This is a genomic window from Brevibacillus centrosporus (genome assembly GCF_046622605.1).
GTDB lineage: Bacteria > Bacillota > Bacilli > Brevibacillales > Brevibacillaceae > Brevibacillus > Brevibacillus centrosporus.
Genome location: NZ_CP176856.1, coordinates 4,590,001 through 4,704,498, shown reverse-complemented (window position 1 = coordinate 4,704,498; position 114,498 = coordinate 4,590,001). Strand labels below are relative to the sequence as shown.

The following is a 114,498-nucleotide window of genomic DNA, read 5'->3' as shown; positions in this document are numbered from 1 at the left end:
CAAAAGGGAGAAGGGCCCGGAAGTCAGCTGTCTGACAATGAACTGTACAAGCATCCGCTGTATGCAGTGATTCCCGTGAGTCTCGCGTCCGCGCTGATGGGGGCAAGCCTGGGGGCTTATGAGCTGTGGAGAGATGGAATCAAAGGGAAGTCCACCGTACGAAATGCCAAGGTGGCTGACTTTACCCATCAGCAAATTCGCGTCGCGGAGGTGTCTGCGACCCTGGAGGCCGCCCAAGCGCTGTTTGAAAAATCACTGTCAAGACTGGAAACAGGTGGGCCGATCGATACGTACGAACGCTTGCGTTTACGGCGAAATTACGGCTTTACAGCGAGGCTGTGCAACCAAGCCGTGAAGACCATGATGGAGTCGAGTGGCGCAGGCAGCATGTTTGAAGCCAATCCTCTTCAACGCTACTGGAGAGATGTCCAGGCATCGGCTATGCACATCACCTTTAACATGGATCACCTAGGGGAAATGTTTGGCAAGCTGGAGTTGGGATTACCTCTGAACGAAAAGGATTCCCGGCTTTCCTGACAGAGGAAAAATGAAGAGCAGCGGTAGTCTGGATGCATGTAAGATCCTGACTACCGCTTTCTTGCGGAGGCAAGGCGAAAGACAGACCAGATATCGTTAGTAGGAAACGACAGAGGATTCGCGCAAAAGGGATATTTGTTCAATAAATGAAAAAATGTTTAATTGAAATGAATTAAAAAATCAGTATAATAATATTAGTTTGTCTTTATGAGTAGACGTTTTTCAAAATGGCTATCCATGGAAGCAAACAAATCTATTACCTGCCAAAAGAGAAGCGAAGAACTCGACAGCAATGATGTTACAAATTTATCTTAGTGGGGGAACATCTATGAGAAACATACTTGCAAAGGTAAATCAAGTGAGCTTGGTCAAGCAAATCATTGTAGGCTTAATGATTGGTATTATCCTAGCTGTTATGATCCCTGAAGTGGCAAAACCTGTAGTTATTTTCGGTTCTTTATTTGTCGGCGCTTTGAAAGCGATTGCACCAGTGCTGGTCCTCTTCTTGGTTATGTCAGCCATCGCCCAGCATAAAAGTGGTCAGAAAACGAATATGAAATCGATTATTGTCCTCTACCTGTTAGGAACCTTTTTAGCAGGATCTGTCGCCGTTATTGCAAGCTTTATTTTCCCTGTAGACTTAACTCTGGCTGAGGGAGCAAAGGATGTGACACCTCCCAGTGGTGTTGTCGAGGTTTTGAAGACATTGCTGCTAAATGTGGTGGATAACCCCGTTAACGCCATTGTGAAAGCGAATTATATCGGTATCTTGGCGTGGGCAGTACTTCTTGGCTTGGCATTAAGAAATGCTGCAGATACAACGAAAACGATGATCAGCAATTTTTCAGATGCCGTTTCCAAAATGGTGGGCTGGGTTATTAAATTTGCACCACTCGGAATTATGGGTCTCGTATTTGAGTCGATTACTGCGAATGGTTTGGGTGCGCTGCTAGGCTACGCAAAATTACTCGCTGTCTTGATTGGCTGTATGCTATTTGTGGCGCTGGTTGTTAATCCAATCATGGTATTTGCTGCTATAAGACAAAATCCTTATCCGCTTGTTTTTAAGTGCTTGAAGGAAAGCGGCATTACAGCATTCTTTACACGAAGCTCAGCTTCAAATATTCCTGTAAATATGAAATTGTGCGAAAATCTAGGTCTGAATAAGGATAGTTATTCCGTGTCGATTCCATTAGGGGCTACCATCAATATGGCTGGGGCAGCTGTAACGATTTCTGTTTTGACCCTGGCAGCAGTTCATACACTTGGTATTCAAGTTGATGTTCCTACGGCAATCATCCTCAGCGTCGTATCCGCTATATGTGCGTGCGGAGCTTCTGGGGTAGCTGGTGGGTCTTTATTACTGATCCCTCTTGCATGCAGCTTGTTTGGTATTCCGAATGAGGTTGCGATGCAGGTAGTCGGTGTTGGCTTTATCATTGGTGTGTTACAAGACTCCTTTGAAACGTCACTTAACTCCTCTTCGGATGTTCTATTCACAGCAACAGCTGAGTTTAAAGAATGGCGAAAAAAAGGAAAACAAATCAATATCTCCAAAGCAGCGTAAAGAAGAAACTTTCTTGCGCGGATACAGGAGCTACCCCCAATTGTTAGGATGGACTAATGATTGGGGGTAGCTTTTTTGGGGGAAAAGAATGGCGACATCAAGCAGAATGAGACAGATTGTATTTTATATTGAGTTGATTGTATAATAAACCAAACAAAAAGGAGGTATCTTCCAAAAGGTGGATTCCATACATATTCGCATCGGCCATAACCTGCAGCGTATCCGAAAGCAGCGAGGGCTCAGTCTGGATAAGGTAGCAAGCGCCACCCATGTCAGCAAAGGCATGCTGCATCAGATCGAACGGGGGGAAGTGACCCCCACCGTGACGACGGTTTGGAAGATTGCGACCGGACTGAACATCTCCTTTTCCTCGTTGTTAAAAGAAGAGAATACAGCTGTGTCGATCGTGATTCCAGGATTGCAGCCGGACATCACGGAGGACGAGGGAAGATGCAAGGTCTACCTGCTGTTTCCCTTTGATCCGCAAACGCTTATGGAAATCTTTACCATCGTACTAAGCCCGGGAGCTAACTATTGCTCCTCGCCACATAACGATGGCGTGCTCGAATACATCACTGTCCAATCTGGCAGCTTCACGATCCAGGTAAAGGAGGAGATCTATTCACTGGGCAAAGGCGAGGCCATCCGTTTTACTGGCAATGTTCCGCACTGCTACAAGAATGTGTCAGCGCAGGAAACTACGATACAGGTCATCATGCATTATCCGGAAGCGTAATTTACCAAAAGCATAAGGGGAGGGAATCGAAGTGAGTCAGGGAATGAAAGAGAGTGCGCAACGTGTCCAGAATGTGCTGCGAGAGCTGGGATACACCAATGAGGTCGTAGAACTGCCAGACAGCACACGAACGGCGCAGGAGGCCGCAAGCGCTATTGAATGCGAGATTGCGCAAATAGCCAAGTCGATCCTGTTTCGCCTGAAAAAGTCCGAGCGCCCCCTGCTCGTCGTGGCAAGCGGTGTGAACCGAATAAACGAAAAGCTCATCTCGACGTATGTAGAGGACGAGCTGGGAAAAGCTGATGCCGATTTCGTACGGGAGAGGACGGGCTTTGTCATAGGAGGTGTCGCGCCGGTTGGCCACACGGGGGCGATCGAGACGATCGTGGACGAGGATTTGTTTCGGTACCAGACGATCTGGGCAGCGGCAGGGCATCCGAAAGCCGTTTTCCAACTGACGCCCGATGAGCTGCTCAAAATGACAGGCGGGCGAGTATTGCCGATCAAATAGCTAATTCGCATACGGAGTAAACAAGAACCATCCCACACGTCAGTGCGTGGGATGGTTTTCTATTTGGCCAGGCTGTTTGTTCCAATCGTTTTGTTTTTTGCCATCTTTCATAGCCCGGTTGAGTCATTTGAAAATAGTCATGTGCTGATATGCTTGTGATAGCTCCACAATAGTAAGTCGTCGAAGGGGGGATTCACCTTGCAACGAGGTTGGAAGCAGTGGTCTATTTGTTTTCGTTTGTCAATCGGCGCTTTTCTCATCCTTTTCCAACTTCTCCCTGTTCGTGTGTCAGCTACAGGATTTATTGAACAGGACGCGCTGCAAAAACAAATAGACCAAGCACTTCCCGGCTCATTTTTGACAATACCAGAGGGCATGTACACGGGTCCCATACGTATTGCCAAGCCGATTACGTTGGTCGCCCAAGGCTCTGTCATCATCTCAAATCCTTCACCTGATCCAAAAGATGAACCAGTGGTCGTGATCAGCAGTGATCATGTCACACTCAAAGGCATTGCGATCTCGGACAAACGAGTCAATAGTGCTGAAGCTTCCCTCGTTCTAAAGGGAAGTCACAATGTTCTCGAGCAAGTTCGCATCGAGACAATGGGAACAGGGATTCAGCTGCGAGAGGCAACGAATAATACTCTGCACAACATCAGTGTCACGGGTAAGGCTAAGGAGCAGAGTATCTACGGTGGGGCCGTGCATGATCATGCCAGCCATGGAGCTTCGTCTGCGAACAAGGTAGCAGCCTCAGCACAGAATGTCCCGGCTCGCAAAGGGAACGGCATCGATTTGTTCCAATCCCATCAAAATCGAATCGTTGCAAACAAAATCACCAATGTTTTTGATGGTATTTATCTGGAAAACAGCAACGGCAACCAGATCGTCCAAAACAAGGTCGAGACATCACGTTATGGATACCACTTCATGGGAACTGCCAAGACGCTGCTGCAAGAGAATACCGGCAGCGAAAACGTAACGGGCGCGATGTTGATGGAAACGACGCAAGCTACCGTTCTAAACAATCAGTTCTTCAAACAGAAAAACAACCCGAGTGCACAAGGCATCCTCTTGTATGCCGTGACCGATTCGCAGATTAAAAGCAATTCTATCGAAGGCAACCGAGTGGGGTTGTATCTGGAAAACTCGACTGGCATTGACATCAGAGACAATCGACTCAAGCTGAATTTCATCGGAATGCAGGTGAAAGCGTCGTCAGCGAATACGTTTACAGAAAACCTGTTCATCTCCAACGTGATTCAGGCCCAAGCCCAGGATAGTACCACGGACTCTTTTCGCGGAAACTACTGGGATAATTTGCAGACGCTCGACACGAATGGGGATGGGCGTAGTGAGCTTCCTTACGAAATGAATCCCTTTTACCTAGCATTGACGGATGCTGTACCGCCTTACCAGCTTTTTTTTCAGGCACCAGGGTTCGTTTTTTTAGAGAACCTTTTCTCTTCCGTAACAAATGCCGTGATTCGAGATGAAAGTCCTTTAGTAGCAATTTCTATGAATGCGAAGGATCAAGCATCCGGCACTCCATGGGCAACCGGGATACTGGGGTTGCTCCTTCTCGCAGGCAGTACAACGATTATGTATAAGGGAGGAAAACGGCAATGAAGAAAAGAACATGGACCACCATTATGGGTGCGGTAGTTGGGATTAGTTTGTTTGTCATCGGCTGCGGTAAACAAGAGGCTCAGCCTGTTGAGATCGCAGAAGGGGTGGACAAATGTGATATATGCCACATGCATGTTGCCAATGACCAGCACGCGACAGAGCTTGTTCTCAAGGATGGAAAAGTGTTGAAGTTTGATGATATTGGATGCATGCATGAATGGACTGAAAAGAATGGAACGGAGCAAGTAGATACACAGTTCGTGCGCGATTACTACACAGCAGAGTGGTTGAAGGAAGAACAGGCAGCTTTTGCCTATGACAAGACATATAAAACACCGATGGGATACGGCATCCTCTCCTTTCAGGACAAAGCAGCGGCGGAGAAGTTTGTACAAGAACAAAAAACGGGCACCGTGATGAGTGTTGATAGTCTCAAAAGCCATACCTGGGAACGGACGATGAGCGAACACAAGGATATGGACATGAACATGAATCAGGACAACAACAAATCTTCGGAAGGTACGATGCAGCATTCGTCCCATTAATGACAGGGGAGAGTAGAATATCATGCACATCGAGCTTATCGCCAAACGGGAAGTGACTGTCGGTTTTCGTAATCCGTGGTCGTACTCCTTTCTCGCTTTGTTCACTTTGTTCAGCTTGGGGCTTTTGGTGATCCAGTCGCAGAGCTTTCTGGATGGCTACACGTACTCCACGGGTACCATGCTGAACCTCATTTTGTACTTGCTGCCATTGATGACCATGCTCCTCTCTTCTTTTTCCCTGACTGCGGAAAAAGAGGAGGGTAACTGGCAGCTATTATCTACGTATGCCATGACCACAACTTCGTTTTTGTTTGGAAAGTACGTGGGGCAAGCAATCGTGCTGATCGCGATTATCTGTTTTGGATATGGTCTGTCAGGCGTAGCGGGCGTTTTTTTGGGGAAAAGTTTCTCTTTCACGGCGCTCTTGTTTCTGCTTGTCTTTTCGGTGTCTATCATTCTTTTGTTTTTAGGGGTGGCGATTGTCATCGGTGCTCTCAGTAAAAATCGCTGGCAGGCTCTCACAATGGGGGTTGCCGTTTGGTTTTTTCTGATTCTGGCTTGGCCGACTCTTCTCATTTCTCTGCTTAGTTTTGTTCCATATACGTGGATTAAGCCCCTGTTGCAACTCGCGACGTTTTTCAATCCTGCTGAGTTCGTGCGTATTTATTCTGTCGCACGCTTGGGCGGGGGCTCGATATTTGGTCCTGAATATTACAAGTGGATGTATTGGATTGATTCCCCTCTGGGCGATGTCATCTTTGGTGGACTCATCGTCGGTTGGATCGGGGCAACCCTGTTTATCGCGAGCAAGGCATGGGAAAGGAGGTAGCACATGACAACGAACGGATTGCAAATACAGCAAGCTACGAAGAAGATAGCGGGCAAAGTGATCGTTCAGCCGTTCGATCTGCAGATACAGCCAGGCGAGGTAGTCGCTCTCTGCGGTGGGAATGGAGCGGGGAAAAGTACGATTCTGCGCATGATCGTCGGAATTCTGTCACTTACTTCTGGCAAAATCTCATTGAACGGGAAGACTCACGTAGAGCAACGAGTGGATTACCTAGAGCAAATCGGGTACATGCCGGATCATTTCAACTTTGCTGCTGGTTTGACTGCACGCGAAACGATTCGCTTCTATGCTGCGCTGCGAGGGAAACCAGTGGAAGTGGCCGATAAGGCCCTCCGTGCAGTTGGACTGGAGGAGGTGAAAAACAAACGGGTTACGCAGTTTTCGAAGGGAATGCAGCAGCGCCTGCTGTTTGCCCAAGCCATTTTAGCCAAACCAGCTCTCGTCGTTCTGGATGAACCGACAAACGGGCTTGATCCTTATTGGATGGATGCATTCGTCGATCTCGTGCGGGATTTGAAACAAGCAGGCCAGTCCGTCCTGTTTTCGACGCATCAGCTGCAAGTCGCGGATACAGTTGCTGACCGGGCGATCTTCCTGATGAACGGGCATGTCGTACGAGACAGCTCTATACAGGAATATCAGGCAGAGTACGGGGCGCTTGGATTATACGGAGCGTTCGCCGATCTGTTTGCGCCTACCCTACAAAAGTAAAAATCAGCTTTGCTATTCTCATGATGGGGGTTACACATGAAAGCGAACCATTATAATCGTTTTTGGCGCTGGCATTTCTATGCAGCCTTTTTTATCACACCACTCTTGATTACATTAACGTTAACGGGCATTGGCTATTTATTTTATACAGATGTAGAAAATCGCGCTTACGATGACCTGTTCTTTGGAAAAAGCAATCGTACAGAAGCATTAACCATTGATAAAGGGATTGAGAAGGCGGTAGAGCAATTCAGGGACTATTCAGTCTCCAAGGTCATTGTTTTGGATGAGCCCTATAATACGCGTCTGACGATGACCAATAACGATGGCGACCAAAAATACGTATTTTTAGATGAGAATAATGAGGTTGTCGGCAGCCAGGACGCCAAGTATACATTCTCGAACGTGATGAGAGAATCGCATAGCTCATTATTTGTAGGTGGAACGGTGGTCAACTATTTAGTGGAATTGGCTGCCTGCTGGGCAATCTTCTTGCTGATCTCCGGTATTTACATGACCTTTAGAGGAAAAATATTGAAGATGAAACAAAACCTTACCAAGCAGCAAAAAAACAAAAAGCGGCATGCATTCATCGGGACCATCATCACTATTCCCATGATTGTCATTATTTTTACCAGCTTGCCTTGGTCTGCATTTATGGGCAATTTTATTTACTCAGCGGCTCAAGAGAATCCTTCCTTTGGTATCCCGCTGTTAAAGCAACAGCCGCCAACGTCAAATATGAGTGAAATTCCTTGGGCTACACGAAAAAATGAGGCACCTGCATCCAACCAATCTCATGCGCACCACGGGGATATGGCTGGTATGATGACACACAACAGCAACATGATCAGTGTCCAGCAGTTAATGCAAGAGGTTGAAAAGGAACAGATTTCCAAACCTTATTCCATTGTGTATCCGAAGAATGAAGAGGGTGTATTCACGGTATCAAAAGGCAGCAATACGGGAATAACAGGCCTCGATGTAAGTCCCTACGAAGAAGTCACAACCTATTTTGACCAATACAGCGGAAAGCTGATTTCGAAAGTGGGCTATGAGGATTACGGCATTTTAGCAAAATGGTTCACATGGGGAATCCCCTTGCATGAAGGACATTTATTCGGCTGGCCAAATAAACTCATAAACCTGGTCGTTTGCCTATCTTTTCTCCTCGTCATTTTTTGGGGATTTAAGTCCTGGCTGTCTCGGAAGAAAGAAGGATCGTTTTCTGCTCGACCTAAAGCCTCCAGTAGCTTATCCATCAGTTTCCTTGTCTTGATGGTGGGATTGGGAGTGATTATGCCCTTATTTGGTTTGTCGCTCATACTGGTGGTTATTCTGGAAGGGATGATGCCCTTCATGAATAAAGGGAACAAGAGGGATTTGACGGCTTCGTAGAAAGCACGGCATTTCCCGAAAAAAAGAAACGGATAGGGAAGGAAGTGGCTATCTTCCTCTCTATCCGTTCTTTTATCCTTTTGGCAGCAAGCTCTCAAATACCTACTCTTCAAAGTAATCACTAAGCCCTTTCACGATCGCATCCGCCGAGCGCTGCTGATAGTCGGCTGTGCGTACCAGCGCTTCATCTTTGGCATCCGTCAGAAAGCCCAGCTCGAGAAGAACGGAGGGCTGATCGTTTTCGCGCAGGACGTGGTAGTTGCCAAAGGAAATCCCGTTGCTCTTGGTTCCATAGACCTGTCCGAGGCGCTCTTCGATGGCTTGGGCTAAAGGCTTGTCTTTTTGATCGGAGTAGAAGAAGGTCAAGGTTCCGTTTACCTTCTTCGGGGAGGAGTTGTAGTGAATGCTGATAAAGGCATCGGCTCCCTTTTCTTCACTGATACTCACCCGATCGTGCAACGCTGGATTTTCATCATTCCCTGTTCTTGTCATGACGACCACGGCTCCTTTTTGCCGGAGCAGTTGGGCCAGCTTGTTCGCGGTTTGCAGATTGATCGTCTTTTCCAAGGTGCCATATTTGGTACCAATGGCCCCCACATCACTTCCACCATGGCCGGCATCGATGACGATGAGCTTTCCTTTCAGACCTGGCTTCCCGGCTGATTGGGAGTGGCTGGCTTGGGAAGCAGCGGATGCAGCACTTTTCTGGTTACCGATATAGGCTCCGGATACCCAGCCCGTTTCCCCGGAAGCTAGACGGATGCGCAGCCAATCGTTTTGTTGACCAAGGATCGTAACAGATGTATTCATCGGCAGTACACGAATCACGCCTTGATCCAGTCCTGGGCCGGTCCGCAGCCGCAGGGCATCGGCTAAAACGGAGCCCGTCTTCTGGGCAGGCTTGCTGACTGGTGCGGGAGCAGGATTGGACAAGCCATCCGTGTTCTTCAAATAATGCCCGGCGACCCATCCTGCTGTTTTGCCTGCACTGATTTTTGCCCATCCATATGACTCTGTACTTACGGAGACGATGGTACCGTAAGGAAGGGATCCTACAATGCTTGCCTGTTGGGCAGGCTCGCTGCGCACATTCAACGAAGTAGCCAAAACAATGGCGTTGTCCATGGATGCAGCAGAGGTTTGTTCGGGAAGTGGCAGGGAGGTTGATAGCAGCATGGCGGTGATGAGAGCTGCTTTGCTAGTAATCTTCTTCATGGCTTCTCCTCACGAATGGATGGGAATCTTTTGCAGATCATTATAGGAAACCTTTTCCGTTTCGTGTAGGGCATTTCTTCCTGAATTGGACAAGGAAGTTATAAACAGTCGCGTTGCAGGACTTGTGTGGATGGATGCCGAATCTGCGAAAGAGTAGGTCGAACAGTAGGAGGGATTCAGTCATGATTACCGTCTCATTTTACAAGCAGGATGGGATTGCCCTGGGAGTTCGCACAGAGAGGGGCATTCTCGACGTGCAGGCAGCAGCCAGCCGATTTACGGAGTGGACCGAAGTGCCTGTGACCATCGAAGCTCTCATCGACGGAGGGGACAAAAGTCGGCAGCTGCTGGACAAGCTAACAGATGCAGCATACCAAGACGAGAGTCTGTTTCTGCAGGAAGAAGAGCTGGAGCTTGCTCCAGTCGTACCAAAGCCTTCGAAAATTGTTTGTGTAGGGCTGAACTATCGAAAACATGCGGATGAGTGCAACCTGCCATATCCGACTACACCGATTTTGTTCAGCAAGTTTGCCAACGCCTTGGCGGGGCATGGAGAGGACGTACCGCTGCCGAAAGAGTCCGAAAAGATCGACTACGAAGCAGAGCTTGCGATCGTCATCGGAAAGCGGGCGAGCAACGTCACGGAAGAGGATGCGCTATCCTACGTGTACGGGTATTGCAGTGCCAATGATGTGTCTGCTCGTGACCTGCAGTTTGCGACCTCCCAATGGCTTTTGGGCAAAACCTGCGATAAATTTTGTCCGATCGGTCCATACCTTGTCAGCGCCGACGAAGTAGGTGATCCCGACCAACTGCAGATTCGTACGTATGTGAACGGGGAGCTGCGTCAAAATTCCAGCACGTCCGATATGATCTTCTCTTGCTCCCAAATCATTAGCTACATCTCCAGGCATTTTCCTCTCCTACCGGGAGACGTGATCCTCACAGGCACACCGGAGGGAGTCATTACCGGGCTTCCTGTAGAGAAACAGGTTTGGCTCAAAGATCAGGATGTCGTCTCCGTCGAAATCGAAAAGCTGGGGAGACTGACGAATACATTCCGCCAAGCCTAAGCGCCTAAGCGCAGCTGACACATGGAAAAAGGAACGAGATGCAAAAGGCTCAAATTTGCATTATACTAGCAAATAGTAGCCATTTTTCACGAACAACGGAGGTGTAAGGGATGGCAAATCACGTTTGTTTGCCGGATACTGCAGCCACTCATGCAAAGCCTGAAATGGAAGAGGCGATACTTTGCATGGGGCAGACATTCTGATTCACTATCGCCCATGAGCGTAGAGCATTTCCATTCATTTGGCTTTGCATCCTTATTTTCTTTCATTCAAAATAAGGGGCTGGCAGAAATGAAATATGTGAATGCAACCGCGATCCTACCGGAAAAGCTGATCGAGGAAATCCAGAAATATGTGCAAGGCGAGACGATTTATATTCCAAAGCCGGAGGGGACCTATCAGAGGTGGGGGACTCGCTCAGGTGGAAGAAAGCTGATTGATGACCGCAACCGTGCGATCAAAACGGCTTTTTTATGCGGAAGCTCCATTGATCAGCTGGCTGTCGAGCATTGCCTTTCCGTGGAGACGATCAAAAAAATCGTTTATACGAAATGAAACAGAAATGATAAAAGCACTGTATGCGTTAGATGCGCACAGTGCTTTTTTGTGTATGCCAAGATTATTTCCCAATCGTCTTCTCCCTTTCGAGCCTTGCGTGGAGCGTGTAGTCTAAAAGAGCAAACACGTACACAGGAATTGGAGTGAGAAAAATGCCCCCCTTTATGAAGAGCTATCAATACAATTATATAAAAGCCCAAATCAAGATCCTGCTGAATGGACTTTCCTCCAGCAGCGATGCGAGTGTACACCGAGCACGCAAGGATATCGCCAAAGAAAATGTGGCAAACCTGTTTCCCGTGCTGAGCGAAGAGCAGCAGCTGCTTCTTTATCCGATTGCACAGATTGCCGAGACGGCAGATGTGAAACGGTATTTGTCCGAGCTGCAGCCATACGTCATCCCATTTCCCGTCATTACCGATCAGACGCTGAAAAAGCTTTTCCCAAAAGCGAAAAAGCTCAAGGCACCGTCTATCAAAGACTTGAATCTGCAGGAGCATTCCTATGTCAGCTGGCAGGATGACGGGACGCAAAAGAAATTCGTCATCGCCGAATACCAAGGGAAGCTGGTCGGCTTTAACGGTACGTTTACCCCCATGAACCAAAAAGGAATGTGTGCAATTTGCAACCGATTGGGTGAAGTAGGCATGTTCATTACGGAAATCAAAAGCTCGGGTGACGGTTCGTATCTCAAACGAGGGAACTATGTATGCCAAGACAGCCAATCCTGCAATCAGCAGATTACCATGATCGAAAAGCTGGACGATTTTGTTCGGATGATGACGCAGTAAAAAAACAAGACCGAGCGCTGACGTCAGCAAGCTCGGTCTTCTTTCTTTCTCAGAGTGTCCCTAGTAAGGCTGGATTTCCTCTCCGGTCTCCAGATCGATGACCTGCGTGTTGTCTTGTGGGGTAGGAATGGTCTTGCTCTTTGGTGCCTTCTCGTTTTCCTCCACCCATTTGATGAGCATGTCAAAGCTCTGATGGACGTAGGGAAGAAGGGGCTGCAGCTCTTGATCCGGGTCCGATTTGCTCCAGACGAGGCTGTCGACGTGATTTCCTTTCTCAACCATGTACAGGCGATGCAAATCTCCTTTCCCGGCTTTTTTCACGAGCTCCTCATATCCTTTTGCATGCACATCAGGGAAGATGAGTGTGTCCCAGGAGCCGGCGACCGTAATGAGAGGAACGTTGATGTTTCCCGTGTTCTCGATTGCCGCGACGTTGTTTTTCACACTGCTCGGTCTTTTGAAGTAATCGTAGCTAGCAAATACGTCGTCATGACTGCGGTCGCGCATCCCGTTTTTATCGAAATTCAAATAGTCGCGCCAGTCCAGATGGCGTGGTGCCTTTGGATCAAACTCGTCCCGGTAAATATTCAGGCTGATAAACCAGTAGACCTGATCATGGTAGGCCCACAGCTTTTCGGAGCCCCTGGGGACGCCTGCAGCGTACAGTGCTTCAGCTGCTTTTTCCTTTTCTGCGCCTGAGCCGAAAATAGCTGCTTGGGCATGATTGACGACAGGGGTCAATGTCGTGATGAGATTGGCTTCTTTCGCTCGCCACATGACGCCCTCCCAGTCTACGCCCCCATCGTAGAGCTTCGGCTCCTTCGTCTTTTTCGGGTCGTCATTTTCCAAGGCGTAGCGGACGACATAGCCGCCGTTGGAAATACCCACGGCATAGGTAGGGACCGGATGGCTTTTGGAAACGAGCTTGCTGGCAGGGTTTTTCTTGTCCTTGCTTGAAATGAGCTGGTCAGAATAATGGCTGGCCAAGTAAGCTTGCGCCGCTTTGGTTACCTGACGATAGCGGAGGTTCCATTCACGGAGGGAATCATCCTCGGACACGAGCGCGTTTTTGTTTTTGGCTAAGGGATCGTTCGGATCGATCTCACCCTGTGTGCCTTTATCGATAGCAGCATAGGCAAAGCCCTTTTCCAGTACATAGTCACTGAATAAAAGATCGGTGGAGGTTTCGTTGCGTGTGGCTGGAATGCCTGCGACGACGAGCTTTCCATTCCAATCGGCGGGGACGCGGATGACGAATTTTGCATCCTCGAACATGCCATTGACCTGCGTTCCAGCTACCTCAGCGGGTTGGTACATGCGATACCAGCCGCTCTGATCATCCTTTGAGCCCCAGGTGTACGGAGCGAGCCCGATGTTGCCAAACTGGGTCGCGGCAGCATACTGCAACGGATTTTTCGTGGTGAGCCAGTTTTCCGCTTTTCCGTCAAATGGGGTCACGGTCACACTGTGTGCGCCGGGGATGACGGGAGAGTAGGCAGCATGGACCTGGGTGACGGGATAGGATGTAATGGTAAGGGTGGAGAGCAGCAGAGCAGCGAGCGAGTGGGACATCCAGTTTCTTTTCATACGTTCCTCCTTTGGGTTGAAAGCGGTTCCAATGTCCTGCTAGGAAAAGCAAGGATCGTACCGAATTGAAATGGAGAGGTTTCATGCGCCTTTAAACCAGAAGTGTCGCAAAAGTGAAGCATACAGAATGGCGCGTTTTTGCGACATGACGTATTTTTGCTACAGTTGCGACGAGGAGGTACGTATATGCTCACCCCCCAATTCCTTCGTTTTCTCGACTCGCTGCAAATCGGCATGATGATCATCGATCGGGAGGGAATGATTCTTCACGTCAATCAGGTTGGCTGTCAGCTACTGGGCTTGAGGCTCTCGGAAGTCAGGCAGCATCACGTCTCGAGAATTACACCGGGTGCAGACATTATGCAGGTCGTACGGGATGGCAAAGCGAGCTTGCGGGTGGAAATCCGTTTCGGCGATAAAACGCTGCTAGTGGACCGGATTCCTTACGTAGAAGAAGGCGAAATCATCGGCGCCATTTCTGTCTTTCAGGACATTACTTCCTATGAGGCGGCGACACGAAAAATTTCGGAGCAAGAACGGGAGCTCCATCAGTTTCGGGAGCTGGTCGAGCAGCTGTATGACGGTATCGTGATGTGCGATCGAAACGGAATCGTCACGATGATCAACCAAGCGTACTGCGACTTTCTGGAAACGACGATGGAAGAGGCAATTGGAAAACCGATTACCGAAGTGATCGAGAATACCAGAATGCCTCAAGTCATGGAGACGGGGAAAGCAGAGCTCGGACACCTGATGAGAGTAGGAAATCGCGACATCATCGTGAGCCGCATGCCGATGCGCGAGGACGACAAGATTATTGGCGCGATGGGAAAAGTGATTTTCAACGACCTGCGTGAGCTGCGCAGCATGGTGGATCGCTACAACATCATGGAGCGGAAGCTGGATTACTACCGTCAGGAGCTGAAGCGGGTAGTCGGGACCCGGTATTCCTTTGATTCGATTTTTGCAGATCACCATTTGCTAAAGGAGACGATCCATTTAGCGAAAAAAGTGGCTTCCTCGCGATCCTCCATCCTCATTTTAGGGGAGAGCGGCACGGGAAAAGAACTGTTTGCGCAGGCGATCCACGGTGTCAGTGCCCGTGCGGAAGGCCCGTTTGTCCGAGTCAATTGCGCGGCTATCCCAAAAGACCTCATGGAAGCAGAGCTGTTCGGGTACGAGGAAGGGGCGTTCACTGGGGCGCGAAAAGGAGGCAAGCCAGGCAAGGTCGAGCTGGCGCATGGCGGTACACTGTTTTTGGATGAGATCGGTGATATGCCGCTGGATATGCAGGTAAAGCTGCTGCGAGTGCTCCAGGAAAAAGAGGTAGAGAGGATCGGAGCCACGCGTCCCACACAAGTTGATCTCCGCGTGATTGCAGCGACGCATCGCCCTTTGGAAAAGCTGATGGAGGAAGGACGTTTTCGCGAAGATCTGTACTATCGACTCAATGTCTTTACGATCAGCATCCCACCCCTGCGCGTACAGACTGGTTCCATCATCGCGATGGCACAGCACCTGATCCAGAAGCTGAATCGCGAGCTGTATACATCGGTGACAGGGCTCAGCCCAAGAGTGGAGGATGTCTTTCTCTCCCACAGCTGGCCGGGAAATGTCAGGGAGCTGCACAATGTGCTGGAGAGAGCGATCCAGCTGGCCGATCACGGGTTGCTTGAGACAGAGCATCTGCCGGCTTATTTGCAGGAGAGAAAGGTCGTAGTCAACGGAGAGAGTCTGACACTGGATCTAGAGGCAGAATTGGCCAAGACTGAGAAGAAGGTGCTCGCCATGGCATTGGAGAAGGCAGAGGGGAATAAGGTAAAGGCAGCGAGCCTGCTGGGGATTCATCGGGCGAGCCTGTATCGGAAGCTGGAGAAGCTGGGGATGGATGTTACCTAGGCGAGGAGAGATCATGGATGAGCATCGGCATCGTCGCATGGAACTGTCGGCAGGCCTTTCGCAAAAAAGTGGAGAAGCTTGCGCGGTTTCGCCCCGAGATCGCCGTCATTTCGGAGTGTGAATCAATAGAGCGGCTAGGTGATAAACATACTTCCTTGTTTCCAAACGCTCTCTGGTTTGGGGACAATCCGCACAAAGGACTCGGTGTATTCAGTACTTCCGCGTATTCACTTACAGTTCATCCTGCCTACGACCCACGGTTTCGCTGGGTTGTTCCTATCTGCGTGACAGGCCTGGAGTCTTTTACGCTGTTGGCCGTTTGGACAAAGGATCACAAAGACAGAAAGCAGGGCTATATCGGGCAGCTGTTTTTGGCTCTGCAGCAGTACCAGACGCTTTTGGAAAAGGAAACCTGCCTCGTAGTGGGAGATCTAAACAGCAACGCCATTTGGGATGCTCTCCCGCGTGTCGGAAACCATACGGCAGTCGTCCAAATGCTGAAGGAGTATGGGGTAGAAAGTACGTACCACTGTTTTTTTCAGGAGGAACATGGCAAGGAATCTGTTCCGACCTATTATTTTCATCACCATCGGGAGAAGGGCTACCATATCGATTATGGCTTCCTACCTGTCAAGTGGATCGAGCGAGTAGAGTCCGTTCAAATAGGGACATACGAAGAGTGGCGGGAATGGAGCGACCATGTGCCGGTGGTGGTAAAGGTTGGAGAGCGCTTGAAGGGAAACTAGCAAAGAACCTCAATGGAGTGCGACTGCTGCGCTCTTCACGGAGGTTCTTTTCATTTGGACAAGATGGGTAACTAACCTTCCTTGCTAAATCGCTTTCATAGGATAACTTTATACGAGATATAAAATAATTGAATTTGTGAAAGTAATTTCCACAATCTATCATTACAATATATTTTTCTAACTAATGAAAATATTCAAAATAAACAATGAACTATTACTGCTTTTCAGTTTTATTAAAAATCTGTAGGCGAATCGCGCCGCTGCTCTATGGAAAGGATCACACAAAAAAGGGGGATAGAAAGGAACACGCACTTCGAGAAGACTCGTAAAGAAAGAGGGGGTTACGTTACGATGGTAAGCTTCAAACAGGTTGTAAAAAAAGGCTTTCTCCTGATGGCAGCCTTGCTATTGACGGTGGGGACTGTGGCTTGTTCTTCCGCACCAGAGAGCAGCCAGGGAGATTCGGGAAGCACCACAAATTCAGCCGCTCAGCCAGCAGCAGCTCCTGCAGCCAATGCAGGTGATGAAACGCCAAAATCAGGTGGCATCTTGAAGCTGGCACGAGCACAGGATCTGTCCAATCTCGACCCGATCGTTCCGGGTGACAACATGACGATCTGGGCTCTGCTTTTGATGTACGATCAGCTGGTGCGGGTGACGGCAGACGGAAATGATGTAGAGCCGGCTCTGGCCACCGATTGGACGATCTCGGAAGACAAGAAAACGTATGTATTCAACCTGCGAAAAGACGTGAAATTCCACGATGGCTCCGTGATGACGGCTGCTGACGTAAAATTCTCTCTCGACCGCGCACGAGACGAGGGCTCGAGCTGGAGCTGGATCTATACCGGCATCGAATCCGTAGAAGTATCCGGTGACAACCAAGTCACGATCAAAACAAAAACGCCTTATGCACCGCTGCTTTCTTCTCTCGCTTTGTTCAGCAGCTCGATCGTGTCGGAGAAAGCGGTGAAGGACCAAGGCAAAGATTTTCTGAGCGACAAAGAATTCGGTACCGGGCCCTTCAAGCTGGCCAACTGGCAGCGCGGACAAAAAGTGGAGCTGGCGAAAAACGCGGATTACTGGCAGGCAGGCAAGCCTTATCTGGACGGCGTAGAGCTGGTACAGGTGCCAGAGGATACGACCCGTCTCTTCCAGCTTCGCGCAGGCGACATCGATATCGCCTCCAACGTTCCATTCAACGCAATGGCTGAGCTGCAAGCAGATCCGGCCCTGACGGTTATGACACCGCAAGTATCTCGCGTGGACGTCATCAACATCAACCATACGCACGAGCCGTTTAACGACGTGAAAATTCGGCAAGCGATCAACTACGCGGTCGACAAAGATCTGATCATCAAAACGGTACTGATGGGCAATGGCGAAATGGCTACTTCTTATTTGCCAAAAATGAAGTACTTCAACGATCAGCTCGAAGGCTACAAATACGATTTGGAAAAAGCGAAAAAGCTGATGGCCGAATCCTCGAAACCGCAGGGCTTCAAAACGAAGCTGCTGATCGCCTCCGGTGATGAGACAGACCGCCAGATCGCCGTGATCGTCAAAGATCAGCTGGCAGCACTGGGCATTGACGTAGAGATTCAAATGATGGAATCAGGTGCGGCGTATGAATCAGTCAACCAGATGAACTACGATCTGGCGACCACGTACTTCTCGACGGATATTATCGACCCGGATGAGCTGACGAGCTTTGAAGTCGTTTCTACGGGCGGCACGGATGCGTATCACACGGGCTACAAAAACCCGAAAGTGGATGAGCTGGCTGAAAAGGCCCGCGCTGAGCTGGACGAGGCGAAGCGCAAGGAAATGTACCTCGAAATTCAGAAGCTGGTCAGCGAAGATGCGACCTTCCTGTTCCTCTATTACAAGCCGGCAACCTACGCGGTGCAGAATTACGTCAAAGGCTTCCACGTATTGTCGACCGGAAACTATCGACTTGAGGAAGTATGGCTCAATAAGTAAAGAGGGTGATGGAGATCTTACGCGTACACTTTATTCTCCAACGTTTGATCCAGCTGATCCCTGTAGTGTTCGGGATCTCGATCGTCTCGTTTCTGATCATCCATCTCATTCCCGGGGACCCAGCGAGCATCATGCTGGGTTCTCGGGCCACTCCGGAAAATGTGCAGCAGCTGACGGCGCAGATGGGATTGGACAAGCCATTGTACGATCAATACCTGATTTTTCTCCAGAACCTGGTACAGGGTGACTTGGGGAAATCCATTCTTCTGAAGCAATCCGTTAATACGTTAATTAGTGAACGCTTGGGAACGACCTTTTTTCTTGTGATGTACGCCTCTGTATTAAGCCTTTTGGTAAGTATCCCGATCGCCCTGTGGTCGGCGATGAAAAAGGATTCGCTTCTGGACAACGGGTTTCGCACACTGTCTATCTTTGGTTTGGCGATGCCTTCTTTCTGGATCGGCATTCTCCTGATGCTTCTCTTCAGTATCAAAATCAAGCTGTTTCCGGTGTCTGGTTATGGCAAAAACTTCATCGGTCATCTCTATTATTTGTTCCTGCCAGCCCTGACGATTACGTGCTCTTTGGCGCCTGTGCTTGTCCGTCCTTTGCGCAGCAAAATCATCAACGTCTTTTCGTCCGAGTACATTGAAGCGGCGCGAGCGAGAGGACTTAAAGAGCATAAGATCATCCTCAACCATGTCCTGCGCAATGCCATCAGTGGCACCGTGACCATCCTGGGGGTAAACATCGGCTGGCTCTTGGGCGGTTCGATCGTCATTGAAACGATCTTTTCGGTGCCGGGTCTCGGACAGCTTTTGATCAACTCGATTTTGTCCCGGGATTATCCGATTATCCAAGGTCTCGTACTCGTTTTTGCGATTCTGGTCATAGTGGTCAACCTGCTGACGGATCTGTGCTATGCATGGCTCGATCCTCGCGTTGATCTGGAATAGGGGGCGAACATGGCAGAACTTCAACAGACGGCTGTGAAAAAGCCAGTGAGAGCCTTTCGACTGGGGCTGTTTTCCCGGCTGCCCGTCAATACGAAAATCACAATTGGGTTGGCTCTGGTATTGATCGTCATCCTTCTCTCCCTATGTGCGCCGTGGCTTACCCCTTACGACCCCAATGCGAACGATCTGAACAATGTCCTGCAAAAGCCGAGCGTCAAGCATTGGTTTGGCACGGATAATTTCGGGCGAGATATTTTCACGCGGACGCTGTATGCTGGACGGATCGATTTGCAAATCGGGATAGTGGCGGTGGTTGTTCCCCTTATTGCGGGATCGGTAATCGGACTTTTCGCCGGGTATTTTGGCGGATGGTTCAATATTCTCATGATGAGGCTCGTCGATGTTATGATCAGCTTTCCGTTCATGGTCTTGATCATCGCGATCATCTCGATTCTCGGTCCCGGCTTGATGAACATGTATATCGCGATTTTTTTGGTTGGATGGACGTCATACGCGAGAATTGTGCGCGGTGAGGTGCTCGTGGTGAAGCAGCAGGAGTACATCCTGGCTGCACGCAGTATCGGGTATGGACATGGGCGGATCATCTTTCGGCATATTTTGCCCAATGTCATTTCGCCCGCGATCGTTTTCGCCATGTCAGACGTGGTCCTTTGTATCCTCACCGGGGCTTCCCTCAGCTTTCTCGGTTTGGGGGTTCAGCCGCCGGCAGCAGAGTGGGGAGCCATGATATCCGAAGGGCGCAGCTACATCATCAATGCCTGGTGGATTTCGACACTTCCGGGCTTGGCGATTATCGTGACGGGTCTCGGCTTTAGTCTCTTGGGAGATGGTCTTGCAGAAAAAATCGAGAATCAATCATGAGGCAGAGGAGTGGTTCGCCATGCAGCCTATACTCGAAGTGGATTCGCTAAAGGTCGTTCTCCAAACCAAGCAGCGGACCATTCACGCAGTCAACAATGTTACCTTTCACGTTCGAACTGGGGAAACCGTGGGGCTTGTTGGCGAGAGCGGAAGCGGCAAGAGTATCACCTGTCGCTCCATTTTGCAGCTGTTGCCGACCCCGCAGGGGAAAGTGGTGAGTGGTGGCATTCGGTTCGCAGGGAAAGATTTGCTGAGCTATTCCAAAAAGCAGATGCAGGAGCTGCGAGGAAGGGAAATCGGGATGGTGTTGCAGGATCCCATGAGCTCGCTTGATCCTGTCTATCGGGTCGGTGAGCAGCTGGTAGAAACGCTTCGGACCCATACAAAAATCAGCAAAAAGGACGCCTGGCAAAAAGCGGTGGAGCTTTTGCGTTTAGTGGGGATTCCATCTCCGGAAAAGCGAGTCCACGATTATCCCCATCAAATGAGCGGCGGGATGAGACAGCGGGTCATGATCGCGCTTGCCATCTGCTGCGACCCGAAGCTGCTGCTGGCAGATGAGCCGACGACTGCACTCGATGTGACCGTCCAGGATCAGGTACTGAGTCTGATGAAAGAGATCCAGCAGCGACTTGGCATGGCCATCCTGATTGTCACACACAATCTCGGCGTGGTAGCGGAAATGTGCGATCGCGTCGTCGTCTTGTACGCAGGAAAGGTTATGGAAACAGCTGCGACCTCTGACCTGTTCCAAACGCCGCGCCATGCCTATACGCTCGGTTTGATTCACTCGGTACCGCGCATAGAATCGGAGGAAAAGCTGGAAGGAATCCCTGGGACATTGCCTGACATGTCGCATGCCATCAAAGGCTGTCCCTTTCGTGAGCGCTGTTCCTTTGCTACCAGTGAGTGCTCTTTTGACGAGCATACGCAACTGAAGGAAGTAGCCCCTGGCCATTGGTCGGCTTGCTTTCATCATGAAAGGGTGTGTAGGCAGGCATGACGACCATTCTGCAGGTAGAAGGATTGCGAAAAGAATATCGCAAGCAAGCAGGCTTGCTGGGTAAACTGCTGGGGCAAAGCAGTACCTCCCTTTATGCCGTGGAGGATGTGTCATTTTCGCTGGAAGCCGGAGAAACGCTAGGCCTTGTCGGGGAGAGCGGCTGCGGAAAAAGCACCTTGAGCCGAACGCTCATGCGTCTGTATGAACCGACGGATGGAAAGATCACCTTTCTCGGAGAAGATGTCACGTCCAGCGATCAGCGGTCATTGCGCAGGCTGCGGAAAAATATGCAGATGGTCTTTCAGGATCCCTACTCTTCGCTCAATCCGTGCATGACGGTGAGAGAGATGCTGGCGGAGACCATTCGTTTTCACCAGATCTGTCAAACGGAGCAAGAGCTGAATGCGTACATCGATTACTTGCTGGTGCGAGTCGGACTTCACGGGAAGGATGCGGACAAATATCCCAAGGCTTTCAGCGGCGGACAAAGACAGCGAATCTGCATCGCTCGAGCGATTGCCGTACGCCCCAAGCTTTTGATCGCTGACGAGCCGGTCAGCGCACTCGACGTATCGGTGCAAGCCCACATCCTCAATCTCTTGGAAGATTTGAAAAAGGAATTCCAGCTCTCCCTGATTTTCATTTCCCACGATCTTTCCGTCGTGAAGTACATTTCCGATCGCGTGGCCGTCATGTATTTGGGACGGATCGTGGAGATGGGAACGACGGAGGAAATCTTTCGTAATCCCGTGCATCCATATACCAAGGCGCTGCTGTCAGCGGTTCCCCGTCTAGATCTGGGACAGCGAGAAAAGATCCAGCTGGAAGGCGATCCCCCGAGTCCCTATGAGCTGCATAAAGGCTGTCCATTCGTCACCCGTTGCTCCGAGCGTATGCCCATGTGTGAAAATGTCGTTCCTGCCTTTTCGAAGAGGGGCGAAACCCACCAAATTCGCTGCCATCTCGCTGATCCGCAGTGAGAGGATGAAAACCTCGTTCATTTCTAGAGATAACTGGCAGGGAATGGTAATAAGCTAAAGAGAGCAGACGCAATTTAAGCGGACTTCAGACAGACATTCGTTTTGGAAAGGCGGATAACCAGAAGGGAGAGAATGGCATGGAGATTCAAAATGCAGTAGCCATTGTAACGGGTGGAGCCTCCGGTCTGGGAGAAGCAACGGTGAGGAGTCTGGTGCGGTGTGGGGGAAAGGTTGCGATTTTGGACCTCGCCTCGGAAGCGGGGCAGGCATTGGCCGAGGAGCTCGGAGACGAAAACGCGATGTTTATTCCCACGGATGTGACGAGTGAGGGAAGCGTGCGGGAGGCCATCGAGCAAGCGACAGGCAACTTCGGTACGATTCACGTAGCCATTAACTGTGCGGGAGTCGCTGCTGCGCAAAAGACGCTTTCGAGAAGCGGTCCCCATCCACTGGAGTCGTTCTCAAAAGTGATCAACGTCAATCTGGTCGGCACGTTTAACGTTATTCGCTTGGCTGTGGAGCAGATGGCGGGCAACGAGCCGAACAAGCTTGGCGAGCGTGGGATAATTGTCAATACGGCATCCGTGGCAGCTTTTGATGGGCAAGTAGGACAGGTCGCATACAGTGCGTCCAAGGCAGGGATCGTCGGCATGACGCTGCCGATCGCACGAGATCTGGCCCCCTACGGTATTCGCGTGATGACCATCGCTCCGGGTCTTTTCGATACACCGTTGTTCGACAAGCTTCCTCGCTCGGCAAAAGAAGCGCTAGGCGCAACCATTCCCTTCCCGCCACGCTTGGGGAATCCGACTGAATTTGCAATGCTGGTGCAGAGCATCATCGAAAATGTCATGCTCAACGGAGAGACGATTCGACTGGACGGAGCGATTCGCATGCAGCCAAAATAAAACATAGGGACGTTTCTCACCTCGCAGTAGAGGGAAAGAGAGACCGTCCCTTTTTTTGTAGGTGTGAAAAGCTTGATGAATCAAGGGTGTCGCCACGATTCGCCGGCATTTGGCAAATTGTGTGCAACAAATCGTCCCTAAGTTCACGTTTATATAAGCGTATGGAAAAGTTTGCGAAAAAGGTTGCTGCCTGAAAGAGACAAGGCACGGATTAGCCTGGTTAGGAGGAGTGAGATGCGCAAGATCATTTCAGGGATGCTTGCAGGAGCGATTGTTTCCTCAGCCGCGGTAGTATCTGCCGCACCTCCCACTACACTTGTGCTGAACGGACAAGCGGGACATGCAAGTGATTCGGTGAAAATCAAAAAAGGGAGAGCTCTCGTTCCCGTGCGTGAAGTGGCAGAGGGGATGGGGGCTGTCGTGAAATGGGATGCATCCCAGCGCACGGTTTACGTTTCCACGGGAGAACCAAAAGAGGACGAGGCAGCTGAGGGGAGCAAAAACGAATCTGCCTCTCCTACGATGCAGCTCGTCATTAACGGAAAAAAAGTAGATTCCCCAGTCCCACCCCAAATCATAAATGGGAGAGCATGGGTACCCGCTCGGGAATTGGCGGAGGGTTTAGGGAGTGGAATTCAATGGAGTGACTCCCAAAGATCCGTGTCGATAACGAACAAGATCGTCAATCCAACAGCAAAGGACTTTCGTGGACAAGCCATGATTACGTTCTCGTACGACGACGGCTTGGACACCTTCTACGATTTTGCTTTGCCGCTGCATGAAAAATACGGGATCCCGGCAACGGACAACGTCATCGCCGGAAAGATCAAAGACGGCGCGCAAACGATGTATCTAGATGCCGATCAAATCAATGAAATGCACGAGCGCGGGGTCGAGATCGGTTCGCACAGCTATTCTCACCAGGATGGGTTGACGACTCTCTCAGACGAGGATTTGGATTTTGAATTGAGAGAAAGCAAAGCGGTGTTGGAGAGAATCGTCCCCAAGGTGCAGACGATCGGGATTCCCTTTTCCATGTATGATGAGCGCGTAAAAGCTGCCGTGAAAAAATATTACCAGGCAGCGAGAAATTTTGAACATCTGCAGAACGACATTTCAGCAGTCGACAAACTCTGGCTCCATACCGCAATCGCTGTGACCAACGAAATGACGTTTGAGCAAATCAAGCTGCGAATCGATGAGGCAGTCAAAAACAAGCAGTGGTGCATCATCATGCTGCACGGCATCGACCCGGATAACCGAGATTTGTATGAAATAAAGCCAGCACTACTGGAGCAGGTGCTCGCTTATGTGGCGAGCTTGGGCAGAGATAAAATCTTGCCAGTCAACACGATCGATGGAGTGTCACTTGCCGCGAAGTAGAAGAGGGTGACGATACCAAAAAACAACGAGCAGATGGGGGACTGAGAAGATGAAAGTTCTACTAGCCGTATCACTGGCACTCGGACTGACTTTTGGGATTATAGGTGTGGTTCATATGAACGCTAGCGCAACGGAGAGTCAGTTCACGGGCTCAGCATTGCCAGGGGGAGGAATTGAGGTTCCGCACAACCAGCGATTCCATCTCTCTACGGATCAACAATGGGTATCCTCTCAGGGGCATTTATCTGATCTGATTCGTCTACAGTGGACGGCAGACCGGGCAAAACCGGCAATCTCCTGGGTAGATGAAGCAGGTAAGGATAAAACCGCCATCGTGTCCCATGCCAAGGCTAATGATCCGAATCAAGAGGATCACAATCATCTATCGATCGAAACCACCATGTCGCCAACGGGCAAGAATGCGAACCAGCTTTTTACCAGATTCGAGATTCCCTTTGATCAAGACGTAGCAGAAATCCGGACGCATTCTTCCAATTTGAATGTGGTAGATGGACTCCTGCGAATGGCCGGTTCGGATGGAGTGAATCGCGATGTGCAGTTTGCCAAGACCTCAGATGGAAATGTAACGAGTCCGCGATGGACACTGCGAGCAGATAGTACGAATGAAACGGGAGCAAACGCCGGATCGAACTTTCAAATTATCCGTTATTCGGATGCCGGGGAGGAGATCGACACCCCTTTCTCGATTAACCGCAAGAATGGCAATGTCGGGATTGGCAGTGCCGATCCTACGACTAAGCTGGACGTGGATGGGGATCGCATTCGAATCCGCCAATCAGCCGCTCCCGCCTCCTCGTCAGCTCCGGGCAATGTCGGGGAGATCGCGTGGGACAGCAATTATGTCTATGTCTGTGTCGCACCGAACCAGTGGAAACGAACTGAGCTTTCTTCTTGGTAGATGGGGAAAAGCAATAAAGGGAAGGTTCGATTCCGTCTGCTAACGAAAGTTATACATTTTGAAGGAAGCTTTTTCATCGCTTTTTACTCCTTTTTCCATCTATAATAAGAAAGAATTGCCAAGCAGAACATTCAGACATCCGAATAAAGGAGGCTGCTATGATCCGAGAAAGATTGCGAGAATTGGGACTGGAGTTGCCCGAACCGGTGCCATCCCTGTATCAGTATGTTCCAGTCGTCGTTCATGAAGGAATCGCCTATATCAGCGGGCAAGTACCGAGAGTGGACGGAAAGCTCCCATTCGTGGGTAAAGTGGGAGTGGACGTAACTATCGAGCAGGCGAGGGAGCTGGCCAAAATCTGTGTGTTAAAAGGGCTGAGCAGTCTGGAAGCGGAAATTGGCAGTCTAGACCGGGTAGAACGGGTATTGAAAGTGACGGGATACGTGCAGTCGACAGATGGATTTAATCAGCAGCCGCAGGTGATTGACGCTGCATCCGAGCTGTTGGAGCAGATTTTTGGCGAGCAGGGGCGTCACGCGCGAACAGCCGTAGGAGCGGCCGAGCTGCCCGGGAATACGCCAGTGGAAATTGATTTCATGATTGCAGTCCAACGATAGGAGGCAACTGTCATGATCGGAATCGCAGATATCATGGCTGCACGGGAGCAGATCGCAGATACCATTCGCCAAACGCCGCTGCTGTCATCCGAGCAGCTATCATTGCAAAGCGGAAATCGCGTCTTTCTGAAAGCAGAGCATCTGCAGAAAACGGGGTCCTTCAAGCTGCGGGGAGCCACAAACAAGGTCAAGCAGGCTGTATACGCCGGGGCAGCTTCTGTCACGACAGCTTCCTCTGGCAATCACGGACAGGCAGTAGCGTATATAGCCAACAAGCTGGGAATACCAGCGACGATCGTCGTTCCGGAGGATGTGGCTGTCTGCAAGGTCGAGGCGATCGAAGCTTACCAGGGCAAGGTGGAAAAATGCGGGCTGACCTCGGCGGAGCGACTGCCAAGAGCGATGGAAATTGCGGAGCAGCAAAAGGGAGTCTTCGTGCCACCCTATGACGATCCGTACATCATGGCCGGGCAAGGCACCGTGGGATTGGAGATCATGGAGCAGCTGGATGACATCGATGCGATTTTCGTACCAATCGGCGGGGGCGGCTTGATTTCAGGAGTGCTTACCGCCATCAAGGAGACGAAGCCCTCCATTCAGGTGATTGGAGTAGAGCCGCAGCTTGCCAACGACACCTACTTGTCCTTGCAGCAAAACCAGCTTGTCTCGCATGAGGGAACCACGACGATCGCGGATGGCTTGCGGACCAGCCAGCCCGGAGATCTGACGTTTCCTGTTTTGCGCAAATACGTAGATGATGTCGTGCTGGTTTCAGAGGAGGAGATTCGCCAAGCGTTTACCTTCGTACTCGAAAGAATGAAGCAGCTGATCGAGCCATCCAGTGCGACTGCGATTGCAGCAGTCATGTTTGAAAAAACAGCCCTGCGCGGAAAGCGGATCGTCACACTCGTCTCGGGCGGAAACGTTGACCTCGCTGCCATGGCAGGGCTGATCGTCAAATAGTTAGATAGAGTCTGCTTCGACCAAAGAGAATTCCTGTGCCTTCAGCAGAGCCTGGGTCCGATTGTTTACCCCGAGCTTGCCGTAGATGCGGTGCAGATAGACTTTGACGGTTCCGACCGTATTGCCGAGTGCTTCTGCAATCTCTTTGTTGGAGGCTCCCTGACTTAGCATGGATAACAGGATTATTTCTTTTCCCGTCAGCGGTTCGAGCAGGGGAGAGGGATGATCCGTTTTTCTTTTCGAGCTGCTTTTGGTGGTCATGAGCTCGAGCAGCTGCTGCACGTAAGCCTCAGAGACGGATTGATGAAGAAGCTGCTTCTTGTTCCGGCTCTTGCTGGATGACAGGAGCAGATACAAAGCCTCTCCATCGTCGAGGAAGCTGCGTATATAACCGTTCGCCCCGCCGATGAGCAGGGCTTCCTGCAAATAAACGAATGCCTCATCCGAGGAGCCGAGTTGTTGATTCGCCAGAGCTTGCAGGACAGCGATTTCGACTTGGCTGGCGAGAAGACCCTCTCGTTTGCTGGCGAGCTTCAGCGTGTCCAGAATCCGCAGCGCCTCTGCTCCTTGTTGGCTGGCTAGCAGGAGACGGACATAGGTCAAGAGCTCGAGCTCGCGCTGAATCACAGGCTTGTCCCAGAAAGTAGCAGGTATTTTGGCGAGCCGCTTTTGAGCCTGCTCGATTTCCCCCTCTGCGAGATCCAGTTTGGCGAGAAACGCATGCAAAGGATTCAGCCAGTATTCTTCCCCCCAGGTAATAATCGCATCGAGTGCTTCTTCGACCCTTTTTCTGGCATGGGAAACCGAGCCTGAGGCAAAGGCAATCTTCGCTTTTGTCAAAAGGCACGGGACCAGCAGTCCGGGTATCTGATGCCGGCGGGCGATCGGCTCTACCTGCTCCAGCAAGGCATGACTCTCATCGAGGCGATTCCACTCATAGTATCCTTCAGCGAGGGCTTGGACGACATACATGTTGAACAAGGAGTCCTGCCATCCGTGCTCCGTCAATTTGCCAATAAACATTTTGCCGACGAATTCCGTTTGTGCAGACAAGACGCCCTTGAGCCCGAGTGAGGTGCGCCGGATGAAAGGCTCCGTAGTATTGTAGTTAAACGAGAAGAACAAAGGTGACTCCGGCAGATTTTGATAAAGGATGTCTGACTCTGCAAGCAGCATCTCGAAGTGCCCCAAGGCAAAGGCGAGGTTGGACCTTACGAAAAACAGGCTGCTGAGCAATTGCTGCTTTTCGAAAGAGTCCTTCATGGCAGCACATTCTGCCTCCAGCTCAGCAAAATCGCTTTTCGCAAGCTCCGCCTGACCACAAAGAATCTGGATAAAGGCAGCCAGCATGCGCAGCGAGGGGGAGAGCATCGCAGACTTGTCAGGAAAGCTGCTTAGCCAGCGCAAGAGCGTGGACAGCTCGCCCCGCTGGATCATTTGCGGAAAATGCTGCTCCAACAGGACTGCAGCAAAAGAAAAGTGAGAGGCTGCCAGAGCATGGTCGATCGCCTCGTCGAACAATTGGCGCTCAGCAAAGCATTCACTGGCGATCCGGTGAAGCTCAACAGCTTTTTGCGGATGCATCTCCTGGAGCTGTGCCAGCAGGAATTCGCCGAACAGATGATGGTAGCGATACCAGGTTTGGTACTCATCGAGCGGGATGAGGAAGATGTTTTGCGAGAGCAGAGAGGCAAGCATCTTTTGCCCGTTGTTTTGTCCGGTCAACCGATTGCAGATGGAAGCATCCAAGCGCGGCAAGACACAGGTCGAAAGCAGAAAGCTTTGAATATCAGGAGTGAGTCTCAGCCAGACCTCATGCAGCAAATACTCGGAGATATCGCGATGGGAGCCGGAAAATCCGTTAAAAAAGCGCTCCTGATGAAACGGATTGCGCAGGGATATCGCAGCCAGCTGTAGGCCTGCGACCCACCCCTCGGTGCTCATGGCGAGCTGATCGATTTGCTTGGGGCGAAGCGACAGGCCATGTGCATCCAGATAAAAGCGTGCCGTCTCCTTATGAGTAAACCGCAGCTGCTCGAGTGTGATATGGCTCGCTTGCCCGCGGATCGTCCATTTGCTTGTTGCAAAAGGCAAGGATGTACGTGTGGCTATGTACACATGAATAGAAAAAGGCAGATAGTCCAGGAAATACGACACGCTGGCGTGGATATGCTCCTCAGTGATCAGGTGATAATCGTCCAGGAGCAAGGACACGGATTGCTCGGCCGATTCAAGCTCATACAGCAGGGAATCGATGAATGTGAAAATAGAAGTATGGGAAATCGCGCCCATCAGTGGCTCCAGTCTTTCGGATAGCTCCGGAAAACCAGCTTGAGAGAGGGTGGCGACGACGTATTTCCAGAAGCGAATCAGATCGTTATCCATCTCGTCGAGGGAAAGCCAGGCACAGCGGGATGGGTGCTGGGCTGCCCATTGGCTGAGCAGCGTTGTTTTTCCGTAGCCGGCAGGAGCGCATAAAGTAGTCAGCTTACGCGTCAAGCCTTCTTCAAGCTGTCGAAGCAGCTGGTTCCGCGCAACGTTGTTAGGGCGAATCGCAGGCGTAGTTGTCTTGGTTCTGAGCATATTGGAACGCAAGGGACTCATAGCTCCTCCTTAATCGAACATCCGGTCATCTATTACCTCTACCCACATTATACTTGCTGGTAACAAGAATCGACATTTGAAATGAAGAAATCCAGAAAATGTAAGACGAATTCCCTTTTTGCTCGAATTCGTCGGATTTGCGCGAGAAATGTTCCATCGCACCGGACAAGCTTCAACAGGCTTCACAGCTCGCTCCATCTAGAATGGGCGTAGAAGCGTGTAGAGAGAGGTGCATGGAAATCGGACGGTGGAAGAATCTGTTTGCAGGTGCGATCGCGATGCTCTTGGTCGCAGGAAGTACGATAGGGGCTGGACGAGTTTTGGCGAATGACACTTCAGTCAAAGTCGCCACACCGAAAGAAGACGAGGTCATTCGTGTCGCATTTGCAGGAGACATCATGCTAGATAAAAGTGTGGGGGTGCAAATCGGACGAAACGGCGTCGACTACCCCTTTTTGAAAACGGCAGCCTTCCTCAAGCAGGCGGATCTAACGATTGGCAATCTGGAGACATCCGTCAGTACACGAGGTCAGGCCCAGCAAAAAGAGTACACCTATCGCTCCAAACCGCAAACGCTCCAAGGCTTGGTCAACGCAGGGTTCGATGTTGTCAATCTGGCCAATAATCACTCGCTGGATTACGGCATGGATGCACTGTTTGATACGATGGAGCATTTGAAAAAATACCAGCTTGGGTACGTCGGGGGAGGAAAAAACGAAGCGGAGGCTTTTGCTCCTTATATTCGTACGATCAAAGGAAAGCGGGTCGCCGTCATCGGGTTGAGTCACGTCTTGCCCAATCGGCAATGGTTTGCAGGGAAAAACAAGCCTGGACTGGCCCACGCCTATTCCTACGAGCCGATGCTTTCCTATGTCAAAAAGGCAGTCGCCCAATCGGATATCACGATCGCGGTCATGCACTGGAACCTGGAGTACAAGGACTACCCAGAGCCGTATGCGCGAGAGGTGGCGCGCAAGCTGATTGACAGCGGAGTAGACGCAGTGCTCGGGTCACACAGCCATTCGGTGATGGGAGTGGAGTATTACAAAAACGTCCCGATCTACTACAGCGTGGGCAATTTCGTCTTTACCACCTCGTACAATCCGAAAGGGAGAGAGGCTATGATGGTGGAGCTGACTTTTGGAGAAAAGGATACAACCTCCAAGGTCATTCCAGTCAAAATCGCCAACGGTCAGCCAGCTACCATGGATGCGGCGAATCGGAAAAAGATGATCGATAAACTAAATAGACTATCGTTTCAAGTGAGGCTGGATGCAGAAGGAAATGCTGCCCAAGAGAGAGTGCCCGATCATTGACGAAGAAGAGATCATCTGGTGCAGCACTTCCGGATGGTCTTTTTGTTTTGTCTCCGGGGAGGGGTAAATCTTTTTAATCAGAGTGGACAAGGTAGGATATGGGAGGGATTTTCTGGATATGCCTGGTAAAGACGGTTAACTCTCCCTTAGGGGACCTTAAGCCAGAATATAGGGAATTTTCAAGGGTGAGTCATCGAGAGACGCTATGATAACATGAAACGCGTGTTAACCATAACGGATCATGAGAGGAGATAGACGAACACCTCCCAATCAAATATGGGCCTAGTTCCGTCACGTACGGAAGCGGGGGAACCACCTTAGGGGTTAATTCTGTGATGCACAGAAGGGATGCAGCTCTGCCATCCTACCCGTCAGCTAACCTCGTCGGCTAAAGCAGATTAACTTTACACCATTTGCTTGAAAGCGCATGTTTTGTACACAGGGAGCGCGTATTTCCTGTTGGGGAATTCCCTTGTACACAGCTTCTTTGACATGCCTTCCAGCGAGAAAACAGCCGGCGCATTTGCTTTTCCATGTGGGGATGGCCCTCCCGAATCATGGAAGGAAGTGCGCTGGCTTTTTCTATACATGGAAAGTGGAAAGGGGAAGGAAGGATGAAAAAGAGAAACTTCATGAGATGGGGATGGACAGTGATGCTGTCGTGCAGCTTGCTGGCAGCTGGCTGCGGATCCGGACAGGAAGCTGTGCCAGGTGCGGGGGATTCGCCGTCCCAAGCAACGGAGAGCACATTGGAGAAAGCGAAGAAACAAGGATTTGTGACAGTGGGTTTTGCCAATGAAAAGCCGTACGCTTATGCGACACCTGATGGCAAGCTGACAGGAGAAGCCGTTGAGGTCGCTCGGGCTGTCCTCTCCAAGATGGGAATTAACGAGATGAATGGCGTGCTGACGGAGTTCGGTTCCCTGATTCCGGGACTGATGGCAAAACGATTTGACATCATCACAGCAGGCATGTACATCACACCGGCCCGCTCCAAAGAAGTTGCCTTTGCCAATCCAGAGTACAGCATCGGGGAAGCATTGGCAGTGAAAAAAGGAAATCCGCTAGAGTTGCGCAGCTATCAAGACATTGCTGATAATGCCAAAGCGAAAATCGCCGTCATGAGTGGAGCGATCGAGATGGAATACCTGGAGAAATCCGGTGTGAAAAAGGATCAAATGGTGCTCGTACCTGATCAGCCATCCGCTATCGCTGCCTTGCAGGCTGGCCGTGCAGATGCCATCACGATGACTGGTCCATCTCTGCAGGCTGTTCTGGAAAGTGCGAAAGACAGCAATGTGGAGCGGGTAATGGATTTTGTCCAACCTGTAATTGATGGGCAGAGCATCCGCGGTTATGGAGCAGCCGCTTTCCGCAAAGAGGACGAGGAATTTGTCAAAGCGTACAATGAAGAGCTGAAAAAGCTTAACGATTCAGGAGAGCTGCTGAAGATCCTCGAGCCGTTCGGCTTTACCGAACAGGAGCTGCCTGGGGACAAAACGGCTGAAGAGCTGTCCAAGGAATAATGAGGGCTGCGTCACCGAAAGGAAGAGATGAACGTGAATGAGACCATGCAGATGATTCCTTTGTTGCTCGAAGGAGCAGCGACAACCGTGCAAGTGACAGCACTTTCGGTACTGGTTGCTTTCTTCGTTTCCTTTGCTGCAGGCTTCGGCAGATTGTCTAAATGGCTGTGGGTTCGTTCCATGACTACCGTGTATGTAGAAATCTTTCGAGGCACTTCTCTTCTGGTGCAGATGTTTTGGCTCTTTTTTGCCTTGCCGCTGCTGGGAATCGAGCTGCCTCCGATGGTTGCGGGAGTGATCGCCCTAGGTCTCAACTACGGAGCATACGGATCAGAAGTGGTGCGAAGCTCGATAGTAGCGGTACCAAAAGGACAGACCGAGGCAGCCATCGCATTGAACATGTCACCTTTGCTTCGTATGAGAAGAATCATCTTGCCGCAAGCATTTGTCATGATGCTTCCATCTTTCGGGAATCTGCTGATAGAGCTGTTGAAAGGAACCTCCCTTTTATCCTTGATCACACTGGCTGATCTGACGTTTCAAGGAATGCTGCTGCGCACCTTTGATTCGTCCAGAACATTTCAAATATTCGGCCTTATGTTAGTGATGTATTTCCTGATGGCTTATCCGCTGACTCTGGCAATGCGGTGGCTGGAGCGGCGTGCTTCGGTAGGGAGGGTGTAGCCTATGTGGAGCTGGTCATTCACTTGGGAAATCCTTCCCCAGATTTTAGAAGCGATTCAAACGACGATCCTTGCAACCGTGATCGGGTTTGCACTTGCTATTGTAGGGGGACTGATACTGGCATTCGGTCGCAGAGCGAAGCAGAGATGGCTTTCTGTAGTAGTGGCGGGAATCATCGAGTTTGTGCGCAGCACTCCCCTATTGGTTCAGTTGTACTTTCTTTTTTACGGTCTTCCTGCGATCGGGATCTCTTTTGGACCATTCACTGCAGGGGTTCTCGGGCTGGGCATTCACTACAGCGCCTATCTCTCTGAAGTGTACAGGTCGGGCATTGATGCCGTTCCCAAAGGGCAGTGGGAGGCAGCGAAGGCACTCAATTTTTCCAGAGGAAAGACGTGGTCACGAATCATTTTGCCGCAGGCCATTCGTCCGATTGTTCCCGTTCTAGGCAACTATTTGCTCGTAATGTTCAAGGAAACCCCGATTCTCTCCGCTATCACTTTGGTAGAGATGCTTCTGACTGCGAAAATGATTGGCTCCGCCTCGTTCCGTTATTTGGAGGCCTTTACGCTGGTAGGAATCCTGTTCCTTGTACTCAGCTATGTTTCCACTTTGCTGATTCGCAGGCTGGAGACGAGATGGGGACGGCTTTAAGAAAAGGAGGACTATATGAAAACAAACCAAGGAGCATCTCCTGTCGTAGTCTATCGCGGCGTAAGCAAGTCGTTCGGAGACAATCAAATCCTGCAGCAAATCGACCTGTCCATTGCACCGGGAGAAAAAGTGGCTGTGATTGGTCCGAGCGGTTCGGGGAAGACAACACTCGCAAGGCTGCTGATGACATTGGAGGAGCCGACTTCAGGGACGATTGAGGTAGATGGCCAACAGCTATGGCACAAAACAGTACAGGGGAAGCTTGTACGGGCGGATGAGAAGCATTTGCACGCAATCAGGGGAAACATCGGAATGGTGTTTCAGCACTTCAATCTGTTTCCCCACATGAACATTTTGCGCAACTGCACGGAAGCTCCCATTCACGTATTGGGCTTGAGCAAGCAGGAAGCTGCGCAAAGGGCGATGGCCATGCTGGAAAAAGTAGGTCTGGCAGACAAGGTGGATGCTTATCCAGCCCAGCTTTCGGGAGGGCAAAAGCAAAGGGTGGCGATCGCACGTGCTCTGGTTATGCGTCCCAAGGTGATGCTGTTTGATGAAGTGACCTCTGCGCTTGATCCCGAGCTGGTAGGCGAAGTGCTGAATGTAATCAAAGGAATCGCACGAGAAGGCGAAATGGCAATGCTTTTGATTACGCATGAAATGGATTTTGCCCGAGATGTGGCAGATCGTGTGATATTTACCGATGGCGGCAGCATCGTAGAGCAGGGTACTCCCGAGCAAATCTTTTATCATCCGCAAAGTCCTCGTCTTCAAGCCTTTTTACGACGCTTTCGAGCGGGATGAATCTCTGATGCTCGCCGAAACGATGAAAGGAGGTGATGAATTGAAAACGATTAGAGGTACACGCATTCAACTGCAAACGCCAAAAGCAGAGCAAGGATTTGCAATGTGGCAGTTGGCAAGAGATTCCGGTGTACTAGAACCGAATTCGTCTTACGCCTATCTGATGTTTGCGAAATTTTTCGCAGAGACCTGCCTGCTTGCAGTTGAAGACGGGACACCTATAGGTTTTGTCACCGGCTTTATTCCCCCCGGCTCTCCTCAGACACTGTTTGTCTGGCAGATTGGCGTCAGTGCCGCACACAGAGGCAAAGGAATCGGTAAGCATATGCTTCGTGAGCTGCTTCGTCGACTAGAAAGCAAGAGCGTTTGCTACCTGGAAGCAACTGTGACTATGAGTAACGATGCTTCAAAAGCCTTGTTTACGAGTCTAGCAAACGAATATTCCGCCCGTTACCAAATCAACGAATGCTTTTCAGCCGAGATGTTCCCAGAAGGGGGGCATGAGGCAGAGTGGACGTATCGAGTCGGACCCATTCCCATTCAATCCTGAGGAGGTTACGCATGAAAGCCATTGCAGAAGCGAGAACACCCTTAACCGTATTTGAACAAATGGAATCCGAAGTGAGGAGTTACTGCCGCAGCTTTCCGGTTGTTTTTACCAAGGCGAGTGGCCACATGCTTTGGGATCGTTCGGGCAAAGCGTACATTGATTTTTTTGCTGGTGCAGGTGCTCTCAACTACGGGCACAACAATCCAGCGATCAAGAAAAAGTTGATCGAGTATTTGCAGCAAGACGGACTGACACATAGCTTGGACATGGCGACAGAAGCAAAGGAGGTGCTGCTGCAGACCTTTAGGGAGACCATTCTCAAACCGAGGGGCCTTGCTTATAAAGTCATGTTTCCTGGGCCTACGGGAACCAATTCTGTGGAGGCTGCCTTGAAGCTGGCGCGCAAAGCTACCGGGAGAGAGACCGTCATGAGCTTTACCAATGGCTTTCACGGGATGACCATCGGCTCCTTGGCTGTGACAGGGAATCGGATGAAGCGAGGGGGGGCCGGTATGCCTCTTACCCACACCATCGCAATTCCGTATGACCAATACATGGGAAGCGAGCTGGACACGACGCTCTATATTGAGCGGCTACTCGAAGACGATGGCAGCGGTGTCTCTCTCCCCGCAGCTATGATCCTCGAAACCGTTCAAGGAGAAGGGGGGATTAATGTTGCGAGCATCGAGTGGCTGCAGAAAATTGAAGCGATCTGCCGCAAGCACGGGATTCTGCTCATTATCGATGATGTGCAAGCGGGCTGCGGTCGTACCGGTAGCTTCTTCAGCTTCGAGGAAGCCGGAATTGTGCCTGATATCGTCTGCCTTTCCAAATCAATAGGCGGCTACGGTCTGCCATTTGCCCTTACTCTGTTCAAGCCAGAGCTGGATATATGGCTGCCAGGCGAGCATAACGGCACCTTTCGGGGAAACAACCTGGCTTTTGTAGCAGCGACGGAGTCCTTGCACTATTGGAAGAATGACCAGCTTAGCCGTTCGGTTCTGGCAAAAGGAAACATTGTCCGTACTCGTCTGGAGAAGCTCAAAAAAGCGTACCCCTTCCTCAAAGGAAAGGTGCGTGGGAAAGGCTTGATGCAAGGCTTGGCGGTAGGGGCAGAGGGCATGGCAGAAAAAATATGCGGGAAAGCTTTTGAGCGAGGACTGATTCTGGAGACGTCCGGTCCCAAAAGCGAAGTGATGAAGGTGATGCCGCCACTTACGATTACCGAGGAGGCATTGACAGAAGGATTGGATATTTTGGAGGCTAGCATTCAAGCGTGCAAAGAGGAGGAGAAAGAACAATGATCGTAAAACACCTAGCAGAAATCGTGGGAACGAAAGATGACATCGATACGCCTACATGGAGCAGCAGACGCTTTTTACTGAAGCAGGACCAAATGGGCTTTTCTCTGCATGACACGATTATTAAAGAAGGAACAGAAACCTATATTTGGTACAAAAACCATCTTGAGGCGGTCTATTGCATCGAGGGAGAAGGCGAAATCGAGGTTGTAGGTGGCGAAACCTATGCGATCAGACCAGGGATGATGTACGCCTTGTCCGGCCACGAAAAGCATTTTTTACGAGCCAAAAGTCAAATGCGTATGGTGTGCGTGTTCAATCCACCTTTGACCGGGCGTGAGGTTCACGACGAAGAAGGCGTGTATCCATTGGACGCCGAGTAAAACGATAGATACCTGAAAAGGAGTGTTGTCTGTATGACGCAAGATCTCTATCCTTCCCGCATCAGGGAACAACCATCTATCATCGAGCGTGTCGATCCTGTTGTGTACCGAAATCACAAGACGGACGAAGGCCCTCTATCTGCACAATCGCTGGCTAGCTATGAGCAAAAAGGGTACCTCAGTCTTCGTGGATTTTTTTCCTCGGAGGAAGTGCAAGAATGGCGAGATGAATTGAAAAAGCTCTGGCGGGATAATCGGGGTTCTTCGCGCAAGGAAGTCATTGCGGAGCCATCCAGTCAGGAAATTCGCTCGATTTTTGCTGTGCATCGCGACAATGAGGTATTTCAAAGGCTCTCCCGGCATCCCAGACTCGTTGCAATAGTGGAGCAGATTCTGGGAAGCGAGGTGTACATCCACCAATCGCGAATCAATTACAAGCAAGGATACACAGGCAAAGAGTTTTATTGGCATTCTGATTTTGAAACCTGGCATGTAGAGGATGGGATGCCGCGGATGAGGGCACTCAGCTGCTCCATCGCGCTGGAGGAGAACTTCCATTACAACGGTCCGCTTCTGCTATTGCCAGGCTCGCATCAATCATTCGTATCGTGCGTGGGCCAAACCCCGGACTCTCACTATAAACAATCACTACGCAAACAGGAATATGGGGTACCGGATCAAGACAGCCTGCGCCTTCTGGTCGAGCGGCACGGTATTGATACGATGATTGGTCCTGCGGGGACAGTCGTGCTGTTTGATTGCAACACGATGCACGGGTCCAATGGGAATATAACGCCATTGCCCCGCAGTAATGTGTTCATGGTGTACAACAGTGTAAACAATCGCTTGATTGCTCCTTTTTCCGGGCAGCAGCCGCGGCCAGATTATATAGCTTCACGTGAATAACATTATATATAGAAGAAACACGATTCGCATGGGAGGAGAATCATGGCTCTAATCGTGCAAAAATATGGCGGAACATCTGTTGGTTCGGTGGAGAGGATACGTGCAGTGGCACAACAAATTCTTGTTGCCAGGCAGCAGGGGCATGAGCTGGTAATCGTGCTGTCTGCGATGGGAGACTCAACAGATGGGCTGATGAAGCTTGCTCTGGAAATAGATCCTCATCCCGATAGCCGGGAGCTGGATATGCTGGTAAGCACGGGAGAACAAATTTCCATTTCTCTTTTAACGATGGCTCTGCGTCAAAAAGGTTGTAAAGCCGTCTCACTGACGGGCTGGCAGGCCGGAATTGTAACGGATGAAGAACATCAAGATGCCCAGGTACGCGAGATTCACACAGCGTCTATTCATCAGTGGCTGGCAAGAGGGTATGTAGTCGTGGTTGCAGGCTACCAAGGGGTGACAGATTCTGGTCAGATTACCACCTTGGGCAGAGGAGGATCCGATACAAGTGCGGTCGCATTGGCCGCCCGTTTACATGCAGATTTGTGTGAGATTCATACGGATGTAGATGGTGTGTATACGGCAGATCCCAGGCTTGTCCCCGAAGCAAAAAAGCACACCCAAATCCCTTACGAGCAAATGCTGGAGCTGGCAGAAATGGGGGCTTGCGTCCTTCATCCGCGCAGCGTACGAGAGGCTCGCAAATTCCAGGTGCCTCTTGTGGTGCGTTCCAGCTTTCAAAGAGGGGAAGGTACCCGGGTAGGAGGAGAGATGGATTGCGGAATCTCCTCAGCGTTTTGGGGGATTGCACACCAGGAAAAAATGGCAGTTCTTTCTATTAAAGGAGAAAGACGAGAGGAGGCATGCAGTCACCTCGCCAAGCATTTCGATACGGTGGGGGTTGAAGCGGAAGCTGTTGTCAGTGTTTCGGACTGCATGCAATACTCACTGTCGGCCAATGAACTTGAGAATGCAACGGCTATTCTTCAAAATGATGGGAAGCGTCTGGGAATTGAGGGCTGGGAATGCGAGCAGGATATGACAAAAGTCACTATCGTCCCGGCAGATCCATTCACCGAGAAGGACATGACAGGCAAGCTTGCTGAGCTTCCTTTTCCTGTTCGCTGGTTAAAACCTGTGAAGCGCAGGATTTCGTGTGTTATGCCCTCGGCTATGTCCAAAGCTGTCATGCAGACGATTCATCGATCATTGGCTATGAATCTGAACGCGGGAAGGTCAAAAGACTTCCTGCTTTAGAGAAGAACCGAGACTACCCCCTGCGAGTCAAATCGCAGGGGATTTCTTTTGCTCATTCGCCATCCGCCGCATCGCTTCCCGGCGCACAAACCCGTACTGTTCGTACAGCCCATGTGCATCCCGTGTCGCCAGCGAAATGTTGGTTTGGGCAATGGCAGGGTGCTGTGTGATCACTTCCATGAGCCATTTGCTTAAACCTTTTCCGCGGTGGGCAGGATCGATGAAAACATCGCATAGCCAGGAGAACGTCGTGTAATCGGTCACGATACGAGCGAAGCCTACCTGCCCTGTTTCGCTGTAGATGCCGAAGCAGATGGAGTGCTCAAAGCTAGTGAAAATCACCTCCCTCGATCTCTCCGATGCCCAATAGGTTGTGGAGAGCCACTGGAAAATCTGTTCCCTGTCCAATAAGTCTTTGATGTCACTGATGGAATAAGGTAATTCTGCATGCTTCATTTTCAATCTGTACCCTCCTATAACCACTTTACTGATTGGTATGTGATCAAATATACTGAACATAAAGAGTTATTTAAACAAATAAATTCACATCTGTACCCATACAGTTTGGTAAGAGGGGATGAGGGATGGAGAACAAATACGAAGTCGTGAAAGCGCTTTTAAAAGAGCAGCTGCTAACCCACGCAATCAAGCCAGGTGAAAAGCTGCCTTCCATACGAGCAGCGTCTGAGCTTTGGTCGTGCAGCAAAAACACGGCGATCCGAGCGTATCAAGAGCTGGAAAATGAGCATTTGATTTACTCTGTCCCGAAAAGCGGCTACTATGCCGTGGTTCGAGCCGAGAAGACAACGACATCTGCGATTGACTGGATCGATTTTTCCTCCGCCACACCGGATGCAGAGGTGATGCCGTATAAAGATTTTCAGCACTGCCTAAACCGTGCTATCGAGCTTTATGAGGATCATCTGTTTACGTATTCCGATCCACAGGGATTTTTTACGCTGAGAAGAGCGCTCGAAAAACATTTGGCGCATTCGCAGATTTTTGCGCCTCCTTCGCAGATCTGTGTCGTGTCTGGCGCGCAGCAGGCTTTGCATCTCCTCGCCTCCATGCCTTTTCCCAATGGAAAGAGCGCGGTGCTGGTCGAACAGCCGACCTTTCATGGCATGCTTCGTTCTCTGGAGCTTTTGGGGGTCACAGCGCTGGGCATCGAACGGAGGATGGATGGGATTGACCTCGACGAGCTGGAGCGGCATTTCCGCAATAATCACATCAAGTTTTTTTACACGGTTCCGCGGTTCCACAATCCGCTCGGGGCAAGCTATACGGAAGAACAGAAAAAGCAGATAGCCATGCTCGCGCAAAAATACGACGTCTACATCGTGGAGGATGACTTCCTGGCGGATATGGACACGGATGAAAAGGCCGATCCGATTTATGCGTATGATCAGGCAGGCAAGGTGATTTACGTCAAGAGCTTCTCCAAGATCATGCTGCCCGGGCTGAGACTGGCGTGTGTCGTGCTCCCAACCTCGTTGATGGAGACGTTCCGGCTTTTCAAAGCGTCCAGTGATTCCAGCACAGCGGCACTGTCGCAGGCAGCGCTGGAGCTGTATTTGAACTGCGGTATGTACGATCATCATGCTGGCTTGGTCAGAGAGAGGTATCGCATGCGAATGGAAAAGCTCGCAGAATGTGCAAGCCGGTTGCTTCCCCCACAAGTGCAGCTAGCAACAGGACGGGGAGGAATCTTCGCCCGGTTGTCTCTGTCCGATGAAGTCAATCTTCATGATCTGATTACGGCTTTGCACTTAAAACAAGTAAGGGTGAATTCCACGGAGCAGAACTATCTGCGTTTGTTTCGCCGGTATCATGGCCTGCGGATCAGCATCATGCAAACGGATTTCACAAAAATTGAGAGAGGGATTCAAATCGTGGCTGAGACGCTGGAGAGCCTGCTGGAACAGCAAAAATCGAACCGGCTGCACGTCATTGACTGGATATGATTGGATATAGGAGGAATAATCAAAATCTTTTGTATTGACACGATAGTTACGAAAAATTTAAAATAAGTTCATATAGGAAACTATGTTTTGTATATAAAACATAAAAACGATAAAGTAGAATTTTTCATCGAAAAAGAGCTTGAAGATACTTTGACAAGGAAGTAACAACAAAGCTCGCTTTTTTTTGCGAAATAATCGAAACATTGTTTTGTATACAAAACACAAATCTAACCATTAGAGGTGAAATGGATGCTAGGTATCACCCATTTGCGGCATATCAGCTTGTTTACACCGGTCTTGAAAGAACACGCAGATTTCTACGAAAAAGTATGGGGATTAGATAAGCTTCAGGAGGACGAAAACAACGTTTACTTCCGTGGAGCCGGATCCGAAAACCACATTCTCCACCTGCAGGCTGGAGAAAAACGCGGTTTGCATCATATCGCGTTTGGAATGATTGACAAGAATGCCGTAGATACCGCGGCTGAAAAGCTGAAAGAGCTGGGCATCCCTCTCGTCTCCGAGCCAGGCTATCTCGACGAAGCGGGCGCAGGCTACGGATTGCGTTTCCTCGATCCAGAAGGACGCTGCATCGAGCTGTCCTGTTGGGTAGAGATCCACACGAAGGACTGGAGCAAGAAAAATGTGGATCCAATCAAGCTGAACCACGTGGTTATGAACACGAAAGACATCGACATGATCACAGACTTTTATACCAAGGTACTGAGCTTCAAGGTAACCGACTGGAGCGAGCATCAGATGGTCTTCCTGCGCTGCAACAAAAACCATCACTCCCTCGCTTTCAACCAGGATGTGCATGCGTCCGTTAATCACATCGCGTATGAAGTGGAGAGCGTAGATGAAGTGATGCGTGGAATCGGTAACGTTCGCAAGGCAGACGTAGAGCCCATGTGGGGACCTGGTCGTCACGGCCCTGGTAACAACATCTTCTGTTACTTCCGCGATCCAGCCGGCTACGTCATGGAGTACACCTGTTACCTGACTACGGTAGAAGATGACGATAAATGGCAGGCACTGGTTTGGAAGCGTGTTCCTCACCTGATGGATCAGTGGGGAATTGCAGGACCACCACCACCAGGAGCGCGTGCTTCCATGCAGGGCGATCCGGACGAGGGCTGGGCAACCAAGCTCGCAGGCAAGCAATAAGAAAACTACCTATCTGGCACGAGCGTAAGGGAGTGGATAAACCGATGGATTTGGGACTGAAAAATAAAGTCGCGGTAATCATGGGCGGAACTTCTGGTGTTGGCTTGAAGGCAGCGGAAATGTTCCTGCAGGAAGGCGCCAAGGTTGCCATCTGCGGACGTGATCAAAAACGCATGGAGGGAGCGGCCAATCACCTGGCTGCATTCGCCCCCTCTGAGCAGGTGTTTGCTGAGACCTGCGACGTTACCAATAAAGAAGACGTAACCCGTTTTATCGACGGAGCAGCCGAAGCGTTTGGCGGCGTGGACATTTTGGTCAACGCAGCAGGACAGAGCGTGATGGGCTACTTCTTCGACATTACCGATGAGCAATGGAGACAGCAGATTGATCTGAAGTACTTTGCCATCATCAACGCGGTTCGTGCCGTTCATCCGCATCTGCTGAAGCGTGGCGGCGGCCGGATCGTCAACATCAACGCTACGCTGGCAAAAGAACCAGAGCGTCACATGGTAGCGACTGCGGCTACTCGTGCAGGACTGTTGAATCTGAGCAAAACCTTGTCCCACGAGCTGGCACCGAACAACATCCTGGTCAACTCGGTGAGCCTGGGGTTGATTGCAACGGATCAATGGGAGCGCAGACGGATGAAAAACGCTCCTGATATGGACCCGACAGAATACTACAACGATTTGGCACAAAAACGGAACATCCCGCTTGGCCGAGTGGGACAGCCGGAAGAGGTTGCGAGTGTGATTCTCTTCCTGGCGTCTGAGCAGGCAAGCTATGTATCCGGTTCGACAATAGAAGTTGCGGGGGCTTTGGGAAAAGCGCTGTAATGTGAAGGGGCGAGAGAAGAACATGACAACGAATGTGCAAATGGAATTCACAACGGCAGACGCAGTTGTTGCGGAGCTTGTACGCGCCGGAGTAGAAGTCGTTTTCGGTGTAGTAAGTATTCATAACATGCCAATCTACGACGCGCTATTGCGCGAGGGCAGCATCCGTATCGTTTGCTCCCGTGGTGAGAGTGGTGCAGCGAACATGGCTGACGGCTATGCTCGCGCGACAGGCAAGCTCGGTGTCGTCATCACTAGTACGGGTAGCGGTGCAGGCAACGCAGCAGGTTCTCTGGTAGAGGCATGGGCTGCCGGAACGCCTGTCCTGCATTTGACAGGGGAAGTTTCCTCCAAATACTTGGGCACAGGCAGAGGATACATCCACGAATGTAAAGACCAGCTGTCCATGATGAGCGGCTGCTGTAAAGAAGCGTATCGTCTGCGCAAGCCTGAGCAAGCGGCAGCAGTAGTACGCCAAGCAATCCAAAATGCAACAACGGCTCCACGCGGTCCTGTCTCTTTGGAAATTCCAATCGACTTCCAATCTGCGATCATTCCAAACAGCGTGCTAGAAGCAATGCAGCCTGTATCTGCTCCTGCCGCAGCTCCACATATTCCAGCAGAAGTAACCCAGAAAATCGCAGCGGCTCGTCGTCCTGTGATCTGGGCAGGTGGAGGCGTGATCTCCTCGGAAGCATCTGCAGAGCTGACCCGTCTGGCTGAACTGACTGGCGCAGCGGTCATCACGAGCCAATCCGGTAAAGGATCTATTCCAGAGGATCATCCACAATGCATCGGTCACTTCGCTGCCTATGAAGACGTGAAAAACCTGCTGAAGCAATCCGATCTTTTGATCAGTGTAGGCGTACGCTTCCGCGGCAATGAAACAGCCAACTGGAAAGTGACTGCACCAGAAGATCACATCAGCATCGATGCGGACTGGAGCGCATTCAACCGCAACTACGAGATTACACACGGCCTTTTGGGTGAAGCGAAAGAGATCCTGAACGCGATCAATGAAGACCTGGCAGCCAAAAACACAGCGCCAGATGCTGCTTATGTAGCAGAAGTAAAAGGCGTAAGAGAAAAAATCCGCGGGATTCTCCGCGATACGCTGGGTCCATACGAGAAATTCGTCGATGGCATGCGCAAAGTCCTGCCGAAGGATGCGATCCTCGTTCGCGACGTAACCGTTCCTGCAAACGTATGGGGCAGCCGCCTGTTTGAAATCTACGAGCCTCGCACATCCATTCACGCTTCTGGCGGTGGTATCGGACAAGGCCTGCCAACAGCATTGGGTGCACAAGCAGGTCGTCTGGATCGCGTCGTCGTTCTGATGGCTGGTGACGGTGGATACATGCTGAACGTAGGCGAAATGCCGGTAGCCGTTCAAGAAAACCTGCCGCTGATCGTCGTTCTCTTTGACGACCAAGGCTATGGCGTACTGCGCAACATCCAGGATGCCGCATACGGACGCCAAGTTGCTGTAGATCTGGTGAGCCCAGACTTTGTGATGCTGGCAAAATCCATGGGCTTTGAAGCCAATCGCATTGGTAACCCGGATGAGTTCGTAGCAGAGCTGGAAGCAGCAGTTGCTCGCAGAAAGCCATCCATGATCGTCGTCGACATGAATGCTGTCGGTCCAATGGCCAAGCCGTTCGGAGGCCCTCCTGGAGCAGCAGATGCATTCAAGCCGAAAAAATTGTAAGGAGGCCTGATCATCCATGTCAAACGCATATCCTAGCATTTCCGGCCAATTTCTGATCAATGGTGAGTGGGTAAAAGGGGCAAAGGTCACAGATGTGACCAACCCCGCCTCTCTCACAGAGGTAGTAGGGCAAGTCGCTCTTTGCTCCAAGGAAGATGTTCAGCAAGCGATCGATGCTGCTGAGCAGGCGTTTCCGGCTTGGGCATCTACGCCTGCGGCAAAACGGGCGGAGCTGGTAAAAGAAGCTTCCAAGCACTTGGCGCCGATCATTGAGCAAACAGTTCCCCTGTTCGTTCGTGAAAACGGGAAACCGCAGGTAGAAGCGAAAAAGGACATCATGCGCTGTGTGGAAATCATGAGCCAGGGGGCAGATGCCCTGGTCAAATGGTGGGAGCCGCAATCCATCCCGGGTGGACAAATGGTTCAGCTGCGCAGAAGACCAAGAGGGGTTACAGCCGTTATTTCTCCTTGGAATTCTCCGATGATTCTTACGTTCAAACGCGTGATCCCTGCGATTCTTGCAGGAAATACGGTCGTAGTAAAACCAGCTACAGACTGCCCGTTGACTGTTTTGGCAACGCTTAAAGTCGTAGCAGAGCACTTGCCTCCGGGTGTCATCAATATCGTTACCGGTTCCGGCGCTTTGGTCGGAGAGCAGATCTGCGCTGACCCGCGCGTTCGTACCATTGCCTTTACAGGAAGTACCGAAACAGGAAAGCGTATCATGAGCATGTCTGCCGGTACTGTGAAAAAGCTGTACATGGAGCTGGGCGGAAACGATCCGGCGCTCATCCTGCCAGATGCCGTTCTCGACGAAACCGCGATGACACGCATTCGCATGGGGATTCTCCGAGCAGCCGGTCAGGTTTGCTCCGCGATCAAGCGTGTATACGTGCATGAGTCGCGCTACGAAGAGTTCATGAGCAAGCTGACTCGCGAGTTTGGCCGCATGATCGTAGGGAACGGAATGCAGCCAGACGCTATGATGGGCCCAATCAACAACAAAGCGCAATACGACTACGTGACAGGCTTGATCGAGCGCACAAAGCAAGCGGGTGCTCAGGTAGATACACTCGGTATCAAGCTGGATGAAGAATCCTGGGGTCAAGGCTACTTCCTGCTCCCTTCGATCGCAACTGGTCTTGATCAATCGAGCGAGCTGGTACGTGCCGAGCAGTTCGGTCCAGTCATTCCCGTACTGAAGTATTCCGATTTGGACGAGGCGATCGCGATGGCGAACGACACAGAGTTCGGCCTGCGTGCTTCGGTATGGACGGCAGATCAGAGCGTTGCCGAGACATTTGCTGATCGTCTGGATGCAGGGGCGGTTTTCTTCAATAACCATACGATTTTCCAAGATCTGCACTACGATTTCCCAGGCTTGAAAGAGAGCGGACTTAGCCGTGAAACACAAATGTGCGGTATCGACCTCTTTGCGGATACCTACGGATTTGCCAACTAACAACGACTAACAGACCAGAAGCTTTTGCCAAAGTTGCCATTCAACTAAGACTGAATATTGCGTGTCCAGTCATCAGGGGGTTGTTGCTCACATGCTTAGCAAAAACATGCGATGGGTTTACATTTCATTGCCAATCTTCTTCTTTTGGTTCTTTGGCCAGATCGACAAGCTAGGGATTTCTGTCATTCAGACAGATCCGGGCTTTCTGCAGGACATGGGACTGATCGGTCCGGATAAAAATGCGAAAATCGGGTTCTTGACCTTTATTTTTACGGTAGCTTACGCCTTGTCTAACTTGTTCTGGGGCGTCGTGATCGACAAGCTGGGAGCACGGAAGACAGCCATGCTGGGGATAGCCGTATGGACCGTCACCATGGTGATGGCTGGTCTCTCCACTTCGTATGAAATGTTTGTGCTTTCTCGTATTATCCTGGGGATCGGGGAAGGGATTATGATCCCGGTGTCTGGTAAATTTATTGCCAACTGGTTTAATCGAAATGAGCTGGGTCGCGCACAAGCTTCGTGGATTTCCGGTAACTATCTGGGACCAGCGCTTGGAGCACTTGTATTGTCCGTCTTGATTGCCAACTTGACCTGGCATTCTTCCTTTTTCATTCTGGCTGCTTGTAACCTGATCTTGAACATTCCGATGTTCTACTTCATGACGCGCGATAAGCCGGAAGATCATCCGAAGCTGAGCAAAGAAGAGCTGGCCTTTATCCGCAGCAACGATGGAAACGTGGAAGAAAAGCAAAACTTTGCGCAGGATTTCCGTTATTGGATCGTTTGGATCGGGATGCTGGTGGCGTCCTTCCTGTTCTTCGGATTGAGCATTTGGCTGCCGACTTACCTGACACAAGGCAAAGGCTTTGCTCGCGAAGCAATGGCAGGGATTACTTCTCTCTCCTGGCTGTTTGCCCTCGTCTTCGTACTGGTGTGCGGCTACTTGGCTGATAAGACGAAGCGTCCTGGCCTACTCGCAGCGATTTTATTCGGACTCTGTGCGCTCTTCCTCGGCATTGCCGTGAGTGCGACCAACCCGATCATTGCGGGGATCTCCATCGGACTCGCCATGGGAACACAAGGCGGCGTATTCCATCTGAGTAACCTGTTCATTGTCAAATTCTCTACCCCTGAAACGGCCGGACGCGCAGCTGGCTTGATGGGCTTCACGAATATTCTGGGCGGTTTTGCGAGCTACATCATGGGCTGGATGCGCGACCTTTCCGGCGGAGATTTCGGACCATCGATCTTGATGCTGATCGCCATCTCCCTGATCGGCTTCGTCGCTTACCTCTTTACCTTGAAACGGGAAGCAGCGGAGGCCGTGCAAATCAAGCAGGCAGAACGTGCTCGAGCTGTATCATAAGTTTTTATAACTGTAATTCTGAGATTGGAGTGAAAACGCATGGGCAAACCAGAAGTGCGCTTGGATGAAATGACAAGGGATGAAGCCCTTCAATACCTGAACGAGACAATGAACCCGGAAGAGGGTGCCATTCCCGCCTATATCTTGTCGGACCCTACGATCTACAAGCTGGAGCATGAAAAAATCTTCATGAAAACGTGGGTATTGCTCGGCCACGTTTCCGAAATTCCAAACAAAAATGACTACATGCTCCGCGACCTGGCTGGTTACTCCGTCATTGTTTCTCATGGACAAGACGGTGAAATCCGTGCTTTCTACAACATGTGTACCCACCGCGGGATGAAGCTTTGCCGTGCGGATCATGGAAACAAAGCGAATTTCACTTGTCCGTACCATGGCTTCAACTTTAAAAATAACGGCGACCTGATCGGGGTTCCACTGCAAAATGACATTTACGGCGGTAGACTCGATACCTCCAAAATGGGCCTGAACAAAGTAACGATCGATACGTATCGCGGTCTGATTTTTGGTACATGGAACGACAATCCGCAGCCATTGGATGATTTCCTCAGCGATTTCAAATGGTATTTGGATATTGGGCTCGGCCGTACGGAGATGGAAGTTGTGGGACCGCCACAAAAATTCATCGTCCATTCCAACTGGAAAATCGGTTCGGATAACTTCGTGAGTGACTCCTATCATACGATGGTGACCCACGGATCGATCGCACAGCTTGGCATGGTGCCAAGCGCAACCTACTCCAAAAAAGGCTATCAGGTTCATACGGATAACGGACATGGATGTCTGATCGGGATGCCAAACCCTGACTTCCCGTTCCCGGAAGAGCTGAAAGACGAGTACAAGGCAAACCTGACACCTGAGCAGTTCGATCTGATTTCCAATATGAAAAACTTGATCGGTACCCTGTTCCCGAACCTGTCCATTCTGGTATCCCATACGAAAGTAAAAGGACAGCTTGTTTCCAACACCACGATGCGCCTGTGGAAGCCAGTTGGACCAGACAAGATGGAAGTCATGACCTGGTTCCTGGTGGAGAAAAATGCATCCGAAGACTGGAAATATCGTTCCCGTGAAGCGTATATCCTGACGTTTAGCCCGTCCGGTATTTTTGAGCAGGACGACACCGAAGTATTTACCGATATCACGCAAGCGGCTTCGGGAACGATGCCTTTTGCCAAGCAACTGACTTACAACTACACAATGGGTATGCACCGTGAGCCTGTGACCGATTTCCCTGGACCAGGTGTTGCCTATGGAGATAAATTCTCGGAAGCCAACTCCCGGAACTACTACCGCTACTGGCTGAACCTGATGAACTCGTAATTGCCTAAGGAGGAAGAGTCGATGAGCATGGAAATGATGCTGGCTACTTACGAATTCCAGCAATGGTTGTACCGTGAAGCAAAATTGTTGGATGATATCGATTTTGACGGCTGGTTTGCTTTGATGCATCCCGAAATTATGTACTCAATGCCAGTCCGCGTAAACAAAGAAGGGATCGAGCGTCCTGACTACGCGACAGACATGTTCGCCTTCCATGACGATCATCACCTGCTGTCCCTTCGTGTTGAGCGTTTGAAGTCCGACTACGCTTGGGCGGAGATTCCTCCGTCCCGGACACGCCGCTCGGTGAACAACGTGCGGGTAGAGGAGTATGCTCCGGGCGAAAAAGCAGTGGTGAAAAGCTACCTGCTTCTGTATCGCAGCCGTTCGACCGACATTCACCACGACATCGTATCGGGTGAGCGTACCGATGAATTCGTGTATGTAGACGGCGAGTGGAAGCTGAAAAAGCGCTTCTTCGTTATCGACCAAACCACCATCAATACACGTAACCTGGCAATTTTCGTATAGAGAGAGGGAGGCATGACGGGCATGGCAGAGCTTGCGGGAAAATCAGTGTATATCACAGGGGGAGCCTCCGGAATCGGCAAGGCGGTAGTGGAGGCCTTCATCAAAGAAGGAGCTGTTGTAACGGTACTGGATCGCTCGGCGGACGGCCTCAGCGAGCTGGAACAGCACCTCGGCGACAGCGTCCGTACCATCACGGGTGATGTGACTGTGTACGAGGACCATCAGCGAGCGGTGCAATGTGCAGTCGAGGCATTTGGGAAGCTGGACATTCTCGTCTCCAATGCCGGCGTGTTTGACGCATTTGCGAAATTCGTCGATGTTACCCCACAGGCGATGTCGGATGCCTACGACATGTTGTTTAACATCAATGTAAAAGGGAGCTTTTTCGCTGCCAAAGCGGCAGTGGATGAACTGAAACGGACGCGGGGGAACATGATTTTCACCGTGTCCGGTGCAGGCTTTTACCCGGATGGCGGGGGCGTGTGGTACACCGCGAGCAAGCATGCGCAGATCGGTCTCTTGCGGCAGCTCGCTTTCGAATTGGCACCCGATATTCGGGTAAATGCTGTGGCTCCAGGCGGTACATTGACAGCCTTATCCGTGATTCCACCTCTGCGTCCTTTTGTCAATGTGGTTGACAACGAAACAAAGGCGAAGAGCATCAAGCGCCGCAACCCATTGCAAATCGCAATGGAACCAGAGGATCACGTCGGGGCGTACGTCCTCTTGGCATCAGATAAAGCACGTGCGATTACCGGTGAAGTATTGGCCAGCGACGGAGGACTAGTCGTACGCGGACTTGGATAGGGGGAAAAAAGACATGACACAAGCACTGCTCGGAACAAGCGAGATAAACCAGATTTGCTTTGTCGTAAAGGACATTGAAAAAGCGGCTGGGGCTTTTGCCACTCTGCTCGGAATTGAGAAGCCGAACTGGTTTTTGACAGGTACACAGGAAATTTCTCAAATCGTTTACAACGGAGTACCAACTCCTGCACGCAATAAGCTGATCTTCATCAACACACCATCCGTACAGATCGAGCTGATCGAGCCAGATCAGGAGCCAAGCACCATGCGTGACTTCCTGAACCAAAAGGAAGGTATCCACCATGTAGCTGTAAATACGGACGATATGAAAAAGCAGCTGGCACTTCTCGGCGAAAACGGCTATGGCGTCATTCAAACCGGCGAATTCACTGCGAGCAAAGGACGTTATGCCTACGTAAATACTGTTCCTGCCTGCAAAACGATGGTAGAGCTGTTGGAGCGCGATGAGCCACAGCCGATTCCTCCTGTAAAACCAAGAACAGCAGACGATCCACAGCCTCTTCTGGGCACCGACACGTTGACGCAGATCGCGGTTGTCGTAAAAGATCTGGATGAAGCAGCTGAAGCGTACTGCGCGCTTTTGGGCATAGAAAAGCCGACCGTGCTGAAAGAAGGCGACAGCAAAATCACACAAGTCGTTTACCGTGGCGAGCCTACTGAGGCGAAAGCTCGCTTCCTGTTCATCAAGACCCCGATGATCGAGATTGAGCTGATCGAGCCAGGCGATTCCCCAAGCACCTGGAAGGAACACCTCGAGACAAAAGGCGAGGGTGTCCATCATATTTCCTTCCACGTGAAAAACATGGATGAGAAAATTGCCATCCTGGAGGAAAAAGGATATCCTGTGATTCAAAAGGGGAACTTCTTTAACGGTACAGGTCGCTATGCTTACATGGATACGACTTCTGACTACCATGTCATTATCGAGCTGTTGGAAAAGTTCGAAGCGTAAGTGGAGTAAATGGTAGGTGGGACGGATGCCGCAGGTTCCAGAAAGGAGAGACAAGACGTTGGCAAAAGAAGAAAAAGATCGGTACAGTTCCAGCTCCCTTGTTAGGGGATTGGAAATATTACGGCTATTCAGAGCAGAGCAACCAACGCTTTCTCTTGTGGAGATTGCAGGCCAATTGGGGATTAGCCGGACGGCACCGTTTCGGTTATTGTTTACACTCCAGTCTCTCGGCTATTTAAAGCAAAATGAAGATACAAAACGTTACGAATTGACCCCAAAAGTGCTGGAGCTCGGATTTGCTTACCTGAACACGCTGCAGATTACTGAAGTGGCGAGGCCGTTTCTGGAGAAGCTGCGCGACGAGACGGGTGGCTCGTCTCACATCGGCATTCTGGATGATACGGCTGTCGTGTTTGTAGCGGTTCAGCAGGCGAGAGGTCCTTCCACCGTCAGTGTGTCGGTCGGCTCACGTCTGCCAGCTCATGCGACGGCGGTCGGCAAAATTCTTTTGGCCTTTCAGCCGCGAGAGCAGTGGGAAGAGCTTCTTCTACTGTCTGACCTCCAGTCGTATACGAAAGATACGAAGACCATGATGACATCGATCCTCAAAGAGCTGGACGTCGTTCGCAGGCAAGGCTATTCGGTCAGCAGCGGTGAGTTTGAGGTTGGAATCCGTTCGGTATCTGCCCCGATTTTTGATGAGTCAGGCCGTGCAGTCGCCGCCGTGAGTGTAGCTGCCCATGAATCGTTATTACCGATGGAGCGTGTGGAACAATACGTACTGCCGGCGATTTGCGAATCCGCTGAAAAGCTCTCTGCTTTTTACGGCTATCGGCAGCCACAAAGGAGGGTATGAGTTGTCCTTACAAACAGAATGGATTCATTTTGAGCAAGACGGCGTGAAGCACCGCCTGTACACGTCCCGGCTGGCGCGCGCGAAAACGCCTCTGCCTGTGGTCATCGTCATTCAGGAGATCTGGGGGACAGATGCCCATATCCGGGACTTGACGGATCGCTTTGCAAAGGCAGGGTATTTGGCCGTAGCGCCTGACCTGTTTGCGGTAGAGGGAAAACGCCCGGAGACCTTGACGGAGGAGCGCATCGAGCAAGTGAAGGCTTTTCTCGAAACGCTGCCGCCGCCGGCTTGGCACGACGCGCAGGCGAGGGAAGCGGCACTGGAGCAGCAGCCGCCAAAAGCACGCGAAGAGCTGCGCGCTACATACGCGGATGTGTTTGCCCATCTGAAGCTATTCCCGCAGCTGCTGGAGAAGCTGAAGGCAGCGGTGAGCTTCCTCGAGGGCTACGCGCTTTCCAAAGGGCAAAAAATCGCCTCTACGGGCTATTGCATGGGTGGAGCTCTCTCACTGCAGCTGGCATCCTCTGTGCCGAATCTGGCAGGCTCTGTGGTCTACTACGGACATCTGCTGAACAAAGAACAGGTAGCGACGATTGAGTGCCCGGTTCTCGGATTCTTTGGCGAGCTGGATGCGAAGATCAATGCCCACTTGCCTGAGTTCGTCAGCGCGATGAAAGAGGCGGACAAGTCTTTCACCTATGAAGTATATGAGGGAGCGCATCACGCTTTCTTCAACGATACGCGCGGAGCTTACCATGTGGAAGCTTCCCGTGACGCATGGGAAAAGACATTGGCTTTTTTCAAGCAAGTATTGGTATAAAAAAACGCAACCCCTATCTCTTCGAGCGAATATGGCTCAGGAGATGGGGGGTTTTTTACTTTCAATAACTTTTCGTTTATTAGTAAATAATTTTGTGACTTTTTAAACGGTTTTCAATATTGACAATTATATAACCTGGACATTATATTTAAATAGCAAAACCACGTTTTTCATGTAAAACACTAGTAATTAATTTCCAGGGGGTTGCGTATGAGAAAAAACATGGGAAAACTGGCAATGATTTTGGGCCTAGCGGTTGGATTGACAGCCTGTGGGTCAGGGCAATCTGCCCAACCATCTTCAGGAGCAGCATCTGGCGGACAAGCCGCAGCGGGAGGAAATCAGCCGGTAGAAATCAGATTAGGCGGCGGTTTTTCATCTGAGGAGCCGTTGTGGCTGATGCAGGTCAATCCGGAATTAACACCACACCAAGGGAAGAGCTACACCCTGAACATCACCCAGTTCCGTGCCAATGCCGACCGACTGAACGCTTACCAGGCCAATCAGATCGACATCGCATCGATCGGTCAAGGCGCTACGCTAGTCGCAGCTTCCCAAGGCATTCCGCTCAAGGTAATTGCCTCTGTAATTAAAGAGACTCCTGGCAAGGGCTTTAATACCCCGTTCATGGCTTTGAAGGATTCAGGAATCAACAGCATGGCGGATGTAAAAGGAAAGGTAATCGGAATTCCTGACTTTAAATCCCCAACAGACATGTGGGCACGCGCCGCGATTCGCTCCGCAGGGATGGACCCGGATAAGGACGTGAAATATGCGATTATTCCGATTCCTTCGATGGCAGAAGCGGTGAAGTCCAAGAAGATCGACATCGGGATGTTCCCGCAGCCATTTGGAGCAACCGCTCTGAAAGCGGGAGAATTTAAAGAAGTGTTCAATGCAAAGACTGGCGTGCAAGCAGATGAGGACTTTTTGTCGATGTTTGTGAACCCAGAGTTTTTGAAAAACAACGGGCAAGCCGTGAAAGACTTCCTCAGTGATTACGTGGCTGCACTGAAGTACTACAACGAAAATGGAACAGAAGCTCGTAAATTGTTGATCGAAAAACAAAAAGTCAAAGCGGATCCAGAGATTTATATCAATCTGACAGACAACAACCGTTCTACAGACGGAAAAGTGGATCCGGAAGGCTGGAAAGCGGTACAAGACATTTTGTTGCAGGAAAAATGGCTGGACAAGCCAGTTGATCTGAATACGATCATCGACATGTCCTATTTGCCACAATAGGCAAGCACCACCCAAAGCCTATTTCGTGAAGTGGCGGTCCCTATGTCCCGATATAGGGGCCGCTTCTATATGGTTGTACGACAAAAAAACACAGCGAAGGAGAAGTTGTCATGTCAACACAGACACCCGCTATTGATATCGAGAAGCTGCGCAAGGTATACACACGAGGCAAAGAAGAGGTCACGGCGATTCAGGAGATCAGCCTGCAAATTCCAGAAGGCAAATTTGTCAGTATCGTAGGACCCAGCGGATGCGGAAAAAGTACCTTTTTGCACATCGTGGGCGGGTTCATTCCGAAGTCTACGGGGACTGTCCGCATTCGCGGCAAGGAAGTAGACAAGCCGGGTCCGGACCGGGGAATGATGTTTCAGGAATCAGCTTTGTTCCCTTGGAAAAATGTCTACGACAACGTGGCATGGGGACTCGAGGTTCAGGGAGTGGAAAAGGCCAAGCGGGATGAAATCGTGGAGCATTACCTCAAGCTGGTCCACCTGTGGGACTTCCGCAACAATCTGCCTTCCGAGCTGTCCGGCGGGATGAAGCAGCGGATCTCCCTCGCGCGTGTTCTTGCTTTCAATCCAGACGTTCTGCTGATGGATGAGCCGTTTGGGGCACTCGACGCCCAGACACGTGAAAAGATGCAGGTAGAGCTGCAGCGCATTTGGCAGGAATCGAACAAAAGCGTGATGTTCGTCACGCATGATATCGATGAAGCTGTCTTTTTGAGTGACATCGTAGTCGTTTTCAGTGGTCGTCCTGCCGTCATTAAAGAAATCATCGAAATTGACTTTGCGCGACCTCGTCAGCTCGATGTTCACAAAACGCAGGAGTTCATGGATATTCGCAACCACATTTGGGACTTGCTCCATCAAGAACACAGCAAGAGTGGAGAGGATGAATTTTAATGGATAAACGCCTTCATAAAATAGCCTTGATCGAAGTCGTTGTTCTCCTGGTCTTGTGGCAGCTGCTTGCCATGCTGCAATGGATTCCCGAGTATTTGTCCAGTCCTGCCGTGATTGGCAAAGAACTGCTTGCCATGGTCATGAGCGGGGATCTGTTCTCCAATGCGGCAGCCAGTCTCTATCGCTCGCTGCTCGGATTTTTGCTGGTGGCCGTCGTGGGGATTGTGCTCGGGATCGCTGCTGGTTACTTTAAGCCGATCGGAGTATTCTTCACACCGATCGTGGATGTCTTGAACCCGGTACCGAAGATCGCGTTACTGCCCATCCTGATGGTTTGGTTCGGTATTTCCGATACCACGCGGGTTCTGCTCATCTTTTTGACAGCCTTTTTCCCTTGTTTTATCGCGACTCAGGACGGCGTACACGGAGTGAAGCAAGTTTACGTCTGGGCTGCGCAAAACATGGGAGCAAGCCGCATACAAATCTTGTGGAAGATCATTCTGCCTGCTGCGCTGCCCAAGATATTTGACGGGCTGCGCGTTTCCCTCGGTTTAACCTTCGTCATGCTGTTTTCCTCCGAAATGATTGGATCCTCCAACGGTTTGGGACTGGGCTTTATGATTTTAACTGCTGATATGGCGGGTCGAACTGATTTGATGTTTGTATCCATCTTCGTCATTGCTTTGCTGGGCTTTTTGTTTGACCGCATTTTATTGGCTGTCCGCGCACGTTTGCTCTGGTGGTCGGAGAACAGGGGGTAGAGAGATATGAAAAAAGGCTGGAATATCATCGTTCAATACCAATCACTGATCTGGATCGTCGTGGCATGGGAAATCATTGCCTTTATGCAAGTCATGCCGGAGCGCCTGTTTCCCTCTCTCGGCAAGGTCGTGGTAGTGGCAATCGATCTGATTTCGTCCGGCATGCTGATGGAAAACCTGCCGACGACACTGTTCCGGGTATTCGCCGGATTTGCGCTGGCAGCGGTAGTCGGTGTACCGCTCGGGCTTTTGATGAGCCGTTCGGCCAAGCTCAATGATGTGATGCAGCCGATGTTTTCCCTCGGATATCCGATCCCGCGTGTGGCTCTGTACCCGATCCTCGTGTTTATTCTCGGCCTTGGCTCGGCGTCGAAGGTTTCCCTGATCTTCATTGAGTGTCTGTTTCCGATCGTGCTCAATACCTACTATGGAGCGACCCGCGTCGGCAAGATCTATCTGTGGGCAGGGCAAAACATGGGAGCGAGCAGCAGCCAGATTTTCTGGCGCATCCTGTTGCCTGCGACGATGCCGACTATTTTTACGGGACTCAAAATCGCTCTTCCACTCGCATTTATTATCGCCGTTCTGACAGAGATGATCGGCTCGACCGTTGGAATGGGATATCTGCTCAGCTACATGTCGGCCTCTCTGATGCAGGAAAAGGTGCTGGCCTGTGTGCTGCTGATTACGCTGGTCGGGTATTTGCTCAACCTGCTGCTGCAGGTCATTCAGAAAAAATACGTTTTTTGGCAGTAGAAACTGCAATTATCTCACACTTTCGAATATTGACTTTTGATAAAATCGGCCGTATAATCATTTTAAATACAAAACATTGTTTTTTATATAAAACAAAACAGGGAGGCATTACCCATGAGTAAACAAAACATCACTATTGAAGAATTTGAACAAAAGTTCGTAGCGCGTCTGGAAACTAGAAAGCTTGACTACAATGCACTCTCTTTCCAAGAGCAAGTAAGCCCAGCATACCGTCGTGCACAATGTCGTTATGTAGGTACTGGCGGCGTAGCTACAACTGACAGCAACGTAATCCAAGCAGGCAACTTCACACTGAGCAACATGTATCTGCCAGTAGGCGCTGAAGGTCCTCTGCACCTGCACAGCGATGTAGAAGAAGTATTCTTCGTGATCAAAGGGAAAATCGTAGCATTGGTTCAATTGGGCGACACTGTTCATGAAATTCCACTTGGCGAGCGCGATTGCATCTGGTCTCCTCCAGGCTACTACCGCGGTGTTCGCAACGTAGGTGACGAAGAAGCGATCATGGCTGTTATGCTGGGCGCTCCAAAACCACAAATCCCTACTTATCCAGAAGGCAGCGACCTGGAAGCCATCCGCGTAGAGCGCGCAAAAGCAAAAGCAGCAGCAGCAGCTGCAGCTGAAGAGCAAAAATAAGAGCGAACTGTATGGGGGCCTGCCACCACAGGCTCCCTCCTATACAGCGAAAGGACCGGCATTTACAGCACAGCCGGGTCTTTTCATTTCTGGACGAAAATGATTGTTCGAGGTGATCGATGATGCCATACACACAAGTAGGAAACCTCTCCATTCACTACCGGACGGCAGGAGAAGGGGCACCGCTCATTTTACTGCACGGCTTGGGCAATAATTCTCAATCGTGGTCAAGACAGCTCGAAGGCTTGCAGGAGCATTTCCAAGTCATTGCATGGGACACGCCCGGCTACGGAGACAGCTCCGATCCAGATCCGGAGTTCCGCACATTTGGCGAGCTGGCGGATATTTTGAAAGGCTTTATTGACTCTCTGGGCTTTAAAAAGATTTTCCTGCTCGGGCATTCGATGGGCAGTACGACCGCGATGGAGTTCAGTGCGAAGTATCCGGATTCCGTGGAAGCGCTGATTTTGGCGGCTAGCACACGCGGTGGACGGACAAATCCGGAGACGAACGAACGCAAGCTGCAAAACCGCATTCACAACGTGGAAACGTCACCCGAAAAGCTGGCTGAGCTGAGGACGCCAGATATGTTTTCTCCATACGCCAAGCCGGAGATGATTGCGGAGGCGAAGCGCATCATGTCGATGGTGAGGCCGCCGGGATACCGTTCCGTCGCTTATTCGCTTTATAATGCGGACCAGACAGAGCTGCTTTCTTCTATTAAAATGCCGACGATGCTCATTTGCGGAGAAGACGATAAAGTCACGCCTGTAGCAGAATCGCGCATTGTCGAGGAGAAAATTGCCGGCTCTACTCTGAAGCTCATCCCACAGGCTGGGCATTTGTGCTATTTTGAGCAACCGGAGGAATTCAACCGTCTCGTGCTTTCCTTCCTGCAGACATACAACAAGGGGGAAGCGTAAATGAAGATTGGGATCATTGGTGGGGGTACGGTAGCGACATTTCTGATCAAAAGCATCAACGTGGATCAGAAGCTGCCGGGCAGCCTGGTCGAGTCCGTTTATCTGCGCAAGCCTGAGGTGGCAGACGAGTGGGAGCGCACGTACGGAACGCGGGCCTTTACGGATATGGAGGCATTTTTGTCTTCCGGAATCGATATCGTCGTCGAAGCAGCGACGGTAGAGGCTGTCCGCGATTATGCGGAGCTGGTCATCTCCAAGCGCAAGGAATTGGTGGTTATCAGCGTAGGGGCACTGGTAGATCCTGAGCTGTACGGTCGTTTGAACGAGCTCTGTCGCCAGCTGGGAACTAAAATTTATCTGCCCTCAGGTGCCATCGGCGGGCTGGATGTGATCCACTCGGCAATGGCTCTGGGGCAGCTGGACGAAGTATCTTTGACGACACGCAAGCCAGCAGCCTCCCTTTTGGGGCGTCAGGTAGAGGGAGAGGAAGTCGTATTTTCCGGTACAGCTACAGAAGCCATCAGCAAATTCCCGAAAAATATCAACGTGGCGATCGTGCTGTCACTGGCTGGACTCGGCTGTGATCAAACGAGCGTGAAGATTGTCGCAGACCCAGAGGCAACGAAAAACACTCATTGCATCGAGGCAGTTGGATCTTTTGGGAAAATGAATATTCGTCTGGAGAATGACCCGATGCCGGACAATCCAAAGACGAGTTACTTGGCTGCATTGAGTGTTCTCTCGACGCTGAAAAAGCAAACAGAGCGCATTACCATAGGCTAAGCAGTGGATTTTCCACGGTTCGCACTTGTTACGCCACCCTGTGACGACTACAATAGGTGAAAAGGTACCAATTGCATGTCCCTTAGTGAAAGGAGTAACAAGCGCTCATGCCGAAAACGGAAAAAGATCGGTATCTGTCCAATTCCCTGATCCGGGGTTTGGAAATTTTAAAAATGTTCGATGCTTCTCATTCCACGCTGAGCTTGGCAGAGATCGCCTCCAAAATGGGGGTGAGCCGGACGGTTCCCTTCCGTTTTCTCTACACGCTTCAGCATCTGGGGTATCTCTTCCAGGATGAGACGACCAAGCGCTATCAGCTGACTCCAAAAGTCATGGAGTTGGGTTTTGCTTTCTTGAACACCATGCATCTTCCCGAATTGGCACGGCCATACTTGGAGAAGCTGCGGGATCAGACTGGAGCATCAGCGCATATCGGCATTTTGGATGGGGTGGAAGTCGTGTATATTGCACGAGCGGCTACATCCACCAGTTTTTCTACCTTGAATGTCATGATCGGCTCGCGACTGCCTGCACACGCCACTTCAATGGGGAAGGTATTACTGGCCTTTTTGCCTGAGGACAAACGCGCGGCCATGCTGGAGAAGATCGAGCTGCAATCCTTTACGAATCAGACGAAGACGATGATGAAGGATTTGAGCAAGCAGCTGGATGAGATCCGCAGGATTGGATATGCCGTCAGCAACGAGGAGTTTGAGATCGGGATTTATTCCGTGGCGTTTCCGATTTTTGACCGGGATGGGGTGATCATGGCTGCGGTCAATATCGCTTCGCCGACGAGCATGATCAACGAGGACATGATTGATTCGCAGATTATACCAGCCGTTCGCGAGGCCGCTATCGCATTGTCCGGATACTCCAAGTAAGACTATCATCGATCGTTGATTGCAAATAGGAAGCTGCCGCTACCGATGGAACTGCACCCGAAATGTTAGACACGTCTAACAAGAAGAGGAGGTGCAGTTTTTTGCTGTGTGCGTTGACAAAATAAGGGGCTGGGAGTATGATTGTAAATATAAAGCATAGTAAAACGGTAGGAATAATATAAATTGAATCAGGGATGGAATCGTGAGGAGGGGACCGAATGGCAAAGAAACGGGAAGCGTTGGACGATCAACTGAGGGAGCGGATCTTGAAGGCGTTGGAAGGCTTGGAGTACGGCTCCATTCACATCGTGGTCCACGACTCACAGGTGGTTCAGATTGAGAGAACCGAGAAGTACCGCGTTCCAGCTGAGAAGGCGGAGGGTATGCGCGCTAGCAAATAAATCGGATTTTGGAATCTCATAAGTAGAGGGGAGGATCTAGTATGGCAGGTGTTCTGGTTATTGGTGGAGATCGAGTGGGGGAAATTGAAAGCCGGCTTCAGGAGAAAGGGTTTCGCAGGGTCTATCACGTTTCGGGCAGAAAGAAATCGGATGTCAAAGCCATGATTCCTTCTGACACTGAGCTGATTCTGGTATTTATCAACTTCGTCAATCACAATCTCTGTAAAAATATCAAGAAGCTTGCCAAGCAAAGACAGGTACCGATCGTCTTCTGCCGGCGCTCCTGTGAGGTCGTAGAGCAGTATGAACCAATTATCAGCTAGTAATTTATAATGGACAAATAATTAAAAGAGGGGTATTCGTTGGTGAATAGTCATATTCACTCGCGAATACCTCTCTTTGCTGTCGATTGAACACGAAAAGAGTCGAAGCAGAGACAAGCACTTGCAAAACTATTCAGCGCTGAATAGGACAGGGGAGTGTTATCGGCAATAATGAAGTGGCACGGAATTTGCAGAATATTTATATATCAACGATTGAAGACACTTAGGAGGGAAAACATGAAACGATCTTTCGCCATCATGAGTGTGCTCGTTCTGCTAACTGGACTGTTTGCAGGCTGTAGCAACAACAACACGAGCCAGCCCCAATCATCCCCATCCGCTTCTCAGACTGAACAAGCCAATGCCGAGCCGCAAATCCTGCGGATGAATGCAGCGGAACCGGAAACACTGGATTCCGGCATGTCCAACGATGTGATCTCTGGGGCCTTTATCCGCTCCCTGTACGATTCCTTGGTGCGTCTGGACAAGGATGGCAAGCCGGTAAACTCGGTTGCGTCTGACATCAAGGTTTCGGACGACAAAAAAGTGTACACCTTTACGCTGCGCGACTCGAAATGGAGCAACGGCGATCCGGTAACGGCAAAAGACTTTGCCTACGCCTGGATGCGCGTACTCGATCCGAAAACGGCGAGCGGTTCTGCTTATAAATACTACCCGATCAAAAATGCCCGTGCCTTTTTCCAAGGGAACGCCAAGGCAGAGGACGTCGGCATCAAGGTCATCGATGACAAGACACTTGAGGTCACGCTGGAAAACCCGACTCCGTACTTCCTGACGCTGGCGACCTTCTACTATCCGGTCAATCAAAAAGTGGTCGAAGGAAACGCCGACTGGGCGAAAAAGCCAGAGTCGATCGTGACCAACGGGCCTTTCAAGCTGTCAGTCTGGGAGCATAAGAACAAGATCGAGCTGGTCAAAAACGATCAGTACTGGGAGAAAGACGTCGTCAAGCTGGACAAGATCGACTTCTCTATGATCGAGGATACCAATACGGAGCTGGAGATGTTCAACAACGACGATTTGGATTGGGCAGGTGCTCCGATCAGCGCATTGCCGGCCGATGCGATCGGTCCATTGCATGAGGAAGGCAAGCTGCAAACGATGGAACGCGCGACGAACTACTACCTGTTGTTCCAGACGGAGAAGGCTCCGTTTACGAACGAAAAGATCCGCAAAGCCTTCTCCTATGCAATCAATCGCAAAGACATCGCCGACAACATCGGTCAGGCAGGACAAACGCCGCTGATGGGCTTCGTTCCGCTGTCCGCTTCCCTGAAAAAAGAAGGCTACTTCAAGGATAATGACACACAGACAGCGAAACAGTTACTGGCAGATGGAATAAAGGAGCTGGGTCTTGCCAAGCTGCCTGAAATCACGTATCTGTACAACACCTCTGATTTGAACAAAAAGATCGCAGAAGCCCTGCAAGCGCAGTGGAAGCAGGTGCTGGGCGTCGACGTGAAGCTGGTCAACAAAGAGCTCAAGGTCATGTTTGACGACCAGGAGCAAGGAAACTACATGATTTCCCGCTCAGGCTGGACCGGTGACTACAACGACTCGGTCAACTTCCTCGAGCTGTTGATGGAAAAGAACAGCTCCAACAACTCGACTCTCTGGCATAGCGAGAAGTACGTCGAGCTGGTGCAAAAAGCCTACGCAGAGCCGGATGAGAGCAAACGAAACGAGTACCTGGTAGAAGCAGAGGGGATTTTGATGGATGAAATGCCTGTCACGGGTATTTACAGCAGCGTAAACTCGTGGGTGCAAAGCGAAAAAGTAAAAGGAATTACCGTCGATCCATTGGGCTACATCGACTTCAAATGGGGCTACAAGGAACCGTAAGGCACGTGAGGATTGGCCGACACTTTGCGGAGTGTTGGCCTTTTCATAGCAGCTACGAAACACATAAGCAAGGTCCAGAGTTCTTCACCACCTAAGTTGGAGGGATTGTTATGGGGACATGGCAGCAAGTCATCCAGGAAACATTGATCGACGCTCCAGGCGTGTTTGGCGTGGCAGCCACACATCTGGAAACAGGGGAGTCAGCGGGAAATCTCGAGAATGAGCTTTTTCAGCTGGCAAGCGCCTTCAAAATTCCGATTCTCGTCACGCTCATGCGTGATGTAGATGCGGGAAAGATCACACTCGACCAGCGCGTGACATTGAAATGGGAGGAGCGTGTACCTGGCTCAGGCATCCTGCAGGAGCTGGATGCGGGAGCTGCCTTGACGGTAAAAGACCTGGCGACGCTCATGACAATCGTCAGCGATAATTTCGCGACGGACCTCATTCTCCAACTGGTTGGGCTGGACAATGTCAATGCGCATATGCGCGAGCTGGGTTTCTCGCAAATCCATCTGCGTCATAACTGCTGGCAGCTGCTCAACCATTGCGTCGGTATGGAGGAACCTGCGGCTTCTCCAGAAGGCTTCGCCGAATTTGAACGGCGCGAGGAGACAGACGATTATGAAATTTTGCTGGATGTTTCCCAAGGCACTCTGGAAAATAACGTAGCGACTCCAGCAGAATTAAACCGTCTTTTGGTGATGATCGGGAAGAAGGAGATTTTGACGCCCGCTTCCTGCGATTTGATGCTGGATATCCTGCGCCGTCAGCATTACAACAGTCGTTTGCCGTATTTGCTGCCGCCAGGGACCAAGGTAGCTCACAAGACAGGTACGGTAAATGAAGTCGTCAACGACGCCGGCATCATTTATTTGCCTGATAACAAAGGGGCGATCGCCGTCACGGTTTTGTCGCGCGGGATCAAAGACAAGCAGGCAGCAGAGCTGACGATAGCCAAAGTGGCAAAAGCAGTTTATGACGTGACCGTAGGGAGCAAAGAATAATGAGTCAATGGATACCTGCTTTTGAGGAATTTGCGGAGAAATTGCTAAAGGATGCGAAGGCTCCCGGAGCGGCCATCGGCATGATGCAGGATGGGGAATGGGTGTATGAGCGTACCTTTGGCTTTCGGGATGAGGAAAAGGCGCTGCCGCTGTCGATGGACACCGTTTTCGGGATCGCGTCTGTGACGAAATCCTTCACGTGCGTGGCGATCATGCAGCTGCAAGAGGCAGGCAAGCTATCCGTTCACGATCCGGTCGTAAAGTATTTGCCGGAGCTGACGATGGGCGAAGAGGCGTGGAGAAACAAGATGACGATTCATCACTTCATGACACATACGCCAGGCATGCCGCCACTGCCATTTCTGGATGGCGCGATGAGGCGCAGTATGGAAGCAGACCCCGCTATTCACGGTACGGAGTCTGAGCTGGAGCTGCAGAAGCTGCCTTATCTCGATACGTATGAAGAGGTGCTGCAAGCGATCTCCGGCTATGAAGGAAAACCGCTGGGAGACCCCGGAGAGGTGTTCAGCTACAACAACGATGCCTACGGACTCTTGGGAACAATCATCGAGCGTGTAAGCGGCAAGCCTTACGAGCAGTATGTCACGGACCATATTTTGCGGCCGCTGGGAATGACTCGGACTGTGTTTGCTGTGCAGGACTTAGATGATCAGGAGGATGTAACGATCCTGTACACCAATAAAAAGATCGAGGGTGTCAGTCAGGTAATCGCAGCCCCTTTGTGGCATGACGCTCCTGCCATGCGTGCGGCTGGGTTTCTCAAGTCGACGGTGCGCGACCTGTTGACGTACTTGAACGTCTTTTGCTCCCAGGGTGAGGGGGCAGGCTCGAGTGTCTTGTCACCGGAAAGTGTGCAGCAGATGAAAGGCGCCTATGCTCGTGTCGACGGCTATCGTTCGTACGGGTATGGTCTGATGGTCTCTCCTGCTTTTCCAGATGGTCTCCTGATTGAGCATGGCGGCTCATTGAAGGGGATTAGCTCCCACATTTTTGCTTTGCCTGAAAAAGGGCTGAGGGGCGTTGTTTTGATCAATCTGGACGGCGTGTCGGTGAGAGAGCTCGTGATGGGACTCCTGAATTCGCTCGCTTCCCGACCGGCAGCGGCAGAGCTATATCCGGTCGTGCCGATGCAATTGACCGAGGAAGCACAAAGGGCGTACATAGGCCGCTACGAGTCTGACGAATGGCTGAATGCAACCATTGACCAAAAGGAGGGGCAGCTGTTTATCGAAGTGGACGACGTTTCTTATCCTCTGATTCCGGTAGAAACGGACAGCTTCGTGTTCAAGAGAGGAAGCTCTGTGGTCTGGATCGACTTTTTCCGTTCTGAGTTGGGCGAGGTTCGCCGTATGAGCTATGCACTGCGCCAGCTGCAAAAGAAACAGACTGTACAACAACCGTAACCATTCAACCGAATAGGCTCCATAGAAGAAGGGACAATTCGCATTTCTAGCGAATTGTTCTTTTGTTTGCGTTTACCAAATTTTAGAAGAAGTGAAGAGTGCCAGATGAAGCCGGCAACTGCGACACCAAAGTGTTTGAAGAACCTGATGGCAGCACTGGACGCGATCGTAGACAAGCATATGGAAATCATGCTCTCCTTTGGAGAACCGATCTCGCGTTACTATCGGCAGTACGAGTATCAACAGCGAATGGGCATTCAAGGGCTTTTGACGAGGGAGCATCTTTGTTGAGTCCAAAGCAGGAGTGGGGACTCGGGTAGATATTCACTTTCTTCAAAAGCGGTAGTACGTTTTTAAATATTTTTTAAAGTGTACAAAAAATTGTTGAACTGAAATGTTCGGAATAGTATGGTTAAAGAAAATCTGCTGACAAGGAGCATACTAGAAAAAGCGAGGAAGTCATGAGAAAAACACATCCTATTCTAGCAAGCTATATCCCCGTGGTAGAAGGATTGGCGAGAACGTTCGGAGAGCATTGCGAAGTGGTTCTGCACGATCTGACAAATGATATTTCTTCGTCCATTATTGCGATACACAACGGCCACGTCAGCGGCAGGCAGATTGGTTCACCTGTCACCAATCTAGCGCTGCAATCTTTGCGCAATGCGAAGACATCGGAAGAATCGTTTGATCTCAATTACCGGAATGACACGATCAAAGGCAGACAGATCAAATCCAGCTCGATTTACATCAAGGATGAGGACGGTACGATCATCGGCAGCCTGTGTATCAACATCGATATGACACACCTCATGATGGCGCAGGCGGTCTTGGAATCAATGATGGTCATCGAGGACAAGCGTGGAACGCAGAGCAACGAAGAGAATTTTGCACCAACGGTCGCCATCCTCATGGAGCAAATGATTGAGGATTGCCTGAAGCGTACAGGAAAGCCGATTGCGCTGATGCAAAAAGAGGACAAGATTCAGTTTATCCACCTGCTGGATGAGGTAGGTCTTTTTTTAATCAAGGGGGCCGTGCAGCATGTTGCTGATTTGCTGGACGTATCCAAGTTCACGATCTACAACTACCTGGACAAAAAAGATGGGAGATGAGCTTTATGGCAGAAGTGACGAAAGAGCAGGCACGAGAGCTTCACGACCGTTTTCACGTATTGGATGGGCATTTTGATCTGTTGATGGACGTGGAAATTCAGCGTGGCTATGGCAAGACGAAAATGATCGAGACGGAGTATCTGCCGCGGTTTCAGCAGGGAGGCGTGCACTCGATCGTCGCAGCCGTGTTTGTCGAGGATGCCTTCGTACCCGAAATGAGCATGCGCAAGGCACTCAATCAGATCAGCGCCTTGCACGCAGAAGCAGCCGAATCGCCTGAACATATCGTCATTGCCAAAGGTTTGGAGGACATCCACAGGGCAAGAGCAGAGCAAAAGGTATCCTTTATCCTTTCTCTGGAAGGAGCAGAGCCGCTGCACAACGACCTGAGTCTTCTGCGCATTTACTATGAGCTTGGTGTGCGCATGATGGGACTTGTCTGGAGCCGCCGCAACTTTGCGGGAGATGGCAGCTTTTTCGCCCCGGTGAGAGAAGGGAAAAAGGGGGGCATCACAGATTTCGGGGTGCGCCTGATTGAAGAAGCAGAGAAGCTGGGGATCGTGATTGACGTGAGCCATTTGAACGACGAAGGGTTCTGGGATGTCATGGAAATATCGGAAAAGCCTGTGATCGCGTCCCATTCCAACAGCCGCGCCCTGGTGCCAACGATGCGCAATCTGACGGATGATCAAATCAAAGCAATTGCGTTGAAAGACGGACTGATCGGGTTGAACGCTTTCAGTATGTTTACAGCGAGCACGAGTGCGGAAGCGACCATCGAGCGTTTGGTCGATCACGTCGACCATATGAGAAAGCTGGTCGGAGCACAGTATATCGGCCTGGGGCTGGATCTGTGCGATGATCTGACCAAGTATTTGCCGCTGGATAGAATAGCGAAGACAAAAGAAATGCCTTTTGACGTGGTAAAGGGACATGTCTCGCTTCCGGATATCACGCGCGAGCTGATGAAGCGCGGCTACAAGGATGAAGAAATCGAAGGAATTCTCGGCGGGAATTACCTCAGAGTCTATCAGGAAGTGTGGAAATAGAAGCAGATCTCTCAAAGGACGCGGGTGATGTTTCCCGCGTTTTTCATATGCGTGACACGAAAAAAACTTTTTCTACCCGTACAAGTAGGAGATTTCTGTCAAAGATGATAGGATAGGAGCATCATAGAAATAGCAGGAAATTATTCAGGATGTGAAACAATCATGCAAATCATTGTGTTTGACTTGGAAACGACTCTTACTCATCAAAGAGATAAAATACCGGAGATCATCGAGATCGGAGCCGCGAAGGTCGTGCCCGGCAAAAATGGCGTGGAAGTAGATACGTTTCAGCGGTACACCTTTCCTGCGATCGAGCGGAGAATTTCTGACCGTACTCGCAAGTTCATCGGGCTGGATAAAGAGAACATGCCGACGTTTATCCCCTTCCGCAAGGCGTTTGCTTCCTTCATGGAGTGGATCGGGGAGGACCAGGACTTTTATTTGTGCACGTGGGGAATGGATGACAAAAGGCTGATGATCGAGCATTGCGCTCGCTTTGGTCTTCCCTTTGACTGGATGCGCAACTACAATGATATCCAGCCTCCTATCAGCATGATGCTGGCTGATCGCAAACAAATGAGCTTGAAGGAAGCGATCGATACAGCAGGCATCGTTCAGGAAGGCCGGCTGCACTCTGCCCTCGTCGATGCGATTCATACGGCGCATCTGCTGATCAAGTTCAACAAGCAGGTCCACCTGGCGAGAAACACGCCTGAGGAAAACTACAATCTGTCCAGCTCCCTGTACATTACCTGCCGCTCGTGCAAAAAGAGCAAGTACTATACCGATTTCGGGCGAAAGAGCAAACGCTGCATAGCGTGCTTGCAGCACAAAAAACAGCAGGAGCAAGCTGCTTCCACTGTGGTGCCGCAAACATAAAGAGAATCTGATAGAGCGGAAAAACAAAAAATGCCGAGGGCGAGGAAGCCAGCGGCATTTTTATGTTTGGGTAAGATTCACAAAGCCTCGTCAAACCCCAAGCAGCAGCAAAATAATAGAGGTCAAGCTGAAGCATACGCTGATCAAGCAGAGGAAGGCAACAACCTGCTTGGGATTCAGCCCTGTGCGCAGCAAGCGATAGTGTACTTGACTGGCATCAGCCTGATAGATGGGCTTGCCTTGCAAGAAGCGCTTGGTCACCACGAAGAGATTGTCAAAAATCGGTACGCCCAGCGCCAAAATCGGAATGAACAGCGAAAGAATGGTCGCTTGCTTAAAGGCTCCGTCGAGTGCAATCACGGCGAGTATAAAGCCAAGAAAGGTCGCGCCGGCATCGCCCATGAAGATTTTGGCGGGCGGCTTGTTGTAGCGCAAGTAAGCCAGTGCCACCCCGATGAGACTGATGGCCATCACAGCCGAGGTGCTCTGTCCTTTTGCCAAGGCTACCACGAACAGGGTTCCCGCCGAGATCGCCGAGAGTCCGCCGGCAAGACCGTCCATCCCGTCGGAAAAGTTGATGACGGTCGTAACACCAAAAATCCACAGAATGGTGAGGATGAACTGCATCCAGACAGGGAGCAGGATATATTCCCCGCTGAACGGGTTGTAAAAGCCCGAGAACGTGATGCCAGATAAGTAAACAAGCACGGCTGCCGATACTTGTACGATCATTTTTGGCAAAGCCGAAAAGTCTTTCCCTTGGGTCTTGTACCAGTCATCGATAGTGCCGATGATCAGGAGCAGAAGAGAGCCTGCCAAAACAGCCAGGGTCTGTACGGTCGATTCCTTGGAAAAGAGCAGAAAGGAAGCGGCGAATCCAATGAAAATGGCGTAGCTGGCAGTCAACGGAATCGGTTCGCGATGTATTTTTCGTTCAACGTCTTTGCGGGGCTTGTCCACAAAATCCAGTCGAAAAGCCAGTTTCCCCAAAGGCGGGATCAACACGAGCACGATACAAAACGACAGTAGAAAGGATAGAGCGTATGTAATCGTAACCATCTCCTATGAATGATAGAGAGCTGTTTTTCCACATGTTCATTATAGGGAGTATTCCAAAATTTGTCGACTCTTGGTAGAAGAGAAGTTAATGTAAGAAAACCTAACATTTACCTATGCAAACGGGTACTCCTCCCTTATAGTAAAAGAAAGAGTTTTCTGTTTTCCTAAAAAGCTAAGGGGAGTGTCGCGATGTCTGCCGAACTGGTTTTTGAGGAGATTACGGAAATGAGTATCGAGGATGCCAACGATCTGACGCAGCTTTTGGTTGATGTGGTGGCGGATGGTGCATCAATCGGGTTTTTGCCCCCACTCGATCCGCATGTGGCGCGTGTGTACTGGTCTGATGTCCTGGCAGATAACGTAGTGGTATGGGTAGCGCGGCTGGATGGAGTCGTAGTCGGCAGCATTCAGTTGCATCTCGCGACCAAGCAAAACGCCCAGCACCGGGCCGAAATCGCCAAGCTGATGGTTCATCCGACCCAGCAGCGAAAAGGAATGGGCAGGACGCTGATGGCGATCGCAGAGAAAAGGGCGCGAGAGGAAAATCGGACACTGCTCGTCCTAGATACACGGGAGAAAGATCCGTCTAATCTGTTGTACCAATCCATCGGCTATACAGAAGCAGGCCGCATTCCATTCTACGCAGAATCGCCTGGCAAAAAATTTGACGCTTCCGTCTTCTACTACAAGATTTTGGAGAACAGGTAAGCGAAACGGCTGGAAAGGGGAGACTGCTGATGATCGGATCGGCAGTCTTTTTTTGTACAGCTAGGAAGTCAACGATGTGGAATAGAGGGATGAATGACGCTAAAATAGGATAGAGGAGAAAGGGGGTACAGTTGTGTGAAAAGGCTGTATACAGTGCTTCTTTTCTGTACATTGCTCTCTTTTGCAATAAGCGGGTGTACAGATGGCGGACACCAAAATGAACAAGTGAGGGAACCGGAACCCGACAGTAAGCCGGCTGTTACTCACGGTCCCATTTCGTACGAAAATGATCCGTATGGCTTTCGCTTTTCATTGCCAGAGAGCTGGAAGGGGTATTCGATTGTAACTGGCACATGGGAGGGATTGGCTGCTGGCAATGAGAGCGGTGAAACCATCGTAGAAACGGGTCCGCTGATTTCGATCAGACACCCGCAGTGGACTCCTCAAAACCAGCGACAGGATATTCCCATCATGATCTTTACTCTTGAGCAATGGAGCTCTCTTTTAGAGGGGAAATTCCACATCGGAGCTGCGCCGATCGGACCTACGGAGCTTGGTCGCAACAGCAAATACGTATTTGCACTGCCTGCTCGCTATAACTTCGCATTTCCGGAAGGGTACGAAGAGGTAGAAGAGATCATAAAAAAGAATCCTCTTCAGGCAACTTTAAGCAAATAAGGAGAAAAGTAGCTCGACAAAAGAGCAGCAGTCACATGCTGTTCTTTTTTTATGGAACCTGATACCACATCCCATTTGACAAACCGCCAGTCGGTTTGTATAGTAGATGTAGGAGAGGGAAAGGGCTTACGACGCACATAACAGGAGGAGCAATGCAATCGATTCATCAAAATCCGACTTTCCAGCTGCTGCTCTCGGTCACGGAAGAATTGGTCGTGGAAAAGGGCTGTCACCAAACGACTCTGCAGGACATCATTAAGCGCTCCGGGGTTTCCAAAGGAGCCATTTATCACTACGTCAAAAGCAAGGATGAGCTGCTCGGGTTCGTGCTGAGAAAGCGCTTGGACCAGATTGGCAGAGACTTTTATCAAAGCGTCGATCAAGGGAACCAGAGCCTGGAGGGTGCCTTGAAGGCCATTTCCGGTGCCTTGGGTCATATTCACGACCCGAAGGACTTAACCAATCTGATTTTTATTTACTTGCTCAGCAAAAAGGAGGACCCAGCAATCGCGGAAATGCTGGAGACGCTGTATGAGCGCAGCATACAGAACTCCCAGGAGTGGATTGAGGTCGGTCAAAGAGCAGGAGAGATCCCTGCCACTCTCGATGCGAAAAAAACTGCGGCATTGTTTTCGGTCCTGACTTTTGGTGTCCGCGTGCAAACGGTAGTTTCTCCCAACATAAAAGCTTTTACGGGAGAAGATGTGTTTCAGGTCATGTATGACACGTTGTCGAAGGGTTAAAAAGAAAGGGTGAAAGCTCAATGTTCTTTTTCACGCTCTTCAAGGTATTGCACATCCTTGCTGGATTTACCGCTTTGGCTGTCTTCTGGATTCCGATTGTAACGAAAAAGGGAGGAAAAGCGCACAGCCGAATTGGCTGGGTGTACGTCGCTTCCATGGCGATCGTGGCGATCTCCGCATGGTTCATGGGAATTTGGCGAATTGGATTTGACCCCGATGGAACGGTGGAGTCTGTAGCGTTTGCCTGGTTTTTGATTTTTATCGCGATTTTGAGCTCGGCGACAGCCTGGTATGGACTGCGTGTGCTGCGCTTCAAGAACCGCAAGACCGGGCATCGTCAGTGGGGGGATCTGCTGTTTCCCGCAGTCCTGCTCATCTCGGGGATCTGCATCTCCCTCTATGGAGCGAGCATCGGCACTACGCTCCTTACATGGTTCCCGCTGATCGGAATCCTGCTCGGAGCATCACAGCTTTTGTATTGGCTGCGGCCTCCTGCGAAAAAGATGCATTGGTGGATGGAGCATTTGGGAGGCATGCTGGGCTGCTGTATTGCCACGATCACCGCTTTTACTGTGTTTGGCGCTCCAAGGCTGCTGGGCGTAAGTGCCGTGCATCCGATCGTATGGTTTATCCCAACCATCGTTCTCGTCCCTGTGATTGCTGGATTCTCCGCGTATTATCGCAGGAAGTTTAACCAAACCAAGCAAATGTAAGTAAGGAATGAAGCCGTCTGGACAGCCAGGCGGTTTTTTTGTGTGCAGAACGGACAACCATTTCAGTTTGAAATGCCTGCCATAGCAACTTGTAATTTTCGAAGAATTCCAAACGGTGCTACTATTACTTTTATACCGAATGAAATAAAGAGTGTCAGGGGGCGAGTCATCTGAAGCGTAATTCTTTGGCGAAACTTACGGAAATCAATGTGTTTGTGCTCTTATTGGCTATCTTAGCTATCTGCGTGGTTTTCACTTACATTGTACCTTCTGGTGAGTATGCGAGGGTGGAGGTAAATGGGAGAAGCGTCGTACAATCGGACTCCTTCCAATACACAGACGCATCACCGATCAGCTTTATGGGTTTCCTAAACAGCATTCATACCGGGATGGTTGATTCCGCGAGCATTATGTTTTTCGTGCTCATCATCGGGGGCTCCTACGGCATTCTGAGTGCAACGGGAGCGATGGAAGCGTTCATTGTGACGTTGGCACGAACGCTCGGTCATCGGGAAAAATGGTTAATTCCTATTATGATGTTGTTTTTCGCAGCTGGCGGCTCTTTGATCGGGATGTTCGAGGAGACGCTGCCGTACATAGCGATTCTCGTGCCTTTGGCAGTCGCGCTTGGATTCGATGCGATGACGGGAGCCGCAATCGTTCTGTTGGGCGCATCAGTTGGTTTTACATCGGCAGTCATGAATCCGTTTACAATCGGGATTGCCCAAGGTATCGCTGAGCTGCCGCCGTTTTCGGGGATGGGCCTGCGGATCGTCATCTTTATCGTCATGTACTTGACCGCCGTCGCGTTTGTGTACCGGCACGCGATGAAGGTAAAGAAGAATCCTGCCCTTGGTATTTACGGCTCCTACGATCCAGCCAATATCGACCAGATGATGAGCAAAGGCGTTGTTTTTGAAAGGCGCCACAAAGTGATTCTGACCTGCTTCTTGCTGAACATGGTGACGATTGCCATCGGTGTCATCGAGTTTGGCTGGTACATTACGGAGATTGCCGGATTGTTCATCCTGCTTGGTGCCATTGTAGGGATTATCGGCCGCCTGTCTGCGAATGAGATGGTCGATGCCTTCATGAAGGGGGCAGCTGCGTTGCTTGCGGGGGCCATGATTATCGGGGTAGCAAGAGCGATTGTCGTGGTGCTAAACGATGGTCATATCATGGATACGATTCTTTATTATTCGGCTTACATGATTAAAGAGCTGCCACCGTCTCTCACAGCAGTAGGCATGCTCGGCTTCCAGACTCTGCTCAGCTTCGTCATTCCATCAGGAAGCGGTATGGCCGCTCTGACCATGCCAATCATGACACCGCTGTCCGAGCTGGTGGGCATTACCCGTCAGACAGCTGTGCTTGCGTATCAATTCGGGGATGGGATCTCCAACATCATCATACCGGGGATCGCGGTTGCTGGTGTAGGCATGGCAGGCATCTCCTATATCCGCTGGCTCAAGTGGATATTCCCGCTGATCATGATTCAGTATGGGATTGCCATTATCGCAGTCATTGTTGCACACGCCATCGGTTATGGCCCATTTTAAACAAAAAGGGATGAACAACGTTGAGACGTTTTCCCCAAAACGGAGTGAAGCAAATGCGTACAGTCGTTGATAAAGAGCTGGCCGATTGGGCGGTTGCCCATCGCCGTTATTTGCACGAAAATCCGGAGCTGTCCGGTCAAGAATACGAGACATGCGCGTACATCAGAAGGTGCCTGGAAGAGCTCCAAATTGAGATTCTGGATTATCCGGCGCCGAACCTGGTAGGATTTTTGCGGGGAACCGAAGGACAGAAGACGATTGCACTGCGAGCAGACATCGATGCCTTGCCGATCGTGGAGGAAGGGGAGAAGCCGTACCTTTCCAAAGTCGCTGGGGTGGCGCATGTTTGCGGACATGATGGACATACGGCGATCTTACTCGCTGTGGCAAAATGGTTGTCGGAAAATCGCAGCATGATCCGCCACAACATCCTCTTCCTGTTTCAGTCCTCGGAGGAGATGTCGCCTAGTGGAGCGGAAGCCCTCGTTCAGCAAGGGGCGATTGATGGGGCAGACGCCGTGTTCGGCATGCATCTGATGCAATCGCTGGAGAAAGGCAAGATCGGGTATCATTACGGGGCCATGATGGCATCCTCGGATGACTTTCGGATCAAAATCACAGGCAAAGGGGGGCACGGATCAGCCCCGCATGAAACCGTAGATCCGACCTACGTAGCCGGACACATCCTGCTCGGTCTGCAGGCTATCGTCAGCCGTAAAGTGAATCCTGTGCAGCCTGCGGTGATTTCGGTGGGCCAGGTACTGGCAGGCTCCAACTACAATATCATCCCAAACGAGGCGGTCATGACGGGAACGATCCGTACGTTCTCAGAAGAAACGCGGCAGTTTATTTTTGAGGAAGTCAAAAGGCTGGCGGAGGGCATGAGTACGACTTTCGGTGCCGTAGGGGAAGTCTCGTACATTCTCGGCACGCCTCCCCTCGTGAATGACAAAGAGATGAGCCGCTTTGCAGAAAGCGTCATTCGTGAAAGCTACGGCGAGCATGTGGCCGTTGAAATCGAGCCAGTCATGGGGGCAGAGGACTTCTCCTTCTACGGACAAAAGCGTCCAAGCACCTATCTCATGGTCGGCATGGGCGGGGAGAAGAGCCAGTACCCGCATCATCATCCGTGTTTTGACATCGATGAAGAAGAGATCGGCACGGCCATCGATTTGTTTTTACAGCTCGTAAGTCGGTTTGAATAATACAGAAATACAAGGAAAGGCAAGTGATCTGAGAAGGATTGCTTGCCTTTTTTGTGAGGATTGAGGATGATGAAAGGAAGAATATGGGTTATGGAAAGGAGTGAGGTCGTTGAAGTATCGAAGGGTCATCCTGCAGCAGACGCCGATGCGCTGTGGCTATCTGTGCAGGAGATGGGATTGCCTGTAGAAATTGACATTCCCAATCATCCGTATCGAATCTCTCAGTAAGTCCCGGCGCCATGTGGTACGATAAATGAAACAAGCGATGCTGGCAGAGGGAAACAGAGCTGTGCCGCAGCGTTACAGCAGGGAAGCGAGTGAGTCAGCGAGATGGAGTTGCGCCATTTAAAAACGTTTCAGGTCGTAGCGGAGCAGTTGAATCTGACAAAGGCTGCCGAACAGCTCGGCTATAGCCAGCCAGGCATTACCTTGCAGATCAAGGCACTGGAAAAAGAATTGGGACGGACGTTGTTTGCGCGTGTCGGAAGGCAAACGTATCTCACTGCGGCGGGCAAGCTGCTGAAGACACATGTAGATCGGCTGTTTGGGGTCATGCATGAGCTGGAGGATGATTTTAAAAAGCTGGATCAGCCGTACGGACCGCTCGTTGTTTCCGGGGCGGAATTTTACTGCTCCCACTACATGCCTACGATCATAAAGCGTTACACGAAAAGCTATCCCGATGTGCGACTGAGCCTGATTTCGGCTGACAGTGCAGATACTGCTAAACGGGTTTTTTCCAATCAGGCCGACGTGGGAATTGTCGCAGGAAATTGCGATTATCCGGATCTGGAGGTCGTGCCGATCAACGAAGAGGACTTCGTGATGGTGGCGTCACCCGCTGTGGTTCAAGGGCGTTCGTACATGGAGGTGCTAACCAGGTATCCCTTTTTGCGAAATGGCGTCTTGGAGAAGCTCGGTGAAAAGATCATGGAGGAAGTGACGTTTACTCCTCCCGCCGTCATTGAGTGCAGCAGTGAAGAGACGATCAAGCAGACGGCCATCCGCCAAGGAGGAGTTTGTGCCGTTGGAGAAGATGTGGTAAGCGATGAACTTGCGACAGGAGAGCTTGTGGTCATCTATCGCTTTCGCAAAAAAATGATCACGTCTCTGATTTTTCTCAAGGACCGGGCAGACGAAGCATCGATTCGGGCATTTGTTTCCTTGGTACAGAAAGAATGGACCCAGTCGAGAAAATCAGGGCTTGTAAAATAAAGAGAGAAGCTCCCAACCCAAGAGAGGGGAAACAGAATGAAAGTCGACTATCATGTTCATTTAGAGGAAGGGCCGTACTCGCTGCGCTGGTGGAATCGGACGGCAGATGCACTGCTTGCCTTTCGCCATACTGATTACGAACGTCATACGCGTGAATGGATGGAGCAAATTTCAGAGTGGATGGCAAGCCGCATCCAGCAGGGAGCGTTCCACTCGCAATGGCTCGACCTCTACCGCATGCGTGCCAAGCAGCAGGGCTTGAAACAAGTCGGGATTGTCGATCACCTGTATCGCTTTCGAGAGTTCAAACCGTATTTTGAACAGCACATCCTAGTCGGCGATGATGAGCTGGGGCAGCTCCAGAGAACGTGGCTGGATCAAGTATGCACGAATTCGATCGATGAGTTCGTATCGTTCATCGAGTCACAAAAGCCTGCGTGGGAAGCGGACGGCATACAGCTGCGCCTCGGGATGGAGGCTGACTATTTCGACGGAGGTGAAGACGTACTTGCGCCCATGGTTGCTGCTTATCCTTGGGATTATGTCATTGGCTCCATTCACTTTGCCGATGGCTGGGGATTTGATAATCCGGATACCCAGGAACGCTTTGAGCAGCAAGACCTTCTGGGTCTGTACGAGAGGACCTTTCACGTGATCGAAAAAGCGATCAGAAGCAAACTGTTTGAGATCGTCGCCCATTTAGACAATTTGAAAGCCTTTGGCTATCGTCCCAAAGAGGAACAGCTTTTCCCGCTTTATCAGCGAATCGCACGTGCCCTGCAAGAGAGCGGCGTCGCAACAGAGATCAATACGGGCCTCTATTATCGCTATCCAGTCAAGGAGATGTGCCCGAGCTACAGCTTCTTGCAAATCCTGCATGAGCATGGGGTGCCTATCACGACTTCCTCCGACTCTCATTTTCCGGATCACATTGGGAGCTATCTGGCAGGGGCACGGCAACAGCTTCGCAAAGCTGGCTACAACCAGATCGCGACGTTTGAAAAACGAGTCCGTAAGCTGGTTGCTTTGGAGGATATGGAGTAATGAGCAAAGGCATTCCTGCTATGGTCGGGGTGCCTTTATGTATTTGCATTCGTCAGGAAGTCTGGTTGCTCGCTGCAGAGAGAATAGCGTAAGATTAGGAGAATATTGGAGCGATTGGGAAAGGGGAGATGAGAGATGAAAGTGCCTTATTTCAGTCAATTCGAGTCTCGCGAGCGGGTTCTGGATTTGATATCTGGAAAAATGAATGCTGAGGATGACCCGCTGTGGCAGCTGTCAGGGGCAGCAGATCCACAAGAGTATGCGCGCTGGAGCTCCCATATTTGTGGAATGGCTTGCTTGAAAATGCTGCTCGCACATGAGCAGGGCCGTGTCATTCCCACGCTTGCGCTGATGCGTCCGTGCAGAGAGTACGGTGGCTATGTAGTCGAAGAGGATGGTTCTATCAAAGGATTGATCTATCGGCCGTTTGTGACCTATATCAACGAGCAGTTCGGGCTTTTGGCCGAAGTAAAGGAACAAACGCCGATCGAAGAAATCTACGATCTGCTCGATCAGGGCTATGTGTACATCGCTTCTGTTCATCCTGCCATTCGCACACCCGAGGTAACGCCGCCAAAACTTGGAGGTCATCTTGTGTACGTGTTCGGCAAAAACAGCGAGAGGCGGGAGCTCATTTTTCACAATCCATCCGGGCATACGGCGGCTACCCAGGAAAACGTCCATCTGGGCCTGGACGACTTTTCTCGTTTTTATGCGAAGCGTGGGGTATTGATCGCATTGTCGGATCGCAAGTAAAGCTGCGAAAGACGTGGAATCTAGCAAAGTACTAACTTTCGTTAGATGCGCTTCGCTGAATCATTTTGCTAAGGTAGAGAAGGAACTCGAATAAGCTGCATGGGAGGGGACAACCCAGGTATGTATGAATCGCTTCTTTTCTCGCTGCAATCTTATTTGCTGACTTTTGTGATGACGCCTTTTGGACTGGTTTTTATTCCACAGGGGATGAGCACGCTCTTCCAGCATACGTCCTTAGCGCTGATTTTTTACGGCTATTTGCTGATCAATCCACTTTTTTATCGATTTTTCCTCAACTGGCTGAAAAAACGAGAGCTTCGACAGCAAGCGACGTCTGCCATTCACCGGAAGCATTGGATAGTGGCGGGGGGCTGGGCGCTGTTCTCCCATTTTTGGCTGTTTCAGATTCTTCATGCCTATTTGCACAGCGGCAGAGAGGGAGAGGTGGCGTTGACCCCTTCGATGGAGCTGGTAGGGCTTTCTGCCATCGCCTTGTTTGTCGTGGTGGGTAGTACAGCGTTTTTATCCTACAAGTACAGGGTGCTAGGAAAAGAAGGCCGCTACGACAGTTTATCTTCTCTCTTTCGGAAATAGCTGTTCTTCACTACTTCAGCTTGAAAATGATCAGACCTGCGATCATGATGCCTATACCCATGACCTTGTTTAGATTCATAGGTACCTTTTCCACGCCAAAAAGGCCGAGGGAATCGATGATCAGCGCGACGAGAAGCTGCGAGATAAGCAGGATGGATACGGAGTACGCAGGACCGATTGAAGTAATCCCTTTCATCACAGCAAATACAATCAAAGCTCCGAACACGCCTCCGAGCAAATAAACCTTGTTGACCTCCCCGATTTTTTGCCACTCTCCGTCACGGACAAACAGGAAGATCGAAAAGGATACGAGAAAGCCTAAGCCATGTACGATGGCGTTTGTCTGCCACAGTCCCAGCTTCTCGCTTGCTTGCGCGTTAAACACACTTTGCAAGCAAATGAATACGCCAGCCAGTAAAGAATACAAAATGCCCTGCAAGAAAATGACCTCCTGAGCGTGCTATTCGTAGATACTGCCATTTGCCAACTGCTTGATTTTGTCCCTGTCGATAATGAGAAGGGATCCTTTTTTGCGTTCAATGATATGGGCTGCGCGTAAATCACGGATGACTCTGTTCAAATGACGGTAGCTGGTACGGAGCAAATCAGCTATCTCGGTGAGCTTGCCGGTGTGAAGCTCCGATTCATCGGACAAGGTAGAGAGCAAGTAGCTGGCAAATCGGTTTTCCACCGGATACAAAAGATTCAGGCTCGTAGAGTTGGAAGAGGTGTACAGCTTATGACTTATTTTTTGCAGGATAAACTGGAGAAAGGGAGGATGATTCAAATAGCGCTCCTGCAAAGTCTTGTAGCTGATCGCGACCAGCAAGCTGGGGTAAACGAATTCCACCGTGTTGCGGACCTCGCAGGGGGTAAAGAATTCGATATCGCCAATGATGGCAAGCGGATTATTGAACCGCAGCAGCAACGATCGGCCATCGGGTGAGGTCGTATATATCTTGATTTTTTGTGCAAGAAGGGTACCCTGTTTTTTCTTCGACAAAGCAGAGAGAAATGTGGTTAATCATTCCAGATGCACAGGCGTAGCAGGAATAATAGAAGGATTCAGAGAAATAAAAGAGTCGGATAGAGATGAACGAAGAGGAGTGGAGAAATTGACTTTACAACCAAAAGAGACCGTAATCGGATTTGTCGGAACTGGCGTAATGGGTAAAAGCATGGCATCTCATTTCTTGAAAGCAGGCTACCAGGTTGTCGTGTACACGAGAACGAAGGCGAAGGCAGAAGACCTGCTGGAGCAAGGGGCAGTGTGGAAAGAACATGTTTCACAAGTCGCACAGGCTTCTGATGTAATCATTACGATGGTAGGATACCCGAGCGATGTAGAAGAAGTGTATCTCGGTGCAGAGGGAATCGTTACTCATGCAAAGCCGGGGTCTTTTTTAATTGATATGACGACCTCCAAGCCATCCTTGGCGGTGAAAATTTACGAGGAATCGAAAAAGCGCGATCTGCATTCGCTGGATGCACCCGTGTCCGGCGGAGACATCGGTGCTCGTGAAGCGCGTCTGACGATCATGGTAGGCGGCGATCAGGAAGCGTTTGACGCTGTAGAGCCGCTGCTGAAGGTCATGGGGACAAATGTCGTTCTCCAAGGAGGACCGGGTGCCGGTCAGCATACGAAAATGTGCAATCAAATTGCAATTGCCACCAACATGATCGGTGTGTGCGAAGCAATCTCCTATGCGAAAAAGGCAGGACTCAACCCGACACGCGTGCTCGAAAGCATCGCTGCTGGTGCCGCAGGAAGCTGGTCCCTCAGCAATCTGGCACCGCGCATGATCGCAGGGAACTTCGAACCGGGCTTTTACATCAAGCATTTTATCAAAGACATGGGGATCGCCCTGGAGGCAGCGAAGGAGATGGGCCTCCTGACGCCAGGTTTGGAGCTGTCCAAATCGCTGTACGATGAGCTGGCGGCAAACGGCATGGAGGACAACGGTACGCAAGCCCTGATTAAGTGGTTTGAGAAGTAAGTAAGGCAGTATCGATATAGCATCAAGGAAAAGCCACTGCTGACGGTGATGGAAAACGGCCGTTCTGCTGTGGCTTTTTCTCAACGTATAGGAATTAATAAGCGTTATGCTTATTAATTCCGGAGCGCATGACGATGTGGGAGATCGTTTGGAAGCAGGCTTGGGGAAATTGAAACCTTTTCCACCGTCCTTCGTCTGATTAATAGCAAGAAGAGATGAGGGAGAGGGGACTGACTGGATGAATAGAAAGATATTCACGGCTTGTACGGCCTTCCTGCTCGGTGCAAGCGTCGCGTGGCTTCCCACTGCGCAGGCAGCAAGCTTTTCCGAGGTGCAGCCGTATATCACCGACTATCAAATTGGTTTTACCGATGGGACGAAGCTCGTAACATCTCCTGTCTATGATGGATACAGCCGATATTCCAGCTACACAACTGTCACAAAGGCCGGAAAATACGGTCTTCTCGATAACAAGACTGGAAATGAAATGACCCCAGCCATCTGGGACAGCATCGAGTTGATTCCCTCAGGAAAGATCGCCATCGTTCAAAAGGGCGGATGGTTTCAATACCTGGACCTGACCACAGGAAAACTCTCAGCCACAAAATACACTGGAGGACACGCGTACTATTTGTCAGATGAGCAAGACACTGTGGTTGCGATGATTGGTCAGACATCCACGCTGCTGGATTCGTCAGGAAAAGTGCTGATCCCGCCTTTTGCAGGCAAGCTATCGATGGTACAGCTAATGGACCCGACAATGGAGAGCGACCAGTCAGCTGAGCCGGTTCGGTACTTCCTGGGAAGTACAACTAATCAAATCACCCTGTATGATCCGGTTACATTTGCACCAACATTTACGCTGAAAAATGCGTCGCTGATCCCCAATGAGGGTGGTCCGAAAACGGCGTATCTGAAAGTCCAATCAGGGGGCAAGGAGGGGCTGGTGGATGTCGATGGGAAATACGCGCTGGAACCGAACTACAAAGCCTTGTATTTCCTGAATAACGGGTTCGTGCGAATAGAAGGGCCAGATGGTGTGGGGCTGTGGAAAGGCGGAAAAATGCTGGTCGAGCCGCAATACGCCGACGTTGGCACTGAGTTTAACCAACCGGATGTTTACACTACCATGACAAAAGACAGCATCACCTACCATTCCCTGTCCAAAGGAACGGCGCAAACCTTTAAAAAGGGAGCAGAAATACTGGCCAACCACCACGTGCTGGGACAGGATCCGAAAACGGGGCTCTACGGCATTGCCGAGATCGGAGGAAAAACGATCGTGCCCTTTACCTATCCACGGGTAGAAGGGCCGCCGGCAGCTCGATTGCTGATTCGTGCGGATGGCAAAAAAGGGCTCATTCCCGGGTGGGAGCAGCCGATGGCAGAGCCTACCGTCTGGTTTGATTCCGTTACCACGATCGGCGGTACGTACAGTATGCTGAGCATACAAGACGGTAAGCGCATCGGCCTTTATTCCGAGAGTAAAGGGTGGATCTTTGAACCGCAGGAGAGTACGGTGATCCACTACGATCAAAAATCCAATCGGGTGATCGTTGAAAACACGGCGGATGGTACGACGGCGGCATACGGATTCGATGGCCGAATCATCAATGACACAGAGCCAAGAAAGGAAGCGCTGACGGATTATGTGACGACCGCTGGCAGCACCGAAAAAGGGTTCGTTCTCGTAGATATAAAGACCCAGCAGCCAATCAGCAAGGCATATCGCTCCCTTTATTTTGAGGGTGGAGAGATGAAGCTGATCGTCGCGATGGACGAAAAAGTGGCTGATTTGTACACGCCGCAGGGAGAGCTGCTGACAAAGGACATTCAAATTCCTTTGCAGCAAGGACAGATGGATCAGTCACCTGTTGTATTTACGAAAATGGACAATAACCTTTATTCAGCGGGCGCAAAAGCGGGTTCCGCTTATGTGGCATTGGTTCGGATCGCAGACGGTCAGCTGCAGCCGGTAAGCGATTTCGATTATGTAGGCGTTTCAGCGAGATTCACGGCTGAAAACAGTCTTATGCTGCTTCAACGACCGGATGGTACCTATGACGTGTGGACCAATAAAAATGGGCAAATAGCGCGAACGCTTGACAAAGTAAGTGCGATCGAAACGTCAACCGGATTGGATAACGTATTTGTACAGCGAGGAACTGACTGGGACGTTTATTCCCCGGAAGGTCAACGCTTGACCAGCAAAAGCAATCATGCACTGAAGTACCTGACTGCGGGAGAAGACAAATTAGGTGCGATCGTTTACCAGGATCAACAGACAGGATTGTATGGACTGTTGAAAGTCGATGGTACGATTCTGACAGAGGCCAAATTTGAGTCGATCGCTTTAATGAAGGACGTGTTTCCGGGGCTATGGAATGAGGCAGGAGTGGCGCCGACCTACGTGTACACCACAAACAAGCAGTTCGGTTATCTCGATCGGGAGGGACAGGAGCTGTTCCAGACAGCCTTCCTCACGAAAAAGCCGGCGATAACCTATCGACCGATGTCGCTGCAGAGCTTTCCTTCTTACGCTAGCCAGATGCGGCAAAATCCGCTGGAGCTGCTTTCTTTTGACAAACCGTACAGCTGGCCAGCAGATGTGCCAAGCGAGCAAAAATTCTTCGCGAATCTGGCATTGTACCTTGGGCTGCCAAAAGAAGCAGGGAAGCAAGAGGTGCTGACAGAGCTGGCGGGGAAAGGAATCATCCCAGCAAACCCGGATCGGGTGGCATTAAACGATGAAGATATGTTTGCTCTCTCCTATTTCATGGAGACTGGGCAGGTAAGCAAAATGACAGCTGCCCAACTGTGGGAATGGGCGGGCAAGCGCGGTTTGGTGGTGGAGCGAGGCAAAATGAGCTACTACCAGACGATGGACCTGTACAGAGAGTATCATGAGATGTTCTTTCGGGAGCTGCTGCGTACCACGGCAGGGAAACAGGCTGCCAAGGCAAAGAGCCTGTCGGCGGCAACGCTCACTGCAGCACAGCAACAAATGCTCACCCCGATGATTCTCGTCAACGGGAAAGCATGGGAAGAGCTCGCGCTGCCTTTGCCACAGGCGGAGAGGGCAAATGTGTCAAGCACCTTGATCGACCAATACAACAAACAGGCTGCTCAGCTTCTGGCTGCCTACCTCAAGCAAAATCCATAACAACAGCCCACTTCTTTGAAGCGGGATTTAGCAGTTGTAGGAGGAACGTCCATTCTTTAACTCTCGGATAGCGAAAGGAAAGCTTGCCTTTCCGCGAGTTGAGACGTAAGCAATCATCCAGTCAAATTCACAAGGCTGCTTGGAGCATCTCCAGCAGCCTTTTTGTGTTTGGTAAGCAAACGAGCAGAATCGTTTCAGACGAATAAGCGTTACTCTCGATAATAAGAAAGCACCCAGCATACTCCGTTTCGGTCGGAAACGATAGCCAACAGCCCATTGAACGGAGCTTCATATACTTCTGTATGCACAGTGCCATCGGTCGCAAATTCCCCGTAGATCTTTCGGAACTCTTCCTCTGTCTCTATTCGTAAAAAGACTCTCACGTAATCGCCTTTTCCTATCGGCTTTGCTGCTTGAGTATCGGCAAACTTTAGGGTAGCTCCCTCAACATGCAGGTCTGCATTTAGCACCACATCCCCTTGCTTGCGCAAAATCACAATCTCGCCGCCAAAAACGCTCTGATAGTACTTGATCTCCTCACTGCAGTTGTCCACGACAATGAACGGATTCACGATCATCCCTTACGCCTCCTCTTTGTCAGTCAGATTGTGAAGCACGGTTTTCAGCATGCCTATCAACAAATCATACTCGTCGTCGGTAATACCTTGACGGGTTTTGTTCTTAACGCGTCCTAGCGCTTCTTGTACTTCCGGCACCACCTCATGACCTGCATCTGTCAAAAAGAGCAGCTGATAGCGGTTGTCATTCGGATCGGCCTCCCTGCGTACGTATCCTTCTGCTTCCAGCTTGGCAATTGCTTTCGCTGTGGTCGTTTTGTCGATAAGCAGCTTCTCGCTTAGCGCTTTTTGCGTAATTGGTTGCTGGAAGGCAATGGCCATCAGGAAAAAATACTGTCCACTTCCAATTCTATAGGGTGCTAGCTCTGATGAGATCAATATCTGCATGTGACGATAGATGGCTGAGATATACTGGCCGTGCGATTCTTGGCTCCAATGCTGCTCGCTCAGTTTACTCCCCCCTCAAATAGGATGTCATTGCAACTAATTACATTCATCCTACGCCATATAGGATGGTATTGCAACTGTTTTTCGGTAAAAATATCCACCATCTGATTCTTCCCGATATGGAAGGCTGTCCGTCCCAAACTGCTCTCCTGTGGGACACGCTCGAATGGGCAGGCTTGCACATTACGATGCTGAAGGATTCATCGCCAGACTGACAATAAAAAGGGAGCGGTTCTCCCTGACAACGTTTGCTCGGATCAGCTTACATGTTTACCGCCAAAGCCATTCGTGCAAAATGGGAGTACCCCCTTATGGTTATACTCTCTGCTTGGAGGTGGGGGGACTGGATTGAAATTCCACTACCTGGTCTATAAAGGCTGGTCTATATGGTACTCAGCCATCATTTATTTTCTTGGAATGCTATACCTTCGTTGGCACCTTTTCTTTATAAGAAGTCGTTGACTTTGACCAATCTTGTTACTCACATTCTCGGAGGAGCTACATGACATTCCTGATATCCTTGATCATTGTCCTCGCCATCGTGTCAGTTGGAGTCATCAGTCCCACGCTCTTTGCACAGGCGGCGTCAAAGATCCTTACTCTCACAACCACAAATTTCGGCTGGTTTTACTTGATTGTAACCCTCGGCTTCTTAGCCTTTTGCCTCTTCCTCGCTTTTAGCAAATACGGGCAAATCACCCTTGGCGAAGATGACGACGAACCGGAATTCTCTCTCCCTACCTGGTTTGCCATGCTATTTAGTGCTGGAATGGGGATCGGGCTTGTTTTTTGGGGAGTCGCGGAGCCAATCTCCCATTATTTTTCTCCTCCTGCAGGTGTTGCTGGTCAGACGCCAGAGGCAGCACAGACTGCCATGCGCTTTGCTTTTTTTCACTGGGGGCTTCATCCTTGGGCCATTTATGCTGTCATCGCTCTCTGTCTAGCTTACTTTCAATTTCGAAAGGGTTCCAAGGGGCTCATCTCTTCCACATTTTATCCTTTGCTCGGTGACCGGGTGAATGGCCCCATCGGCAAAGGCATTGATGTGCTCGCCATCATTGCCACCGCCTTTGGTGTCGCTACCTCGCTGGGATTGGGGACCCTACAAATTAATGGAGGTCTTGCCCATCTCTTTGGGCTCCCTTCCACCCCCACCGTTCAGATCATCATTATCGCAGTCATCACTGTGCTCTATCTTTTATCCTCTACATCCGGGCTGGATAAAGGAATCAAATTTCTTAGCAATACCAATCTAGTTTTGGCTCTCGGTCTCTTGCTTCTCACCCTTTTCATGGGACCGACCGCCTTTTTGTTCGACACCTTTACGACTACTCTTGGCAGCTATTTAAACAATCTAATCTCGATGAGCTTGCGCCTCACTCCTTTCACGCAAGGAACCTGGGTGGCAAACTGGACGCTGTTTTACTGGGCGTGGTGGATTTCCTGGGCACCTTTCGTCGGCACTTTTATTGCACGTGTATCCAAAGGAAGAACTATCAAAGAGTTCGTCATTTGCGTCATGCTCGTCCCCAGCCTGCTCAGCTTTATCTGGTTCTCCGTATTTGGAGGAACTGCGCTCCACCTCGAAATGTTTGACCAAGCTCCGATCGGTTCTGCCGTTCATCAGGACATTTCCACTGCCTTGTTCTTGGCCTTGGAGCAGCTCCCGCTCGGGCAAATCCTGAGCTTTGTCGCCCTCTTTTTGATTACCGTGTTCTTTATCACTTCTGCCGATTCTGCCACATTTGTGCTTGGCATGCTGTCATCGGAAGGGAATCTACACCCGACCAATCGCGTTAAGATCACTTGGGGCATTCTCCAGTCAGCTACAGCCGTAGTATTGCTTCTGAGCGGCGGTTTGGAAGGACTTCAGACGGCTTCGATCGTTGCTGCGCTGCCTTTTGCTGTAATCATGGTACTGATGTGTTACTCGCTGCTGAAGGCATTAGGAGAAGAGGCTCGCCACGAACGAAAAAGGCGGAAGGAGCAGCAGAAAAAGTTGGAGAGACTTTTGAAAGAGGTGTAGAGGCATTAGGCTAGAGGACTGCCATTCAGGGGCTTAGATATGCAGAACGCTTCATGAAAGCTGGAAATACGGTCATCGGTCATTGTAAACAATTTGGAGAAGGAATCTGAGCGTATCGCCCTGTTTGATTGGGTAACATACAACAAATTATCCGGAATTTCTCAAGCAAAATCCATAATCAGTCAAAAGGCACAACACCACTTTTCCGGTGGGCTGTGCCTTTTCTTGTAAACTAAGGCTCCACCAAAAGGCTTGGTGGAGCCAAGTTTCCTAATTTACAACGCAGGCCAGTATTTTGCCATGATGACATAAAAGAGAACAGCCAGTACAGCCGTTGCAAGCAGAGCGATAATAAGTCCGAGCAGGGAAAACTGATCCAGCTTGTACGCGACCAGAAAAAAGACCGTAAATGCGAGATAGGCAATCAGGGTCGTTAATTCCAGCTGTGTCATATCAATCACCTCTTATATGGTGGGCTTCAAAAAGTATAAAGACTTTTGACTGTGTTTGGCAAGGGGGTGATACGAATACAGGAGATAGAAAACAGTCCCGCTCCGTGTGGAAGTGGGACGTGGTTTCCTATCGTTATGGTCACATTAGGTCTCCCAAGGTCTGGATGTTCCCAGGAGATCGGCCAAATGTTTACTGCGCGTGCGGCGCTGCTTGCGGGCATCTGCCCGTTCCGGAGCGCTTTCATGCAGGAAGATTTCTTCCTTTGTCTCAGGAATGACTTTCGGAACTGTCGTCGGCTTTCCATCTGCTCCTAAAGCGACGAATGTCAAAAAGGAAGTCGCACAAACATTTCGTTCGCCTGTGAGCAAATCCTCTGCCACGATTTTCACGAAGATCTCCATCGACGTCTTGTGCGTCCACGTGACGAAAGCTTCCAGCGATACCTCGTGGTCGATCGGGATAGGCTGCAAAAAGTCAACGGAATCAGTCGAGGCTGTCACTACAGGGCCACGTGCAAGCTTCATGGCAGAGAGTGAGGCAACGTCGTCGATATAGGACATTAGCTTGCCACCGAAAAGAGTGTTGTGGTTGTTCGTGTCAGGGGGAAGGACATGGCTCGCCTTAAAGGTGCGTGTCTCCCGGACAAAGCGTTCTACTGTCATGCAGAGGACTCCCTTTCGAAAGCTTATTTAGAATGGGGGGAATGGCTATATTGTTTCACAACCCTATGCGCGAAGCAAGCCAGAAGCTCCCTTCTATGGTAGCATAAAGAAATAGCATGAAAGGCAGAAAGGATGCGAGGTTTATGGAAGAAATCCGCTACAGAGAGCTTTCGCCAGCAGAGCTGGACGCTTCTCTGCTGCGATCCTTTAACCGCTATCAGGAGACGAAACGCGTCTGGTATATCGAAGGCGGGGAGTGGAAGCAAAAGGACGATCATTTTGTAGATCACTGGGACGACGACAAGAAGCAGCTGGTTTTGCAGGATCTGCAGCGATGTGTGCGCGAGGGCGGCGTTGTCGTGGGTGCTTTCGCTACCGATACGCTGGTTGGCTTTGCCAATATCGAGGGAGAACTGTTTGGCAGTCAGGGTGAATACGTAGAACTTCCTTATATCCACGTCAGCAACGAGCAAAGGGGCAAGCGCATCGGAGGGACGTTGTTTGCCCTGTGCTGTGAAAAAGCAAAAACTCTCGGAGCCAAAAAGCTGTACATAGCGGCACATCCATCTATCGAGACCCAGCATTTTTATCGTTCGGCAGGCTGCGTGCTTGCTGCTGAAATCAATCAGCGAATCTATGAAAGAGAGCCGCTGGATATTCAGCTGGAGCGGATGCTGTAAATAGGAAAAGGAGGTTCTCTCGGGGCAGTAGCTGCTGGAGACGTGATGGGCTCCCTGCTTGCTCGTTTTGCTTCGTCTGATTCAGGGGATCGGGATCGGCGGAGAATGGGGAGGGGCTTTGCTCTTAGCTGTGGAGTATTCTCCGGAAAGCAAGCGAGGCTTTGGCGGCAGTATTCCGATGATGGGATCAGCTGGTAGAATCGGCGCCTTTTTATATTTTCGCGACGTTCGTCCTCTCCTATGCAACAGGGCAGCTCCATATGGAACGAGGGGCGGTTTTGAACGCAGTGACACTCGGGACATTGTTCTCCGCTTTTGTCATTCCTGTCACCGGGATGCTGGCAGACAAAATCGGCAGAAAGAGAATTTTTATCATGGGCACATCTGGAATGATGCTCTTCGCTTTCCCGTATTTTCAGCTGCTCTCCTATCAATCGGTTTATACCCTGACGCTGGCTACCGTCTTGGGAATGGGGCTGTGGGGTGTAATTACGGCGGTCATGGGGACGCTTGTTTCGGATATGTTTGGCGCTAGAGTGAGGTATACAGGCATTTCGGTTGGGTATCAAGTAGGGGCTGCGCTTGCGGGAGGAATGGCGCCTTTGATCGCGACTACGCTTATCCATTCCTTTAACGGCTCTTGGGTGCCAGTCGGTCTGTTCATCATTGTCATTGGTGCCATTTCGCTGGTATCTGCTTTGTTCGTCCCAAATTCAGTTCCGCCGGTCTTTTCAACAAGCGAGCGCATATAATGTCTCTATCGCAAAAAGAAGGTGCTTGGGATGGAATATTTGAATGTCATTTACGAGCAGCATGTCTTCATGAATCTGGAGATGTATATCCGTGTTGTCGTCAGTGCTGTACTCGGCATGTTCATCGGGTGGGATCGCTCGCATCGAAACAAGCCAGCCGGTCTGAAAACGTATATGTACGTTTCCGTCGCCTGCACGCTGATTACGCTGGTCTCCATTTATAGCGCAAAAATGTACAGTACCCCGAACAGCGGAACGATGATGGATCCGATGCGTTTGGCTGCGCAAATCGTGACCGGGCTGGGCTTTTTGGGAGCAGGCGTGATCTTGAAGGATGGCTTGCAGGTAAAGGGCTTGACCTCGGCTGCGATGATCTTTTTCGCCGGAGGCATCGGCATTGGAATTGGAGCCGGGTTTTATGGAATTGTCATTTTCTCTGTTATTATTTCCTTTGTCTTGGCAAGGCTGAGCCAACGCTTTGAAGATGTCCAGCAAAAGCGAGGGGAAAGCAGCGAGAAAACAAATAGCGTCAAGCAGCAAGGCGTGGGTTGAATGAGGAGAATACAGGAGGGCCCGGATCTAGGCAGGTGCTAGATCTGGGGCTTTTTATTATTCCAGAGTAGAGCAAAAAGCCCTTGGATTACACCAAGGGCCAACGATCGTTGAGGGAAAAGCTCTACTCTCCAGATAATTTCATTTTTTAAGCAAGGCTCATAATTTTCTTGGCTTCGCGCAATCCTGTCAAATACGCTCCGTGTACACTCGCGTAGTTATCAGGATTGGTAGCTTCTCCTGCGAAAAAGAGTCGGTTGTTGACGCTCTCTCCCAAAGCGATCATATCCTCTGGTGTAGAGTGGGGGGTGTGGAACGCATAGGAACCGAGAGAATACGGATCAGATGCCCAACGCGTCATTTTGCTGGCAGTTGGGAAAGGGATGCCACTTCCGTACTTTTGCAACAATCCATCCATCACATAATTCGCAATCTGCTCATCACTCCACTTTTCCATGTTCGCGGCTGTAGCTGCCGTAAATGAACCAAGCAGGATAGGTTGATTTGTATATTTGTAAAGGTTCAGGAGCTCTTGTGTTTGTCCATTCCCTGTTGGGAGATCGATCGTATCGCTGTCTTTGTCCCAAAAAGCATACGGGAAGTGGAGGTAGAGCTTGTTGATCAAGCCAGTATCCAGTCTGTTGATCGCTTCTTGCTTGCTGGTGGGCAGCTGTGGCTCAAAGGTGATATTGCCACTTTTCAGTACGCCAAGCGGAAGTGTAACAACTGCGTACTTGGCCTGGAAAACATCACTGTATGTCGCGACGCGGACGCCGTTTTTGTCGTGATGAATTTGGTGAACAATTTGGTTTTGCTGAATGTCCAAGCCCGCGGTCAATCTGCGAAAGATTTGATCAAACCCTTTGGAGTCGCGGGATTGGTCATTTCGCTGTTGCTCATAGATTTGGGTCAAAAAAGAGGTAGGGTTCCCGTAATTGATTCCGTGCAGCCAGGATGCTCCCAGCTCTGTAGGATTCCCTTTTTCATAATCGGTCCAGATACGACCACCGATTCGATCACGGGCCTCCAAAACTGTAACCGTAAATCCGTTCTTGCCCAGCATGTGGGCGGCAGCCAGGCCGGAGATGCCAGCACCGACCACAAGCACGTCCAGTTTTTTGGTCGGTTGGGGGAGGGAGGCAGCTTCTGCCGCTTGGACAGGCATCAGTGCGCGAGTTGCATCCCCCAAGAACAAGCCTGTAACGGTTGCAGCTACACCAGTCTTAATAAAAGAGCGTCGACTTAATTTGAGACCCATTCCGCAAACTCCTCTCATATGAAAACAGCCTATCAATAACGCAGCACGATCATAGTAGTCATCTATCCAAGTTATACCACAGGACATAAAAAGCATCTATCATAAGTTTGTGAGTAATAATTGACTATAAAAATAAGATTACATAGAATAGGAATGTAAAAGATGTCATATTCACGAATGTCTGTTTTTATGAGGAGCAAAATGATCGAGACCGTTCCTGTTTGTGAAGAAGATCAACCTTTTCTATTCCAACTGTTCGGCACCACTCGCTCTGATGAAATCGCATTATGGGGATTCGATCAGACGATGGCAGATCAGTTTTTACGCATGCAGTGGGAAGCGCAAACACATTCCTACCGATTGCAGTTTCCAGCTATGAATCAATGGATCATTTTAGCCAATAAAGAAAAAATAGGCAGGATCCTTGTAAACAGGACTTCCCAAGAACTACATCTGGTGGACATTTCTCTCTTGCCTGCTTATTGCAATAAAGGCATAGGCACTGGATTATTATTAGGTCTGCAACGAGAGGCATTACAACAGAAAAAGACTCTTTCTTTGAGTGTGCTAGTTTCCAACCCAGCCAAGCGATTGTATGACAGGCTGGGTTTTTCGGTGGTTTCTGTGGATGAAGTATATGTACGGATGCAGTGGCGTAGGGAAGAGCTTGGGGGAAAATGAAAGAAGGGGATGTTTCAAATGGCAGAACCGTACATTGGAGAAATTCGAATGTTTGGTGGGAACTTTGCTCCAGTAGGATGGGCGTTATGCAACGGACAAATCTTAAATATTTCGGGAAATGAGGCACTTTATGCTTTAGTCGGCACTACCTATGGGGGTAACGGTGTTACTACATTTGGCCTGCCTGATTTGCGGGGGAGAGTCCCGATCCATATGGGCACATTGAGTGGGGGCGGTACCTATGTGCAGGGCCAGATTGGGGGAGCGGAGTCAGTAACCTTGATTCAAAGCCAACTCCCGGCACATACACATACGCTGAGTGCTGAATCAGCGGCAGGAGCTGACACTCCGGCAGGCAAGATGTGGGGGATACAGCCACAAAGCGCGTACACGGCTTCTCCTACTAGTCCGGGACAGATGAGGGCAGGCTCGATCTCTACTGTTGGTGGTAGCCAGCCTCATGACAATATGATGCCCTCGTTGACGGTTAATTTCATTATTGCATTGGAAGGCATATTTCCTAGCAGGGGCTAATTCTTCACGCTAGTAGTAATCGTAATGGAGGAGATTGAATGGAACCGTTTGTGGGAGAAATACGCCTTTTTGCGATGGATTTCGCACCAAAGGGGTGGGCAATGTGCAACGGCCAGTTATTAAGCATTCAAACGAATACTGCCTTATTTTCACTCCTGGGAACAACGTATGGCGGGGATGGAAGAACTACCTTTGCTCTGCCCAATCTTCAAGGAAGGATACCCGTCCACGTCGGGACTTCTAATGAATTTGGCTATACCGTTGTTGCGGGACAATCAGCCGGCGAAGAGTCGCACACGCTGATCATGCAAGAAATGCCTGCTCACATGCATACTGTGTCGGCATCTTCGCAAAAAGCAAGTGAATCCTCGCCGGTTGGGAATGTATGGGCAGCCAGAGAAAACAGCTATGCCACAGCAGATGCATCTCTTCCCGATTCTATTATGCACTCTGCGGCTTTATCTGTAACGGGTGGCAGTCAGCGACACGAAAATAGGCAGCCATATATCGTTTTAAACTTTTGTATTGCTTTGACAGGTATTTTTCCGCCAAGGAGTTAAGGAGGGGATGTTATGGATCCATATATCGGGGAAATCCGGATATTTGCAGGGAATTTTGAGCCGGCGAACTGGGCTTTTTGTAATGGTCAATTGCTTGCTATTAGAAACTATACGGCTCTTTTTTCTATTATTGGAGTCCAGTACGGTGGGGACGGTGTAAACACTTTTGCATTGCCTGACCTGAGAGGACGAGCCCCTATACATCAGGGGCAGGGACCTGGACTGACTCCAAGAACGATAGGAGAAGAAGTCGGGAGTCCTACCGCAACACTTAACGTAAATCAGATACCCGCACACACGCATATGCCCCAAGCAGTCAATGAGTATGGAAACACAAACAATCCTGATGGAGCTGTCTGGGCGAAGGCGGCGCAGCAAGGCAAGTTTGTTAAGAAAGACACGCCCCTCTACAGTAATGCAGCCCCTGACAGTTCAATGGACCCTAGGATAACAGCCACGACTGGGATGGGGCTGCCCCATAACAATATGCAGCCGTATCTGGGTATCAATTTCATTATTTGCCTGCAGGGGGTATTTCCCTCAAGGTCATAACGAAGTCTTGAAATGAAAACTAGGAAGGGAGGGATAGCAATGGGAGAACGGAAACTTATGCTGCAACAGAGACAAAGCTTGTGGAAAAAGCTTTGTGTCATGCTCTTATGCCTATTGATTCTAGGGAATGTTATCCCCACACAACAGCACGGGAAAGCTGCAGAATTGTGGTCTAGCGCATCAAGTATTCCAACCTCGAATTTACTTCAAGCGGTTCGCTACGGTGGGGGCGAATGGCTGGCAATGGGATATTCGGCTACCTTGCTGACATCTAGCAATGGCACGAGCTGGGATAAGCAGGTGCCCGCAGGAGCAGTCGACGATTGGACGGATGCGGTGCATGACGGCGATCACTGGACTCTGGTCGGCTCGGGTGGGAAGATCTATCGCTCCAACGACAAGACAGCTTCCAGTGGCTGGGCGAAACAGCAATCTAATACGGCCTCGGATCTTTACGGCATTGCCTTTGGTGGCGGCACCTATGTAGCTGTCGGCAAACAAGGTACGATCCTCACTTCCTCTAATGGGGCTTCTTGGACGTACCGCAGTTTGCCTGGGAACAGCATTGATTCGCTCTTTGGCATCGTGTATGCAGCAGGAAAATTCGTGACGGTTAGTTCAGCTGGTAATATATACACTTCCGATAATGGGGAAAACTGGACGGAACAAATGAGTGGCTCCCCCCCGTTATATGCTGTTCAATACGGAGACGACCGATTTGTAGCCGTCGGTGAGGGCGTGATCTATTACTCGGACAATGGAATGAGTTGGACGAGTGCAAATGTACCAGGAGCAGGAGATTTGTACGCAGTTGCTTATGGCAACGGGAAATACACAGCAGCAGGGGCTGCGGGCGAACTGCTGACATCCTACGATGCCAAAGACTGGGATACTTCTGAATCGTCAGGCCAGACGGACGATTTGTATGGCATCGGTTATTCTGCCGAACAGAGACGGTTCGTCATGGTCGGGGGAGATACTGGGCCAGTCATATTGACGCAAATTCAGACCGCTTCCGATTTGTTAAGGGATCTTAAGATCAGCGTTGGGACGTTGACCCCGGTGTTTAGTTCCAATGTGCTGAGCTACACGATGAGTGTTCCAGATACGACAAATACCATCAAAATAACCCCGGTTGCTGTAGAAAGTCAGGCGAACGTCAAGTATGCAGTAAACAATGGGACCTACTCAACGATCACTAGTGGACAGACTAGTGGTGATATTCCGGTTTCAGTTGGACTTACGATTATTGATGTCAAGGTTACTTCGAGTAGCGATACTTCTAAAACCTACATGGTCGTAATTAATCGAAGGGAACCAAACGATCCACCAAGCAATCTGACTTTGTCGAGCGCAGTGATCGAAGAAAATAAACCGAAAAATACCGAGATTGGAACGCTGCAAGCGACCGATTCCAATACGGGAGAGACCTTTACGTATTCTCTGGTCAGTGGAGATACAGCAAGCTTTACTATCAGCGGGAATAAGCTAATGTCCAACGAAGTATTTGATTACGAGGGTGCAAAGCAGAGCTACTCGATCGTGATTCAAGCGACGGATTCACGTGGAGCAACGATAGATAAGCCCTTTACGATCCAGATCAAGGACGTAAACGAGCCACCAGTCGTAGCAAACAACAGTAAAAGCGGTCAGGAAGATACGCAGCTTTCCTTTGCAGCAAGCGATTTTTCCGGTTTCTATCTCGATCCGGAAATGAAAGACTTGCAAAAAATCCAGATCACGAGCTTGCCGGGAAATGGTATCTTGATGCTCAATGGTGCCGCTGTTACAAATCAACAAGAAATTCCGGTCACCGATCTGGCAAAACTGAGTTTTTCACCAAATGCAAACTGGAACGGCACGACTTCCTTTACCTGGAAGGGCCATGATGACAACGCGTATTCTTCAGAAGCTGCGGCTTTCACTTTGATGTTCTCGGCTGTAAATGATCTTCCTGTAGTTCGTGATTTCACGAAGAGTGCTATGGAAAACCAGACGATCGCATTTGCGGCGAGTGACTTTACTCAAGCGTTTGATGATGTGGACCAAGGGGACACATTAACTCAAATGAAGGTGGTTAGCTTGCCGGCACAAGGAACATTGAAAGTAAGTGGGACAGAAGTGACGGTCGATCAGGTCATTTCGCTGTCTGATCTTTCTTCGCTTACGTACTCACTTCTGCCGGGCAAAAGTGGCACGTATTCCTTTGACTGGGTCGGACATGATGGAAACGGCTATTCACCCACTTCGGCAAAAGTCACTTTGGAAATTGCAAACGTGAACGATTTACCTACAGTGAGCGACGACACCAAATCAGGTACGGAGGATCAAGACATTCGGTTCACAGAAGCTGACTTCACAAAAGGGTTTGCTGACGCAGACGGTGACACCCTGAAAAAAATTCAGCTCGTAACGGCTCCTGCTAATGGAACTTTGAAGCTCGATGGTACGGGATTGCATGCAAACAGCGAAGTGCCAGCCAGTGAGCTCTCTAAACTTGTCTTCGCGCCAAACGCAAACTGGGCCGGCACAACGAGTTTTACGTGGAGTGGGCATGACGGTTTCGATTATTCTTCCAATACCGCCACCTTCACTTTGGAAGTAGATCCGGTCAATGACCCGCCGGTCGTTGCAAGCAGTAGCAAGAGCGGTAATGAAGACACTACGTTGTCGTTTGTGACGAGTGATTTTACTTCCACATACACAGATGCAGAGGGAGATCCACTGTATCAGGTCAGGATCGAAAGCCTGCCTTCACATGGAGCATTCGCACTTGATGGCATAAAGGTACGGGCGCAACAGGAGATTCCCGCAGTTGATCTGTCCAAGCTGACTTTTGTACCGGATGCGAATTGGAATGGTAGCACATCTTTCTCGTGGGAAGGGTCAGATGGATACGAATATGCGGCGACAGCGGCCACATTCACGATCATGATCACCGGAGAAAATGATGCGCCGGTAGCAAACGATGGAACCCTGCGGTTGACGCAGAATCAGGCTAAACAGGGCAAAGCAGTTGCAAGTGACGTAGAGGGGGATCCACTCATTTATCAGATCGTGGATCAAGGCACCAAAGGAACGGTCGTGATGGACGCTACTGGTGCGTATACGTACACCCCGCAAAGGAATGCGACGGGTAGCGACTTCTTTACTTACCTTGCAAACGATGGAACGGTGGACTCGAATCTGGCAACGATCCGCATTACAATTTCGGCTGTAGTCATACCGCCTGCACCAGTGTACTCTCCGACCATCAGTGCGATTGCCGATCAGAAAATTGATCAGGGCGGACGTACCGAGAAGCTGGACTTTACAGTAAGCGATCCGGATGACGATCCGCGCGCTTTGGTCGTTACGGCGTATTCCGATAATCAGCGACTCGTGCCGAATGAGAATATCGTTCTAGCTGGAAGTGGAACCAATCGAACCATCCAGGTAACATCTGGAGCAGGACAGAATGGTATCGCTACGATTACGGTCACGGTCAGTGACGGGAAATCGAGTGCGAGCGAATCGTTCACTGTGATGGTAAATGAGGTTAATCATCCCCCACGGGCTCTGAACGGATACTTGCTCGCAGAAAAACCTGAGCAGGTCAAAGGCGTCTTGACAGCAACGGATGAGGATGACGATGAGCTTACTTTTGTCCTTGTGCGTCAGGCCAGCAAAGGAAAGGTCACCCTTACCAATGCGAAGTCGGGTACCTACACGTATACCCCTAGCAGGGGAAGCTCTAGCATCAGTAATGATAGTTTTACGTTCAAAGTCAATGATGGAAGAGTGGATTCCAACACAGCAACGGTAACGATTAGCCGCAAAGCGAGCAATGACGCTACTCTCCAAGATCTGCGTGTATCTGAGGGCAACCTCACGCCGTCCTTTAGCTCAAAGCGAATGAGCTACACGGTAAAAGTGCCTAAGGACGTCTTGAGCATTGAGGTGGCGCCGACAACGACGAACGCAGCGGCAAGCGTGACAGTAAACAAAGAAGCAGTGGAAAGCGGCACGACTAGCGCGCCGATTGCACTGAAGCCAGGAAACAACCAGATCGACGTAATCGTGAAAGCACAGGATGGTACACAGAAGACGTACAAGCTGACGATTGAGCGGGCGTACACGCCGATTACCGAAATCAAGCTGGTGAAACACAGTCTGACGATGACAGAAGGTGATGATCCTGTTGTTCTCGACGTTCGAATCAAGCCAGACCAAGATGCAGGAAATCTGCTCGTCTGGAAATCGAGCCGAACGTCAGTAGCAACCGTCGACGAGACGGGAAAGGTCGTTGCTCGCAGCAAAGGAACGGCTACCATTACCGTATCGAGTCTCGACGGCAAAGTAAAAGACAAGGCTACGATAAAAGTAGAAGAAGGCAAAATCGTTCAACTGGTAGCGGACTCGACGATACTCGTCATGAGCCCGAAAGACTCCGAACCATTCACGATTTTCGCCCATTACAAACAGGGTACCAAGCGCGATGTGACGGACGAAGTGAGATGGACTACCAAAAACAGAAAGGTCGCTTCCGTCACTAAAGGAAAAATCGTGGCGAATGGCACAGGGACAACGTTACTCACGGCTACCTTCAAAGGCGCTGCCGTCTCTATCCTGGTCAAAGTGTATGATCAACCATGGGTAGATGAGCGGAAACTCGATGTATCGCTCGACAATATCGAATCTCCTGATGGGTACGAATTACGTATCAGTGGTGAACTGCCAGCCAAAGAAAAGCTTTCTGTCCAAGTGAAGATGGGGAAGAAGGAATATGATGCAGACGTTGATCAGGAGGAAAATTCCTTTGTCTTTACCCATTCGTTTGAGGAGAAAGACGAGCTGCCAGAAAACGTTCAGTTGATTATCAAGCCGAGCAGCTCGAAGAAAAAGGAGCAGATCATTACGCTCCCAATCCAGCTGTTCGATACGAAGAGCGTTCAGATCAAAGAGCTCAAGAAGCAGGAAGACAAAAAGAAGAAGAGCTACAGCATGACAGGAACACTCTATGACGAGTTGGCAGTCATGAAAATAGAGCTCGTGAAGGATGACGAGATCGTTGCGGTAGGTACGATGAAACGAGGCAGGTTTGAGTTTCCTTCGTTCCGGTATGATGGGGAGGAACTGAGCTTGCGGGCCACTTCCTATACGGGATACTTACAGGAGTGGGAACTAGGAGGGGAAAATCCGTAGGTGGATGGTGAGGTGGGCCTGTTTTCTAGCAGGTCTGCCTCTTGTCAGTGAGAAAAAAAGAAAGATAGCTTTTCCCATAGCCGTTACTAGGGCTACTCGGAGAGCTATCTTTTTTTATACAATCGAACAGGCATGGCATATATGATAAATTGAAAGCAATGTGTTTCATGGATGCCAATGAGAAATTGTGATTGTTAATCATTATATAGTAAAAGAAGACCCCTAGGTTTTCCTAAGGGATCGTTGATGGGGAGCTTAGCTTTTAGGTAAAATATGAATCGTAATGACGGTAACCGCTACATGGTTACCGTCGTATAAAGTGATCGTACCTGTCCCTGTTCTGTAATCGATTCGTCCCCCATAAATGGAGACTGCTATAGGGGTGAGAACGCCATTCACTTCTTTTACTGAACCATACTGCGTGTGAAGTGTATGCGAGGGCTTTCGTTCGAGCCTACACCGTGCAGGCGATTTTCAACGCACACGGCGTTCCATCAACGAATAAAAGGAAAAATTTACAATTGGTATTTTCATCGTACAAAATAGGATCGCACTTGTCTCCCAACTAAAGTTACCTACATTCCTAAGTGATCGCTCGCCGCTTAGACAGCCTCGACAGGACTCTAGCCCCCTCTGCACTTTAACAAAATCTTAAGCTATCCTTCTTACAGCCAACAACTAGGTTAATACTTCGCCCTTACAATCAAAAGGAAACTAAATAGTGCAGCGCTATTTTAAACAAATCGGACGAGGAAAGGGCGAATTCACCATGAGACTAATGATAATGGGAGATTTTCATTATTCACGGATGGCGAACGGCACGGAAGAAATGCAGGCAGCAAGAGACAAAGCATTCTCCACCATGCTTGGCAAGTTTCTGGAATGGGATGCAGATCTCCATATTTCCTTGGGTGACCTGACGCATGAGGGGCACCCGGAAGAGCTCGATTTTGTGTTTGACTCGATGGAAAGCAGCGGACGCCCCTTTATCCACGTGCTCGGCAACCATGACACGCTATCTCTTCCTAAAACCGAAATCTTGACCATAACCGGGCAGCAGCGATACCACGCTATCGATATGGAAGAAGTCATGCTCCTTTTTATCGATACGACCAAAGAAATGAATGAGGATGACTGGGGGGGAGAGATGGATGAGGAGCAGCTGCAATGGCTGCAATCTCAGCTCGAAACATCCGGGGACAAACCGGTCTTTATTTTCGCCCATCATCCGGTATATGCGACGACAGCACGTTCTACCAATGAGAAAGGATCCATTCATCCGGACATTAATATAAAGGAAGTTTTGAAGAAGAAGGAAGGATACGGCTTCTATTTCTGCGGGCATAACCACGTGAATTCAATTGTTCAGCAGGACGGCTGGCACTACATACAAACCGCTGCATGCCTGGACCTTCCAGCTTTCCGGGTAGTTGATCTTTCTGAGGGGAAAGTGAAAATCAGTCACATTCCTATTGATGACAGTAGCCTTGCGGATCAGATCGCAACGTTTCACAAGGGAATGCCAGGCTTCGAGCCTACCGAGAAACCGCATGGAGAAGAGACGGATCGGAGTTTGGTGGTAGACGTTCTGCAGTCGGTTTAAGAATGAGTCTTGGGATCTGTGCTCTCGGTCTTCTTTAGACAGAAAAAAAGAAGGGGTTATCCCTCAGCCATTTTTATGGCTCTTGGGACAGCCCCTTTTTCGTTAGCAACGCTATCTACTTCTACCGATTATCGACTTTCTCCGGGTACATATCATGGTTCATCAGGCGATGCATCGCCATTTCTTCATACTTGGTACCTGGCTTGCCGTAGTTGCAATACGGGTCAATGGAAATGCCGCCGCGCGGGGTGAATTTGCCCCACACTTCGATGTAGCGCGGATCCATGAGCTTGATCAGGTCGTTCATGATGATATTGACACAGTCCTCGTGGAAGTCGCCGTGATTGCGGAAAGAGAACAGGTACAGCTTGAGCGCTTTGCTCTCGACCATTTTGATGTCGGGAATGTAACTGATGTAGATCGTCGCAAAGTCAGGCTGTCCGGTGATCGGGCACAGGCTGGTGAACTCCGGGCAGTTGAATTTCACGAAGTAATCGCGGTACGGGTGCTTGTTGTCAAAGGACTCCAGTACAGTTGGGTCATACGTTTGCGGGTAAGTCGTGCCTTGGTTGCCCAAGAGCGTCAAGGAAGTAAGATCGCGTTCCTGCTGGTTTGCCATATAAGATTGTCTCCTCGTTTCATTTAGGTTTTTCAGTGTCGCTCTATCTAGACGCCGCGTTTGTTTCCCCACACCAGGGCGTGGAGCTGCGGCAATACTTTCACATCATTTAAATCAGGGGCAGCCATCGCCAGATTGATCAGCCATTCAAACGTTTCCAGCAGCTTGGTGCGCAGCTCCTCGGTATTCGCTTCGACGAGGTCGGCATTGCCTGGCTGCAAGTAAAAGGGAATACTGGGATAGCGTCGGTGAATGCCCCGAGCATATTCAAAGTCTCTTTCATCAAAGATGACGACTTTCAGGCTAACACCAGAGCGGCTTTTTTCGAGCAGATTGGCGACTACCTGATCCAGCACATCAAAATCAGTCTGCATCCCGGAGCTAGGCGGCTTCGGCGAAAGGGTGACATCGTCAATCTGAGCCAGCCAGTCCTGCCATTTGCTACCCTGTGTCTCGACAGCCGAGCGAATGCCGCGTGACTGTAGCAGCTCGACCAATCCACCGATGCTCGCAAGCAATGCCGGGTTCCCGCCGGAGATGGTTACGTGCGAAAAACAGTCCCCGCCAAGACGGTAGAGCTCTTCCCAGATTTCCTCAGCAGTCATCTGTTTGATCTCATCCTTGGCAGAGCCATCCCAGGTAAAAGCGGAGTCACACCAGCTGCAGCGATAATCGCAGCCGGCCGTACGCACGAACATCGTTTTTTGTCCGATGACCATGCCCTCCCCTTGGATGGTGGGTCCGAAGATTTCCAGTAAGGGGATCCGACTCATTCGTACATCCACTCCCGTCTGGCTTCGGCGTAGCTGGTGGGCGTCTCAAACAGGCGAACGAACTCCACACGCGCTCCATTGTAACGGTCACGGTATGCTTCTGAGGCAAGCTGCTGTTCCATCTGCTCGAATATCCAGACAACCATATTTTCTGCGGTGGTATTCATCGGCGGGAGCATTTCATTGAGATAGCGGTGATCCAGATAGATCTCGATGTGCTCTTTCCAAATTTGCTTGATGTCCCCGAAGTCGATGACCAAGCCAATTTCGTCCGGATAGCCACTAATGCCAAAGACGACCTGATACGTGTGTCCATGCAGATTTTTGCATTTGCCTTCGTAGGCGTGCAGATGGTGAGCGGCGTCAAAGGTAAATTCCTTGCTAACCAAGACGCGTTTCTTGTGATAGCGCAGCTGGGATTTTTCAATATGTGTGCCAAGCTGCTGCATGCGGTCGACGATGCGGAAGTCAAAGTTCGCGCTCATCAGGCATGCTCTCCTTGCTGATTCTTCTCGGAAAGGTACGTGTCCAAACCGGCTTTTCGCAGATGGCAGGCAGGGCATTCGCCGCAGCCGTCCCCTTTGATGCCGTTGTAGCAGGTGAGGGTTTTCTCGCGGATATAGGTGAAGGCACCCAGATCGTCCGCCAGCTTCCACGTTTCCGCTTTATTCAGCCACATCAGTGGGGTGTGGATGACAAACGGATAGTCCATCGAAAGGTTGAGTGTCACGTTCAGCGATTTGACGAACGAATCGCGGCAGTCGGGATAGCCACTAAAGTCTGTTTCGCATACGCCGGTGACGAGATGACGCGCGCCTCGCTGTTTGGCGAATACACCTGCAAAAGATAAAAACAGCAGGTTGCGACCGTCGACGAACGTAGAAGGCAGCTGACCTTCCTCTTGGGTGATATCAATTTCGGTGCGGGTGAGGGCATTGGGTGCCAGCTGATTGAGCAGGCTCATATCCAATACCGTGTTGCTCACGCCGAGCTCGCGGGCGATTTGCTGGGCACATTCGATTTCCAGCTTGTGCCGCTGCCCGTAGTCAAACGTAATGGTTTCTACTTCTCCAAATTGCTGCTTCGCCCAGAACAGGCAGGTCGTACTGTCCTGTCCTCCGCTGAATACAACGACGGCTTTTTCCTTTTTCATCGCTCTCCATCTCCTTTTCCATTGTGGGAAGAAAGAGAGTTCTTGAACCAGACTCTGAAAAAAACAAAACAATACCAAAGAAAGGTACTGTGTACACATTAGTTTTTTATAGAGGGAGTTCGCGAACCTCTCCCATGCTGTCCGCATGGATTTCGTATGTGATTGGGCACAGCTGGGCTGCATCCATGGATAGTATACAACAGAATGCCTTCATTATGGACTGTTGTAATTTTGCAATTCTTCATTGACGCTTGGGTAGACGCCTGCTAGTATGGCGTTGCAAAGCGTAGTGATCCTGCTATGGAGAGGTTGACGAGGATGAAATTCAGTACATTAGTAGAAGAGTTTCGCGGAGGCGTGTTGGAGAATATTCATGCAGGGATTGTATGCGGGGTAAACGATCGCGGTGAAGTGATCTATTCATCTGGGGATGAAATGCACATAGCCTTTTTGCGCTCTGCTGCCAAACCCTTTCAGGCGATTCCAGTCGCTAGAGAGAAAATCGATGAAAAGTTCGGATTAACGAGTAGAGAAGCTGCTTTGTTCACGGCGTCTCATCGCGGCGAAGTCTACCACGTGGAAGCATTGGAATCGCTTCTGGCCAAGACCGGGATCAATGAAGAGGAGCTTCTTACCAATCCCACCTATCCTTTAAATGAAGAACCGAAATTCGCTTGTCTGACGCAGGGCGTGTCCAAGCGCAGACTGTTTCACAATTGCTCAGGTAAGCATCTGGGCTTTCTGGCTTTGTCCAAGGAACGCGGCTATTCCACGCATGACTACTATGAGATGGATCATCCGGCTCAGCAGGAGGCACTCACGGCGTTTGCCGAGCTGGCGGAATATCCGGAAGAGCAGATCCAGCTTGGCGTTGACGGATGTGGGTTCCCGGTCTTTGCCTTGCCGCTCAAGCATTTGGCAATCTCCTATCTGAAGCTCGCTTGCCCGGATTTGATCGAAGACGAGGAGATGCAGGCAGCCGTGGTCAAGATTACAGGCTGGATGACGGAAAACCCGGATATTATCGCCAGCCACAACTTCACCTGCACGGCTCTTCTGGAAGACCCGAATATCATCGCCAAAGGCGGCGCCATGGGTGTTTACGGTTTTGCTTTGAAAAAGGAAAGAATCAGCTTTTCGCTGAAGGTCATCGATGGGTCCGAGCAGGTGTGGCCGCTCATCATTGCCTCGATTCTGACGCAGATCAAATACGAGAACCAGGAAACGATTCAACGGCTGCACGATCTCGTTCCAACGGAAATTAAAAACGATAACCAGCTGGTCGTCGGTGAAAAACGTGCCGTATTTACTCTAGAGCCGCGCTAAATTGCCCAACCATTCGGTAAACTTGCACAATCCACTCCGACCATATACAATGACCACATTATGGCAATAAAGCGGAGGAATGGAAACATGATCGTGGAAGTAATTGCGACTTCAGTGGAGGATGCCAAGCGGGCAGAGCTAGGGGGAGCAGACCGGCTGGAGCTGATTACAGGCATTTTGGAAGGCGGTTTAACACCCAGCTGGGGCTTGATCGAAGCCGTGGTAAAAGCCGTATCCATTCCGGTTAATGTCATGGTACGTCCACATGCTCAGTCGTTTTGCTACACGCAGGATGAATGGTATGTCATGCGGGAGGACGTGCGCGTGATTCGAGAGATCGGTGCGGCCGGGATCGTGATTGGGATGCTGACCGATGATCGAAAGCTGGATGTGCGCGGGTTAGAAATGCTTCTGCCTGAGGCGGACGGACTGGATGTGACCTTTCACCGTGCTTTCGATGAGGCGACCGACCAGCTGGCAGCAGCCAGGATTTTGCTCAGATACCCGCAGGTGCGTCACATCCTGACTTCTGGTGGACAAAAGAATGCGATCGAGGGTGCCGAATGCATCGCAAACCTTGTCCAACTGACCGAGCATACCCAGCTGTCTATTTTGGCGGGAAGTGGGTTGACTCTGCAAAATGCGAAGGGGCTTGCGGAAAAAACGGGTGTGAGTGAGATTCACGTCGGTACAGGCGTCCGTGAAGAGGGCCAGGCTCTCCGCTACGTGGATGCGGGGAAAGTACGGACGTTTAAAAACAGCTTCCTTGGTTAGCCGGGAGAAGAATAAGGGAAATGAAAGCCGACGTCACTCAAGTGGATGTTTCGGCTTTTTTTGTTGTTTTCAGAAAATTCCCTTTTGTTTGACGCGGGAGATCTGGAATGATAGGATGATTATGAAATGAAACGAAACTATTCGAAATAAAACGAAACGAGATAATGAAATGGAACAGGTGTCTGTCGAGATTTCATCACGAGGAGGAGCTTTATCATGTTGGCGACAGAAAGACACAGCAAGATACTGGAGAATGTGAACAAGGAAAAAACGGTAACTGTCGCGAAGCTGAGCAAGCTTTTGGATGTATCTGAGGTCACCATTCGCAAAGATCTGATCAAGCTGGAGCAGGAAGGGCTGCTGTCGAGAGTGCATGGTGGCGCGTCTATTACAAGCTTTTTGCCTCTGGAGCGAAGCTTTACGGAAAAGCAGGCAGAGCGTACGGAGGAAAAGGCGCAGATCGCCCGCCAGGCTCTGTCACATGTACAGCCAGGTGACACGCTGATACTCGGAGCGGGATCGACGACGATGGAGTTCGCCAAGCTGCTCGGGCAGATCGCGGAGCTGACGATCGTGACCAATGCAGTCAATATTGCCATGGAGCTGAACAGCCAGGGAGTCCATCAGGTCATTTTGATCGGGGGAGAGATGCGGGCGAAATCATTTGCTCTCGTCGGGGCTGTCGCAGAGGACAATTTGAAAAAGCTGTCCGTTTACAAATGCTTCATCGGAGCAGACGGCATACATGAGCACGATGGATTTTCCACGCTCTCACTGGCCGAGAGCAATGTGAACCGGGTCATGATGTCGCGCGCTCGCAAGGTGTACGTGCTGGCGGATCATACGAAATTCGGGGAAACCCATTTCAGCAGCTTTGCCGACCTGTCTGATGTGGACCGGATCATTACCGATCGGCTGGATCCGCAGACGCAAGCCTCGTTTCAAGAGCTGGGGGTCAAGATTGAAGTAGCACAAGCCTAAGAGACTAGGAGTGATCCAGACATGTCATTGGTATCATCGACGGAAATGCTGAGGCGAGCCAGGAAGGAAGCGTACTGCATCGGTGCGTTCAACGTGCACACGATGGAAATGCTGCAGGCGGTAGTGGAAGCAGCGGAGGAAGCCCAATCTCCGCTGATTCTGCAGACGACGGTAGGGACGGTCAAGCATCTGGGGCCGGAGTATGTGGCAGCGATTGCGAAGGTTGCCGCAAAATCCGTTCAAGTCCCGATCGCCCTGCATCTGGATCACTGCCACGACTACGAGCTGATCGAGCGCTGCATCCAAGCAGGCTATACGTCGGTGATGATTGACGCTTCCATGCATCCGTTTTCGCAAAACGTGGAGCAGACAAAACGGGTCGTCGAGCTGGCCCATCGCTGCGGGGTGAACGTTGAAGCAGAGCTGGGGAAAGTGGGGGGAGTCGAGGACGAGCTGGTCGTTGCGGAAGAAGATGCTGTTTTGGCTGACCCCAAAGAGTGCGAAGAATTCGCTGCCTTGACCGGTGTCGACACGCTGGCTCCTGCGATCGGCACGGCTCACGGAATGTACAAAGGGGAACCCAAAATAGCGTTCTCCCGTCTGGAGCAAATTGCGGAGAGAGTGGGTGTGCCATTGGTGCTCCACGGAGGATCGGGTATTCCGGAAGAACAGGTGAAGCGGGCTGTTGCACTCGGGATGGCAAAAATGAATGTAGCTACGGAGCTCCGTATCGCTTTTTCCGATGCGATCAAGCAGGTCTTCGGGGAAAACCCGCAGGAAAATGATCCGCGGACGTATATGAAGCGGGCGAAGCAAGCGGTAAAAGCGATTGCGCAGGCAAAAATGGCTATGTGCGGCTGCGTCGGCAAAGCCGCTGGGCAATAAACGAAACAATATGGGAGGGTGAATGGACATGCGGGTCAATTTGGATGATCGTGCAGCAGTTGAAAAGCTCGATACCATTCTCGCGCTGCGGGATACGGATGAATACGACAAACAATTTTCAGAAGGATGGCAATTATCCGGTCAATTCGACCTTTCCTCGATTACAGCTCCGATTGATCGGATCGTTGTGCTGGGGACAGGTGGTGGGTCTGCTGCCAGTGTGAATTTGCTGAAATCCTATCTGTTTGACGAGCTGCGCGTGCCTTTGCAGCTCAACCAAGGCTATACGATCCCTGCTTTTGTCGACGAACGCACTCTCGTCATCGTCGTCAGCCACTCGGGCAATACGGAGGAAATCGTAAGCGGATACGAGCAGGCGATAGAAGCAAAGGCACAGATCGCGGTGATCACAGCCGGCGGCAAAGTGCTGGAGCTGGCGCAAAGCCACGGACACGCTCATCTTTTGGTACCGGGAGGAATGATGCCGCGAATCGTGCTCGGCTATATTTTCTTGCCGATGCTCACCGTTTTGACCAAGCTGGGGCTGGTGGCGGACAAGAGCGGTGAGGTAGCAGAGACGATCCAGTTATTTTCTCGGCTGCGTGAAGAGTACGGCTTGCAAGCGCCACTGGCATTCAATCTTGCCAAGCAAATCGCTCAGCAGATGGATGGTTTGACGCCAGTCATTTACGGGACGCTGCCCTTTTTTGATGCACCTGCTTGGAGATGGAAAAATCAGCTGGGAGAAAACAGTAAAGTCATGGCGTTTTGGAACGCGATTCCCAGTCTGCACCACGATGAGGCAGTTGGCTGGGATGCGCCTGCCGCTATGCTGAAAGGCTATCAGTTTACCTTGATTCGCGATGTGGAAGACAGCGACAAGACAGCCAAGCGGGTGGAGATCAGTGCGGACATTCTGCGTGAGCGTGCCGGAGCCGTGCAGGTCGTTCGCTCCCAGGGTGTATCGAGAATGGCTCGACTTTTCTCCATCGTATATCTGGCTGATTACGTATCGCTGTATACGGCGCTCATTCGCGGGGTCGATCCAACGCCAGTCGAGGTCATCAACCTGTTCAAGAGCAAGATGGGACAGCCGCTCGTTCAGGTGCAGGTACGTTAGGATGCTGGTGACGGTTACGTTGAATGCCGCGATAGACAAAACATACAAGCTCGAGCGATTTCGGCCAGGAAAATTGCATCGGACAAAGGAACAGCTCAGTCTGCCAGGAGGCAAAGGGATCAATGTAGCGCGTGTCGCACGAACGCTTGGGGCAGATGTGATTGCGACAGGCTTTATCGCCGGGTACAACGGGCGGTTTATTGCCGAGGGCTGCGCCAAGGCAGGAATCACTCCCGCGTTTGTCGAGACAGAAGGAGAATCGCGCTGCTGCCACACCCTGCTGGATGAAGAGAGCGGCGAGGTCACGGAGGTTTTGGAGCAGGGGCCAGTTGTCACAGAAGAAGGCTTTGCCCAGCTGCAGAGCAAGCTGAAGCTTTTGGCCAGCCAAGCGAGGATGGTTACTTTCTCTGGTAGTCTTTGTGCAGGGGTGCCAGCAGATGCGTACCAGCATTTGATCGAGCAGGTGCGGCAATCAGGGGCGCTGCCCGTACTGGATGCGAGTGGACCTGCACTTGTGCACGGATTAAAAGGCAAGCCCCATCTGGTGAAGCCAAATCGGGATGAAGCAGAAGCGCTGCTCGGGTATGCGCTCTCGAGCGAGGAAGCGATCATTGCAGCCTTGCGAGACATTCAGGCGCTCGGAGCAGAGCGAGTTCTTTTATCGCTAGGAGCAGATGGCGCATGGTTTTCGGAAGGCGACGAGCACGTGCATCTCCCCGGCACTGCGCTGGAGCAAGTCGTCAATCCAGTGGGCTGCGGCGATGCCCTGCTGGCAGGGACTGCCTGTGGCAAGCTGAAAGGAATGGAGTGGAGGGCAGCAGCGCAGCTAGGGATGGCGAGCGCTGCGGCGAATGCCCTGTCGGTAGGAGCGGGAATCGTCGACATCGACACGGTTGCGCGTTTGTTGAAGCAGTTACAGTCATAGGCAGCCATGTGGAGGCTGCGGGCTTGTGAAGGACAGTTAGGAGGCTTGCGCATGCGGCACGTAATCGGCCTGGATGTTGGCGGAACGACGATGAAAGGAGCAGTACTCGACGAAACAGGGCGCATTCTTGCTCGGGGTAGCCGGGATACGAAGCTGCACAACAATCTCCCTCTTTTGATCGAGCGGATGGCCGGACTGATCGAGGAACTGAAGAGCCGTGTGAACGTTTCCGTAGAAGCGGTGGGCGTGGGCTTTCCCGGACCGTTTGATGGACCAAACGGCTTTTCTATACACTCGCCCAATTTGAGTCTGCGTCAGGTGGACGTGCGGACGCCGCTCTTGGAAGCGGTGCGGCTGCCTTTCGCGTTCGAAAATGACTTGCGGACGGCGACGTTGGGAGAAGCAGTTTTCGGGGCAGGTAAAGGCGTCAGCCATATGACCTTTATCCCGATCGGCACAGGCATTGGGATGGGAAATATGATCGATGGGCAGCTTCTTCGCGGAGCGCATGGCATATCGGGTGAGCTGGGGCATGTAAGTATTCCAGGCAATCAAGCTGTCTGCAACTGTGGGAAAGCAGGCTGTGTAGAGACAGTTGCCTCGGCTGCAGGGATCGTCCGACTGGCAAAGGAAAAATTGGCTAGGGCAATTCGGGAGATCCCCGAAGAAGCGAAGATGCTCCCTTTATGGCAATTGGCAGGAGGCAATCTGAATCAACTGACGGCGCATCTGGTAGCAGAGGCTGTGCAAAAGGGTGATCCAATTGCAGCGCACGTTTGGCAGGAGGTCTGCGACATTACCGGATGGGCGATTGCCTTGGTCGTGAATCTCTTTAACCCTCATATGGTAGTCGTCGGTGGAGGTGTTTCGGAGGCAGGTGAGCTTTTGCTCGATCCCGTACGGCAAAGTGCGGAGCGCTACGTGATGAAAGCCGGTCACGAGAAAACACGAATTGTTCGGGCTTCACTAGGACCAGACGCCGGAATGCTTGGGGCAGGGGCACTTGCCTTGCAAACGTTCACAGGCAGTGCGGAAGGGATATCAACACTGGTGAAGAACGAATGAACAGACGGTAACGCTTGCCAAAGAGGCAGGCGTTTTTCAATGGGAAAAGTCTTTGCAAAATAAACCTACCCATAGAGTTTTTGCAATTGTATGATAAAAAGATGCGTTTGGTTTGGCTAAAAGATCGAACGGAAGATGGGGGATGGCCGACTATGAACAAAGTGAATCTCGCTGAAAAATTTTCGAAGTTTGAAGAATGCTGGAGCCCGAAGATCGTGGGAACTGTCAACGATTCTCATATCAAGGTCGTAAAGCTGCAAGGGGAATTCGTCTGGCACCATCATGAAGCAGAGGACGAGCTGTTTTTGGTCGTTAGCGGCAGATTGCTGATGCAATTTCGCGACCGGGAAGTATGGGTGGAGGAAGGCGAATTTATCATCGTTCCCAAAGGCGTCGAGCATCGACCGGTAGCGCCTGAAATATGTCATGTCGTGCTGATGGAACCGACGAGCACGCTAAATACAGGAAATGTAACAAATGAAAGAACCGTAGCAGAGCTGGATCAGATCTGACGGGAGAGAAAGGAGGATCGGCAGATGGAGCAGTTACGTGAAAAGCTTACACAGCTGCTGGATAAAGCCGAAGGGAGCTGGGGCGTTGTTGTAGAGGATCTGGATCGCGGACAGCGCTTTGCCCATCGACCAGATGAAGCCTTTATCGCAGAGAGCGTCATTAAAGTGCCGATCATGGCAGCCGTGTATTCAGCAGTGGCGCAGGGAGCATTTCAGCTGGATGACCGTATTCCTATGCGAGCAGAGGACCAAGTAGGGGGATCGGGTATCCTGTTTGCTCTTTCTCCGGGCCTGGCTCTGACCATTCGGGAATGGGTCACCCTGATGATTATCCAAAGTGACAATACGGCCACAAACGTGTTGATCGACCTCGTAGGCAGGCAAAGAATCGAGCAGACCATGATCGAGCTGGGAATGGAGAAAAGCAAATACTCCCGCAAGCTCATGATCTATCCGGTGGGCATTACCGAAAACAACATGATCACGCCAGGAGACGTGTCTCGGATGCTCGGGTCGATCGCAACAGGCGGGTTCCTTTCGCATCACGCCTGTGAAGAAATGGTGTCGATCATGAAAAGGCAGCAGGTGCTAAATGGACTGCCGTCTTTGCTCCCATCTGTTCCCGGTGCAACGCCGGATTGGGAGATCGCTTGCAAATCCGGTTGGGATAGTGGAAGACAGCATGATGTGGGGGTTTTCTATTCGCAAGGCCGCCGGTTTTCCATCGTAGCTTTGTCGCAGGACGTCCAATCGGAGTCCGCCCTTCGCGTTCTCGGTCAGATCGGAAAAGAAGTCTATGAATACGCAAAAGGTAGCCCTCACTAAGGGGGCTACCTTTTTTCGGTTCGCTTACATGACTTCCTTCAGAGCAAGATTTTCTGGACTCATTTTGCATAGGAAGCGGTTCGGAGCGTCAGGATTCACCTGTTCCTCGAGCACGCCCATTTTCACAAAGAAGCGCAGGGAGGTGTACACGGTGGACAGCGTAATATTTGGCATTTCGGATTTCAGCGCATGATAAACGTCTTTGGCGGTAGGGGCAGGGATGGTCAATGTATGCAGCATGTAGAGCAGGACTGCTCGTCGTTGAATGGTCAATCGCTTGCCCAGATGCTTTACTTGCTGTGTGAAACTAGAGATTGGGTGTTCCAACACAGTCACCTTCTTCTTTAAAATAATTATTATGTAATTATTATTATCAACTCATTCTCGTAAGCCGTCAATCCTTTATTTGGCCCCTAGGAGGTTTTCTTTTATTTTGATAATTTTAAAAAAGAGGCCGAGGCTTGCCGTATGCGTATATCCGCGCATGTTTTGCATGGATTGGTAAATCTTACGTAGAGGATGGGAAGACATCATGAAATGGATCGAAAGCAAGAAAAAGTGGATTGGCTTGTCATGCGGAGTTATCTTGCTTTTGGTCTGTGCACAATGGATGGGGATTGGCAAGACGCGAGCGAGTGCAAATTCATTCCGCTTTGTCGTCATGGGAGATACCAGGGGCAATTCCGATAGTGTAAATGAGAAGACGCTTCGCTCCTTGCTGAAAAATGTGAAAAAGCTAGATCCTCAGCCTAGCTTCCTGTTGATTACGGGCGATATGGTCCAAGGTGGTTCCGATCTGGACAAGGAGCTGGATGAGTGGAAGGATATTGTGGATGATTACTACCCGCTGTCCATGTACTACCCTGCGATGGGAAATCATGAGGACGATCCTGAAGCATTCGGCAAGGCGTTTCCCCATTTGCCAAATGAGCAGGTTCCTGGCTATGGTCGCACTGCCTACAGCTTCGATTATGGCAACGCGCGTTTTATTACATTGAATACGGACCACGAAGATCAGGACGGCAATTACGTCATTGACCAGCCGCAGAGCACATGGCTGAAGCAGCAGCTGTCTGCTCCTGGTAAAGATCACACCTTCGTCATGTTTCATGTGCCAGCTTACCCGGTTGGCGGGCACTACGGTCGCTCCCTGGATGGCAACAAACCGGAGCGGGATGCTTTCTGGCACACTTTGGATGCGGCGAATGTGACTGCCGCTTTTGTCGGGCATGAGCATAACTACAACCGACGTCTGATCAACAGCGACTTTGATGCGAATGGCTATCATTTTACTCATGACATTTATCAGCTGACACTGGGTGCGGCAGGCTCACCGTACAGCAAAGTCGTGGAAGACAAGAAAAACGTGGTGAAAGGTCCGAAAGTCACATCTCATTACATGACGGTCGATGTGGATGGGAAAAAAGCGGTTTGCAATGTATACGACAAAGATGACAATCTGCTCGATTCGTTTACGGTAGATAAAGGAGCTGTTGGGTAGAATCGAGGTGCTAGCGAGGTGGGAAATGTTGAAACGGCTGTTCCGCACGCGCGATCTGGCGGTTACGCAAGCATGCGTGACCGCTTTTTTGTTTTTGCTCATACCTTTGTTTCATTTGCTGGATACCGGTCCGTTTTGGCTGCAAGGCTTACTCCACGGGCTGGCGGCGACACTGACGGTACTGATGGGCTGCTGGACCTTTCATGCTGCATTTTTTCGATTGGGCAAGGAAAGAGGGAGCAATGCCGAGCTGGAGCGATTGCTCTGGTTAACCAATTGGCTTGTCCTGCTGGCAATTATTTCGGGCAACTGGCTCTACATGGGCTATCGCTCACCGGACGGTCCACAGTCATGGCTGCTTGCCCATACGCCTGCCGCTCACAACATCGTGATGGAATGGAAGGAGTTCGTTTCTCTGTTTCCGCTGCCGCTTGGAGTGGTGGCAGGATTCATTCTTCGCCGCTTTGGATACAACAAAGATGCGGGATCCGTCGTACTGCTTTTAATCGCGCTGCTCTGGCTGTGTCTGGTGATCGGCCTGGTGACGGGACTAGGTTTGACGACCTTGCATCTATGAGAGGGAGGGTGACATGCAAAAAGGGGAACGCAAAAGCGGAGAGATGAACGCTGCACTGGGGGCGCTTTGGCTGGGATTAGCGGGGGTGGCTGGTAGCCATTTATGGAGTACCGCAGACCCTGCAGGGAGTAAGCCTGTTTTGCTCAAGCTCGGGAGCTGGGTGCCTGGCTGGTGGGGGATTGGCCCGTTTGCTGGGAAAGAAGTGATCGGGCTATTGCTATGGCTTTACAGCTGGCTGATTCTCCATTTTCTGCTCAAAGGACGTGATACCTCGATCCGCAAAGCAGCGGTACTGTTTGTCATTGGCTTCGCGATTATTCTCATCGCGATATGGCCTCCCGTGTATCATGCCTTTTTGGGCTGGCCAACAGGTTTGCCGGAGTAGAAAGGAGAAAGTGACAACGTGAGTGATCGGAATTGCTTTCCTATGTTGATAGGGAGCACCGTGGTGCTGCTTGTGATGGCGAGCTCCTTGTTCTGGACTCGTATTCCCATAGAAGGATATGCAACTTTGAAAGAAACGGGCGTCGACAGCTTTCAGTTTGGATACATAACGAAGAAAAGCCAAATACCGGACCTTCACGATTGGATGTCTGGACAGCAGGGAAAGGCCATTTTCGCATTGCCTGATCAGCTCTACTCGCCCGATCCAGCAAAACCGCTTCCCTTTGTTTATCCTATCTACGATCGTACGAGAAGCAAAGAACAGTTTAACCAGCTGTACGGATATCTTCCACAGCAGCCGACACTAGACCTCGGTCGCACGGTGTACACCGTGGATTACGGCAATGCGAGATTCCTTTTCTTGCGTTCGGATCGGCTGGAAAAAGAGCAGGCCGCTTGGGTGCATGCACAGGCTGTGACCAATCCCAAGCAGCATCATATTGCGCTTTTGGATGTACCGCCAAGTCCCGTTCTATGGCAGGCGCTGCGAGAGGTGAAGGTGGAGCTGGTGATAGCTGGGGAAAACGTTTACGGATTGGAAGCAGCTGTCGTGCAGGAGCCATCGGATTTTGCGTCAAAGGCGCACGAAGGCTACGGAGTCTGGAAACCTGGGGCCTCGATTGATCAATCGTACATGCTGATGCTCTCTTATCAAAACGACGACATGGCCGTGAAAGCGACAACAGTAGATGGAGAAGCACTGGATCAGATGGAGCTTTCAGCAGGAGCGCTGGCTGCTGCAAGCAGCAAGGAAACGGTAGCCGTGGGTATTCAGCAGCTTTGGAGGTACCACCGCGGCGATGCCAGTATCAAAGCAATCATTCCGGAAGGGTTTGATGTAACCGGAGAAAATCCGATCACGGCGCCGTTTCACTTGCCGGCAGATGACTGGCGCAGCCCTGATTATTCGGACGCCGAATGGAAAACGGGACGAGCCCCCTTTGGTCATACGAATCGCTTGCAAGAAGAGATGCGGCTCCAGACACGCCTCAAGCCGGAGCCTGCCTCTCCATCGTACTATTTCCGCCATACATTCTTTCTGTGGGAGGCTCCAAAGGAATGGAAGGATCTGATCGTGAAGCTTTCCTATGAGGATGGTTTGATCCTCTATTTCAATGGCGAAGAGGTTTTTCGGGATGGAATTCGGACGGGTCTGATCCTGCCATCCTCTCTGGCGATCACGAATCAAGGGACATGGTATCGCGAAGTCTCCTTGCGAAATCATAGAAACAAGCTGCACATGGGTCGCAATACGCTGGCTGTGCAGGTGCATCGCAGTCATCCAGGCTCGCCGAACTTTCTGTTTGACATGAGC

The 114,498-nt window shown here is 50.6% G+C and carries 116 protein-coding genes and 1 riboswitch (2 of these 117 cut by a window edge); of the genes, 99 read left to right on the top strand and 17 right to left on the bottom strand.

The genetic code is table 11. The annotated features are described in order from the left end of the window. The 9 genes from ACLIN2_RS23735 to ACLIN2_RS23695 form a co-directional block, all read left to right on the top strand. A protein-coding gene (locus ACLIN2_RS23735; RefSeq protein ID WP_411502331.1) for an acyl-CoA dehydrogenase family protein crosses the window boundary here: on the top strand, positions 1-537 show its 3' end. It extends 654 nt beyond the left edge of the window; 537 of the gene's 1,191 nt are visible here — the last part of the coding sequence; its start codon lies beyond the left edge, outside the window; it ends in the stop codon at positions 535-537. A 328-nt stretch (positions 538-865) separates the two neighbouring features. After that, entirely contained in the window at positions 866-2,104 is a 1,239-nt protein-coding gene (gene sstT / locus ACLIN2_RS23730; protein ID WP_411502330.1) for a serine/threonine transporter SstT, read from the top strand. Positions 2,105-2,282: 178 nt separating this feature from the next. Further along, positions 2,283-2,840 carry a helix-turn-helix domain-containing protein gene (locus ACLIN2_RS23725; RefSeq protein WP_411502329.1) on the top strand — a complete coding sequence of 186 codons (558 nt, stop codon included), beginning with the start codon at positions 2,283-2,285 and terminating at the stop codon, positions 2,838-2,840. A gap of 31 nt (positions 2,841-2,871) precedes the next feature. Next, on the top strand, positions 2,872-3,351 hold the full coding sequence (locus ACLIN2_RS23720; protein WP_411502328.1) for a YbaK/EbsC family protein: 480 nt from the start codon (positions 2,872-2,874) through the stop codon (positions 3,349-3,351). Positions 3,352-3,549: 198 nt separating this feature from the next. After that, positions 3,550-4,983: a right-handed parallel beta-helix repeat-containing protein gene (locus tag ACLIN2_RS23715; protein ID WP_411502327.1), complete on the top strand. Its 1,434-nt coding sequence runs from the start codon at positions 3,550-3,552 to the stop codon at positions 4,981-4,983. After that, positions 4,980-5,528 (top strand): nitrous oxide reductase accessory protein NosL, encoded by a 549-nt coding sequence (locus tag ACLIN2_RS23710; RefSeq protein WP_411502326.1) that lies wholly within the window; start codon positions 4,980-4,982, stop codon positions 5,526-5,528. The genes ACLIN2_RS23715 and ACLIN2_RS23710 overlap by 4 nt, the downstream gene beginning before the upstream one ends. A gap of 22 nt (positions 5,529-5,550) precedes the next feature. After that, complete coding sequence (locus tag ACLIN2_RS23705) at positions 5,551-6,357, top strand: ABC transporter permease (RefSeq protein ID WP_411502325.1); 807 nt, start codon at positions 5,551-5,553, stop codon at positions 6,355-6,357. A gap of 3 nt (positions 6,358-6,360) precedes the next feature. Then, complete coding sequence (locus ACLIN2_RS23700) at positions 6,361-7,089, top strand: ABC transporter ATP-binding protein (protein ID WP_092275921.1); 729 nt, start codon at positions 6,361-6,363, stop codon at positions 7,087-7,089. A gap of 36 nt (positions 7,090-7,125) precedes the next feature. After that, positions 7,126-8,487, top strand: coding sequence for a PepSY-associated TM helix domain-containing protein (locus tag ACLIN2_RS23695; RefSeq protein ID WP_411502324.1), 1,362 nt, complete (start codon positions 7,126-7,128; stop codon positions 8,485-8,487). A gap of 102 nt (positions 8,488-8,589) precedes the next feature. Here ACLIN2_RS23695 and ACLIN2_RS23690 read toward each other — a convergent pair whose 3' ends face one another. After that, positions 8,590-9,702 (bottom strand): N-acetylmuramoyl-L-alanine amidase, encoded by a 1,113-nt coding sequence (locus ACLIN2_RS23690; protein WP_411502323.1) that lies wholly within the window; start codon positions 9,700-9,702, stop codon positions 8,590-8,592. A gap of 182 nt (positions 9,703-9,884) precedes the next feature. Here ACLIN2_RS23690 and ACLIN2_RS23685 point away from each other — a divergent pair, with 182 nt between their 5' ends. From ACLIN2_RS23685 to ACLIN2_RS23675, 3 genes are all read left to right on the top strand, one after another. Then, positions 9,885-10,775: a fumarylacetoacetate hydrolase family protein gene (locus ACLIN2_RS23685; protein ID WP_411502322.1), complete on the top strand. Its 891-nt coding sequence runs from the start codon at positions 9,885-9,887 to the stop codon at positions 10,773-10,775. Positions 10,776-11,066: 291 nt separating this feature from the next. Continuing rightward, positions 11,067-11,330 carry a CD3324 family protein gene (locus ACLIN2_RS23680; protein WP_092275975.1) on the top strand — a complete coding sequence of 88 codons (264 nt, stop codon included), beginning with the start codon at positions 11,067-11,069 and terminating at the stop codon, positions 11,328-11,330. A 155-nt stretch (positions 11,331-11,485) separates the two neighbouring features. Continuing rightward, the gene (locus ACLIN2_RS23675) at positions 11,486-12,124 is read left to right on the top strand and encodes a FusB/FusC family EF-G-binding protein (RefSeq protein WP_400587789.1); all 639 of its coding nucleotides are present in this window, start codon (positions 11,486-11,488) and stop codon (positions 12,122-12,124) included. A gap of 60 nt (positions 12,125-12,184) precedes the next feature. On the opposite strand, the gene ACLIN2_RS23670 is transcribed toward ACLIN2_RS23675, so the two are convergent. Beyond that, positions 12,185-13,711, bottom strand: coding sequence for an alpha/beta hydrolase (locus ACLIN2_RS23670; RefSeq protein WP_411502321.1), 1,527 nt, complete (start codon positions 13,709-13,711; stop codon positions 12,185-12,187). A gap of 186 nt (positions 13,712-13,897) precedes the next feature. Between ACLIN2_RS23670 and ACLIN2_RS23665 the strand changes: the two genes are divergently transcribed. The 12 genes from ACLIN2_RS23665 (at position 13,898) to ACLIN2_RS23610 (ending at position 26,950) form a co-directional block, all read left to right on the top strand. Further along, entirely contained in the window at positions 13,898-15,610 is a 1,713-nt protein-coding gene (locus ACLIN2_RS23665; RefSeq protein ID WP_092275906.1) for a sigma 54-interacting transcriptional regulator, read from the top strand. Between the two features lie 17 nt (positions 15,611-15,627). Beyond that, positions 15,628-16,356 (top strand): endonuclease/exonuclease/phosphatase family protein, encoded by a 729-nt coding sequence (locus tag ACLIN2_RS23660; protein ID WP_411502320.1) that lies wholly within the window; start codon positions 15,628-15,630, stop codon positions 16,354-16,356. A gap of 351 nt (positions 16,357-16,707) precedes the next feature. Then, positions 16,708-18,339 carry an ABC transporter substrate-binding protein gene (locus tag ACLIN2_RS23655; protein ID WP_411502319.1) on the top strand — a complete coding sequence of 544 codons (1,632 nt, stop codon included), beginning with the start codon at positions 16,708-16,710 and terminating at the stop codon, positions 18,337-18,339. An 8-nt stretch (positions 18,340-18,347) separates the two neighbouring features. After that, the gene (locus tag ACLIN2_RS23650; protein ID WP_310232401.1) at positions 18,348-19,295 is read left to right on the top strand and encodes an ABC transporter permease; all 948 of its coding nucleotides are present in this window, start codon (positions 18,348-18,350) and stop codon (positions 19,293-19,295) included. 9 nt (positions 19,296-19,304) lie between these two features. Continuing rightward, positions 19,305-20,177: an ABC transporter permease gene (locus ACLIN2_RS23645; RefSeq protein WP_411502318.1), complete on the top strand. Its 873-nt coding sequence runs from the start codon at positions 19,305-19,307 to the stop codon at positions 20,175-20,177. Continuing rightward, positions 20,149-21,180, top strand: coding sequence for an ABC transporter ATP-binding protein (locus ACLIN2_RS23640; protein WP_411502317.1), 1,032 nt, complete (start codon positions 20,149-20,151; stop codon positions 21,178-21,180). The genes ACLIN2_RS23645 and ACLIN2_RS23640 overlap by 29 nt, the downstream gene beginning before the upstream one ends. Then, positions 21,177-22,160 (top strand): ABC transporter ATP-binding protein, encoded by a 984-nt coding sequence (locus ACLIN2_RS23635; RefSeq protein WP_411502316.1) that lies wholly within the window; start codon positions 21,177-21,179, stop codon positions 22,158-22,160. The genes ACLIN2_RS23640 and ACLIN2_RS23635 overlap by 4 nt, the downstream gene beginning before the upstream one ends. 137 nt (positions 22,161-22,297) lie before the next feature. Then, positions 22,298-23,068, top strand: coding sequence for a 3-hydroxyacyl-CoA dehydrogenase (locus ACLIN2_RS23630; protein ID WP_411502315.1), 771 nt, complete (start codon positions 22,298-22,300; stop codon positions 23,066-23,068). A 234-nt stretch (positions 23,069-23,302) separates the two neighbouring features. Next, positions 23,303-24,451, top strand: a complete 1,149-nt coding sequence (locus ACLIN2_RS23625) for a stalk domain-containing protein (RefSeq protein WP_411502314.1) — start codon at positions 23,303-23,305, stop codon at positions 24,449-24,451. A 49-nt stretch (positions 24,452-24,500) separates the two neighbouring features. Beyond that, the gene (locus tag ACLIN2_RS23620) at positions 24,501-25,370 is read left to right on the top strand and encodes a hypothetical protein (RefSeq protein WP_400587806.1); all 870 of its coding nucleotides are present in this window, start codon (positions 24,501-24,503) and stop codon (positions 25,368-25,370) included. Positions 25,371-25,528: 158 nt separating this feature from the next. Continuing rightward, entirely contained in the window at positions 25,529-25,987 is a 459-nt protein-coding gene (locus tag ACLIN2_RS23615; protein WP_122960829.1) for a RidA family protein, read from the top strand. A gap of 12 nt (positions 25,988-25,999) precedes the next feature. Beyond that, positions 26,000-26,950, top strand: coding sequence for a threonine ammonia-lyase (locus ACLIN2_RS23610; protein ID WP_411502313.1), 951 nt, complete (start codon positions 26,000-26,002; stop codon positions 26,948-26,950). Here the strand turns inward: ACLIN2_RS23610 and ACLIN2_RS23605 are convergent, their stop codons facing one another. After that, complete coding sequence (locus tag ACLIN2_RS23605; protein WP_411502312.1) at positions 26,951-29,554, bottom strand: LuxR C-terminal-related transcriptional regulator; 2,604 nt, start codon at positions 29,552-29,554, stop codon at positions 26,951-26,953. 233 nt (positions 29,555-29,787) lie between these two features. On the opposite strand from ACLIN2_RS23605, the gene ACLIN2_RS23600 reads away from it, so the two are divergent. The 10 genes from ACLIN2_RS23600 to ACLIN2_RS23555 all read left to right on the top strand — a co-directional run bounded on the left by ACLIN2_RS23600 (position 29,788) and on the right by ACLIN2_RS23555 (position 38,935). Next, positions 29,788-30,870 (top strand): CapA family protein, encoded by a 1,083-nt coding sequence (locus ACLIN2_RS23600; protein WP_411502311.1) that lies wholly within the window; start codon positions 29,788-29,790, stop codon positions 30,868-30,870. Between the two features lie 269 nt (positions 30,871-31,139). Beyond that, positions 31,140-31,274, top strand: a riboswitch (cyclic di-AMP (ydaO/yuaA leader). A gap of 210 nt (positions 31,275-31,484) precedes the next feature. Then, on the top strand, positions 31,485-32,396 hold the full coding sequence (gene ehuB / locus ACLIN2_RS23595) for an ectoine/hydroxyectoine ABC transporter substrate-binding protein EhuB (protein ID WP_400587814.1): 912 nt from the start codon (positions 31,485-31,487) through the stop codon (positions 32,394-32,396). Positions 32,397-32,423: 27 nt separating this feature from the next. Continuing rightward, positions 32,424-33,080: an ectoine/hydroxyectoine ABC transporter permease subunit EhuC gene (gene ehuC, locus ACLIN2_RS23590; RefSeq protein ID WP_411502310.1), complete on the top strand. Its 657-nt coding sequence runs from the start codon at positions 32,424-32,426 to the stop codon at positions 33,078-33,080. Between the two features lie 3 nt (positions 33,081-33,083). After that, the gene (gene ehuD, locus ACLIN2_RS23585; RefSeq protein WP_310232131.1) at positions 33,084-33,734 is read left to right on the top strand and encodes an ectoine/hydroxyectoine ABC transporter permease subunit EhuD; all 651 of its coding nucleotides are present in this window, start codon (positions 33,084-33,086) and stop codon (positions 33,732-33,734) included. Between the two features lie 15 nt (positions 33,735-33,749). Continuing rightward, positions 33,750-34,538 carry an ectoine/hydroxyectoine ABC transporter ATP-binding protein EhuA gene (gene ehuA / locus ACLIN2_RS23580; RefSeq protein WP_411502309.1) on the top strand — a complete coding sequence of 263 codons (789 nt, stop codon included), beginning with the start codon at positions 33,750-33,752 and terminating at the stop codon, positions 34,536-34,538. A 40-nt stretch (positions 34,539-34,578) separates the two neighbouring features. Further along, a complete protein-coding gene (gene ectA / locus ACLIN2_RS23575) occupies positions 34,579-35,088 on the top strand; it encodes a diaminobutyrate acetyltransferase (protein ID WP_411502308.1) in 510 nt (169 codons plus the stop codon). A gap of 11 nt (positions 35,089-35,099) precedes the next feature. Continuing rightward, on the top strand, positions 35,100-36,392 hold the full coding sequence (gene ectB, locus ACLIN2_RS23570; protein WP_411502307.1) for a diaminobutyrate--2-oxoglutarate transaminase: 1,293 nt from the start codon (positions 35,100-35,102) through the stop codon (positions 36,390-36,392). Then, on the top strand, positions 36,389-36,772 hold the full coding sequence (locus tag ACLIN2_RS23565; RefSeq protein ID WP_122926634.1) for an ectoine synthase: 384 nt from the start codon (positions 36,389-36,391) through the stop codon (positions 36,770-36,772). The genes ectB and ACLIN2_RS23565 overlap by 4 nt, the downstream gene beginning before the upstream one ends. Positions 36,773-36,805: 33 nt before the next feature. Next, the gene (thpD, locus tag ACLIN2_RS23560) at positions 36,806-37,678 is read left to right on the top strand and encodes an ectoine hydroxylase (protein WP_400587823.1); all 873 of its coding nucleotides are present in this window, start codon (positions 36,806-36,808) and stop codon (positions 37,676-37,678) included. 42 nt (positions 37,679-37,720) lie between these two features. Further along, complete coding sequence (locus tag ACLIN2_RS23555) at positions 37,721-38,935, top strand: aspartate kinase (protein WP_411502306.1); 1,215 nt, start codon at positions 37,721-37,723, stop codon at positions 38,933-38,935. 27 nt (positions 38,936-38,962) lie between these two features. Here the strand turns inward: ACLIN2_RS23555 and ACLIN2_RS23550 are convergent, their stop codons facing one another. After that, a complete protein-coding gene (locus tag ACLIN2_RS23550; RefSeq protein ID WP_411504584.1) occupies positions 38,963-39,391 on the bottom strand; it encodes a GNAT family N-acetyltransferase in 429 nt (142 codons plus the stop codon). 128 nt (positions 39,392-39,519) lie between these two features. Between ACLIN2_RS23550 and ACLIN2_RS23545 the strand changes: the two genes are divergently transcribed. The 29 genes from ACLIN2_RS23545 (at position 39,520) to ACLIN2_RS23405 (ending at position 67,747) form a co-directional block, all read left to right on the top strand. Then, positions 39,520-40,899: a PLP-dependent aminotransferase family protein gene (locus ACLIN2_RS23545; RefSeq protein ID WP_411502305.1), complete on the top strand. Its 1,380-nt coding sequence runs from the start codon at positions 39,520-39,522 to the stop codon at positions 40,897-40,899. A 249-nt stretch (positions 40,900-41,148) separates the two neighbouring features. Further along, positions 41,149-42,066 (top strand): VOC family protein, encoded by a 918-nt coding sequence (locus ACLIN2_RS23540; protein ID WP_411502304.1) that lies wholly within the window; start codon positions 41,149-41,151, stop codon positions 42,064-42,066. Between the two features lie 44 nt (positions 42,067-42,110). Then, positions 42,111-42,902 carry an SDR family oxidoreductase gene (locus ACLIN2_RS23535; protein WP_411502303.1) on the top strand — a complete coding sequence of 264 codons (792 nt, stop codon included), beginning with the start codon at positions 42,111-42,113 and terminating at the stop codon, positions 42,900-42,902. A 22-nt stretch (positions 42,903-42,924) separates the two neighbouring features. Continuing rightward, positions 42,925-44,610 (top strand): thiamine pyrophosphate-binding protein, encoded by a 1,686-nt coding sequence (locus ACLIN2_RS23530; protein ID WP_411502302.1) that lies wholly within the window; start codon positions 42,925-42,927, stop codon positions 44,608-44,610. A 16-nt stretch (positions 44,611-44,626) separates the two neighbouring features. Further along, positions 44,627-46,072 carry an aldehyde dehydrogenase family protein gene (locus ACLIN2_RS23525; protein WP_310232167.1) on the top strand — a complete coding sequence of 482 codons (1,446 nt, stop codon included), beginning with the start codon at positions 44,627-44,629 and terminating at the stop codon, positions 46,070-46,072. 91 nt (positions 46,073-46,163) lie between these two features. After that, positions 46,164-47,441, top strand: a complete 1,278-nt coding sequence (locus ACLIN2_RS23520; RefSeq protein WP_400587830.1) for an MFS transporter — start codon at positions 46,164-46,166, stop codon at positions 47,439-47,441. 39 nt (positions 47,442-47,480) lie between these two features. Then, on the top strand, positions 47,481-48,785 hold the full coding sequence (locus ACLIN2_RS23515; protein WP_092275843.1) for an aromatic ring-hydroxylating dioxygenase subunit alpha: 1,305 nt from the start codon (positions 47,481-47,483) through the stop codon (positions 48,783-48,785). A 21-nt stretch (positions 48,786-48,806) separates the two neighbouring features. Next, positions 48,807-49,316, top strand: coding sequence for an aromatic-ring-hydroxylating dioxygenase subunit beta (locus ACLIN2_RS23510; protein WP_092275840.1), 510 nt, complete (start codon positions 48,807-48,809; stop codon positions 49,314-49,316). Positions 49,317-49,337: 21 nt separating this feature from the next. Continuing rightward, the gene (locus ACLIN2_RS23505) at positions 49,338-50,123 is read left to right on the top strand and encodes an SDR family NAD(P)-dependent oxidoreductase (protein WP_310232176.1); all 786 of its coding nucleotides are present in this window, start codon (positions 49,338-49,340) and stop codon (positions 50,121-50,123) included. A 13-nt stretch (positions 50,124-50,136) separates the two neighbouring features. Next, positions 50,137-51,096, top strand: coding sequence for a VOC family protein (locus ACLIN2_RS23500; RefSeq protein ID WP_400587836.1), 960 nt, complete (start codon positions 50,137-50,139; stop codon positions 51,094-51,096). Between the two features lie 58 nt (positions 51,097-51,154). After that, the gene (locus ACLIN2_RS23495; RefSeq protein ID WP_092275966.1) at positions 51,155-51,952 is read left to right on the top strand and encodes an IclR family transcriptional regulator; all 798 of its coding nucleotides are present in this window, start codon (positions 51,155-51,157) and stop codon (positions 51,950-51,952) included. A 1-nt stretch (position 51,953) separates the two neighbouring features. Next, complete coding sequence (locus ACLIN2_RS23490) at positions 51,954-52,772, top strand: dienelactone hydrolase family protein (protein WP_327933327.1); 819 nt, start codon at positions 51,954-51,956, stop codon at positions 52,770-52,772. Between the two features lie 210 nt (positions 52,773-52,982). Beyond that, on the top strand, positions 52,983-54,017 hold the full coding sequence (locus ACLIN2_RS23485) for an ABC transporter substrate-binding protein (RefSeq protein ID WP_411502301.1): 1,035 nt from the start codon (positions 52,983-52,985) through the stop codon (positions 54,015-54,017). 110 nt (positions 54,018-54,127) lie between these two features. Further along, entirely contained in the window at positions 54,128-54,922 is a 795-nt protein-coding gene (locus ACLIN2_RS23480; protein ID WP_092275825.1) for an ABC transporter ATP-binding protein, read from the top strand. After that, complete coding sequence (locus ACLIN2_RS23475; protein WP_092275822.1) at positions 54,922-55,683, top strand: ABC transporter permease; 762 nt, start codon at positions 54,922-54,924, stop codon at positions 55,681-55,683. The genes ACLIN2_RS23480 and ACLIN2_RS23475 overlap by 1 nt, the downstream gene beginning before the upstream one ends. Positions 55,684-55,689: 6 nt before the next feature. Then, entirely contained in the window at positions 55,690-56,439 is a 750-nt protein-coding gene (locus ACLIN2_RS23470) for an ABC transporter permease (RefSeq protein WP_092275819.1), read from the top strand. A 114-nt stretch (positions 56,440-56,553) separates the two neighbouring features. Further along, complete coding sequence (locus tag ACLIN2_RS23465; RefSeq protein ID WP_411502300.1) at positions 56,554-57,096, top strand: cupin domain-containing protein; 543 nt, start codon at positions 56,554-56,556, stop codon at positions 57,094-57,096. A 122-nt stretch (positions 57,097-57,218) separates the two neighbouring features. Beyond that, complete coding sequence (locus ACLIN2_RS23460) at positions 57,219-58,019, top strand: alpha/beta fold hydrolase (protein WP_411502299.1); 801 nt, start codon at positions 57,219-57,221, stop codon at positions 58,017-58,019. Further along, the gene (gene nadX / locus ACLIN2_RS23455) at positions 58,020-58,802 is read left to right on the top strand and encodes an aspartate dehydrogenase (RefSeq protein WP_400587844.1); all 783 of its coding nucleotides are present in this window, start codon (positions 58,020-58,022) and stop codon (positions 58,800-58,802) included. Between the two features lie 107 nt (positions 58,803-58,909). After that, positions 58,910-59,686 carry an IclR family transcriptional regulator gene (locus ACLIN2_RS23450; protein ID WP_092275807.1) on the top strand — a complete coding sequence of 259 codons (777 nt, stop codon included), beginning with the start codon at positions 58,910-58,912 and terminating at the stop codon, positions 59,684-59,686. A 218-nt stretch (positions 59,687-59,904) separates the two neighbouring features. Beyond that, the gene (locus ACLIN2_RS23445) at positions 59,905-60,087 is read left to right on the top strand and encodes a YezD family protein (protein ID WP_122926654.1); all 183 of its coding nucleotides are present in this window, start codon (positions 59,905-59,907) and stop codon (positions 60,085-60,087) included. Between the two features lie 41 nt (positions 60,088-60,128). Continuing rightward, positions 60,129-60,410: a DUF2325 domain-containing protein gene (locus ACLIN2_RS23440; protein ID WP_122926655.1), complete on the top strand. Its 282-nt coding sequence runs from the start codon at positions 60,129-60,131 to the stop codon at positions 60,408-60,410. Positions 60,411-60,647: 237 nt separating this feature from the next. Then, positions 60,648-62,273 (top strand): peptide ABC transporter substrate-binding protein, encoded by a 1,626-nt coding sequence (locus tag ACLIN2_RS23435; protein ID WP_411502298.1) that lies wholly within the window; start codon positions 60,648-60,650, stop codon positions 62,271-62,273. 110 nt (positions 62,274-62,383) lie between these two features. Continuing rightward, a complete protein-coding gene (locus ACLIN2_RS23430; RefSeq protein WP_328211992.1) occupies positions 62,384-63,280 on the top strand; it encodes a serine hydrolase in 897 nt (298 codons plus the stop codon). Then, complete coding sequence (locus tag ACLIN2_RS23425; RefSeq protein ID WP_411502297.1) at positions 63,280-64,704, top strand: serine hydrolase domain-containing protein; 1,425 nt, start codon at positions 63,280-63,282, stop codon at positions 64,702-64,704. The genes ACLIN2_RS23430 and ACLIN2_RS23425 overlap by 1 nt, the downstream gene beginning before the upstream one ends. A gap of 105 nt (positions 64,705-64,809) precedes the next feature. Further along, on the top strand, positions 64,810-64,995 hold the full coding sequence (locus ACLIN2_RS23420) for a hypothetical protein (protein ID WP_092275789.1): 186 nt from the start codon (positions 64,810-64,812) through the stop codon (positions 64,993-64,995). Positions 64,996-65,165: 170 nt separating this feature from the next. Next, positions 65,166-65,819, top strand: coding sequence for a helix-turn-helix transcriptional regulator (locus ACLIN2_RS23415; protein ID WP_092275786.1), 654 nt, complete (start codon positions 65,166-65,168; stop codon positions 65,817-65,819). A gap of 5 nt (positions 65,820-65,824) precedes the next feature. Further along, positions 65,825-66,868 carry a dipeptidase gene (locus ACLIN2_RS23410; RefSeq protein WP_411502296.1) on the top strand — a complete coding sequence of 348 codons (1,044 nt, stop codon included), beginning with the start codon at positions 65,825-65,827 and terminating at the stop codon, positions 66,866-66,868. A 162-nt stretch (positions 66,869-67,030) separates the two neighbouring features. Beyond that, complete coding sequence (locus tag ACLIN2_RS23405; RefSeq protein WP_122926662.1) at positions 67,031-67,747, top strand: 3'-5' exonuclease; 717 nt, start codon at positions 67,031-67,033, stop codon at positions 67,745-67,747. Positions 67,748-67,837: 90 nt separating this feature from the next. On the opposite strand, the gene ACLIN2_RS23400 is transcribed toward ACLIN2_RS23405, so the two are convergent. Then, complete coding sequence (locus tag ACLIN2_RS23400) at positions 67,838-68,806, bottom strand: MraY family glycosyltransferase (RefSeq protein WP_411502295.1); 969 nt, start codon at positions 68,804-68,806, stop codon at positions 67,838-67,840. A 189-nt stretch (positions 68,807-68,995) separates the two neighbouring features. Here ACLIN2_RS23400 and ACLIN2_RS23395 point away from each other — a divergent pair, with 189 nt between their 5' ends. The 11 genes from ACLIN2_RS23395 (at position 68,996) to ACLIN2_RS23345 (ending at position 78,021) form a co-directional block, all read left to right on the top strand. Then, a complete protein-coding gene (locus tag ACLIN2_RS23395) occupies positions 68,996-69,514 on the top strand; it encodes a GNAT family N-acetyltransferase (RefSeq protein ID WP_092275773.1) in 519 nt (172 codons plus the stop codon). 135 nt (positions 69,515-69,649) lie between these two features. Further along, positions 69,650-70,192 (top strand): hypothetical protein, encoded by a 543-nt coding sequence (locus tag ACLIN2_RS23390; protein ID WP_411502294.1) that lies wholly within the window; start codon positions 69,650-69,652, stop codon positions 70,190-70,192. A gap of 152 nt (positions 70,193-70,344) precedes the next feature. Then, the gene (locus ACLIN2_RS23385) at positions 70,345-70,935 is read left to right on the top strand and encodes a TetR/AcrR family transcriptional regulator (protein WP_411502293.1); all 591 of its coding nucleotides are present in this window, start codon (positions 70,345-70,347) and stop codon (positions 70,933-70,935) included. Between the two features lie 20 nt (positions 70,936-70,955). Beyond that, the gene (locus ACLIN2_RS23380; protein ID WP_411502292.1) at positions 70,956-71,648 is read left to right on the top strand and encodes a DUF2306 domain-containing protein; all 693 of its coding nucleotides are present in this window, start codon (positions 70,956-70,958) and stop codon (positions 71,646-71,648) included. A gap of 185 nt (positions 71,649-71,833) precedes the next feature. Next, on the top strand, positions 71,834-73,207 hold the full coding sequence (locus ACLIN2_RS23375) for a YfcC family protein (protein ID WP_411502291.1): 1,374 nt from the start codon (positions 71,834-71,836) through the stop codon (positions 73,205-73,207). Positions 73,208-73,227: 20 nt separating this feature from the next. After that, a complete protein-coding gene (locus ACLIN2_RS23370) occupies positions 73,228-74,412 on the top strand; it encodes a M20 metallopeptidase family protein (RefSeq protein WP_411502290.1) in 1,185 nt (394 codons plus the stop codon). Between the two features lie 90 nt (positions 74,413-74,502). Further along, positions 74,503-74,640 (top strand): hypothetical protein, encoded by a 138-nt coding sequence (locus ACLIN2_RS23365; protein WP_411502289.1) that lies wholly within the window; start codon positions 74,503-74,505, stop codon positions 74,638-74,640. A 102-nt stretch (positions 74,641-74,742) separates the two neighbouring features. Then, positions 74,743-75,627 carry a LysR family transcriptional regulator gene (locus ACLIN2_RS23360; RefSeq protein ID WP_411502288.1) on the top strand — a complete coding sequence of 295 codons (885 nt, stop codon included), beginning with the start codon at positions 74,743-74,745 and terminating at the stop codon, positions 75,625-75,627. Between the two features lie 36 nt (positions 75,628-75,663). After that, positions 75,664-76,671: a histidinol phosphate phosphatase domain-containing protein gene (locus ACLIN2_RS23355; RefSeq protein ID WP_400587869.1), complete on the top strand. Its 1,008-nt coding sequence runs from the start codon at positions 75,664-75,666 to the stop codon at positions 76,669-76,671. A 135-nt stretch (positions 76,672-76,806) separates the two neighbouring features. Beyond that, on the top strand, positions 76,807-77,427 hold the full coding sequence (locus tag ACLIN2_RS23350; RefSeq protein ID WP_411502287.1) for a C39 family peptidase: 621 nt from the start codon (positions 76,807-76,809) through the stop codon (positions 77,425-77,427). Between the two features lie 120 nt (positions 77,428-77,547). Continuing rightward, complete coding sequence (locus tag ACLIN2_RS23345; protein ID WP_411502286.1) at positions 77,548-78,021, top strand: hypothetical protein; 474 nt, start codon at positions 77,548-77,550, stop codon at positions 78,019-78,021. A gap of 10 nt (positions 78,022-78,031) precedes the next feature. Here the strand turns inward: ACLIN2_RS23345 and ACLIN2_RS23340 are convergent, their stop codons facing one another. Next, the gene (locus tag ACLIN2_RS23340; RefSeq protein ID WP_122960844.1) at positions 78,032-78,460 is read right to left on the bottom strand and encodes a DMT family transporter; all 429 of its coding nucleotides are present in this window, start codon (positions 78,458-78,460) and stop codon (positions 78,032-78,034) included. A 21-nt stretch (positions 78,461-78,481) separates the two neighbouring features. After that, positions 78,482-78,949: a Crp/Fnr family transcriptional regulator gene (locus ACLIN2_RS23335; RefSeq protein ID WP_400587873.1), complete on the bottom strand. Its 468-nt coding sequence runs from the start codon at positions 78,947-78,949 to the stop codon at positions 78,482-78,484. On the opposite strand from ACLIN2_RS23335, the gene ACLIN2_RS23330 reads away from it, so the two are divergent. Further along, positions 78,915-80,018: an NAD(P)-dependent oxidoreductase gene (locus tag ACLIN2_RS23330; RefSeq protein WP_411502285.1), complete on the top strand. Its 1,104-nt coding sequence runs from the start codon at positions 78,915-78,917 to the stop codon at positions 80,016-80,018. The two genes, ACLIN2_RS23335 and ACLIN2_RS23330, sit on opposite strands and share 35 nt — an antisense overlap. Positions 80,019-80,256: 238 nt before the next feature. Continuing rightward, positions 80,257-83,181 (top strand): WG repeat-containing protein, encoded by a 2,925-nt coding sequence (locus tag ACLIN2_RS23325; RefSeq protein ID WP_411502284.1) that lies wholly within the window; start codon positions 80,257-80,259, stop codon positions 83,179-83,181. A gap of 209 nt (positions 83,182-83,390) precedes the next feature. On the opposite strand, the gene ACLIN2_RS23320 is transcribed toward ACLIN2_RS23325, so the two are convergent. Then, on the bottom strand, positions 83,391-83,759 hold the full coding sequence (locus ACLIN2_RS23320; protein WP_092275744.1) for a VOC family protein: 369 nt from the start codon (positions 83,757-83,759) through the stop codon (positions 83,391-83,393). A gap of 3 nt (positions 83,760-83,762) precedes the next feature. Next, entirely contained in the window at positions 83,763-84,146 is a 384-nt protein-coding gene (locus ACLIN2_RS23315; protein WP_411502283.1) for a MarR family winged helix-turn-helix transcriptional regulator, read from the bottom strand. A 562-nt stretch (positions 84,147-84,708) separates the two neighbouring features. Here ACLIN2_RS23315 and ACLIN2_RS23310 point away from each other — a divergent pair. Next, positions 84,709-86,232 carry a glycine betaine uptake BCCT transporter gene (locus tag ACLIN2_RS23310; RefSeq protein ID WP_411502282.1) on the top strand — a complete coding sequence of 508 codons (1,524 nt, stop codon included), beginning with the start codon at positions 84,709-84,711 and terminating at the stop codon, positions 86,230-86,232. Positions 86,233-86,507: 275 nt separating this feature from the next. On the opposite strand, the gene ACLIN2_RS23305 is transcribed toward ACLIN2_RS23310, so the two are convergent. Together ACLIN2_RS23305 and ACLIN2_RS23300 are read right to left on the bottom strand one after the other, a co-directional pair. Beyond that, positions 86,508-86,684 carry a hypothetical protein gene (locus tag ACLIN2_RS23305; RefSeq protein ID WP_246070938.1) on the bottom strand — a complete coding sequence of 59 codons (177 nt, stop codon included), beginning with the start codon at positions 86,682-86,684 and terminating at the stop codon, positions 86,508-86,510. A 144-nt stretch (positions 86,685-86,828) separates the two neighbouring features. Next, complete coding sequence (locus tag ACLIN2_RS23300; protein ID WP_092275738.1) at positions 86,829-87,347, bottom strand: acyl-CoA thioesterase; 519 nt, start codon at positions 87,345-87,347, stop codon at positions 86,829-86,831. Between the two features lie 143 nt (positions 87,348-87,490). Here ACLIN2_RS23300 and ACLIN2_RS23295 point away from each other — a divergent pair, with 143 nt between their 5' ends. From ACLIN2_RS23295 to ACLIN2_RS23285, 3 genes are all read left to right on the top strand, one after another. Continuing rightward, a complete protein-coding gene (locus tag ACLIN2_RS23295; RefSeq protein WP_092275959.1) occupies positions 87,491-88,027 on the top strand; it encodes a GNAT family N-acetyltransferase in 537 nt (178 codons plus the stop codon). A 260-nt stretch (positions 88,028-88,287) separates the two neighbouring features. Then, positions 88,288-88,779: an MFS transporter gene (locus tag ACLIN2_RS23290; protein WP_411502281.1), complete on the top strand. Its 492-nt coding sequence runs from the start codon at positions 88,288-88,290 to the stop codon at positions 88,777-88,779. Positions 88,780-88,809: 30 nt separating this feature from the next. Beyond that, positions 88,810-89,331 carry an MgtC/SapB family protein gene (locus ACLIN2_RS23285; protein ID WP_411502280.1) on the top strand — a complete coding sequence of 174 codons (522 nt, stop codon included), beginning with the start codon at positions 88,810-88,812 and terminating at the stop codon, positions 89,329-89,331. Positions 89,332-89,479: 148 nt separating this feature from the next. On the opposite strand, the gene ACLIN2_RS23280 is transcribed toward ACLIN2_RS23285, so the two are convergent. Then, entirely contained in the window at positions 89,480-90,589 is a 1,110-nt protein-coding gene (locus ACLIN2_RS23280) for an FAD-dependent oxidoreductase (RefSeq protein WP_411502279.1), read from the bottom strand. Positions 90,590-90,790: 201 nt separating this feature from the next. On the opposite strand from ACLIN2_RS23280, the gene ACLIN2_RS23275 reads away from it, so the two are divergent. The 6 genes from ACLIN2_RS23275 (at position 90,791) to ACLIN2_RS23250 (ending at position 99,703) form a co-directional block, all read left to right on the top strand. Beyond that, the gene (locus tag ACLIN2_RS23275; protein ID WP_411502278.1) at positions 90,791-91,270 is read left to right on the top strand and encodes a GNAT family N-acetyltransferase; all 480 of its coding nucleotides are present in this window, start codon (positions 90,791-90,793) and stop codon (positions 91,268-91,270) included. Positions 91,271-91,288: 18 nt separating this feature from the next. Then, positions 91,289-91,804 (top strand): phage tail protein, encoded by a 516-nt coding sequence (locus ACLIN2_RS23270; RefSeq protein ID WP_411502277.1) that lies wholly within the window; start codon positions 91,289-91,291, stop codon positions 91,802-91,804. A gap of 38 nt (positions 91,805-91,842) precedes the next feature. After that, the gene (locus ACLIN2_RS23265; RefSeq protein WP_411502276.1) at positions 91,843-92,364 is read left to right on the top strand and encodes a phage tail protein; all 522 of its coding nucleotides are present in this window, start codon (positions 91,843-91,845) and stop codon (positions 92,362-92,364) included. Positions 92,365-92,376: 12 nt separating this feature from the next. Next, positions 92,377-92,916 (top strand): phage tail protein, encoded by a 540-nt coding sequence (locus ACLIN2_RS23260; protein WP_411502275.1) that lies wholly within the window; start codon positions 92,377-92,379, stop codon positions 92,914-92,916. Between the two features lie 39 nt (positions 92,917-92,955). Further along, a complete protein-coding gene (locus tag ACLIN2_RS23255) occupies positions 92,956-98,100 on the top strand; it encodes a tandem-95 repeat protein (RefSeq protein WP_411502274.1) in 5,145 nt (1,714 codons plus the stop codon). Between the two features lie 769 nt (positions 98,101-98,869). Beyond that, a complete protein-coding gene (locus ACLIN2_RS23250; RefSeq protein ID WP_411502273.1) occupies positions 98,870-99,703 on the top strand; it encodes a metallophosphoesterase family protein in 834 nt (277 codons plus the stop codon). Positions 99,704-99,824: 121 nt separating this feature from the next. Here the strand turns inward: ACLIN2_RS23250 and queF are convergent, their stop codons facing one another. Genes queF through queC form a run of 4 tightly spaced genes read right to left on the bottom strand, consistent with a single transcriptional unit; the run spans position 99,825 to position 102,248 of the window. Next, positions 99,825-100,322, bottom strand: a complete 498-nt coding sequence (queF, locus tag ACLIN2_RS23245) for a preQ(1) synthase (protein ID WP_092275729.1) — start codon at positions 100,320-100,322, stop codon at positions 99,825-99,827. Positions 100,323-100,369: 47 nt separating this feature from the next. Next, positions 100,370-101,095, bottom strand: coding sequence for a 7-carboxy-7-deazaguanine synthase QueE (gene queE, locus ACLIN2_RS23240; protein ID WP_411502272.1), 726 nt, complete (start codon positions 101,093-101,095; stop codon positions 100,370-100,372). Next, positions 101,092-101,580 (bottom strand): 6-carboxytetrahydropterin synthase QueD, encoded by a 489-nt coding sequence (gene queD / locus ACLIN2_RS23235; RefSeq protein WP_411502271.1) that lies wholly within the window; start codon positions 101,578-101,580, stop codon positions 101,092-101,094. Before queD ends, queE begins: the two co-directional genes overlap by 4 nt. After that, the gene (gene queC, locus ACLIN2_RS23230) at positions 101,580-102,248 is read right to left on the bottom strand and encodes a 7-cyano-7-deazaguanine synthase QueC (protein WP_411502270.1); all 669 of its coding nucleotides are present in this window, start codon (positions 102,246-102,248) and stop codon (positions 101,580-101,582) included. The genes queD and queC overlap by 1 nt, the downstream gene beginning before the upstream one ends. 318 nt (positions 102,249-102,566) lie before the next feature. On the opposite strand from queC, the gene ACLIN2_RS23225 reads away from it, so the two are divergent. From ACLIN2_RS23225 to ACLIN2_RS23185, 9 genes are all read left to right on the top strand, one after another. Then, complete coding sequence (locus ACLIN2_RS23225) at positions 102,567-103,574, top strand: asparaginase (RefSeq protein WP_411502269.1); 1,008 nt, start codon at positions 102,567-102,569, stop codon at positions 103,572-103,574. An 87-nt stretch (positions 103,575-103,661) separates the two neighbouring features. Beyond that, positions 103,662-104,348: a copper homeostasis protein CutC gene (locus ACLIN2_RS23220; protein ID WP_411502268.1), complete on the top strand. Its 687-nt coding sequence runs from the start codon at positions 103,662-103,664 to the stop codon at positions 104,346-104,348. Between the two features lie 216 nt (positions 104,349-104,564). Further along, positions 104,565-105,329, top strand: a complete 765-nt coding sequence (locus ACLIN2_RS23215; protein ID WP_411502267.1) for a DeoR/GlpR family DNA-binding transcription regulator — start codon at positions 104,565-104,567, stop codon at positions 105,327-105,329. Between the two features lie 21 nt (positions 105,330-105,350). Beyond that, positions 105,351-106,214 carry a class II fructose-1,6-bisphosphate aldolase gene (fba, locus tag ACLIN2_RS23210; RefSeq protein ID WP_411502266.1) on the top strand — a complete coding sequence of 288 codons (864 nt, stop codon included), beginning with the start codon at positions 105,351-105,353 and terminating at the stop codon, positions 106,212-106,214. A 28-nt stretch (positions 106,215-106,242) separates the two neighbouring features. After that, positions 106,243-107,334, top strand: coding sequence for a bifunctional phosphoglucose/phosphomannose isomerase (locus ACLIN2_RS23205; RefSeq protein WP_411502265.1), 1,092 nt, complete (start codon positions 106,243-106,245; stop codon positions 107,332-107,334). A 1-nt stretch (position 107,335) separates the two neighbouring features. Continuing rightward, positions 107,336-108,259 (top strand): 1-phosphofructokinase family hexose kinase, encoded by a 924-nt coding sequence (locus ACLIN2_RS23200; protein WP_411502264.1) that lies wholly within the window; start codon positions 107,336-107,338, stop codon positions 108,257-108,259. Positions 108,260-108,310: 51 nt separating this feature from the next. Beyond that, the gene (locus tag ACLIN2_RS23195; protein ID WP_411502263.1) at positions 108,311-109,324 is read left to right on the top strand and encodes an ROK family protein; all 1,014 of its coding nucleotides are present in this window, start codon (positions 108,311-108,313) and stop codon (positions 109,322-109,324) included. Between the two features lie 152 nt (positions 109,325-109,476). Next, the gene (locus tag ACLIN2_RS23190; RefSeq protein WP_328211976.1) at positions 109,477-109,836 is read left to right on the top strand and encodes a cupin domain-containing protein; all 360 of its coding nucleotides are present in this window, start codon (positions 109,477-109,479) and stop codon (positions 109,834-109,836) included. Between the two features lie 24 nt (positions 109,837-109,860). Beyond that, entirely contained in the window at positions 109,861-110,661 is an 801-nt protein-coding gene (locus ACLIN2_RS23185) for a serine hydrolase (protein WP_411502262.1), read from the top strand. 24 nt (positions 110,662-110,685) lie between these two features. On the opposite strand, the gene ACLIN2_RS23180 is transcribed toward ACLIN2_RS23185, so the two are convergent. Next, a complete protein-coding gene (locus ACLIN2_RS23180; RefSeq protein WP_246070937.1) occupies positions 110,686-110,991 on the bottom strand; it encodes a Fur family transcriptional regulator in 306 nt (101 codons plus the stop codon). A 202-nt stretch (positions 110,992-111,193) separates the two neighbouring features. On the opposite strand from ACLIN2_RS23180, the gene ACLIN2_RS23175 reads away from it, so the two are divergent. The 4 genes in view from ACLIN2_RS23175 to ACLIN2_RS23160 are tightly spaced (at most 25 nt apart) and all read left to right on the top strand, a layout consistent with a single transcriptional unit that may run on beyond the window. Next, the gene (locus ACLIN2_RS23175; RefSeq protein WP_411502261.1) at positions 111,194-112,162 is read left to right on the top strand and encodes a metallophosphoesterase; all 969 of its coding nucleotides are present in this window, start codon (positions 111,194-111,196) and stop codon (positions 112,160-112,162) included. 25 nt (positions 112,163-112,187) lie between these two features. Next, on the top strand, positions 112,188-112,739 hold the full coding sequence (locus tag ACLIN2_RS23170; RefSeq protein ID WP_411502260.1) for a hypothetical protein: 552 nt from the start codon (positions 112,188-112,190) through the stop codon (positions 112,737-112,739). Between the two features lie 13 nt (positions 112,740-112,752). Beyond that, positions 112,753-113,124, top strand: a complete 372-nt coding sequence (locus tag ACLIN2_RS23165) for a hypothetical protein (protein ID WP_411502259.1) — start codon at positions 112,753-112,755, stop codon at positions 113,122-113,124. Between the two features lie 18 nt (positions 113,125-113,142). Further along, positions 113,143-114,498, top strand: partial view of a hypothetical protein gene (locus ACLIN2_RS23160; protein ID WP_411502258.1) — the 5' portion only. 18 nt of this gene lie beyond the right edge of the window; the window shows 1,356 of its 1,374 coding nt (coding positions 1-1,356); it begins with the start codon at positions 113,143-113,145; its stop codon lies off the right edge, out of view.

Excerpts from the sequence above, each read along its gene's own strand:
- sstT (WP_411502330.1), top strand. The coding sequence starts at position 866 with ATGAGAAACATACTTGCAAAGGTAAATCAAGTGAGCTTGGTCAAGCAA.
- ACLIN2_RS23710 (WP_411502326.1), top strand. The coding sequence starts at position 4,980 with ATGAAGAAAAGAACATGGACCACCATTATGGGTGCGGTAGTTGGGATT.
- ACLIN2_RS23705 (WP_411502325.1), top strand. The coding sequence starts at position 5,551 with ATGCACATCGAGCTTATCGCCAAACGGGAAGTGACTGTCGGTTTTCGT.
- ACLIN2_RS23700 (WP_092275921.1), top strand. The coding sequence starts at position 6,361 with ATGACAACGAACGGATTGCAAATACAGCAAGCTACGAAGAAGATAGCG.
- ACLIN2_RS23695 (WP_411502324.1), top strand. The coding sequence starts at position 7,126 with ATGAAAGCGAACCATTATAATCGTTTTTGGCGCTGGCATTTCTATGCA.
- ACLIN2_RS23690 (WP_411502323.1), bottom strand. The coding sequence starts at position 9,702 with ATGAAGAAGATTACTAGCAAAGCAGCTCTCATCACCGCCATGCTGCTA.
- ACLIN2_RS23685 (WP_411502322.1), top strand. The coding sequence starts at position 9,885 with ATGATTACCGTCTCATTTTACAAGCAGGATGGGATTGCCCTGGGAGTT.
- ACLIN2_RS23680 (WP_092275975.1), top strand. The coding sequence starts at position 11,067 with ATGAAATATGTGAATGCAACCGCGATCCTACCGGAAAAGCTGATCGAG.
- ACLIN2_RS23675 (WP_400587789.1), top strand. The coding sequence starts at position 11,486 with ATGCCCCCCTTTATGAAGAGCTATCAATACAATTATATAAAAGCCCAA.
- ACLIN2_RS23670 (WP_411502321.1), bottom strand. The coding sequence starts at position 13,711 with ATGAAAAGAAACTGGATGTCCCACTCGCTCGCTGCTCTGCTGCTCTCC.
- ACLIN2_RS23665 (WP_092275906.1), top strand. The coding sequence starts at position 13,898 with ATGCTCACCCCCCAATTCCTTCGTTTTCTCGACTCGCTGCAAATCGGC.
- ACLIN2_RS23660 (WP_411502320.1), top strand. The coding sequence starts at position 15,628 with ATGAGCATCGGCATCGTCGCATGGAACTGTCGGCAGGCCTTTCGCAAA.
- ACLIN2_RS23655 (WP_411502319.1), top strand. The coding sequence starts at position 16,708 with ATGGTAAGCTTCAAACAGGTTGTAAAAAAAGGCTTTCTCCTGATGGCA.
- ACLIN2_RS23650 (WP_310232401.1), top strand. The coding sequence starts at position 18,348 with ATGGAGATCTTACGCGTACACTTTATTCTCCAACGTTTGATCCAGCTG.
- ACLIN2_RS23645 (WP_411502318.1), top strand. The coding sequence starts at position 19,305 with ATGGCAGAACTTCAACAGACGGCTGTGAAAAAGCCAGTGAGAGCCTTT.
- ACLIN2_RS23635 (WP_411502316.1), top strand. The coding sequence starts at position 21,177 with ATGACGACCATTCTGCAGGTAGAAGGATTGCGAAAAGAATATCGCAAG.
- ACLIN2_RS23630 (WP_411502315.1), top strand. The coding sequence starts at position 22,298 with ATGGAGATTCAAAATGCAGTAGCCATTGTAACGGGTGGAGCCTCCGGT.
- ACLIN2_RS23625 (WP_411502314.1), top strand. The coding sequence starts at position 23,303 with ATGCGCAAGATCATTTCAGGGATGCTTGCAGGAGCGATTGTTTCCTCA.
- ACLIN2_RS23620 (WP_400587806.1), top strand. The coding sequence starts at position 24,501 with ATGAAAGTTCTACTAGCCGTATCACTGGCACTCGGACTGACTTTTGGG.
- ACLIN2_RS23615 (WP_122960829.1), top strand. The coding sequence starts at position 25,529 with ATGATCCGAGAAAGATTGCGAGAATTGGGACTGGAGTTGCCCGAACCG.
- ACLIN2_RS23610 (WP_411502313.1), top strand. The coding sequence starts at position 26,000 with ATGATCGGAATCGCAGATATCATGGCTGCACGGGAGCAGATCGCAGAT.
- ACLIN2_RS23605 (WP_411502312.1), bottom strand. The coding sequence starts at position 29,554 with ATGAGTCCCTTGCGTTCCAATATGCTCAGAACCAAGACAACTACGCCT.
- ACLIN2_RS23600 (WP_411502311.1), top strand. The coding sequence starts at position 29,788 with ATGGAAATCGGACGGTGGAAGAATCTGTTTGCAGGTGCGATCGCGATG.
- ehuB (WP_400587814.1), top strand. The coding sequence starts at position 31,485 with ATGAAAAAGAGAAACTTCATGAGATGGGGATGGACAGTGATGCTGTCG.
- ehuC (WP_411502310.1), top strand. The coding sequence starts at position 32,424 with ATGAACGTGAATGAGACCATGCAGATGATTCCTTTGTTGCTCGAAGGA.
- ehuD (WP_310232131.1), top strand. The coding sequence starts at position 33,084 with ATGTGGAGCTGGTCATTCACTTGGGAAATCCTTCCCCAGATTTTAGAA.
- ehuA (WP_411502309.1), top strand. The coding sequence starts at position 33,750 with ATGAAAACAAACCAAGGAGCATCTCCTGTCGTAGTCTATCGCGGCGTA.
- ectB (WP_411502307.1), top strand. The coding sequence starts at position 35,100 with ATGAAAGCCATTGCAGAAGCGAGAACACCCTTAACCGTATTTGAACAA.
- ACLIN2_RS23565 (WP_122926634.1), top strand. The coding sequence starts at position 36,389 with ATGATCGTAAAACACCTAGCAGAAATCGTGGGAACGAAAGATGACATC.
- thpD (WP_400587823.1), top strand. The coding sequence starts at position 36,806 with ATGACGCAAGATCTCTATCCTTCCCGCATCAGGGAACAACCATCTATC.
- ACLIN2_RS23555 (WP_411502306.1), top strand. The coding sequence starts at position 37,721 with ATGGCTCTAATCGTGCAAAAATATGGCGGAACATCTGTTGGTTCGGTG.
- ACLIN2_RS23550 (WP_411504584.1), bottom strand. The coding sequence starts at position 39,391 with ATGAAGCATGCAGAATTACCTTATTCCATCAGTGACATCAAAGACTTA.
- ACLIN2_RS23545 (WP_411502305.1), top strand. The coding sequence starts at position 39,520 with ATGGAGAACAAATACGAAGTCGTGAAAGCGCTTTTAAAAGAGCAGCTG.
- ACLIN2_RS23540 (WP_411502304.1), top strand. The coding sequence starts at position 41,149 with ATGCTAGGTATCACCCATTTGCGGCATATCAGCTTGTTTACACCGGTC.
- ACLIN2_RS23535 (WP_411502303.1), top strand. The coding sequence starts at position 42,111 with ATGGATTTGGGACTGAAAAATAAAGTCGCGGTAATCATGGGCGGAACT.
- ACLIN2_RS23530 (WP_411502302.1), top strand. The coding sequence starts at position 42,925 with ATGACAACGAATGTGCAAATGGAATTCACAACGGCAGACGCAGTTGTT.
- ACLIN2_RS23525 (WP_310232167.1), top strand. The coding sequence starts at position 44,627 with ATGTCAAACGCATATCCTAGCATTTCCGGCCAATTTCTGATCAATGGT.
- ACLIN2_RS23520 (WP_400587830.1), top strand. The coding sequence starts at position 46,164 with ATGCTTAGCAAAAACATGCGATGGGTTTACATTTCATTGCCAATCTTC.
- ACLIN2_RS23515 (WP_092275843.1), top strand. The coding sequence starts at position 47,481 with ATGGGCAAACCAGAAGTGCGCTTGGATGAAATGACAAGGGATGAAGCC.
- ACLIN2_RS23510 (WP_092275840.1), top strand. The coding sequence starts at position 48,807 with ATGAGCATGGAAATGATGCTGGCTACTTACGAATTCCAGCAATGGTTG.
- ACLIN2_RS23505 (WP_310232176.1), top strand. The coding sequence starts at position 49,338 with ATGGCAGAGCTTGCGGGAAAATCAGTGTATATCACAGGGGGAGCCTCC.
- ACLIN2_RS23500 (WP_400587836.1), top strand. The coding sequence starts at position 50,137 with ATGACACAAGCACTGCTCGGAACAAGCGAGATAAACCAGATTTGCTTT.
- ACLIN2_RS23485 (WP_411502301.1), top strand. The coding sequence starts at position 52,983 with ATGAGAAAAAACATGGGAAAACTGGCAATGATTTTGGGCCTAGCGGTT.
- ACLIN2_RS23480 (WP_092275825.1), top strand. The coding sequence starts at position 54,128 with ATGTCAACACAGACACCCGCTATTGATATCGAGAAGCTGCGCAAGGTA.
- ACLIN2_RS23475 (WP_092275822.1), top strand. The coding sequence starts at position 54,922 with ATGGATAAACGCCTTCATAAAATAGCCTTGATCGAAGTCGTTGTTCTC.
- ACLIN2_RS23470 (WP_092275819.1), top strand. The coding sequence starts at position 55,690 with ATGAAAAAAGGCTGGAATATCATCGTTCAATACCAATCACTGATCTGG.
- ACLIN2_RS23465 (WP_411502300.1), top strand. The coding sequence starts at position 56,554 with ATGAGTAAACAAAACATCACTATTGAAGAATTTGAACAAAAGTTCGTA.
- ACLIN2_RS23460 (WP_411502299.1), top strand. The coding sequence starts at position 57,219 with ATGCCATACACACAAGTAGGAAACCTCTCCATTCACTACCGGACGGCA.
- nadX (WP_400587844.1), top strand. The coding sequence starts at position 58,020 with ATGAAGATTGGGATCATTGGTGGGGGTACGGTAGCGACATTTCTGATC.
- ACLIN2_RS23450 (WP_092275807.1), top strand. The coding sequence starts at position 58,910 with ATGCCGAAAACGGAAAAAGATCGGTATCTGTCCAATTCCCTGATCCGG.
- ACLIN2_RS23445 (WP_122926654.1), top strand. The coding sequence starts at position 59,905 with ATGGCAAAGAAACGGGAAGCGTTGGACGATCAACTGAGGGAGCGGATC.
- ACLIN2_RS23440 (WP_122926655.1), top strand. The coding sequence starts at position 60,129 with ATGGCAGGTGTTCTGGTTATTGGTGGAGATCGAGTGGGGGAAATTGAA.
- ACLIN2_RS23435 (WP_411502298.1), top strand. The coding sequence starts at position 60,648 with ATGAAACGATCTTTCGCCATCATGAGTGTGCTCGTTCTGCTAACTGGA.
- ACLIN2_RS23430 (WP_328211992.1), top strand. The coding sequence starts at position 62,384 with ATGGGGACATGGCAGCAAGTCATCCAGGAAACATTGATCGACGCTCCA.
- ACLIN2_RS23425 (WP_411502297.1), top strand. The coding sequence starts at position 63,280 with ATGAGTCAATGGATACCTGCTTTTGAGGAATTTGCGGAGAAATTGCTA.
- ACLIN2_RS23420 (WP_092275789.1), top strand. The coding sequence starts at position 64,810 with ATGAAGCCGGCAACTGCGACACCAAAGTGTTTGAAGAACCTGATGGCA.
- ACLIN2_RS23415 (WP_092275786.1), top strand. The coding sequence starts at position 65,166 with ATGAGAAAAACACATCCTATTCTAGCAAGCTATATCCCCGTGGTAGAA.
- ACLIN2_RS23410 (WP_411502296.1), top strand. The coding sequence starts at position 65,825 with ATGGCAGAAGTGACGAAAGAGCAGGCACGAGAGCTTCACGACCGTTTT.
- ACLIN2_RS23405 (WP_122926662.1), top strand. The coding sequence starts at position 67,031 with ATGCAAATCATTGTGTTTGACTTGGAAACGACTCTTACTCATCAAAGA.
- ACLIN2_RS23400 (WP_411502295.1), bottom strand. The coding sequence starts at position 68,806 with ATGGTTACGATTACATACGCTCTATCCTTTCTACTGTCGTTTTGTATC.
- ACLIN2_RS23395 (WP_092275773.1), top strand. The coding sequence starts at position 68,996 with ATGTCTGCCGAACTGGTTTTTGAGGAGATTACGGAAATGAGTATCGAG.
- ACLIN2_RS23385 (WP_411502293.1), top strand. The coding sequence starts at position 70,345 with ATGCAATCGATTCATCAAAATCCGACTTTCCAGCTGCTGCTCTCGGTC.
- ACLIN2_RS23380 (WP_411502292.1), top strand. The coding sequence starts at position 70,956 with ATGTTCTTTTTCACGCTCTTCAAGGTATTGCACATCCTTGCTGGATTT.
- ACLIN2_RS23365 (WP_411502289.1), top strand. The coding sequence starts at position 74,503 with ATGGAAAGGAGTGAGGTCGTTGAAGTATCGAAGGGTCATCCTGCAGCA.
- ACLIN2_RS23360 (WP_411502288.1), top strand. The coding sequence starts at position 74,743 with ATGGAGTTGCGCCATTTAAAAACGTTTCAGGTCGTAGCGGAGCAGTTG.
- ACLIN2_RS23355 (WP_400587869.1), top strand. The coding sequence starts at position 75,664 with ATGAAAGTCGACTATCATGTTCATTTAGAGGAAGGGCCGTACTCGCTG.
- ACLIN2_RS23350 (WP_411502287.1), top strand. The coding sequence starts at position 76,807 with ATGAAAGTGCCTTATTTCAGTCAATTCGAGTCTCGCGAGCGGGTTCTG.
- ACLIN2_RS23345 (WP_411502286.1), top strand. The coding sequence starts at position 77,548 with ATGTATGAATCGCTTCTTTTCTCGCTGCAATCTTATTTGCTGACTTTT.
- ACLIN2_RS23330 (WP_411502285.1), top strand. The coding sequence starts at position 78,915 with ATGATGGCAAGCGGATTATTGAACCGCAGCAGCAACGATCGGCCATCG.
- ACLIN2_RS23325 (WP_411502284.1), top strand. The coding sequence starts at position 80,257 with ATGAATAGAAAGATATTCACGGCTTGTACGGCCTTCCTGCTCGGTGCA.
- ACLIN2_RS23320 (WP_092275744.1), bottom strand. The coding sequence starts at position 83,759 with ATGATCGTGAATCCGTTCATTGTCGTGGACAACTGCAGTGAGGAGATC.
- ACLIN2_RS23315 (WP_411502283.1), bottom strand. The coding sequence starts at position 84,146 with ATGCAGATATTGATCTCATCAGAGCTAGCACCCTATAGAATTGGAAGT.
- ACLIN2_RS23310 (WP_411502282.1), top strand. The coding sequence starts at position 84,709 with ATGACATTCCTGATATCCTTGATCATTGTCCTCGCCATCGTGTCAGTT.
- ACLIN2_RS23305 (WP_246070938.1), bottom strand. The coding sequence starts at position 86,684 with ATGACACAGCTGGAATTAACGACCCTGATTGCCTATCTCGCATTTACG.
- ACLIN2_RS23300 (WP_092275738.1), bottom strand. The coding sequence starts at position 87,347 with ATGACAGTAGAACGCTTTGTCCGGGAGACACGCACCTTTAAGGCGAGC.
- ACLIN2_RS23295 (WP_092275959.1), top strand. The coding sequence starts at position 87,491 with ATGGAAGAAATCCGCTACAGAGAGCTTTCGCCAGCAGAGCTGGACGCT.
- ACLIN2_RS23290 (WP_411502281.1), top strand. The coding sequence starts at position 88,288 with ATGGAACGAGGGGCGGTTTTGAACGCAGTGACACTCGGGACATTGTTC.
- ACLIN2_RS23285 (WP_411502280.1), top strand. The coding sequence starts at position 88,810 with ATGGAATATTTGAATGTCATTTACGAGCAGCATGTCTTCATGAATCTG.
- ACLIN2_RS23280 (WP_411502279.1), bottom strand. The coding sequence starts at position 90,589 with ATGGGTCTCAAATTAAGTCGACGCTCTTTTATTAAGACTGGTGTAGCT.
- ACLIN2_RS23275 (WP_411502278.1), top strand. The coding sequence starts at position 90,791 with ATGATCGAGACCGTTCCTGTTTGTGAAGAAGATCAACCTTTTCTATTC.
- ACLIN2_RS23270 (WP_411502277.1), top strand. The coding sequence starts at position 91,289 with ATGGCAGAACCGTACATTGGAGAAATTCGAATGTTTGGTGGGAACTTT.
- ACLIN2_RS23265 (WP_411502276.1), top strand. The coding sequence starts at position 91,843 with ATGGAACCGTTTGTGGGAGAAATACGCCTTTTTGCGATGGATTTCGCA.
- ACLIN2_RS23260 (WP_411502275.1), top strand. The coding sequence starts at position 92,377 with ATGGATCCATATATCGGGGAAATCCGGATATTTGCAGGGAATTTTGAG.
- ACLIN2_RS23255 (WP_411502274.1), top strand. The coding sequence starts at position 92,956 with ATGGGAGAACGGAAACTTATGCTGCAACAGAGACAAAGCTTGTGGAAA.
- ACLIN2_RS23250 (WP_411502273.1), top strand. The coding sequence starts at position 98,870 with ATGAGACTAATGATAATGGGAGATTTTCATTATTCACGGATGGCGAAC.
- queF (WP_092275729.1), bottom strand. The coding sequence starts at position 100,322 with ATGGCAAACCAGCAGGAACGCGATCTTACTTCCTTGACGCTCTTGGGC.
- queE (WP_411502272.1), bottom strand. The coding sequence starts at position 101,095 with ATGAGTCGGATCCCCTTACTGGAAATCTTCGGACCCACCATCCAAGGG.
- queD (WP_411502271.1), bottom strand. The coding sequence starts at position 101,580 with ATGAGCGCGAACTTTGACTTCCGCATCGTCGACCGCATGCAGCAGCTT.
- queC (WP_411502270.1), bottom strand. The coding sequence starts at position 102,248 with ATGAAAAAGGAAAAAGCCGTCGTTGTATTCAGCGGAGGACAGGACAGT.
- ACLIN2_RS23225 (WP_411502269.1), top strand. The coding sequence starts at position 102,567 with ATGAAATTCAGTACATTAGTAGAAGAGTTTCGCGGAGGCGTGTTGGAG.
- ACLIN2_RS23220 (WP_411502268.1), top strand. The coding sequence starts at position 103,662 with ATGATCGTGGAAGTAATTGCGACTTCAGTGGAGGATGCCAAGCGGGCA.
- ACLIN2_RS23215 (WP_411502267.1), top strand. The coding sequence starts at position 104,565 with ATGTTGGCGACAGAAAGACACAGCAAGATACTGGAGAATGTGAACAAG.
- fba (WP_411502266.1), top strand. The coding sequence starts at position 105,351 with ATGTCATTGGTATCATCGACGGAAATGCTGAGGCGAGCCAGGAAGGAA.
- ACLIN2_RS23205 (WP_411502265.1), top strand. The coding sequence starts at position 106,243 with ATGCGGGTCAATTTGGATGATCGTGCAGCAGTTGAAAAGCTCGATACC.
- ACLIN2_RS23200 (WP_411502264.1), top strand. The coding sequence starts at position 107,336 with ATGCTGGTGACGGTTACGTTGAATGCCGCGATAGACAAAACATACAAG.
- ACLIN2_RS23195 (WP_411502263.1), top strand. The coding sequence starts at position 108,311 with ATGCGGCACGTAATCGGCCTGGATGTTGGCGGAACGACGATGAAAGGA.
- ACLIN2_RS23190 (WP_328211976.1), top strand. The coding sequence starts at position 109,477 with ATGAACAAAGTGAATCTCGCTGAAAAATTTTCGAAGTTTGAAGAATGC.
- ACLIN2_RS23185 (WP_411502262.1), top strand. The coding sequence starts at position 109,861 with ATGGAGCAGTTACGTGAAAAGCTTACACAGCTGCTGGATAAAGCCGAA.
- ACLIN2_RS23175 (WP_411502261.1), top strand. The coding sequence starts at position 111,194 with ATGAAATGGATCGAAAGCAAGAAAAAGTGGATTGGCTTGTCATGCGGA.
- ACLIN2_RS23170 (WP_411502260.1), top strand. The coding sequence starts at position 112,188 with ATGTTGAAACGGCTGTTCCGCACGCGCGATCTGGCGGTTACGCAAGCA.
- ACLIN2_RS23165 (WP_411502259.1), top strand. The coding sequence starts at position 112,753 with ATGCAAAAAGGGGAACGCAAAAGCGGAGAGATGAACGCTGCACTGGGG.